Source organism: Novosphingobium sp. BL-S-33 (assembly GCF_056857025.1).
Genome location: NZ_CM166474.1, coordinates 3,307,817 through 3,423,159, shown reverse-complemented (window position 1 = coordinate 3,423,159; position 115,343 = coordinate 3,307,817). Strand labels below are relative to the sequence as shown.

The 115,343-nt window shown below is 64.9% G+C and carries 90 protein-coding genes, 1 tRNA gene and 1 pseudogene (2 of these 92 running past the window's edge); 45 read left to right on the top strand and 47 right to left on the bottom strand.

Features of this window, described 5'->3' with window-relative positions; genetic code table 11:
• From AC1VVM_RS15825 to AC1VVM_RS15790, 8 genes are all read left to right on the top strand, one after another.
• Positions 1-312: the end of a tetratricopeptide repeat-containing sulfotransferase family protein gene (locus AC1VVM_RS15825; RefSeq protein ID WP_482955474.1), read on the top strand. 1,734 nt of this gene lie to the left of the window's left edge; only the last 312 of its 2,046 coding nucleotides appear in the window; its start codon lies off the left edge, out of view; its stop codon occupies positions 310-312.
• 81 nt (positions 313-393) lie between these two features.
• Complete coding sequence (locus AC1VVM_RS15820; protein WP_482904584.1) at positions 394-1,548, top strand: aspartyl/asparaginyl beta-hydroxylase domain-containing protein; 1,155 nt, start codon at positions 394-396, stop codon at positions 1,546-1,548.
• A 15-nt stretch (positions 1,549-1,563) separates the two neighbouring features.
• Positions 1,564-3,048 (top strand): 2OG-Fe(II) oxygenase family protein, encoded by a 1,485-nt coding sequence (locus AC1VVM_RS15815; protein ID WP_482955473.1) that lies wholly within the window; start codon positions 1,564-1,566, stop codon positions 3,046-3,048.
• 78 nt (positions 3,049-3,126) lie between these two features.
• Positions 3,127-3,459, top strand: coding sequence for a hypothetical protein (locus AC1VVM_RS15810; protein WP_482904582.1), 333 nt, complete (start codon positions 3,127-3,129; stop codon positions 3,457-3,459).
• Positions 3,460-3,624: 165 nt separating this feature from the next.
• On the top strand, positions 3,625-4,410 hold the full coding sequence (locus AC1VVM_RS15805; RefSeq protein ID WP_132386522.1) for an SDR family oxidoreductase: 786 nt from the start codon (positions 3,625-3,627) through the stop codon (positions 4,408-4,410).
• A 20-nt stretch (positions 4,411-4,430) separates the two neighbouring features.
• Positions 4,431-5,072, top strand: coding sequence for a TetR family transcriptional regulator (locus AC1VVM_RS15800; protein WP_132386520.1), 642 nt, complete (start codon positions 4,431-4,433; stop codon positions 5,070-5,072).
• On the top strand, positions 5,062-5,952 hold the full coding sequence (mtnP, locus tag AC1VVM_RS15795; RefSeq protein WP_482955472.1) for an S-methyl-5'-thioadenosine phosphorylase: 891 nt from the start codon (positions 5,062-5,064) through the stop codon (positions 5,950-5,952). Before AC1VVM_RS15800 ends, mtnP begins: the two co-directional genes overlap by 11 nt.
• Positions 5,953-5,957: 5 nt before the next feature.
• Positions 5,958-6,221, top strand: a complete 264-nt coding sequence (locus AC1VVM_RS15790) for a hypothetical protein (protein ID WP_482955471.1) — start codon at positions 5,958-5,960, stop codon at positions 6,219-6,221.
• A gap of 45 nt (positions 6,222-6,266) precedes the next feature.
• On the opposite strand, the gene AC1VVM_RS15785 is transcribed toward AC1VVM_RS15790, so the two are convergent.
• Positions 6,267-6,342, bottom strand: a tRNA-Ala gene (locus AC1VVM_RS15785).
• Between the two features lie 463 nt (positions 6,343-6,805).
• On the opposite strand from AC1VVM_RS15785, the gene AC1VVM_RS15780 reads away from it, so the two are divergent.
• The 3 genes from AC1VVM_RS15780 (at position 6,806) to AC1VVM_RS15770 (ending at position 10,128) form a co-directional block, all read left to right on the top strand.
• Entirely contained in the window at positions 6,806-8,449 is a 1,644-nt protein-coding gene (locus AC1VVM_RS15780) for a hypothetical protein (protein WP_482955470.1), read from the top strand.
• Between the two features lie 108 nt (positions 8,450-8,557).
• Positions 8,558-9,202 carry a LysE family translocator gene (locus AC1VVM_RS15775; RefSeq protein ID WP_482904577.1) on the top strand — a complete coding sequence of 215 codons (645 nt, stop codon included), beginning with the start codon at positions 8,558-8,560 and terminating at the stop codon, positions 9,200-9,202.
• Between the two features lie 122 nt (positions 9,203-9,324).
• Positions 9,325-10,128: a hypothetical protein gene (locus AC1VVM_RS15770; protein ID WP_482955469.1), complete on the top strand. Its 804-nt coding sequence runs from the start codon at positions 9,325-9,327 to the stop codon at positions 10,126-10,128.
• A 78-nt stretch (positions 10,129-10,206) separates the two neighbouring features.
• Here the strand turns inward: AC1VVM_RS15770 and AC1VVM_RS15765 are convergent, their stop codons facing one another.
• From AC1VVM_RS15765 to AC1VVM_RS15735, 7 genes are all read right to left on the bottom strand, one after another.
• Positions 10,207-11,226, bottom strand: coding sequence for a type II secretion system F family protein (locus tag AC1VVM_RS15765; RefSeq protein ID WP_482904575.1), 1,020 nt, complete (start codon positions 11,224-11,226; stop codon positions 10,207-10,209).
• 19 nt (positions 11,227-11,245) lie between these two features.
• On the bottom strand, positions 11,246-12,217 hold the full coding sequence (locus AC1VVM_RS15760) for a type II secretion system F family protein (RefSeq protein ID WP_482904574.1): 972 nt from the start codon (positions 12,215-12,217) through the stop codon (positions 11,246-11,248).
• Between the two features lie 62 nt (positions 12,218-12,279).
• Positions 12,280-13,551 (bottom strand): CpaE/TadZ family protein, encoded by a 1,272-nt coding sequence (locus tag AC1VVM_RS15755; RefSeq protein ID WP_482904573.1) that lies wholly within the window; start codon positions 13,549-13,551, stop codon positions 12,280-12,282.
• 4 nt (positions 13,552-13,555) lie between these two features.
• Positions 13,556-14,227, bottom strand: coding sequence for a CpaD family pilus assembly protein (locus tag AC1VVM_RS15750; RefSeq protein ID WP_482955468.1), 672 nt, complete (start codon positions 14,225-14,227; stop codon positions 13,556-13,558).
• A 14-nt stretch (positions 14,228-14,241) separates the two neighbouring features.
• Positions 14,242-15,801 (bottom strand): type II and III secretion system protein family protein, encoded by a 1,560-nt coding sequence (locus tag AC1VVM_RS15745; RefSeq protein WP_482904571.1) that lies wholly within the window; start codon positions 15,799-15,801, stop codon positions 14,242-14,244.
• A 62-nt stretch (positions 15,802-15,863) separates the two neighbouring features.
• The gene (gene cpaB / locus AC1VVM_RS15740) at positions 15,864-16,877 is read right to left on the bottom strand and encodes a Flp pilus assembly protein CpaB (protein WP_482955467.1); all 1,014 of its coding nucleotides are present in this window, start codon (positions 16,875-16,877) and stop codon (positions 15,864-15,866) included.
• A gap of 69 nt (positions 16,878-16,946) precedes the next feature.
• Positions 16,947-17,642 (bottom strand): A24 family peptidase, encoded by a 696-nt coding sequence (locus tag AC1VVM_RS15735; protein ID WP_482904569.1) that lies wholly within the window; start codon positions 17,640-17,642, stop codon positions 16,947-16,949.
• 128 nt (positions 17,643-17,770) lie between these two features.
• On the opposite strand from AC1VVM_RS15735, the gene AC1VVM_RS15730 reads away from it, so the two are divergent.
• Both AC1VVM_RS15730 and AC1VVM_RS15725 read left to right on the top strand, forming a co-directional pair.
• Complete coding sequence (locus AC1VVM_RS15730; RefSeq protein ID WP_482956365.1) at positions 17,771-18,727, top strand: alpha/beta hydrolase; 957 nt, start codon at positions 17,771-17,773, stop codon at positions 18,725-18,727.
• Positions 18,728-18,745: 18 nt separating this feature from the next.
• Positions 18,746-19,834, top strand: a complete 1,089-nt coding sequence (locus AC1VVM_RS15725) for an NAD(P)/FAD-dependent oxidoreductase (protein ID WP_482955466.1) — start codon at positions 18,746-18,748, stop codon at positions 19,832-19,834.
• 18 nt (positions 19,835-19,852) lie between these two features.
• Here the strand turns inward: AC1VVM_RS15725 and AC1VVM_RS15720 are convergent, their stop codons facing one another.
• The 4 genes from AC1VVM_RS15720 to ispH are packed head-to-tail and all read right to left on the bottom strand — an operon-like array spanning position 19,853 to position 23,408.
• The gene (locus AC1VVM_RS15720) at positions 19,853-20,965 is read right to left on the bottom strand and encodes an FUSC family protein (RefSeq protein ID WP_482904567.1); all 1,113 of its coding nucleotides are present in this window, start codon (positions 20,963-20,965) and stop codon (positions 19,853-19,855) included.
• A gap of 4 nt (positions 20,966-20,969) precedes the next feature.
• A complete protein-coding gene (gene rnhA, locus AC1VVM_RS15715) occupies positions 20,970-21,413 on the bottom strand; it encodes a ribonuclease HI (protein WP_482904566.1) in 444 nt (147 codons plus the stop codon).
• Positions 21,410-22,399, bottom strand: a complete 990-nt coding sequence (thrB, locus tag AC1VVM_RS15710) for a homoserine kinase (RefSeq protein ID WP_482904565.1) — start codon at positions 22,397-22,399, stop codon at positions 21,410-21,412. Before thrB ends, rnhA begins: the two co-directional genes overlap by 4 nt.
• Before the next feature lie 13 nt (positions 22,400-22,412).
• The gene (gene ispH, locus AC1VVM_RS15705; protein WP_482904564.1) at positions 22,413-23,408 is read right to left on the bottom strand and encodes a 4-hydroxy-3-methylbut-2-enyl diphosphate reductase; all 996 of its coding nucleotides are present in this window, start codon (positions 23,406-23,408) and stop codon (positions 22,413-22,415) included.
• A 68-nt stretch (positions 23,409-23,476) separates the two neighbouring features.
• Here ispH and AC1VVM_RS15700 point away from each other — a divergent pair, with 68 nt between their 5' ends.
• Complete coding sequence (locus tag AC1VVM_RS15700; protein WP_132386482.1) at positions 23,477-24,151, top strand: hypothetical protein; 675 nt, start codon at positions 23,477-23,479, stop codon at positions 24,149-24,151.
• Positions 24,152-24,212: 61 nt separating this feature from the next.
• On the opposite strand, the gene AC1VVM_RS15695 is transcribed toward AC1VVM_RS15700, so the two are convergent.
• From AC1VVM_RS15695 to AC1VVM_RS15665, 7 genes are all read right to left on the bottom strand, one after another.
• The gene (locus AC1VVM_RS15695) at positions 24,213-24,788 is read right to left on the bottom strand and encodes a hypothetical protein (protein WP_482955465.1); all 576 of its coding nucleotides are present in this window, start codon (positions 24,786-24,788) and stop codon (positions 24,213-24,215) included.
• A gap of 137 nt (positions 24,789-24,925) precedes the next feature.
• Positions 24,926-25,696: a lysophospholipid acyltransferase family protein gene (locus tag AC1VVM_RS15690; RefSeq protein WP_482904562.1), complete on the bottom strand. Its 771-nt coding sequence runs from the start codon at positions 25,694-25,696 to the stop codon at positions 24,926-24,928.
• Between the two features lie 47 nt (positions 25,697-25,743).
• Positions 25,744-26,181 (bottom strand): Fur family transcriptional regulator, encoded by a 438-nt coding sequence (locus tag AC1VVM_RS15685; protein ID WP_132386478.1) that lies wholly within the window; start codon positions 26,179-26,181, stop codon positions 25,744-25,746.
• A gap of 177 nt (positions 26,182-26,358) precedes the next feature.
• Positions 26,359-26,805, bottom strand: a complete 447-nt coding sequence (locus tag AC1VVM_RS15680; protein ID WP_132386476.1) for a Ros/MucR family transcriptional regulator — start codon at positions 26,803-26,805, stop codon at positions 26,359-26,361.
• Positions 26,806-26,986: 181 nt separating this feature from the next.
• Positions 26,987-27,469 (bottom strand): GNAT family N-acetyltransferase, encoded by a 483-nt coding sequence (locus AC1VVM_RS15675; RefSeq protein WP_482904561.1) that lies wholly within the window; start codon positions 27,467-27,469, stop codon positions 26,987-26,989.
• Between the two features lie 11 nt (positions 27,470-27,480).
• Positions 27,481-28,173, bottom strand: coding sequence for a tRNA (adenosine(37)-N6)-threonylcarbamoyltransferase complex dimerization subunit type 1 TsaB (gene tsaB, locus AC1VVM_RS15670; RefSeq protein ID WP_482904560.1), 693 nt, complete (start codon positions 28,171-28,173; stop codon positions 27,481-27,483).
• Positions 28,174-28,197: 24 nt separating this feature from the next.
• A complete protein-coding gene (locus AC1VVM_RS15665; RefSeq protein WP_482904559.1) occupies positions 28,198-28,776 on the bottom strand; it encodes a NifU family protein in 579 nt (192 codons plus the stop codon).
• 231 nt (positions 28,777-29,007) lie between these two features.
• Here AC1VVM_RS15665 and AC1VVM_RS15660 point away from each other — a divergent pair, with 231 nt between their 5' ends.
• The 3 genes from AC1VVM_RS15660 to AC1VVM_RS15650 all read left to right on the top strand — a co-directional run bounded on the left by AC1VVM_RS15660 (position 29,008) and on the right by AC1VVM_RS15650 (position 35,725).
• Positions 29,008-32,046: a M16 family metallopeptidase gene (locus AC1VVM_RS15660; protein ID WP_482905116.1), complete on the top strand. Its 3,039-nt coding sequence runs from the start codon at positions 29,008-29,010 to the stop codon at positions 32,044-32,046.
• 447 nt (positions 32,047-32,493) lie between these two features.
• On the top strand, positions 32,494-34,077 hold the full coding sequence (locus AC1VVM_RS15655) for a Na+/H+ antiporter (protein ID WP_482955464.1): 1,584 nt from the start codon (positions 32,494-32,496) through the stop codon (positions 34,075-34,077).
• A gap of 274 nt (positions 34,078-34,351) precedes the next feature.
• Complete coding sequence (locus AC1VVM_RS15650) at positions 34,352-35,725, top strand: class II 3-deoxy-7-phosphoheptulonate synthase (protein ID WP_482904557.1); 1,374 nt, start codon at positions 34,352-34,354, stop codon at positions 35,723-35,725.
• 348 nt (positions 35,726-36,073) lie between these two features.
• Here AC1VVM_RS15650 and AC1VVM_RS15645 read toward each other — a convergent pair whose 3' ends face one another.
• The 3 genes from AC1VVM_RS15645 to AC1VVM_RS15635 form a co-directional block, all read right to left on the bottom strand.
• Complete coding sequence (locus tag AC1VVM_RS15645; RefSeq protein ID WP_482956364.1) at positions 36,074-38,458, bottom strand: hypothetical protein; 2,385 nt, start codon at positions 38,456-38,458, stop codon at positions 36,074-36,076.
• 216 nt (positions 38,459-38,674) lie between these two features.
• Positions 38,675-38,884 carry a hypothetical protein gene (locus tag AC1VVM_RS15640; protein ID WP_482904555.1) on the bottom strand — a complete coding sequence of 70 codons (210 nt, stop codon included), beginning with the start codon at positions 38,882-38,884 and terminating at the stop codon, positions 38,675-38,677.
• A 134-nt stretch (positions 38,885-39,018) separates the two neighbouring features.
• Entirely contained in the window at positions 39,019-40,044 is a 1,026-nt protein-coding gene (locus tag AC1VVM_RS15635) for an IS30 family transposase (protein ID WP_482955463.1), read from the bottom strand.
• Here AC1VVM_RS15635 and istA point away from each other — a divergent pair.
• Together istA and istB are read left to right on the top strand one after the other, a co-directional pair.
• Positions 40,018-41,523 (top strand): IS21 family transposase, encoded by a 1,506-nt coding sequence (istA, locus tag AC1VVM_RS15630; RefSeq protein WP_482955271.1) that lies wholly within the window; start codon positions 40,018-40,020, stop codon positions 41,521-41,523. The genes AC1VVM_RS15635 and istA overlap by 27 nt on opposite strands.
• Complete coding sequence (gene istB, locus AC1VVM_RS15625) at positions 41,520-42,389, top strand: IS21-like element helper ATPase IstB (protein WP_482955270.1); 870 nt, start codon at positions 41,520-41,522, stop codon at positions 42,387-42,389. Before istA ends, istB begins: the two co-directional genes overlap by 4 nt.
• 71 nt (positions 42,390-42,460) lie before the next feature.
• Here istB and AC1VVM_RS15620 read toward each other — a convergent pair.
• Together AC1VVM_RS15620 and AC1VVM_RS15615 are read right to left on the bottom strand one after the other, a co-directional pair.
• A pseudogene (locus tag AC1VVM_RS15620) lies at positions 42,461-42,658 on the bottom strand (helix-turn-helix domain-containing protein); the annotation flags it as partial.
• On the bottom strand, positions 42,633-43,553 hold the full coding sequence (locus AC1VVM_RS15615) for an IS30 family transposase (RefSeq protein WP_482955462.1): 921 nt from the start codon (positions 43,551-43,553) through the stop codon (positions 42,633-42,635). The gene AC1VVM_RS15615 and the pseudogene AC1VVM_RS15620, both read right to left, overlap by 26 nt.
• Positions 43,554-43,818: 265 nt before the next feature.
• Here AC1VVM_RS15615 and AC1VVM_RS15610 point away from each other — a divergent pair, with 265 nt between their 5' ends.
• Together AC1VVM_RS15610 and AC1VVM_RS15605 are read left to right on the top strand one after the other, a co-directional pair.
• Positions 43,819-45,729, top strand: coding sequence for a CocE/NonD family hydrolase (locus tag AC1VVM_RS15610; RefSeq protein WP_482904554.1), 1,911 nt, complete (start codon positions 43,819-43,821; stop codon positions 45,727-45,729).
• A gap of 49 nt (positions 45,730-45,778) precedes the next feature.
• Positions 45,779-46,528, top strand: coding sequence for an SDR family NAD(P)-dependent oxidoreductase (locus tag AC1VVM_RS15605; protein WP_132386464.1), 750 nt, complete (start codon positions 45,779-45,781; stop codon positions 46,526-46,528).
• Between the two features lie 275 nt (positions 46,529-46,803).
• Here AC1VVM_RS15605 and AC1VVM_RS15600 read toward each other — a convergent pair whose 3' ends face one another.
• The 5 genes from AC1VVM_RS15600 to AC1VVM_RS15580 all read right to left on the bottom strand — a co-directional run bounded on the left by AC1VVM_RS15600 (position 46,804) and on the right by AC1VVM_RS15580 (position 52,730).
• Positions 46,804-48,111 (bottom strand): glycoside hydrolase family 1 protein, encoded by a 1,308-nt coding sequence (locus tag AC1VVM_RS15600; protein ID WP_482955461.1) that lies wholly within the window; start codon positions 48,109-48,111, stop codon positions 46,804-46,806.
• 24 nt (positions 48,112-48,135) lie between these two features.
• Complete coding sequence (locus AC1VVM_RS15595; protein ID WP_482955460.1) at positions 48,136-48,705, bottom strand: TetR/AcrR family transcriptional regulator; 570 nt, start codon at positions 48,703-48,705, stop codon at positions 48,136-48,138.
• A gap of 331 nt (positions 48,706-49,036) precedes the next feature.
• The gene (locus AC1VVM_RS15590) at positions 49,037-50,791 is read right to left on the bottom strand and encodes a chloride channel protein (protein ID WP_482955459.1); all 1,755 of its coding nucleotides are present in this window, start codon (positions 50,789-50,791) and stop codon (positions 49,037-49,039) included.
• A 265-nt stretch (positions 50,792-51,056) separates the two neighbouring features.
• Positions 51,057-51,635, bottom strand: a complete 579-nt coding sequence (locus tag AC1VVM_RS15585) for an HD domain-containing protein (protein ID WP_482955458.1) — start codon at positions 51,633-51,635, stop codon at positions 51,057-51,059.
• Between the two features lie 300 nt (positions 51,636-51,935).
• Positions 51,936-52,730 (bottom strand): SDR family oxidoreductase, encoded by a 795-nt coding sequence (locus AC1VVM_RS15580; protein ID WP_482904549.1) that lies wholly within the window; start codon positions 52,728-52,730, stop codon positions 51,936-51,938.
• 259 nt (positions 52,731-52,989) lie between these two features.
• On the opposite strand from AC1VVM_RS15580, the gene AC1VVM_RS15575 reads away from it, so the two are divergent.
• Positions 52,990-54,168, top strand: coding sequence for an FAS1-like dehydratase domain-containing protein (locus AC1VVM_RS15575; protein WP_482955457.1), 1,179 nt, complete (start codon positions 52,990-52,992; stop codon positions 54,166-54,168).
• Positions 54,169-54,198: 30 nt separating this feature from the next.
• Entirely contained in the window at positions 54,199-54,699 is a 501-nt protein-coding gene (locus AC1VVM_RS15570; RefSeq protein WP_482904547.1) for a nuclear transport factor 2 family protein, read from the top strand.
• Positions 54,700-54,905: 206 nt separating this feature from the next.
• On the opposite strand, the gene AC1VVM_RS15565 is transcribed toward AC1VVM_RS15570, so the two are convergent.
• A complete protein-coding gene (locus AC1VVM_RS15565; RefSeq protein WP_482955456.1) occupies positions 54,906-57,245 on the bottom strand; it encodes an arylsulfatase in 2,340 nt (779 codons plus the stop codon).
• Positions 57,246-57,340: 95 nt separating this feature from the next.
• Here AC1VVM_RS15565 and AC1VVM_RS15560 point away from each other — a divergent pair, with 95 nt between their 5' ends.
• From AC1VVM_RS15560 to AC1VVM_RS15535, 6 genes are all read left to right on the top strand, one after another.
• The gene (locus AC1VVM_RS15560; RefSeq protein ID WP_482955455.1) at positions 57,341-58,216 is read left to right on the top strand and encodes a LysR family transcriptional regulator; all 876 of its coding nucleotides are present in this window, start codon (positions 57,341-57,343) and stop codon (positions 58,214-58,216) included.
• Between the two features lie 126 nt (positions 58,217-58,342).
• Positions 58,343-60,316 (top strand): OPT family oligopeptide transporter, encoded by a 1,974-nt coding sequence (locus AC1VVM_RS15555; RefSeq protein WP_132386442.1) that lies wholly within the window; start codon positions 58,343-58,345, stop codon positions 60,314-60,316.
• Between the two features lie 30 nt (positions 60,317-60,346).
• On the top strand, positions 60,347-60,670 hold the full coding sequence (locus tag AC1VVM_RS15550; RefSeq protein ID WP_482955454.1) for a hypothetical protein: 324 nt from the start codon (positions 60,347-60,349) through the stop codon (positions 60,668-60,670).
• Positions 60,671-60,727: 57 nt separating this feature from the next.
• Entirely contained in the window at positions 60,728-62,077 is a 1,350-nt protein-coding gene (locus tag AC1VVM_RS15545; protein WP_482956363.1) for an MFS transporter, read from the top strand.
• Positions 62,078-62,156: 79 nt separating this feature from the next.
• Entirely contained in the window at positions 62,157-65,675 is a 3,519-nt protein-coding gene (locus AC1VVM_RS15540; protein ID WP_482955453.1) for a DUF3857 domain-containing protein, read from the top strand.
• Between the two features lie 53 nt (positions 65,676-65,728).
• Positions 65,729-66,772 (top strand): glycoside hydrolase family 76 protein, encoded by a 1,044-nt coding sequence (locus AC1VVM_RS15535; RefSeq protein ID WP_482955452.1) that lies wholly within the window; start codon positions 65,729-65,731, stop codon positions 66,770-66,772.
• A gap of 10 nt (positions 66,773-66,782) precedes the next feature.
• Here AC1VVM_RS15535 and AC1VVM_RS15530 read toward each other — a convergent pair whose 3' ends face one another.
• Complete coding sequence (locus AC1VVM_RS15530; protein WP_482904541.1) at positions 66,783-68,027, bottom strand: histidine-type phosphatase; 1,245 nt, start codon at positions 68,025-68,027, stop codon at positions 66,783-66,785.
• 61 nt (positions 68,028-68,088) lie between these two features.
• On the bottom strand, positions 68,089-70,686 hold the full coding sequence (locus AC1VVM_RS15525) for a TonB-dependent receptor (RefSeq protein WP_482955451.1): 2,598 nt from the start codon (positions 70,684-70,686) through the stop codon (positions 68,089-68,091).
• Between the two features lie 295 nt (positions 70,687-70,981).
• On the opposite strand from AC1VVM_RS15525, the gene AC1VVM_RS15520 reads away from it, so the two are divergent.
• Positions 70,982-72,286, top strand: a complete 1,305-nt coding sequence (locus AC1VVM_RS15520) for a sugar porter family MFS transporter (RefSeq protein WP_482955450.1) — start codon at positions 70,982-70,984, stop codon at positions 72,284-72,286.
• Between the two features lie 4 nt (positions 72,287-72,290).
• On the opposite strand, the gene AC1VVM_RS15515 is transcribed toward AC1VVM_RS15520, so the two are convergent.
• From AC1VVM_RS15515 to AC1VVM_RS15475, 9 genes are all read right to left on the bottom strand, one after another.
• Entirely contained in the window at positions 72,291-73,124 is an 834-nt protein-coding gene (locus AC1VVM_RS15515) for a transglutaminase-like domain-containing protein (RefSeq protein ID WP_482904538.1), read from the bottom strand.
• Between the two features lie 313 nt (positions 73,125-73,437).
• Positions 73,438-74,547, bottom strand: coding sequence for a dipeptidase (locus tag AC1VVM_RS15510; protein WP_482955449.1), 1,110 nt, complete (start codon positions 74,545-74,547; stop codon positions 73,438-73,440).
• Positions 74,548-74,668: 121 nt separating this feature from the next.
• Positions 74,669-76,300: an alpha,alpha-trehalase TreF gene (gene treF, locus AC1VVM_RS15505; RefSeq protein ID WP_482955448.1), complete on the bottom strand. Its 1,632-nt coding sequence runs from the start codon at positions 76,298-76,300 to the stop codon at positions 74,669-74,671.
• A gap of 12 nt (positions 76,301-76,312) precedes the next feature.
• Positions 76,313-77,788 carry a tryptophan halogenase family protein gene (locus AC1VVM_RS15500; RefSeq protein ID WP_482904535.1) on the bottom strand — a complete coding sequence of 492 codons (1,476 nt, stop codon included), beginning with the start codon at positions 77,786-77,788 and terminating at the stop codon, positions 76,313-76,315.
• On the bottom strand, positions 77,785-79,854 hold the full coding sequence (locus AC1VVM_RS15495) for a glucosidase family protein (RefSeq protein WP_482955447.1): 2,070 nt from the start codon (positions 79,852-79,854) through the stop codon (positions 77,785-77,787). The genes AC1VVM_RS15500 and AC1VVM_RS15495 overlap by 4 nt, the downstream gene beginning before the upstream one ends.
• A gap of 139 nt (positions 79,855-79,993) precedes the next feature.
• Positions 79,994-82,864, bottom strand: a complete 2,871-nt coding sequence (locus AC1VVM_RS15490; protein ID WP_482955446.1) for a TonB-dependent receptor — start codon at positions 82,862-82,864, stop codon at positions 79,994-79,996.
• 95 nt (positions 82,865-82,959) lie between these two features.
• Positions 82,960-83,916: a FecR family protein gene (locus AC1VVM_RS15485; RefSeq protein ID WP_482904532.1), complete on the bottom strand. Its 957-nt coding sequence runs from the start codon at positions 83,914-83,916 to the stop codon at positions 82,960-82,962.
• Positions 83,913-84,518, bottom strand: a complete 606-nt coding sequence (locus AC1VVM_RS15480) for an RNA polymerase sigma factor (RefSeq protein ID WP_243652492.1) — start codon at positions 84,516-84,518, stop codon at positions 83,913-83,915. Before AC1VVM_RS15480 ends, AC1VVM_RS15485 begins: the two co-directional genes overlap by 4 nt.
• Positions 84,519-84,688: 170 nt before the next feature.
• A complete protein-coding gene (locus tag AC1VVM_RS15475; protein ID WP_132386424.1) occupies positions 84,689-84,967 on the bottom strand; it encodes a metal/formaldehyde-sensitive transcriptional repressor in 279 nt (92 codons plus the stop codon).
• Between the two features lie 597 nt (positions 84,968-85,564).
• Here AC1VVM_RS15475 and AC1VVM_RS15470 point away from each other — a divergent pair.
• The 5 genes from AC1VVM_RS15470 to phnX all read left to right on the top strand — a co-directional run bounded on the left by AC1VVM_RS15470 (position 85,565) and on the right by phnX (position 91,883).
• On the top strand, positions 85,565-87,262 hold the full coding sequence (locus tag AC1VVM_RS15470; protein WP_482956362.1) for an ABC transporter permease: 1,698 nt from the start codon (positions 85,565-85,567) through the stop codon (positions 87,260-87,262).
• A 22-nt stretch (positions 87,263-87,284) separates the two neighbouring features.
• Entirely contained in the window at positions 87,285-88,598 is a 1,314-nt protein-coding gene (locus tag AC1VVM_RS15465) for an ABC transporter ATP-binding protein (protein WP_482955445.1), read from the top strand.
• Between the two features lie 90 nt (positions 88,599-88,688).
• The gene (locus AC1VVM_RS15460) at positions 88,689-89,990 is read left to right on the top strand and encodes a DUF5690 family protein (protein ID WP_482955444.1); all 1,302 of its coding nucleotides are present in this window, start codon (positions 88,689-88,691) and stop codon (positions 89,988-89,990) included.
• Entirely contained in the window at positions 89,983-91,101 is a 1,119-nt protein-coding gene (locus AC1VVM_RS15455; protein ID WP_482955443.1) for a TIGR03364 family FAD-dependent oxidoreductase, read from the top strand. Before AC1VVM_RS15460 ends, AC1VVM_RS15455 begins: the two co-directional genes overlap by 8 nt.
• Positions 91,098-91,883 carry a phosphonoacetaldehyde hydrolase gene (gene phnX / locus AC1VVM_RS15450; RefSeq protein WP_482955442.1) on the top strand — a complete coding sequence of 262 codons (786 nt, stop codon included), beginning with the start codon at positions 91,098-91,100 and terminating at the stop codon, positions 91,881-91,883. Before AC1VVM_RS15455 ends, phnX begins: the two co-directional genes overlap by 4 nt.
• Positions 91,884-91,905: 22 nt before the next feature.
• Here phnX and AC1VVM_RS15445 read toward each other — a convergent pair whose 3' ends face one another.
• Both AC1VVM_RS15445 and AC1VVM_RS15440 read right to left on the bottom strand, forming a co-directional pair.
• Positions 91,906-92,562 (bottom strand): UTRA domain-containing protein, encoded by a 657-nt coding sequence (locus tag AC1VVM_RS15445; RefSeq protein ID WP_482955441.1) that lies wholly within the window; start codon positions 92,560-92,562, stop codon positions 91,906-91,908.
• Positions 92,563-92,809: 247 nt separating this feature from the next.
• Entirely contained in the window at positions 92,810-93,367 is a 558-nt protein-coding gene (locus tag AC1VVM_RS15440) for a phosphonate degradation HD-domain oxygenase (protein WP_482955440.1), read from the bottom strand.
• A 187-nt stretch (positions 93,368-93,554) separates the two neighbouring features.
• Between AC1VVM_RS15440 and AC1VVM_RS15435 the strand changes: the two genes are divergently transcribed.
• Positions 93,555-95,654, top strand: a complete 2,100-nt coding sequence (locus tag AC1VVM_RS15435) for a phosphocholine-specific phospholipase C (protein WP_482955439.1) — start codon at positions 93,555-93,557, stop codon at positions 95,652-95,654.
• A gap of 6 nt (positions 95,655-95,660) precedes the next feature.
• Here the strand turns inward: AC1VVM_RS15435 and AC1VVM_RS15430 are convergent, their stop codons facing one another.
• Positions 95,661-97,772: a phosphocholine-specific phospholipase C gene (locus AC1VVM_RS15430; RefSeq protein WP_482955438.1), complete on the bottom strand. Its 2,112-nt coding sequence runs from the start codon at positions 97,770-97,772 to the stop codon at positions 95,661-95,663.
• Between the two features lie 133 nt (positions 97,773-97,905).
• On the opposite strand from AC1VVM_RS15430, the gene AC1VVM_RS15425 reads away from it, so the two are divergent.
• From AC1VVM_RS15425 to AC1VVM_RS15395, 7 genes are all read left to right on the top strand, one after another.
• On the top strand, positions 97,906-99,780 hold the full coding sequence (locus AC1VVM_RS15425; protein ID WP_482955437.1) for a Ca2+-dependent phosphoinositide-specific phospholipase C: 1,875 nt from the start codon (positions 97,906-97,908) through the stop codon (positions 99,778-99,780).
• A gap of 180 nt (positions 99,781-99,960) precedes the next feature.
• The gene (locus tag AC1VVM_RS15420) at positions 99,961-102,774 is read left to right on the top strand and encodes a TonB-dependent receptor (RefSeq protein ID WP_482955436.1); all 2,814 of its coding nucleotides are present in this window, start codon (positions 99,961-99,963) and stop codon (positions 102,772-102,774) included.
• Between the two features lie 68 nt (positions 102,775-102,842).
• Positions 102,843-103,481: a sulfotransferase family 2 domain-containing protein gene (locus tag AC1VVM_RS15415; protein WP_482955435.1), complete on the top strand. Its 639-nt coding sequence runs from the start codon at positions 102,843-102,845 to the stop codon at positions 103,479-103,481.
• Positions 103,478-104,092: an aspartyl/asparaginyl beta-hydroxylase domain-containing protein gene (locus AC1VVM_RS15410; protein ID WP_482955434.1), complete on the top strand. Its 615-nt coding sequence runs from the start codon at positions 103,478-103,480 to the stop codon at positions 104,090-104,092. The genes AC1VVM_RS15415 and AC1VVM_RS15410 overlap by 4 nt, the downstream gene beginning before the upstream one ends.
• Positions 104,089-106,035, top strand: coding sequence for a sulfotransferase (locus AC1VVM_RS15405; RefSeq protein ID WP_482955433.1), 1,947 nt, complete (start codon positions 104,089-104,091; stop codon positions 106,033-106,035). The genes AC1VVM_RS15410 and AC1VVM_RS15405 overlap by 4 nt, the downstream gene beginning before the upstream one ends.
• Positions 106,036-106,038: 3 nt before the next feature.
• Complete coding sequence (locus AC1VVM_RS15400) at positions 106,039-106,986, top strand: aspartyl/asparaginyl beta-hydroxylase domain-containing protein (RefSeq protein WP_482955432.1); 948 nt, start codon at positions 106,039-106,041, stop codon at positions 106,984-106,986.
• Between the two features lie 207 nt (positions 106,987-107,193).
• The gene (locus AC1VVM_RS15395; RefSeq protein WP_482955431.1) at positions 107,194-109,515 is read left to right on the top strand and encodes an arylsulfatase; all 2,322 of its coding nucleotides are present in this window, start codon (positions 107,194-107,196) and stop codon (positions 109,513-109,515) included.
• 942 nt (positions 109,516-110,457) lie between these two features.
• Here the strand turns inward: AC1VVM_RS15395 and AC1VVM_RS15390 are convergent.
• Entirely contained in the window at positions 110,458-111,207 is a 750-nt protein-coding gene (locus AC1VVM_RS15390; protein ID WP_482955430.1) for an SDR family NAD(P)-dependent oxidoreductase, read from the bottom strand.
• A gap of 304 nt (positions 111,208-111,511) precedes the next feature.
• Here AC1VVM_RS15390 and AC1VVM_RS15385 point away from each other — a divergent pair, with 304 nt between their 5' ends.
• Positions 111,512-111,982, top strand: coding sequence for a pyridoxamine 5'-phosphate oxidase family protein (locus AC1VVM_RS15385; protein WP_482955429.1), 471 nt, complete (start codon positions 111,512-111,514; stop codon positions 111,980-111,982).
• A gap of 228 nt (positions 111,983-112,210) precedes the next feature.
• Complete coding sequence (locus AC1VVM_RS15380) at positions 112,211-113,524, top strand: hypothetical protein (protein WP_482955428.1); 1,314 nt, start codon at positions 112,211-112,213, stop codon at positions 113,522-113,524.
• Positions 113,525-113,634: 110 nt separating this feature from the next.
• On the opposite strand, the gene AC1VVM_RS15375 is transcribed toward AC1VVM_RS15380, so the two are convergent.
• Positions 113,635-114,081 (bottom strand): nuclear transport factor 2 family protein, encoded by a 447-nt coding sequence (locus AC1VVM_RS15375; RefSeq protein WP_482955427.1) that lies wholly within the window; start codon positions 114,079-114,081, stop codon positions 113,635-113,637.
• 69 nt (positions 114,082-114,150) lie between these two features.
• Positions 114,151-115,343, bottom strand: partial view of an SMP-30/gluconolactonase/LRE family protein gene (locus AC1VVM_RS15370; RefSeq protein WP_482955426.1) — the 3' portion only. 415 nt of this gene lie beyond the right edge of the window; 1,193 of the gene's 1,608 nt are visible here — the last part of the coding sequence; its start codon lies off the right edge, out of view — the gene reads right to left on this strand; its stop codon occupies positions 114,151-114,153.

Here is a 115,343-nt window from a genome sequence, read left to right as displayed (position 1 = left end):
GTCTACGAGCGCCTCGTTGCCGATCAGGCGCGCGAGCTGGAGCCGCTGTTTAACTGGCTGGGCCTGCCGTGGCAGAGCGAGGACTTCGACCACCGCGACGCGGCAAGAGCGCGCGGTGTCGTCCGAACCGCCAGCTATGCGCAAGTGACCGAGGCGGTCTACACGCGCGCGGCGGGGCGCTGGCGCCGTTACGAGCGCCATCTCGCATCCGTTTTTCCGACGCTGAAGCCCTGGGTCAAGGGCTTTGGCTATGCGCTCGACGATGATCGGGTGCCGCCATGGGACGAGCCATCGGGCTCGACCCGCCGTTGAACTGACCTGAACCGGGGGCGGGTAATGAATTCAGGGGTATCGCCACTCGCGGAAATTGATCGCCTTGTCGGAGCAGGACGCTTGCCTGAGGCGGCAGAGCAACTCGAAACACTGCTGACGGCGGATGCCAAAGCGGAAGCAGGGGCGTTCACCGGTTCCGAGGCGTTTGTGCAATGGCTGCGGCTGGGCGGACTGCGTCGGGCCTTGCGCCAGCCGCGCCGCGCTCTCGATGCGGTGCACAGAGCGCTGGAACTGGTGCCGCTCGATTTCATGGCGCTGGTCATGCGGGCGGGACTGCTCGAACGGCTCGACGATCCGGACGCCGGAGAGGCGTGGGGCATCGCGATCGCCCAAAAGCCGGAGGATGCGGCGCTGCCGGCTCCGCTCGCTGCCGCGCTGGCTGCGGGCGAGGCATTCCATGCGGCATGGCAGGCCGAGCGCGAGGCGCGTCTGGCCGAAGCCGGAACGGCGGCGCTGGCGCATGCGGATGCCGGCGCCGAGGCGCCCCGGAACGATGTCACGGACGACGACATGGCCTGGCGGCTGGCCCGGTTTCGCGACAATATCCTGCACAAGACGCGCGTCTATCATTCGACGCCGACCCATTTTCACTATCCGGGACTGGTCGAGCGCGAGTTCCATCCGCGCCATACGACGCCGTGGCTTGCCGAAGTGGAAGCCGGTTTCGATGTGATCCGCGAGGAGATGCGTGCGCTGATCCATTCCGAGCGCGCGGAACTGGAGCCTTATGTCCAGTACGACGAGCGCCAGCCGCTGGAGCAGTGGCGGCCGCTCAACCACAGCAAGGACTGGACGGCGATCCATTTGCTGAAACGGGGGCAAGTGGTGGAGCGCAATGCCGCGCAGGCGCCCCGCACTCTGGAAATCCTTGCGCGCCTGCCGCAGCCGCAAGTGCCCGGCGCCTCGCCCAATGCCATGTTCTCGCTGCTGGCGCCGCGCACGACGATTCCGGCCCATGTCGGTGTCGACAATACGCGCTTGGTTTGTCACCTGCCGCTGGTGGTGCCGCCGGGCTGCTGGTTCCGGGTGGGTGCCGAGACGCGCGAATGGCGCGAGGGTGAGGCTTTCGCATTCGACGACACCATCGAGCATGAGGCGATGAACCCCAGCGACCTGCTGCGCGTGGTGCTGATTTTCGACGTCTGGCATCCCGGTCTCTCGGGGCCGGAGCGCGAAGCCGTGGCGGCGACCATCGCTTCCGACAGGCACACCTGACACATGGCAAAGGCAATGGCGGCAGATAGGGACGATCCGGAAACGCTGGCCGAACTGGCCGGTCAGGCGCTGGCGCAGGGCCGCGAGGAGGAAGCCGAGGAACGGCTCTCGCGCTATCTGCGCAGCCATGCTCCGGATCCGGCGCTCCTGCACTGGACCGCGATGCTGCGCCGCGCGCTGGACCGGCGCGACGAGGCGATTGCGGCGCTGGAGCAGGGCTTGCGGCACGATCCCGCCAACGCCGGGATGGTCCATGCGCTCGCCCATCTGCGGCTGGAGGCGGGCCTGTCGGCATCGGCCCAGTTCGAGCAGGTCACCCGCCTCGCGCCCGCCAAGGCGGAGATCCGGCTTGGCCTTGCCTCCGCTCGTTATGCCGAAGGAGAGGGCGCGCGGGGCCTTTCGGAACTGGAAGCGATGCTGGCCGCCAATCCCGGTTGGATGGAGGGGCACCGGCAATTCGCACAGCTCGCCACGCTGATGGGGCAGGGCATGCGCGCATTGGCGACGATCGAGGCGGCACTCGCCCGCTTCCCGCAGAGCGATGCCCTGCGCGGGCTGGCGGTCGATCTCCTGCTGGCAGGCGAGCATTTCGGTCCGGCGCTGACCGTGGCCGACCGGGCACTCGCGGCCCACGGACCGCTCACGCGGTTCCAGCTGGCCCGCGCGGCGGCACTCGACGAGCTGGGGCGGAGCCAAGAGGCGGCGGCGCAGTTCGCCGCGCTCGGCAATTCGACCGATCAGGGCCATGCGGTCTGGTGGGTGCGGCATCTGCTACGCACCGGCCGACATTCCGAGGCGGCGGAGGCCATCGAACCCTGGCTGACGGCGCCCGGTGCCGAAGGCATGTGGCCCTATGCCGCGCTGGCTTGGCGCCTGACCGGCGATCCGCGCTCCGAATGGCTGGACGGGCAGCAGGGTCTCTGCCGGGTGATCGATCTCGACCCGGAGGAGATCGGCCTCGCCGACCTGCGGGCTTTCCTCGGCCGATTGCACGGCCGGTCGGGCCGTTTCCTCGATCAGTCGGTGCGCGGGGGCACGCAGACCGACGGCGCGCTGCTTGCGCGGATCGAGCCGGAAGTTGCCCGCCTGCGCGACGTATTGCGGCGCGAGGTCGCCCGGTTCGCCCAAAGCCTGCCTGCGCCGGATGCGGGGCATCCGATGCTCTCGCAGCCGCGCCCGGCGCGGCCGCGCTTTGCCGGAAGCTGGTCGGTCCGGCTGGCGGGAGCCGGTTTTCACACGGCGCATCACCATCCGCAGGGCTGGATCAGTTCCGCACTCTATATCACGGTTCCCGAAGGGCTTGCGGACGGACAGGGCCATCTCGATCTCGGCGGCGCCCCGGCGGCGCTCGGCATCGAACTGGCGCCGCGCCTTACGGTGGCGCCGCGTCCGGGGCGGCTGGTGCTGTTTCCGTCGTGGATGTGGCATGGCACCCGGCCTTTTCCCTCGGGCGAGCGCATGACAGTGGCCTTCGACGTGGCGCGCGCTCAACCCGCTTGAACAGCGGCCCGACGCGGAATAACCTCACTTCATAGAGATGAGGCATCAGGGCCGGAGGCCGATGCCTGGGAGAATCCGATGTATACGCGTACCACAGTTCTGATCGCTGCCTCGCTGCTGATGGCAGGCCCTGCTTTCGCCGCCGATCCGGCAATAGCCCCCGCACCGGCTCAGGCCGCCATTCCGGCCGCAACCCCTGCTGCTGCCCCGGCTGCGCCTGGGGCGGCCAAGCCGGTCTCGGCCATCGACGCCAACGATCCGGTCATCTGCCAGCGCCAGCAGGAAATCGGCTCGCTGCTGAAGGTCAAGAAAGTCTGCATGACCAAGAGCCAATGGGCCGAGCAGCGCCAGATCAACCGTTCGAATATCGAACAATCGCAGGTCCAGCGCGGTCTCACTCCGGCCCAGTGATTTCGCGGGGCGCCCGTTTCGCGCCGCGTTCTACGTCGCTGGGGCGGGTTTTCGCGCGCGGTGATTGACCTGTCCACGAAGGCTGCTTAACCGGCCGATTAAATCGTCGTGTACCCTTCCGAACGATCCGGAAGGGCGCGCGGCTTCGTGGAACGGGAGAATGCGATGATTCTGGACAGCAGCATGGCCGCCGTAGTCACCGGTGCGGCCTCTGGCCTTGGCGCGGCCACGGCACGCGCGCTTGCGGCCAAGGGCGTGAAAGTGGCGCTTTTCGATCTCAACGAGGCAGCGGGCGAAGCGATCGCCGCAGAGATCGGCGGCGTGTTCTGCAAGGTCGACGTGACCGACGATGCCAGCGTCGATGCCGGTTTTGCCAAGGCCCGTGCCGCCAACGGGCAGGAGCGTATCCTCGTCAATTGCGCCGGTATCGCACCGGCTTCCAAGACCGTGGGCAAGAACCGCGAGACCGGCGAACCGCGCGCGCATGACATGGCCGTGTTCGAGAAAGTGATCGCGATCAACCTTGTCGGCACGTTCCGCTGCATCAGCAAGTCGGCTGCAGGCATGGTCACGCTCGATCCGGTGGATGAATTCGGCGCGCGCGGCGCGATCGTCAACACCGCCTCGGTCGCGGCGCAGGACGGACAGATCGGGCAGGCCGCCTATGGCGCCTCGAAGGGCGGCGTGCTGGCGATGACCCTGCCGGTGGCGCGCGATCTCATGAACGATGGCATTCGCGTCAACACCATCCTGCCGGGCATTTTCGAAACGCCGATGATGGCGGGCATGCCGCAGCAGGTGCAGGACGCGCTCGCCGCCATGGTGCCGTTCCCCAAGCGCCTCGGCAAGGCGGAGGAATACGCCAAGCTCGCGCTGTTCATGGTCGAGCATGATTACCTCAACGGCGAATCCGTCCGCCTCGACGGCGCCATCCGCCTGGGCCCGAAGTAAGGGCGCCGGAGGGCGCGGCCATGGCGCAGACCCGGTCCACCACCGAAGTCAACACGCCGCCGCCCGGCGCGCGGGCGCAATTGCTCGAAACGGCGAGCCTGATCATGCGCGACGGCGACGTGATCGACATCTCGCTGTCCGAGCTGAGCTTGCGCTCGGGCCTCAATTCGGCGCTGGTGAAGTACTATTTCGGTAACAAGGCAGGGCTGCTCAAGGCCCTGCTGGACCGGGACTGGCAGGCCATCGTCACCAGCGTCGATGCGCTGCTGGCGAAGGATGGCTGGTCGCCCGAGGCCAAGCTGCGCCGCCATCTCTGGAAGGTGGTCGATACTTTCTACGAGGTGCCTTACCTCAATCGCCTGACCATGCGCATGGTGCGCGAAAGCGACGATGCCGAGGCACGCCGCATTGCCGACAGCTACCTCTCGCCGATCTACCGCGCTTACGAGGAACTGATCGGCAATGGCGTGCGGGCCGGGGTGTTCCGCGAGATCGATCCGCAGCTTTTCTACTTCACGGTAACGGGCGCGGTGGACCGGTTCTTCTCGGCGCGGCTGGTTCTCAAGCATTGTTTCGGTCAGGACACATTGACCGAGGAACTGCGCGACCGCTATCGCGAGCACACTATCGACATCATCATGGCAGGTATCCTTGCGCGCTGAAAAAAGCAGTTTCTGGCACATCGGCGTCATCGGCGGATCGGGCCTCGCCGCCGGCATAGAACTGGAGGACGCACAGGAGATCGCGGTTTCCAGCGCATTTGGCGAACCGTCCGGGCCGGTCGTGACCGGCCGGATCGAGGGCGTGCGCTTCACGTTCATCGCCCGCCACGGGGCAGGGCACGCGATTCCGCCGTCTGCCGTCAACTATCGTGCCAATATCGACGTGCTGGCCCGCTGCGGCGTGACCGACGTGCTGGCGCTGTCCGCCATCGGCTCTCTGCGCGAAGAAATGGCGCCGGGGCACATGGTCATGGTCGACCAGTTCATCGACCGCACCCACGGCCGCGAAAGCAGCTTCTTCGGCACCGGTATGGTGGCCCATGTGAGCCTTGCCGATCCCACCTGCCCGCGCCTTTCGGCGCTGGCGGGAGAGGCGGCGCGGCTGGCCGGTGCCACGGTCCATCCCTCCGGCTGCTACGTCGCCATCGAGGGCCCGCAGTTCTCCACCCGTGCCGAAAGCGTCATGTATCGCGCGTGGGGTGCGGAGGTGATTGGCATGACCGGAATGCCCGAAGCGCGCCTCGCACGCGAAGCGGAGCTGCCTTATGCGATGCTCGGCATGGTCACTGATTACGACGCGTGGCGCGAGGACGAGGCGGGCGTCGAAGTCAGCCACGTGCTTGAAGTCATGCACGCCAATGCCCGCGTCGCGCGGCAGTCGCTGCGCCTTCTCGCCGCCACGTTGCCGCTCGAGCGCCCGCATAGCCCCATCGACCACGCCCTTGAGCATGCGCTGGTGACTGCGCCCGAAGCGCGCGATTCTGTGCTCGTGGCCCGGCTCGATGCGGTGGCGGGCAGGGTGCTCGACGCGCAGGGCTGAGCTGTATGGCCCGGCGCCGCAAACGCTACCTTACCGCGACGATGCCCGATGGTTATGTGAAGACCATCGGGCCCACGGCAGATCCTTTTACCCATTACTGGCGGATCGTCGCGGAACTGGAAAACGGCAAGACAGAGGTGTTCTGGGGCCACGAGCGCTCGCTCGCCGATGCGAAGCGCAAGCGCGCGGCCACCGAAGAGGCGAGCCGTATGCGCGGCTGGAAAAGCTACGTATTCGAGATCGCAGAACTGGTCGAGACACCGGCCTGATCTATCTGATTTGTATGGAAAATGCCGCTTCGGCAAGAAGGGAAATGGTGGAGCCTAGCGGGATCGAACCGCTGACCTCCTGCATGCCATGCAGGCGCTCTCCCAGCTGAGCTAAGGCCCCAATCATTTCCGCGGATCGGGCCTGGGAGCCTTCTTCCGGACCCCTGCTCTTGCTGGGGTGGAGCGCCCTTTGCCGCCAGTTTTCACGGCTGGCAAGTGGAAATTCAAGTTATCGACAGGCTGTTTGCGCAGCATGCTGGATCGCCGGCGTTTTTCCGGCGGCCACGGCAAGCTGGATGAAGCGGGGTGCACCGATACGTTTCGCGTCTTGTTTGCGACCGTAAGATGACGAATTCGGACGATGCCTATAGTCATCATAATGGATCTTAAATAGCTGTAATGTTCGGCGTATCCGCTATCTTCTTGCGGAAAATCCAATATGTTGACCGGCGATTGGTTCAATTTTGATCGAGTGTTGACTGGTGAATAGTGCGAACGGCATCGCAAGAATGATGCGGAGTACAGTATCGCGACCGCTTGGTGCCTCTTTCGCAGGGCTTTGTATTTGCCTTGGGCTCACCGCTTTGGCGAATCCAGCGCAGGCGCAAGCCGCGAACAAGGATATCGTCGTAAAGGGGCAGGCCGGGAAAGAGCAGGACAAGCCGAAGAGCACGTGGAAGCGTGCGGAGGCCGATCATGTCGTGGTCTTCAGCACGGGCAGCGACGATGAACTGAAGCGCGTGACGCGCAATCTCGAACTGCTGCACCGCCTGATGGCGCGCCTCTATCTTCACGGCGCCGAGCCGGGCGATGTGATGAAGATGCAGGTCGTCCTGATGGATTCGCAGGACCGCATGGAGGCGCTGGGCCTGCGTGACTTGCGGTCGCAGCAAGGGCCGTTCCCTGCACCTTTTGTCAGCCGCAGCTACTATGATCCGCGTGAGAATGGGGAAGTCCTGGTCATCCCGCGCAGCGAGCAGATGATCGACCTCAACACCAGCCGCCGTTTCGGTAGCGATTGCGAAGACTACTCGGCTGCCGGCGGGCTTGAATTTTGCGGTAATCTCCCCCGGCATCCGCCGATTGCGCGGTCGTGGGAGGGACAGCTTTCCGCCGCTTTCGCGCGTCACTTCCTGCTGACTTACCTGCCAGCCGCCTATCCGCGCTGGTATCTGGACGGGATGGGCGAGCTGTTTTCGACCCTCGACGTCAAGCACAGCGGCGAATTCGACTATGCGCTTCCGCCTGACGGCTACAAGGATGTGTTCAAGTCCTATGGCTATCCGAAAGTGGCGGACATCCTGACGGGGCAATACCTGCAGGATCCCGATGCGGCGCAGGGCTGGAATCCCTATGGCGCATGGCTGGTGACGTATTATTTCGTGTTCTCCAAGCCGAAGCCGGAGCGCTACGCGCAGTTCGAGCACTACATGGCCGATATCCACCGCGGCATCCCGCAGGCCGATGCGTCGGCGGTGTTCGGGGATATGCAGGCGTTGCAGCGCGAGATCCAGTCCTGCGGCAATCGCGATATCGCCTATGCCCATGCCGAAGCTCAGCAACCGCCCGTTGCGGAGCCGCTCGTAACGGCCTTGTCACCGGCTGCCGGTGTTTTGCTCGAAGCGAAGATCGAACAGGATTCTCGGCTCGCGACCGGCGGCAGCACCGAGGGTTGGCTTTTGCGTGTGCGCGACATGGCGGCGCAGTTCCCGGGGGATGCCGATGTGCAGCTTTTTGCCGCCGCAGCCGAATGCCGGGGCGGGCAGACCGACGAATGCCTCGCCGGGGCAGAGCGCGTGCTCGCCAAGGCGCCTGACGATGCCGAAGCGCTGACCTGGAAAGGTGCGGCCCTGACAGATCGGGCCATGGCCGGCGCGGAAGCGGACCGGCCGGAACGTCTCGCCACGGCGCGCGGCGCCTTGGTGCGGGCCATTGCTCTGGACGATCAGGCCACCGAGCCTCGGATCGCCTATTTCCTGAGCTTCACCAGGGCGGGCCAGCCCGTCCCGCAAGATGCCATGCGCGGAATGGTCGAGGCCATCCGCCGCGTACCCGCTGCGCCCGGTCCGCGCCTCGATCTTGGCCGGGAACTTGTCCGCGAAGGGCAGGCCGAAATGGCGCGACAGGTTCTCAATCCGGTGCTGTTTGGGGCTTACGACTCACCTGAACGCAGCGCGGCCCGCAACCTCCTGTCGCTCGCCGATGGGAGTGCCACGATCCGGCGGTGATGGGGAACGGATGTTCAGGAGCATCGCTCCGGCTTTCAGGTTGCGAGACGGATTGGTCAGGGCGGAAGCTACGCTGGCGTGTTTGCACGGGTGCTGTAATAGGGCGGGATGACGAGTCTCTCCCTGCTTCTTGCCTTCGTCGTCGCGGCAACGGTTCTGACGATTACGCCCGGTGTCGATACGGCGATGGTGCTGCGCTCGGCCACGGTCGAGGGGCGGCGCGCGGCGGTGTTCGCGGCGCTGGGCATCCTGCTGGGCTGCCTGATCTGGGGCGGGGCGGTCGCGCTGGGGTTGGGCGCGCTGCTGCGGGCGTCGGAACTGGCCTATACCGTGGTCAAGTTCGTGGGGGCGGGCTACCTGCTGTGGCTGGGCGCGAAGCTGGTGCTGCGGCCGCGCCAGACGCTGGATGCCGCAGCCGGTGATATGCCAACCGGCAAGCGCGGCACGGGGGCGTTCCTGCAGGGCTTTCTCACCAACATGCTCAATCCCAAAGTCGGCGTGTTCTACGTGACTTTTCTTCCGCAGTTCGTGCCGCATTCCGTATCGGGGAGCACCGGCGTTGCGGGCTACACCTTTTTCCTCGCCTGCCTGCATGTCCTGCTGACCGTCGTCTGGTTCGCGGCCCTGATCGCCGCCGCCGCGCCGCTCGGCCGGTTCTTGCGGCGACCCGGCGCAGTGAAGACGCTGGACCGCCTGACCGGCGGTGTGTTCGTGGGCTTCGGCCTCAAGCTCGCAGTTTCGTCTGCGCGCTAGGCGGCCCGGATTCGAGAGTGAACAATCCCGCGCCGTTATGAAGCGTTTACAATTCGGTAACTTGTAGGGCTTGGCTTGTTGACCGAGGAAAGCCTTCAGATCTGAAAAACGTCTGAGGTAACATGCTGGCTGCCCTTGCTTTGATGCTCTCCGCGTCGACTGCCGCAAGTTGCACGCCCGTTCCCGGCGCCGACCAGCTCTTCCGGCAGGACGTGCGTTGGGTGATCGTCGGTGAAATGCACGGCACAAGCGAAATGCCCGATGCGTTCGCCAATCTGGTTTGCCTTGCGGCAGCCACCGGGAGACCCGTTACCGTTGCCCTGGAATTGTCGGTCGACGGGCAATCAACCATCGATACCTACATGCATTCCGATGGCGGCAGCGCGGCAAGGCAAGCCTTGCTGGAACTGCCGCATTGGCATTTCCGCTCGCAGGATGGCCGGGGCAGCACGGCCTTTCTGCGCATGTTGGGCACACTGCGTGAACTCACGGCCGCCGGAAAGATCGCGCGGGTCGTGGCAACCGACGTGCCTTCGTCCTACTCGGGTGAAACGTCTCGCGATGCTGCAATGGCCAAGTCCTGGATGCAGATCCCGGCGAAGGGAAATGGCATCACATTGATATTGGCAGGAAACGTCCACGCCAGACGAAAGCCGATGACCTTCCGCAACAAGACCGTCGTTACGGCAGGGTCGCTTATGCCCGCCAGTGGCACCGTCACGGTCAACGTGGTTGGCAATGGCGGAACGACGTGGGACTGTCTTGCCGACGGTTGCGGCGTCCATGGCAACGGCCCTCCGCGTCAGGGGGCGCTTGGCATCCGCTTTTCCCAAGACGAACAGCGTGGCTGGGACGCCGTTTACGAACTGGGCGTTCGTACCACTGCGGCCTTGCCGGTTATCGACCCTCAGAAATCTCCACCGTGATCGGCGCCCTGCCGAATGTGAGAACGCCCTCCACCGACATTTCGAGGAGGGCGTTTCCTTATCAGGCGGAGGCCGCGCTCACTTCGGCGGCGGGTGCGGATCGCCGCCCGAGAAGGCGTCGGCAATCGAACAGGCCGCCGGGCCGAGAATGACCACGAACAGCGTGGGCAGGATGAACAGGATCAGCGGCACGGTCATGATCGCAGGCAGGCGCGCGGCTTTTTCCTCGGCGCGCATCATGCGTTCGTTGCGGAATTCGGCCGAGAGCACGCGCAGTGCCGATGCCAGCGGCGTACCGTAGCGCTCAGTCTGGATCATGGTCGTCACCACGCCCTTCATCGCGTCCAGATTCACGCGATAGGACAGGTTCTCGAAGGCCTGGCGGCGTTCGGTAAGGAACGAAAGTTCGATCGAGGCGAGCGAGAACTCGTCGCCCAGTTCCGGATAGGCGCGGCCCAGTTCGCGAGCCACGCGGTCGAACGCGGCGTCTACGGTAAGACCGGCTTCGGCGCAGATCACCAGCAGGTCGAGCGCGTCGGGCAGGCCCTTGCGGATCAGGTTGGTGCGCTTGTTGATGAGGTTCTGGATGTAGATGTCCGGGCCCTTGTAGCCCAGCAGCAGCAGCGCCGCGAAGCCCATGAACCTCTTGAATGCGCCCCATTCGGGGAAGTAGTTGATCGCGTAGATCACGATCGCGGCAAGGCCGCCGAGCACGATCGGGGCGACCATGCGCGCGAAGACGACCGCGACGGCCCATTCCTTGTTGCGGATGCCGGCCTGCGCCAGCTTCTGCTGGATCGCCTTGATCTGGCTGTCCTGCAGCATGCTGAGCGCGCCGAGGAAGCTGCCGATGCGATCGGTGGTATCGTTGCGGCGGATGACCGACTGGCGCTTCTTGGCCGTATTGGTGATGATCCCGGCTTTCAGCGCTTCGCGGCGCGAATTGAGCGCCTTGACGCGCTTGGCCATGGGATCGCGCACAGTGACCGCGGCGTAGATCGCCAGCAGCATGGAAGCTGCGCCGACCATTGCCAGCAGCGTGCCGACGAAGATGACGTCGAAGCCCAGGATCGTGGGTCCGGCGGGTTGAGCGGGCATTGTGACTGGTTCCTTCCGCTCAGATTTCGAAGCTGACCATCTTGGCCATGACGAAGGCGCCGATGCCCATCCAGACGCCGCCGCCGATGCCGGCGACCATCAGGCGCTCGTCGATGAAGAACTTCCCGGCGTAGCCCGGGTTGACCCAATAGATCATGCCGTAGACGATGAAGGGCAGCGAGCCGACGATGTAGGCCGAGGCCTTCGATTCCGAACTCATCGCGCGGATCTTGAGCTTCATCTGGGTGCGCTTGCGCAGCACGTCGGCAAGGTTGGCGAGCGTTTCGGCAAGGTTGCCGCCGGTCTCGCGCTGGATCGCCAAAGTGATGCAGAAGAAGTTGAATTCCGGGATTTCAAGACGATCCGCGGTGTCCTGGAGGGCGTCCTCCATGGTCTTGCCAATCTTGATGCGTTCAGTGACGAGCTTGAACTCCTCGCCCACCGGGCCGGGGACTTCCTTGGCGACGACGCCGAGCGTCTCGGTCACCGGCAGGCCCGAACGCAGGCCGCGCACGAGCAGTTCGATGGCATCGGCAAACTTGCTGTTGAAGCTGTTGGTGCGCCGCACGATCAGCTTGTTGAGCACGAAGTGGGGCAGGCCCGCGCCGACGAAGAGCCCGAAGGCCAGCGCCAGCATGAGCGCGCCGGACTTGAGGAAGATCAGCAAGGTGACGGTGAGGCCGAGGCCCACCGAGACGTAGATATACTGCGATAGCGTCCAGCTCCGGCCCGAGCGGTGCAGGCGCAGAACCAGCGCATCGATCCGCGAGCCCGATCCGGCGACCTTGTGGACGCGCGGCTTGCGTGCGGCCACGGCCCTGCGCATCTGCGCCTCGACCCGGTCGGTCGCGCTTTGCGAATGCCGGAAACGCACGGACTTGAGCCGCCGCGCCGATTCCTTGTCGGGCGAGGGGCCGGCAAGCGCGGCCCAGACGAGCCCGATCACTGCCGTAAGGCCCACCGCCACCAGGAGGAGCTGCATTACATTCATCGCCGTTGCCCGCCTTCACCGGGCCCGCGAGGCTGCCCGGGGAAAGCCCCCGGGCGCGCTCGTCAGGCCGCCGTTTCCTTTTTCGTGGCCTTGCCCATCATCGCCTTGAGGTCGAACTTGCCGAGCAGGGACGGCTTGGCCGCGCCCTTGTCACCGACTTCGCCCGCCTCATCGAGGATCATGCGCGAGAGTTCGCGGATCGCGCCGCCCGCGCGTGACGAGCGGTTGGCGTCGGCGAAAGTCTGGCCCAGCTTGGCCGCCAGCGAGGCGGCCTTGATGTCGTAAGGGATCGAAAGCTGGATGCGCGTCTCGATCGATGCCTCGAAATCGGCCTTGCTGATCTCGGCCAGCCCCGACTGGACCTTGTTGGCCACCACCACCACGCGGGCGTGGGGGGAATTGGCGCGGAGCCATGACAGCATGCGGATCGTATCGCGCGCCGACGCGAGCGTCAGTTCGGTGACCAGCACGATCACGTTCACGTCCGCCAGCAACTGCGGGAAGTTGATCAGCATGTTGCGAGGCAGATCGATCACCGTCATCTCGAAGGCCTGCCGGAATTCTTCCTCCAGCTGGAGGAAGGCAGAGCCATCGGTCATGAGCGGGGAGCTGATCGGCGCTTCGGCCGAGAGGATCGCGAGATTGTCGTTTGCGCGGATCATCGCGCGCTCGATGAACAGGCCGTCGATGCGGCTGGGGTTGTCGATCGCGTCGGTGAGGCCGCGTCCCGGTTCGAGGTCCAGCACGAGTGCGCCAGTGCCGAAGTGGATGTCGAGGTCGAGCAGTGCGGTGGGCAGCTTGTTGTCGGCGCTGAACAGCCAGGCGAGCGAAGTCGCCAGCGTGGAGGCGCCGACGCCGCCGCGCGTGCCGATCACCGCCGTCGAGACATGCGGCTTGGACACGCCGCTCTCGTGGCTGCGCGGAGCGGTGAACACCGCCTGCGCCTGCGCCAGCGTATCCCGGACGTGCGCGGCCTGAAGCGGCTTGAGCAGGTAGTCGTGAATGCCGCTGGCGATGAGATCGCGATAGAGGCGCACATCGTTGATCTGGCCCACCGCGATGACGACCGTACCCGGCTCGCAGACTTCGGCCAGCGCGTTGATGTCGTTGAGCGGATCGCCGCTCTCCGACAGGTCGACCATCAGGATGTTGGGTGAGGCGGTGATCGCCAGCGACTGCACCGCATTGCGCAGGCCGCCCTTGTTGCACTTCTCGGGCTGCCAGCCCATTTCGATGGCCAGCGGGCGAAGCACGTCGAGCGAGGCTTCGTCGCACACGTAAGCGGCGAACTGGTCACGCCCGTTCGGGCCGCCGGATTTCCAGGGTGCGTTCACGAGATCAGTCTCCCTTGCTCGAAGAGGCGGGCAGCTGGGCGCCGCCGCCGCCCGTGGGCGCCGCGTTGCGGAAGGTCTCTATGGCCTTGGTGCTGCGCACGCCCACTTCGGTCGTGCCCGTGGCGCCGTGGACAAGGTCTTCCGGGTTGGCGACCATCGCGGCGAGGTTCGAATTGACGGCGCAGCCGAAGTTGCTCGACAGGCCGTTGTTCGGATTGAAGTCGCTGTTCGACGACCAGTCCGGGCAATGCGGCACCGTGGCCTTGGAGCGGACCAGCACGATGCGGGCGCGGCCCTGGCCAAGGTTGCCCTCGGTCGCCGGGGAGCCTTCGCTGAGCATCAGGCCGAAGCGCCCGGCCACCGCCTCGACCGCGCTGCGCGTGGTCGGGTTGCTTTCGGGATCTTCGACATAGATGCGATCGCCATAGCGGGCGCCCATGGCTTCGAACCAGTCCACGAGGCGCGACTGTTCGCCATAGGCAAGGCCGCTGCCGCCGGTGCTGACATCGAGCGAATAGTTGACCTTCTCGACCACCGGCTGATGTGTGGAATACATCGTGCGGTTGGTGGGCATGCCGCCGCAACCGGCCAGCGCGAGGCCGAGCGAAAGGGCGATCGCCCTGCTGAACACGGGGCGGGAAAGCATGCCGGAGCGAGCGAGGCTGGACTTGGTCATCGGTATCACCTTTCTCACTTCAGGCTGAAGCCGGGCTTGGCGCCGGCAGAGGCTGCGGCGTCCTTGCTGCTTTTGGTGTCGGCGCGGGCTTCGCCGCCTACCGCCGGCGCGGCGGGTACGCCGTTCGATTGCGGAGCGGTGCTCGGAGCGGGGCGCTTGTCGTTGCTGGCGCCGTCGCTGGTCATATTGCCAAGCAGGCGTTGCAGGTCGTTCGGTGCGTTGAACCCGTCGGTAGGCAGCTGGATGTTCGAGCCATCGGTCGGGTTGACGAGATAGGGCGTGACGACGATCACCAGTTCGGTCTCGCCGCGCTTGTAGCTGGTCGAGCGGAACAGAGAGCCGAGGATCGGCAGGTCGCCCGCGCCGGGCAGCTTCTGGATCGTGTTCTGCGAGTTGTTGCTCAGCAGGCCCGCGATCATGAAGCTCTGTCCCGAGCCGAGTTCCACCGTGGTCTCGGTGCGACGCACCGTAAGCGCGGGAACCTGGAAGCCGTTAAGCTGGACCGCGCCCTCGCTGGTCAGTTCTGAGACTTCGGGACGCACGCGCATCGAGATGCGGCCATTGGCAAGCACGGTTGGCGAATAGCTGAGCGAGACGCCGTACTTCTTGTAATCGATCGTGATCGTGGTGCTGTTGGTGCCTTGCGCGATCGGGATCGGATATTCGCCGCCCGCTAGGAACTCGGCGCTCTCGCCCGAGAGCGTGGTGAGGTTCGGCTGGGCAAGGGTGGTGGACAGGCCGACGGTCTCTGCCGCGTCGAGCGCGCCAAGGATGTTCAGGCCGAGCATCTTGCCGGCGAAGGCGAGCGTGCTGCCGGTCGTGACGGGGTTGACGTTGCTGCCGGGGATCACCGTACCGTCCGCCAGGGTCCTGGAGACTGAGGTGCCCATGCCGAGCGGGCCGCTCGGCGCGAACTGCTGGTACCAGTTCGAGCGGCCTTGCCCGATGCCGAACTGGAAGCCGCCGGTGCCGTCGATGGTGGTCAGATTGCTCTGCATCGACTTGACCAGCGTGCGGCTGACTTCGGCGATGCGCACTTGCAGGTTGACCTGAAGCGGCGTCGCCATGTGCAGGCGGCTGATGACGTTCGCGTCCTTGCCGACATAGGCCTGGACGAGGCGTTCGGCCTCGGCGGCGTCTTCCGGCGTCTTGACGGTGCCGGTGAGCAGGAACGTGCTGGAACCCATCGTCGAAACACCGATGCGGGCATCGGGCATCGCCAGACGCAGCATCGAATCGACGCTGTCGATGTTCGAGCCGACCCGTACCGTGGCCGACCACACCACCGCACCCGCCGAGTTGCTGGCGTAGACCGTGGTGGTGCCGCCGGCCTTGCCGAACAGGTAGAACTGGTTGCGCGACTTGACCTGCACGTCGGCCACCGCGTCGTTGGCGACGAAGACGTCGGTCATCGCGCCGGGAATGTTGACGAGCTGGCCGTTGCCGATCGAAAGCGAGATGTCCTGCGCGGGGCGGACAACCGACTGGGCGGTGGCCGGAACCGCCAGCGGCACGGCGAGCGGCGAGAGCACGCAAGCGGTACGCAGCAGGGTCTTGAGAAGGCGCGTGTGCATCGGTTGGCCCTTCAACGGGTGAAAGCGATTGGGTTTGGGCGCGAGAGCGTGGAGCGGTGCCATCAGTGGCTGCTCACGGCTTCGACAGAGACGTCCTTGCCGCGGGTCACGCGGACCACGGGGCCAATCGGGCCCGGAGGCGGCCCGCTGGGTGCGGCCGCGGCGGCGGCCATCGGGGCGGCTGGAGCGGCGGTCATCGACGGGCGGCTGGAGCGCTGGAAGCGGGAAACATCGCCGCCGGTCACGTAAGTCGTGTTACCTTCGATCGGCTGGGTCATCGCCTGATGCATCAGCTGATCTTCCTGCGCCTTGGTCGCGCCTTCGGGCACTTTGACCTGACCGGCGGCGAGGATCCGTTCGAAATCGGCCTGATTGTCGGAGATCGAGCGCAGCGAGAGGCTGATCGTGCCGAGTTCCTGCGCGACGGCGACCTTTTCGGCGATGCGCGGGGTGACTTCGAGCGTGACGGTGCTGAAGGCGTGGACCACGGTCTTGCCGTCAACCACATCGTTGTCGGTGGCTTGGTCGGTGGCGAGCACGCGCATGTTGCGCAGGATCGTCTCGGAGGCCTTCAGCGGCTGGCCACCGTCAGTGCCGGTCACCTGCTGCGTCAGCACTAGATCGACGCGGTCGCCCGGGAAGATGAAGCCGCCGACGCCGGTCTTGGCGGATACGGGGATCGTCACGGCGCGCATGCCCGGCGCAAGGGCGGCGGCAAGGAAGCCGCGATCGCCCGGCGCTACCAGACCGCCCTGGGTGATCGGCTGGCCGGCGGTGATCGGATAGCGGACCACGGTGCCGAGCAGCTTCTGCATGTCGGCCTCGCCCTCGATGAAGTAGGCGTCCTTCACCAGCTCCTTGGGCCAATCCTGATAGGAAACGGAATCGGCGGTGATGATCGTGCCGACCGGGAGCGCCTTCTGGGCAACGAGGACCTTGGGGCCCGTCGCTGCCACGGCAGTGGCGGCGCCGGCCTGGGGCGCTGCTGCGCCGCTGAACATCGACTTGGCGGCAAAGGCGGTGCCGGCTGCAATAAGCAGCGCGACGACCAGCATCACCAGCTTCTTCTTATCCATGGCTAGAAAGCCCCCTGAGTATCCCCGACTAACTCTGTGTACTTTCGGGTAAATTGGTTAAAATCAGGTTCACCCCAACAATGCGCCCGCGTGGACCGCGGAAATCGTGCGGTCCGCCATGACCCAGAGCGCGGCGGCGGCGATGGCGACCCCATAGGGCACCCGCAGCTTCGACTTCTGACGGCGCTGGATATGCGCGAAGGCAAGAGTGAACAGGATGACGATGGCCAGCATGACCAATCCGGCGGTCAGTGCCGGGACGCTGGCGAGAATATCTGGCGCAAGCAGAGGGCGCCCGGTGGCGAGTGCCCAGGCCATGGCTGCGGCCAGCCAGACCCAGCCCGCCGCGCCCAGCCAAGCGGCCAGATCGCGCACGGTTTCGCCCGGGCGGCGCTGCATGTTGCAGGCGGCCATGGCCACCGATGCGCCGCCGCCGACCACGGCCATGAGCACGACCAGCATCAGGAAATGTGCGGGTGCGAACCACAGGGCCAGCGCGGTCAGCAGTTTGACGTCGCCCCCGCCCATCTGGCGGATGACGAAGAGTACGCAGCAGATGACGAATGTGAGTAGCGCAAGGCCGATCTGGAACCCGATCTGGGTCCAGCCGAATCCCATCGACAGCCACCACAACGGCGCCGCGAGCGCGATGCCCGCGTTAAGCGCGTTGTCTATCTCGCGCCGCCGAAGATCGGTGAATGCGGCGACGAGGAGCGCGGTTGCCAATGCGGCCAGCAATGCGTACGAAAAATACGCGCCATGCATGCGTTAGTACCCCCCTTAACGGGGTATGATCTAGCGGGTATCGCTTACCAAAAAGTAACCAGTGCGCTGAGGCTGGAATTAGCCACGTGACGATCGAAACAAGTGAAATTCCGTATCCTTTCAAGATCATGGACGGTCCCGCCCGGGCTCGTCGAGCGATCCCGGCAGGCGTCGTCGAAGGGCGCTGGCTGGCTGCCGACGGCAAGACCGCGATCCGGCGGATCGACTGGCCCGTGCCCGATTCTCCGCGTGGTTCGCTACTGTTCCTGCCGGGGCGCGGCGATGCCTACGAGAAGTGGCTGGAGACTCTGGAGCAATGGCATTCGGAGGGCTGGGCGGTTAGCTCGATCGACTGGCGCGGGCAGGCGCTGAGCGGACGGCTCGGCCGTGACGGCATGACCGGCCATGTCGACGATTTCGCCACCTGGATCGACGATCTTGCGCTGTTCTGGGCCGATTGGGCGCAGCAAAGGCCGGGCCCGCATGTGCTGGTCGGCCATTCGATGGGCGGGCATCTGGCAATGCGCGCGGTGGCCGAACGCCGGGTCGTGCCCGATGCGCTGGTGCTCTCGGCGCCGATGCTGGGGCTCCATCCCACCATGATCCCCACCGCGATACTCCATCCCGTCGCCCGCGCGATCCAGGCGCTGGGCGATTCGCGCCGCCCGGCATGGAAGGGCAACGAGAAGCCCGAACTGATCCCGCAGGCGCGCATGCTGCTGCTGACCCATGACGAATCGCGCTATGCCGATGAGGACTGGTGGCGGCGCCAGCGCCCGGCCATCGCCATGGGCGCGGCAAGCTGGCACTGGGTTGAACGCGCGATCGCCTCGATCCGGGGGCTGGAAACCAAGGGTATTCTCGAATCGGTAGAAGTACCGGTGCTGTTGCTGGGCGTTCGGCACGACGGGCTGGTGTCATGGCCCGCGATTCGCCGTGCCGCCACGCGCCTGCCGCGTGCGAGTCTGGTTTCATGGGGCCGCCGCTGCCGCCACGAGATCCTGCGCGAGGTCGATCCGGTGCGTGACGAAGCGCTTGCCGCGATCCGGGACTTCCTGAACGAGGCCGCGCCGGTTAGGGGGTGAACCCCATGGACACCCGCTATGGATAGGTTCGATATCGTCGTTGTCGGCGCCGGCATGGCCGGTGCCTCGCTTGCCGCGCGACTGGGCGGGCGGGCGACAGTGCTCGTGATCGAGGCGGAGGACCGTCCGGGCTATCACGCCACCGGCCGGTCCGCCGCGTTCTGGACCGAAAGCTACGGCGGCCCCCGCGTGCAGCCGCTCACGGCCGCTTCTGGCCGCGAACTTCACGCACTCGGCATGCTGACGCCGCGCAGTGCCCTGACACTGGGGCGCGTAGGCGAAGAGGCCGAAGTCGAGCATTTCGCGCGGACCTATGCCGCGCTCGGCGTCGACGTCGAAGTGCTGGACCGCGCGGGAATCGAGGCGCGCGTGCCCGGTCTGCGCAGCGGCTGGACGGCGGGCGTGCTGGAGCCGAGCACCTGCGATATCGACGTCGCAGGACTGCATCACCATTACCTTGCCGCCGCGCGCCGCAACGGTGTCGACTTGTGGTGCCGCGCCGGATTGCGCGCGGCCGAGCGGACGCAAACCGGCTGGACGCTGACATTGACCGACGGGCGCACGGTGTCGTGCGCGATTCTCGTGAACGCGGCGGGAGCATGGGCCGATCCGGTGGCGCGCTTGGCGGGCATGCACCCGCTCGGCATCGCCCCGTTCCGGCGCACCGTGGCCCAGCTTGCGATCGGCCGTCCGGTGCCCGCGGATCTGCCGCTGGTGCTCGACTTTGGCGAGACGTTCTATTTCAAGCCCGAGCATGGCCGCCTCTGGCTCAGCCCGCATGACGAGACGCCCAGCCAGCCCTGCGATGCCGCGCCCGAGGAACTGGACGTCGCGCTGGCCATCGACCGATTCGAAAAGGTGGTGGACTGGCCGGTCGAGCGGGTCGAGCACCGCTGGGCAGGCCTGCGCGCTTTCGCGCCTGATCGGCTGCCGGTCTATGGCTTCGACCCGGCAGACCCGGCGTTCTTCTGGTTCGCCGGGCAGGGCGGCTTCGGCATCCAGACCGCGCCTGCGGCCGCTGAGCTTGGCGCGCGGCTGTTATTGGCTGATGCGGGCGGCGATCTGGACCCGGCTCCTTATGCGCCGGATCGCTTCGTTACCGCCTGAACTCAATGGGGCCTGAACTCACTCCGATCCGCTGACATCGTCCACGCGCTCGGTAAGCTTTCGGCCGGGCGCCACGAAGTGCCAGATCAGCAGGACCGGCTCCAGCACCGCCATGCCGATCATGATGCTGATGAGGCGGTGGATGGCGGGCAGGATATGCGCGTCCGCGTAGGAATCGGGCACCAGCACCACCAGCACGGTCAGCGTGAATTGCAGGCCGAGATATGTCACTTGCGGCAGCCCGTTCTCGATATGGCGGCCGATCACGATGCCCAGGCACGTGCCCGCGATCAGCACCGGCGCGCTGCCTTGCGCCACCAATAGCACCACGAGCGCGAGGCTCCCGCCGGCAAGGCAGCCGAGCGTGCGGTGGAACAGCCGGCGCGTGACGGGCACGAAGCCGCTGGCACCGATGCCGTTCACCGGCACGATCATTACCGCCATCACGGTGACCGCCGCCTGCGCCATTTCGGGCAAGTCGAACAGGGCATGGAGCAGCGGCAGCACTGAAATGGCAATCCCTGCCTGCACGGCATGACGCGCCGCATGGGGATGCCAGCGCATCCGGTCCGGACGCGGATGGTGCAGGGCCAGCCACTTCTTGCCCGCAAATGTCGCGGTGACGAGGCTGACGATCACGCAGGCGACAGTGCCCGCGATCACTTCCAGCAGCCGCGTCTGCGCGAACTGGATGGTATCGAGCGTGGGATGCTCCAGCCGGTCGAGCAACACCATTTCGAAGGTCAGGCCGAACAGCAGCCAGGCATAGGCGCGCCGCGCGGTCAGCATGCCGTAGAGCCCCAGCGCGCCGACCAGCGCCGCGCTCACCATCGCCAGCGGCAACGACCGCGCCGCCCACGGCACTACGAGCAGCGCCAACCCCGATCCCAGCGCGGTGCCGACGATACGCAGCACGCCGCGCAGCATCGTTTCCGAAGCCTCGCTCTTGAGCAGGACGAATGCGGTGAATGCGGCCCAGCCCACCATCGTCGCGCCGATCAGATGCGCGATGACGATGGCCAGCATGACCGAGGCGACGCAGGCCCATTCGTCGGCCATGCGCGGGCCGGGCGTTACCAGCGCGCGGGCTTCGTCCCTGAACCGCTGCCGGAACGCGGGGAGCGCGCCCAAACGGTCAGCCCTGCTTGCCGGCGGCCACCGCCGCGTCGCTCGCCAGCTTGTCCACGCGCTCGTTCTCGGTATGGCCGGAGTGGCCGCGCACCCATTGCCAATCGACCGCGTGACGGCCCGCAGCCTCGATCAGCTCGTGCCAGAGATCGGCATTGCGCACCGGCTGCTTGCTGGCATTGACCCAGCCCTTCTTCTTCCAGCCGTGGACCCACTTGGTGATCCCGTCGATCACGTACTTGCTGTCGGTATGGAGCGTGACTTCGCAAGGCTCGGTCAGCGCATTGAGCGCCTTGATGACGGCGGTCATCTCCATGCGGTTGTTGGTGGTGTCAGGCTCGCCGCCCGACATTTCCTTTTCGTGCACGCCCATGCGCAGCAAAACGCCCCAGCCCCCGGGGCCGGGATTGCCCTTGCAGGCGCCGTCGGTGAAAATGTCCACTTTCTTCATGCGCCGAAGATACCGTCATTGGCCGGATCGGCATAGAATTCGAGGCGACGTGCGAAAGCCATCGGGTCCTTGGGAGTGACGAGCGCGTCGGCGGGCGTGTTCAGCCAGTCGTAAGCGCGGGTGGACAGGAAGCGGACGGCGGCGCCGCGTGCGAGCACGGGCAGGGCGGCGCGCTCTGCCGGAGACAGCGGGCGGACGCTCTCATAGCCCTCGATCAATGCGGCCGAGAGTTCGGCATCGAACCGGGTGCCGTCGTTGGAGAAGCACCACGCCGCGTGGGTGACCGCCACGTCGTAAGCCAGCAGGTCGGTGCAGGCGAAGTAGAAGTCGATCAGGCCGGTGACCTTGTCGCCCAGCATCAGCACGTTGTCCGGGAACAGGTCCGCGTGGATCACGCCCTGCGGCAGGCCCTGCGGCCAGCAGTCGGCAAGGATCGGCAATTCGCGCTCCACCAGCGCGGCAAGGTCGGCGTCGATCGAGGCCAGCCCGTCATGCCCGCAGTCGCCCAGAAGCTGTTGCCATGCCGGAAGGTCCAGCGAGTTGGCGCGGTTCATCGGGAAGTCTGCCGAGGCAAGGTGGACTTGCGCCAGCGCCGCACCCACTGCGCGGGCCTGCCCCACCGTGGGTTCCGAGACGGAAACGCCGGGCAGGTACTCGATCAGCGCGAGTGCTTTCTTGCCTTCCGGCGTGTCGATCAGGCGGTGGCTGGCGCCGTCGCGATCATGCATGGTGCGCGGCACCGGACAGCCGCGTGCGGCCAGATGGTCCAGCAGATCGAGGAAGAACGGCAGCTCGGCTACTTCCGTGCGGCTTTCATAGACCGTCAGGATGAAGCGGCGCGATACGTCGCCCTGTTGCGTTTCGAGCAGCCAGTTGCTGTTGGAAACGCCCTCGGCAATGCCCTTTGCGGAGACGAGCGTGCCGACCTCGAAGGCATCGACAATCGTGGCGATATCCTCGGCGCCGAGCCGGGTATAGACTGCCATTTGGGTAGAATCCTCAGCGTGCGAGCTGGCGGGGCAGCTTGAAAGTGATGGTCTCCTCGGCCGTGACCACCTGTTCGGTCGAGACCTCGCGCAGTTCCCTGATCCGCGCGACCACTTCGTTGACCAGTTCCTCGGGCGCGGAGGCCCCGGCAGTGAGGCCGACGCTCGCGATACCGTCGAACCACGTTGGATCGATATCGGTGGCGCGCTGGATCATCCGGCCGATCGAGCCCGAACGCTCGGCCACTTCGACAAGGCGTAGCGAGTTCGAGCTCTTGGGTGAACCGATCACCAGCACCAGCTCGCATTGCGGGGCGATCTGCTTGACTGCCGCCTGCCGGTTGGAGGTGGCGTAGCAGATATCCTCCGCCTTGGGGGCGACGACTTGCGGGAAGCGCGCGTGCAGGGCGGCGATGATCGCGGCGGTATCGTCGACCGAGAGCGTGGTCTGCGAAAGATAGGCAAGCTCGACATCGCCGGGGACTTGCAGCGTCGCCACGTCCTCCACCGTTTCCACCAGCGTCATGTTGCCTTCGGGAACTTGACCGAACGTGCCGATCACCTCGGGATGGCCGGCGTGGCCGATGAACAGGATATGGCGGCCCTCGGCAATCTGGCGCTCGGCCTGGCGGTGCACCTTGCTGACCAGCGGGCAGGTGGCATCGAGCCAGTCGAGCCCGCGCGCAGTCGCCTCGGCGGGGACCGACTTCGGCACGCCGTGGGCGGAGAAGATCACCGGCACGCCGTCCGGCACCTGATCCACGCGTTCAACGAAGACGGCGCCCTTGGCCTTGAGGCTATCGACCACGAACTTGTTGTGCACGATCTCATGGCGCACGTAGACCGGAGCGCCATAGATCTCCAGCGCGCGCTCGACGATCTCGATGGCGCGGTCCACCCCGGCGCAGAAACCGCGCGGAGCGGCGATCAGGAGGCGCAGGGGCAGCAGGCGCATGGGCGGCTTCTCTTCGGCTGGAAGCTTCTTCTCGGGTGGAAAGGGCGCGTTCATGAATGGGCCTCTAGCGCTTTGCCGCGCGCGCCGCTAGGGCAAGCGCACGCCACTCGAGGGATGTCACGATGAATGCACGCCGCCTGACCGCTACCGTCCTCTGCTCCGCCGCCGCGGCTGCCGCGCTCAGCGGTTGTGCAAAGAAGGGCGATATCGTGGTCGATTCGGGGGTTGGCATCACGGCGGTGCGCACGGCGTGCCCGGCGGTCGGCATTCCTGACTACACCGGCGACATCACGCTGTTCCGCGTGCCGAATGACAAGACGGCGGCGAATATCGACGTCGTCGCGGCGATGACCAATGTGCGCAGCCAGTGCAGCGACCAGAACGGCGCGCAGGCCAACGACAAGGTGAGCGCGCAGGTCAGCTTCGACGTTCTCGCCCGCCGCACCGATACGCAGAGCGCGCGCCAGATCACGCTGCCGATCTTCGTCAGCGTGTTGCAGGGCGGTTCGGCGGTCGTTTCCAAGCGCGTCGGCCAGGTGCAGGTGAACTTCGCCGCGGGTCAGGACCGTGCGCAGGCGCACGGCGTCGGCACGGCCTATATCGACCGCGCTTCCGCGACGCTGCCCGCCGACATCCGCCAGCGCATCACCCGCCCGCGCAAGGCCGGCGGTGAGGACGCAGCAGTCGATCCGCTGTCGCAGCCCGACGTGAAGACCGCTGTGGCGCGCGCAAGCTTCGAAGTGCTGGTGGGCTTTCAGCTCGATGAGAGCCAGCTGGCGTATAACGCCACGCGTTGAGCGGTGGGGGCGCTTTACTCCATAGGCTGGCTTTGCCTGGCTAGATTAGGCTGTCAGCACTTCAAGTGATTTCTGCGACCTTTTTCAGGGCCTGAAGGGCTTGGTTTGCCGCATCTCTCCGCTCTGCCGAACTTGAGCTGACGCGCTGGTATTCAGGCGACTCCTTCAGCGCCTGTGCTTGTTCCGAAAGTTGCTTTGCTCTGGCTAGAAGAGCGGAGGCGGGCGCGGTGATGTGGTGCGCATTCTCTTCTGGCGATTGGCCGCCGGAGCTGTTGGCGTATGTCATTGGCCGTGCTTTGGCTTCGGCGCGCAGACGTTCAGCTTCCGCGAGAAGCTTCTTGGCTTGATTGTACAAGTCACCGCGACGGCGGTCTTGAGGCGTATTAGTATCGTTTGCGTGCTCTCTCAGATCTTGCAGAGTTTTTGACAAATCTGATTGTGCTTTCTTCATGGCATTGCGCCATCGAATGATCTGGGCCAAAGCGATTGTTAGAGCGAGCAATAGAATTGTCGTTTTAAGGAAGTGCCAGGTGCCTTGTGTGTTCTCCCGATTTACCATCCTGACCAAGGGCGCTACAGCGAAGACAAAGGTGGCGGCGAATTTGCCGTTCTTTGCAAGCTTTCCTGCTTGTCGCATGAAGAATTGCCCTGCTCTTTAAATTGAGGCGTCACAATCCGCGGCGGATGAGAATATTTTCTTAATTGCGAGTGCTCGGTCGATAATCTTGCACCAGACCTCTAAAGTTAGCGATCCGATCGGGCGATGGCAGCCGGTTAAGGGATGGGATGTTCCATCATCGTCGTTTCGATCGCCTCTCGCGCATGGCGGGCGATGCTTTTACGGTCGGCGCGCTGGTTGCCGGTGAGCGGCGGCAGGAAATGCAGCGTGAGATGAAGCGGCTTCCAGCGCGCAAGGATGCGCAAGGCGTTGTCCAGCCCGGGCTCCTCGCCGACCCACGCCATGTTCGCCACTTGCGGGCCGTAATCGAGCCAGACCGGCTGGATCGCCATCCGGTCGTCGTGCGCTTCCACGGCCGAAAGCAGCGAGGACTTGAAGGGCAGCAGTCCGGTGCCGTCGCTGGTGGTGCCTTCGGGGAAGATCGTCAGGCAGCCGGAATCGGCCATGGCGCGGCGCACCTGTTCGACCTGGGCGGCGACGCTGCGGCGTTCGTGCCGGGCGACGAAGACCGTGCCGTTGAGTTCGCAGAGCCAGCGCAAAGCGCCGATCCCCGCCAGCCCGTCATGCGCGACGAAGGCCGTGCCGGTGGCGCCGGCCAGCGCGGGAATGTCCAGCCATGACACGTGGTTGGCCAGCAGGATGCCGCGCCGCAGGGGCTTTGCGCCGCGCATTTCCACGCGCAGACCGGCAATCGTGCCGATCGTGCGCAGGAACAGCGGCGGCACCGGATTGGCGCGCGTGAACGGGGCTAGCAGGTAGTACGCGGCAAGACTGACGAGCAGGGCTGCGAGCAGCGCAGCCAGCCGGACGGTGACAAGTGGCCATTGCCAGAACGCAATGCGCCCGGACGGCAAGGTCGGCGCCATCCCGTTCACCTTGGTCGGTTCACCTGTGTCCGCTCACGTAAGCGGGCTCACTTGCGGGTTTCGCCGTCCTCGCGCTCGATCCGCACGCCGAACAGTTCCATGCGGTGATCGACGAGACGGAAGCCAAGGCGTTCGGCCACCTGGCGCTGGAGCGCTTCGAGTTCGGGATCGACGAATTCGATGACCGCGCCGCTCTCGACGTCGATCATGTGGTCGTGGTGGGCTTCGGGCGCAGCTTCATAGCGGGCGCGGCCGTCGCCGAAATCGTGGCGGTCAAGAATGCCCGCTTCCTCGAACAGGCGCACGGTGCGGTAGACCGTCGCGATCGAGATGCCGGGGTCCAGTGCGGACGCGCGCTGGTGCAGCTTCTCCACATCGGGGTGGTCGGTGCTCTCGGACAGGACCTTGGCGATCACCCGACGTTGTTCGGTGATACGCAGGCCGCGTTCGGCGCAGAGAGCTTCGATGTCGATGGGTTGGTGCACGTTTGACCTGTATCAATGAAAAGAGGCGCACCTGCTATTTAGGCTGGTGCGCCTCCAATCACAACCTTTGGCGCCGTTGGACTACCCGGCTTTCCGCAGTTTGGACCCCTTGGCGCGCAAGTTATGCGCCGCGAAGGGGCTGCGAGCGGGTGTCGGGCCGGCGCCTGGCGCTACCGTTCAGGCAGCGGCAGTCTTGGGCTTGCGGCCGCGGCGTGCGTTGGGCTTGCGGCCCAGGCCGATCTTCTTGGCCAGTTCGCGACGCTTTTCGGCGTAGTTGGGGGCAACCATCGGATAGTCGGCGGGCAGGTTCCAGCGCGCGCGATACTCGTCCGGGGTCATGTTGTAGTGCGTCATGAGGTGACGCTTCAGCATCTTGAGCTTCTTGCCGTCTTCAAGGCACACGATGTAGTCGGGCTTGACCGAGGCGCGCACCGAAACGGCGGGCTCGGGCTTTTCTTCCTCAACTACGGGCGTGGTGCCGAGACCGGCAAGAGCGCCATAGACATTGGTGATCAGCGAGGGCAGGTCCTCGACGCCGACGCTGTTGTTGCTGACATGTGCGGCGACAATGTCGGACGTGAGCGTGATCAGCGTCTCGTTGGCGTCAGCCTGGATAGTGTCCATCTTCTTACGACCTCTTATTTTTACGCGACCTTTAGGAGCGGAATCGGTTTGCATTTCACGAGGCCGCGGGTCGCCCTTGAACCACTTTTTCGGGAAACACAAGATGATTCCCGAATTGTTCGATGCAATCCTAGTTGTCGCTAGTTAATCTAGCATGAATACTGCCAAAGTGGCGTCGTAATCACGTCAGATTGACGGTATTTTTGTCACAAATGTCGCAGGCGAAGGTGATTGCATCGATCCGTTCGCCATTCGGCAGGCGATAGTAGTCTTTACGCTCGCCGATTGGGTAGAATCCGAAGCCGGAGTAAAGAAATTCGGCAGGATTGCCTCTTCTCATTTCGAGCAGCAGGCGTTTCGCGCCGCGACTCGTCGCCGCAAGACGCAGCGCGTCAAGCATCGTGCGACCCAGTTTCTTGCGGCGGTATTCGGGCGCCACGCCCAACAGCAGCAGTTCTTCTTCTTCATAGCCGGTGCGGGATAGAGAAAATCCGGCCGCATCTTCGTCTTCGCTGACGGGCAGGCCTTCGGGGGAGATCAGGAAATAGTGGCAATTGCCGACGGCCAGCGCATCTTCGACTTGTCGGCGGTTCCATGCCTCGCCCCAGGCGGGGTCGAAGGCGGTCTGCATCACCGCCATGATCCGGTCTATATCGTCGATCATCCGCGTGCCCATTATTGTCCTGCTCCCGAAGGATTGGCGGCCGCCGCCATCGGCTTTGCGTCCGGCGCGCGGCCATAGAGCGGGTGGATCTCGGCAGTCAGCGCGGCGGCAGGCAGCAGCGGCAGGCAGCGCGCATCGGGCCAGATCGAAAGCGCTTCGCCGGATCCTCCCAGCGACTGGCGCGCGGCCAGCAGCGCCTCGGCTTGCGTCCCGGCGACGATCTCTTCGACATTGGCGGCAACGGCCGCATCGGGGCGCAGCGAGGCGAGGGAGCGGCTGGTCGCGCCCTGTCCGTCAAAGCCTTCGGTGAACCATTCGCCGTGGCCGCCGGTCATGACCACGGCCACTGGCACGTCGCCGCGCTCCTGCCGGGCCATGGCCGCGATCAGCGAGAGGGTCGGGTAGCCCAGGACTTCGGCGCCCCAGGCCAGCGCGAGCGCGCGGCCGGCGGCAAGGCCGACGCGCACGCCGGTAAAGCTGCCGGGGCCCAGCGCAACGACGACGCGGCCCGCGCGCCCGCGGTCGGGCAGGGCAGCGATCATCGGCACCAGCGCTTCGGCATGGCCGCGCCCGAGCATGCGGTAGTCGCCTGCAAGCAGGACGCCGTCTTCGAAGAGCGCGACCGAGCATGCCTCGGTGGCGCTGTCGATCACGAGAGTGCGGCCCGTCAGGTCCAGCGTGGATTTATCGGCGTTTGCGATCACGGGGTGAAGTCAGGGCGGGGCGGGTCAGGCGGCGCGGACTTCGGTGACTTCCGGCACGTAGTGCTTGAGCAAGCTTTCGATCCCGTGCTTCAGCGTCGCGGTCGACGAGGGGCAGCCCGAGCAGGCGCCCTGCATGCCAAGGTAGACCACGCCTTCGCGGAAGCCGCGATAGACGATGTCGCCGCCGTCGTTGGCAACGGCCGGGCGGACGCGGGTTTCGATCAGGTCCTTGATCTGCGCGACGATGTCGGCATCGGCGGGATCGTCGCCGTAATCGTGCTCTTCTTCGGGCGGGACGGCGAAGCCGCTGGCGTCACCGCCTGCGAAAAGCGGCGCCTGCGACACGAAATGATCGAGCAGAACCGAGACCACTTGCGGCTTCAGGTCGCCCCATTCGACGCCGGGCGCGGCGGTAACGGCCACGAAGTGCTCACCGAACAGCACGCCGGTCACGTCGCCAAGACCGAACAGCGCCTCTGCCAGCGGCGAGGCCTCGGCCGCCTCGGGCGAAGTGAATTCGCGCGTGCCCGCGGGCATGACCTGCCGGCCGGGCAGGAACTTGAGCGTGGCGGGGTTCGGCGTGGCTTCGGTTTCAATGTACATGGCTCTCGCGATGTAGGAGGACATGCCGTCCGGTCAAGTCCGCCAATGGCCGGAATTGGACAATTAGCTGGCATTCATCGCAATCACGCGTGCGTTTTTAGTGATCGGCGCGTGCAGGAATCGGTCCATGGCCGATTTTCGGCGGGCGCTATTCGAATACCGTTCCGACTATTCAGCGGCGCCGTCTATTCACTGGCCCTTAAGGGATCGTCGCCCTATACCTCCCGGGTGATGACGACTTCCTCGCGCGCCGCTCGCTCGCTCGCCGCCCTGCTGCTTCTGGCTCCCCTTCCGGTTCAGCCGTTCCTTGCTCCGGCGTTTGCCGGAACCCCGGCCGATGCGCCGCAAGCGGTTCAAAAGGCGGGGGCAACCACCAAAAAGCAGCCGCCGCGCCGCGCCGCCGCGCCGGAAACACAGCAACACGCCGATCCCGCGCTCAAGCAAAGCGGCGGAGACCAGCCGCTTGCGGGCGACGCCGATCCCTGGCTCTATCGTGGCAGCGACATTCCGCATGACAAGGAGTGGCACTTCGGCGAACTGCCGAACGGCCTCAAATATGCGGTGCGCCGCAATGGCGTGCCGCCGGGGCAGGTCTCGATCCGCATCCGCGTCGATGCCGGTTCGCTTTACGAGACCGATTCGGAGCGCGGTTATGCGCACTTGCTGGAACACATGCTGTTCCGCCAGTCGAAGTACATTCCCGAAGGCACGGCGATTGCCGCCTTCCAGCGCCTTGGCGCCACGTTCGGCAGCGACACCAATGCGGTAACCTCCACCACGCAGACCGTGTTCAAGCTGGACCTGCCCAACGCCACACCCACCTCGCTGGACGAGACGTTCAAGCTGATGAGCGGCATGGTCACCGCGCCGGCGCTCTCGGCCTCGAACCTGAAGCAGGACCTGCCGATCGTCATGGCCGAAATGCGCGAGCGGGGCGGTGCTTCCAAGCGCGTGCAGCAGGCGATGCAGCAAGTGCTCTATGCGGGCCAGCCGCTGGCCCAGCGCGAGCCGATCGGCACGGTGGAATCACTGACGGCGGCAACGCCCGATACCGTGCGCGCCTTCTATTCGCGCTGGTACCGGCCGGACAATGTGGCCGTGATCGTCGCAGGCGATGCCGATCCGGCAACGCTGGAGTCCTACGTCAAGAAGTGGTTCTCCGATTGGCAGGCGCCCGGCAAGCTTGCCACCGCGCCCAGTTTCGGCGATCCGGCCGCCCCGGCGGGCGCCGATCCGAAGAACCCGGTGGGCGAGACGCGCGTGCTGGTCGAGCCCGACCTGCCGCCCTCGCTGCTTTACGCCACGCTGCGCCCCTGGCGACAGGTGACGGACAATATCGTCTACAACCAGGGCCTGATGGTCGATGCCATCGCGCAGGCCGTGATCAACCGCCGCCTCGAAACGCGTGCGCGGGCAGGGGGAAGCTATCTCTCGGCCTCGGTGGACCAGCAGGACGTCTCGCGCTCGGCCGATGCCACCTTCGTGTCGATCACGCCGCTGGGTGACGACTGGAAGTCGGCGCTGCGCGACGTGCGCGCGGTGATCGCCGATGCCTTGGCCCATCCGCCGACGCAGGCGGAGATCGACCGCGAAGTGGCCGAACTGGACGTCAGCTTCCAGGTCCCCGTCGAACAGCGCCGCATCCTGCCGGGTTCGAAGCTGGCCGACGACATGGTCAATGCGCTCGACATTCGCGAGACCGTGGCCGGTCCGGAGGACGTGCTGCGCATCTTCCGCGATTCGAAGCCGATGTTCACGCCCGACAAGGTGCTGGAACATACCCGACAGCTGTTCTCCGGCACGGTGACCCGCGCGCTGTTCACCACGCAGAAGCCGGGCGTTACCGATGACGCGCTGCGCCTTGGACTGATGGAGCCGGTGAAGCCGGATGCCGCCACCCGCACCGCCAGCAATGCGCCGCCGGTCTCGTTCGCGACGCTGCCCTCCATCGGCAAGTCGCAGCAGGCGGTCTCCGACAAGCCGACCGGCCTGCTCGACATCGAGCAACTGAACTTCGCCAATGGCGTGAAGGTCCTGCTCTGGCCGGTGCAGGAAGAGCCCGGCCGCGTCACCGTGAAAGTGCGCTTCGGTGGCGGCACGCGCTCGTTCCTGCCCAAGGATGCGCCCTATCTTGGCCTTGCGGACTATGCGCTGGTCGGCTCGGGCCTCGCCACGCTGGGCCAGGAAGATCTCGACCGGATTTCCACCGGCCGCAAGATGGGCTTCGACTTCAACACGCAGGACGCCACCTTCGTCTTCACCGCCGAAACCCGCCCGCAGGATCTGGCCGATCAGCTCTATCTCTTCGCCGCCAAGCTGGACCTGCCGCGCTGGGATCCGAACCCGTTCCTGCGCGCCAAGGCCGCCGCGAAGATCCAGTACGATACCTATTCCACCTCGCCGCAGGGCGTGCTCAACCGCGATCTGACATTCTACCAGCGCGGGCAGGACCCGCGCTTCGCGACGCCGACCCCCGCGCAACTCGCCGGCACCACCGCCAAGGGCTTCAAGGCGGCCTGGAGCCGCGCGCTGGCGAGCGGTCCGGTCGAAGTGCAGATCTACGGCGACTTCGACAAGGCAGCGGCCACCGCGGCGCTGGAGAAGACCTTCGGCGCGCTCAAGCCGCGCACGCCGGCGCCGATCGTTCCGGCCACCGACGTTTCGGTACCCAAGCCGTCCGACGTGCCGATCGTGCTGCACCATCATGGCGACCCCGACCAGGCGGCGGCGGTGATCTCGTGGCCGACCGGCGGCGGCGCCGTGGGCATCCGCGAATCGCGCCAGCTTGAAGTGCTGACCCAGCTCTTCACCAACCGCCTGCTCGATGCGGTGCGCGAGAAGCTGGGCGTGGCCTATTCGCCCTACGTCTATTCGCAGTGGCCGGTGGACATGAGCACTGGCGGCTCGATCACGGCGGTAGCGCAGCTCGATCCCAAGTCGACCACGGTGTTCTTCCAGACCGCCGACGAGATCGCCGAGAACCTGATCGCCAACCCGCCCACGGCCGAGGAGCTTGCGCTCGTGACCGAGCCGATGCGCCAGCAGGTAACGCGCGCGGCATCGAGCACGGCCTTCTTCATGAGCCAGCTTGAGGGCGCCACTTACGACCCCTCACGCATCGGCACAGTGCGCACGATCCTCAACGACTATACGCAAGTCACGCCGCAGCAGATGCAGCAACTGGCCGCGCGTTATCTCGGCAAGGACAAGTCATGGCGGCTTGAAGTGATGCCGGAGGGCAAAAGCTCCGGCACGGTAGCCAAGCGCTGAATGAGACGGGAGGCTTCGGCCTCCCGTTTTTGTTTGTGGTGGGATCTTCGCGGTGGAGTCCGGGGATGCGGCCCGTTTCGTCCATCTGTCCCTCTATTTCCACCCGCTCAGGCTGAGCTTGTCGAATCCCCCCGAGGCAGGGCGCGAGGTCGCCAGCCTCCAAAGCTCAGGACGAGCGCAGCAGCCGACGGTCTCACCGCTCAGCCACGCCCAATCCCGGAGCGATTGCCGAGTTTCACCGCAACGATTATCGTGAACGCCGCCCCGATAGCTTGCCTCGACCGCCACGGGGCAGTGCAGGGGCTGTACTGCAAGCCGTTTCATGCTGATGACACGCTACTGTCAGGCCGGTCGAAGGAGCCCCGGTACCCTGCGACTGACGCGGCGCGGTGCAGGACAATCGTATCGATGCCGGGAGCATCGGTCCGATAAACCGTGGGCGCGCCGATGGATCCCGTCGATACCTTTGAACTCATCCTCGCCCTTCTCGCCGTGGTCGTCGCCCTGCATTGGGTGGCACAGCGGCTGAATCTGCCGCCGTCCATCGCGATGCTCATGGGAGGCGGCGGGTTGGCCTTCGTCTCCGGCCTGCCGCCGGTAAAGCTCAATCCCGAACTGGCGTTGGTGCTGTTCCTGCCGCCGCTGGTGATGGACGGAGCCTACTACACGGCGCTGGGCCGGTTCCGGCGCCACCTGCCGGGCATATTGTCACTGGCAATCGGTGCGGTTGTCTTCACGACCCTGGCGGTCGGCCTCGTCGCTCACTGGCTCGTTCCGGGGCTGCCCTGGGCCGCGTGCTTCGCGCTCGGTGCGATCGTCTCGCCGCCGGACGCGATTTCGGCGCGGGCCGTTCTCCAGCGCGTGAAGCTTCCCCGGCGGCTGTCGGCCTTCCTCGAAGGCGAAAGCCTGCTGAACGATGCCACCGGGCTGGTGCTGTTCCGTTTCGCGGTGGTCGCTGCGCTGAGCGGCGTTTTCGACGCCGGGGCCGCCTTTTCGAGCTTCGCCGCTCACATCATCGGCGGCATCGTCGCCGGCCTGCTGGTATCGGCAATTTGGATCGTCGCCGTCCGGCACTTGCGCGATACGACGCTGATCATCGTGGCCAACACCCTGATGTGCTGGGTCGCCTACATTGCCGCCGAGTTCATGCATGTCTCGGGCGTGCTCGCCACGGTCGTCGCCGGACTGGTGCTGGGCTGGTTCCAGCACATCATCCTTCCCGCGCGGGTAAGACTGCGCGGCGCGGTGGTCTGGCATACCATGGTGTTCGTGCTGGAAGCGCTGGTCTTCATCCTCATCGGCCTTTCGATGGGTGACCTGCTCGACCGCATCGGCGGGATCAGAGCCGTCTCGCAGAGCATGGCGATGCCGGTCGCCGGTGTCGTGGCGGTGGTCATCGTCGCGCGCTTCATCTGGGTCTTTGCCACCGATCTGTTGCAATATGCGCTGTGCGCCATGGGGATGACCTATCCTCGCCCGCTGGGGCCGCGAAAGGCGACCGTGCTGAGCTGGACCGGCATGCGCGGGGTGGTGACGCTCGCGGTCGCGCTGTCCCTGCCGGCAGCCATGCCCGGCCGCGACCTGATGCTGGTGACGGCCTTTGCCGTGATTTTCGTGACGGTCGTGGTCCAGGGCGCGAGTCTGGGCTGGTTGATCCGGCTGCTCCAGCCGGAAGACCGGGATCCACCGGCGAACATGACGAGGACCGAGACGGAAGCAGCCATCGCCCGCGCGCGGGCCGACGCCATGGAGGGCTATGCCTATGCGCCCGACGGAACGCTGGTCCATCCCATCCTGCTCGACCAGTCCCGCAAGCGCCTTGAAGTCGTCCAGCGCTACACCGAAGATGTGGAGGGATACCGGGTGGATTTCCGCCTGCATTTCGACATCCAGCAGAAAGTGCTGGACGCCGGACGTGCCGAACTGCTCCGCATTCATCGTGCGGGCCTGATCGAAGACGAAGTCCTGCACGATGTCGAACATGATCTCGATGTCGAGGAACTCGCCATAGTCTTGCGCCGCGGCGATTGAGTGCAGCCGGAGAGCGGCATCTCCAAAGCGGGCCGGAATTTCGCAGATTGTCGAACGCCGCGACCGAAAATCGCTCTTCCCACCCGCCTTCGGCAACAATCTTACCCATCGCCCCGGTGCTTCAGCGCAATCGATCACGCTGATCGCCTAAACCGGCTTTGCAAAAATTGCTCGGAGCGGCTATGGGGCGCCCCTTGTTTGCGGTTCTTGCCGGTTTGGCCCCATGCATTCGGCGCGGGGAGAGAAGGCAAAGGAACCGCCGGGAGTACGTAACGTGGCTAGCAATTGGACCCCGGAAAGCTGGAAGGCTCAGGAAGCCCGCCATCTTCCGGTATACGGCGATGCGGAGAAGCTGGGCGAGGTTGAGGCCACGCTTGCAAAGTATCCGCCGCTGGTCTTTGCGGGCGAGGCGCGTGCTCTGAAGGCGGAACTCGCCGAAGTCGCTGCCGGTCGCGGTTTCCTGCTTCAGGGCGGGGATTGCGCGGAAAGCTTCGCCGAATTCAGCGCGGACAACATTCGCGATTCCTTCCGCGTGCTGCTCCAGATGGCGGTGGTGCTGACTTTCGCCAGCAAGCAGCCGGTGGTGAAGCTGGGCCGCATGGCGGGCCAGTTCGCCAAGCCACGCTCGGCCCCGACCGAGACGATCGGCGGCGTGGAACTGCCCAGCTACTTCGGCGACATCATCAACGGCATCGAGTTCGAGCCGGAGACGCGCCGCAACGATCCGGAGCGCATGCTCAAGGCCTATGGCCAGTCGTCGGCCACGCTGAACCTGCTGCGCGCTTTCGCGCATGGCGGCTATGCGAACCTGCGGCAGGTGCACCAGTGGACGATGGAACACATCAACCGCAGCCCCTGGGGCGAGAAGTTCTCGCAGATGGCGGACCGCATCGGCGAGGCGCTCGACTTCATGGCCGCCTGCGGCGTGGACCCGACTTCGGTTCCGCAGCTTCAGGGCACCGAGTTCTACACCAGCCACGAGGCGCTGCTGCTTCCTTACGAGCAGGCCCTGACGCGCCGCGATTCGCTCACCGGCGACTGGTACGATTGCTCGGCCCACATGCTGTGGATCGGTGACCGCACCCGTTTCGACGGCTCGGCCCATGTCGAGTTCCTGCGCGGCGTCGGCAACCCGATCGGCATGAAGTGCGGACCCAGCCTTGAGCCCGACGCGTTGCTGCGCATGCTCGACACGCTGAACCCGGGCCGCGAGCCCGGCCGCATGACGCTGATCAGCCGCTATGGCCACGACAAGGTCGAAGCCGGCCTGCCCAAGCTGGTGCGCGCGGTGAAGGCCGAAGGTCATCCGGTGCTGTGGTCGTGCGATCCGATGCACGGCAACGTCATCAAGGCGGAGAGCGGCTTCAAGACCCGTCCTTACGACCGCATCCTTGCCGAAGTGCGCGGCTTCTTCGCCGTTCACCGCGCCGAGGGTACGCATGCGGGCGGCATCCATATCGAGATGACCGGCCAGGACGTGACCGAATGCACCGGCGGCGCCATCGCCATCACCGACGAGGCGCTGAAGGACCGCTACCACACCCACTGCGACCCGCGCCTCAACGGCGCGCAGTCGATCGAACTCGCTTTCGAGCTGGCAGACCTGCTCAATCTCGAAGCGACCGAAAGGCAGAAGCAGGCGGCCTGATCCGCTACTTTTGAACGAATGCGCGGGCAGGGGAGCGAAGGCTCTCCTGCCCGTTTTCGTATCGTCGGCATGATCGCAAGACCATGCGCGGCTTGCTGCGCTCAAAGTCGATGGCGGACAGCCAGACTTACCCCGTCGGGCCCACGTCTTACCCGGTCGCCCTCGCGTCTTACTCCGTCGCCCCCGCGAAGGCGGGGGCCCCGCTTCCTTGCGACCTCTCGTGGCTCACAAGAAAAGCTGGATCCCCGCCTTCGCGAGGATGACGAATCTGGGTATGCTTGCCGTTCCGGGCGATCGCGTGGATTGGGTTCTGGTTTCCAGGAAAGACAGCGGGCAGCCTAACGCCGATCACGATGCCAGCGTGACAGGGCTCTCCGGCGCATCGCGCAAACGGAGATGCAGCTTTCCGCCGACAGGCTGCGGCACCGCAAGGGTCGATCCGGTGAAGCCCGGCGGCACCGTCACCGCTTGCGCGAAAGCGGGATCGGCGGAGATGGCATCGATCAGGAAGAGATCGCGGCCGGACAGTGTGCAGGGCGTGGCCTTGGCGGCGCCTTTCGTGCCGCAGGCTAGGCCCTCGATCCGGGGCAGCCGCGCCAGAGTGGCCAGCGGTTTCCAGTCCCCGGCATCGTGATCGCCGACGAGCCTGAAGCGCAGCGGCCCGAACGTGCCGGCGGGAAGGTCCGCCGCCCGGAGCCGCGCCACCAGCACTTGCGGGCTCTCCAGCGTCAGACCCTTTCCAGTAGCCAGCCGTATGGCCACAGGGCCGCCGTCGGTGGCGATCTCGATCGCATTGTCGGTGCCGAAGCGACTGTCAGGCGCGGCCTTGATCGAGAAGACCAGTTCGCCATTGTCGGGCAGTAGATCGTCCGAACCCAGCTCCAGCGCGTGCGTTCCGGGCGCGGCGGGCGCGGCGTTGACGGTCTGCCCGATCACCTCGACTTGCGGACGGGCCGCCGCCACCCGCGTCGGCAGCGAGATGCTGCGGCCGTCCACCAGACGGATCGCCGCCGTGCTCGCCGTGTCCTGCGCAGGCGCGCGGGCGCCGCCCTTAGCGGTGAGGCGCAAGTGGTCCACCGCGCCCTCGCGGGTGAGGCCGTCCGGCTGGAACTCGATGTCGCCCAGCGTCAGCGACCGGATCTGGTCGAGGCGCTGGCCAGTCAGCTCGCCTTGCGTATCGCCGGCGTGAAGCTCGAACGCGTCGATCCGGCTGGCTTCGGCGCGGGCGCGCAGGGTGACCGTCTCTGGAGTGGCCGCGCCCTGATAGCGCAGTTCGACGCGTATCTCGCCGGGGCCGGAGCCCGCCAGTGGAACCGTGAAGACCAGCCGGTTGCCATCGCGCACTTTCCATTCGAGCGGCTTGGGTGCGCCGCTTCCCTGTCGCAGCGTCAGATCCTCCACGCAGGACGGCGCGGCGCCTTCGAGCACCACTTCGTTGTCGCGCCCGACCACCACATCCGCATCGCCCGAGACCTTCCAGGCATTGCCGTCCGGCCGCTGGAGCAGGAATTCGGGCCCGTCGAACGGCGCGAAGCCCCAGAGGCCGTGGACCCGCGCGCGCATCGATCCGGCGAAGTCGCTCGGCAGCGCCTCGGTGCCCAGCACATAGCCGCCCTTGTCTGCGCGGGCCGTGATCGGCACGTCCATGCTCTGGCCCGAGGCATTGGTGAGCTTGACCTTCATGTCATGCGCGAAGTCGGTCGAATAGATCAGCGGCGCGCCTTCCACCGCCAGCACCGCCCCCGGACGGACGACGCAGACCGGCCCCTTGGCGGTGCTGCGCAGCTGCGGCGGAATGTCGGCCTCCACGGCGGGCAGCGCGGCGACCATCACCGACTTGGGCTTCTGGAACGAGGGCGCCGCATTGAGCAGCAGCGACAGCGTATCGCCGCGGCGGACCGACAGCGTCGGCAGGTAGCCGAACTGCGGATTGTTGAACGCGCCCAGTATGCGCGCAAGATCGCGGGCGACACCGATATAGGCGCTGTAATAGCCGGCGCCGGCCTGCGGCGTGGCGCTCAGCTGCAAGGCAAGATCGGTGGGCGCGCCGGTCAGCGTATCGGCGAGCGAGCTGGAATGGACGTCGCTCAGGATCAGCGATTCCCGGTTCTCCAACAGGCACGAGGCCTGCATGGCGATGACCTTGGAAAGGCAATCCTCGTTGAGCTTGATCGACAGGCTGCGTGCCAGCACCGGGGCGACCGAGCGCAAGTATTCGGGCCCGTTGTCGTCCTGCGCCTGGATCGCGCCCATGAAGGCGGTGAGGCGCGAATGATCGAGCGAGGCCTGATTGAGTTCCTGACTGGCGCGCACGAATTCGCCCGGCTTGCCGCGCACCGCATCCACCAGCACGCCCTCCGCGCCGCCGGTATCGGGCACCATCAGCAGCACCGACTGGCGCGCGCCCTTGGGCACGGTGAGCGAAAGCGCCTTGTCCTTCTCCTTGCTCTTCCACGTGCTGGCGGTGGAGATCCAGTTCTTCGGCGGCGGATTGGTTGCGCCGCGCAGGAAGGCGGAGACGAGCAGGAACTTCAGCCCCTGATCGTCGGGCAGCGCGGCGTGGATGGAAAGCTTGTCGTCCTCGGCCAGGCTGGGCACTTGCGAGATGGGCAGGGTCTGCTGCCCGCGCGTCACCTCGATCCGCAGATCGGGGCCGTTGAGTTCGAACGGCGCGGGATCGGCCGCCGCCGGGCCCGCCATGCCGAGCGCGCCCGCTACGGAGGACGAAAGCATGGTCGCGCGCAAGAGATGGCGGCGCAAGAAGTCAGCGCGCAGACGGTTGGCGCGCGGGCGGGGCGAATCGGCATCCTTCATGCAGACTGGCAAAGCGGTTGTTCCCTGTCGGTTGCCTGACTGGACCTATCACCCGGCGAAAATAATGCACGCCATGCCTGCTTCATTGTGATTGGGACGCCGAATGGCGTTCCGGGAGCCGCTTGCGCCCGCGGGCTATGTCCTTTTGCGGGATATCGCGATGAAGCCGAGTACCGCGCCATAGAAGGCAAGCTGTTTCAGGATGCCCATGTCGCTCAGCGTCGGGTCGATGGGCAGTTTCTCGCCGGTTGCCCGGTTCACTGCAACCAGCATGAGCGTGACGATGACTAGCGCGGTCACCCGAAGCAGGCGCCTGTTCCTTTGCGCGACATCGGGAAATGCCATGAATCTTCTCCGCCGGGCCACCAATCATGTCTTTGCAAAGACTATGCAATCAATAGGGCGGGAAAAAGCGAATTCCATGACATTAGATTGTGAACAGTTGGTAATCGGCACGCTGTGTATGCCATTAAAATTCGTCATCCCCGCGTAGGCGGGGATGTGGATTCACATTCGAAGTGCAACGGTTGAAGAGAGCATGCCTCGGCGGGTGTTTTGAAGTCGAGGCATTTTCGCGGTGTATTGTTGTAGCGTTGGATGATGTCCTCAAAGTGGGCAGGCGAGAGATCCTCGATGTTGGTCTTGCGCGGCAGGTCGCGTCTGAGGCGGCCGATGGCGTTTTCGACGCCGCCCTTTTGCCATGGGGCGTGGGGGTCGCAGAAGAACGTATCGATGCCGAGACGGTGCAACCTGTGGTGCTGTGCAAACTCGGTGCCGTTGTCGAGGGTCAGGGTTTGGCGCAAGGCGGCGGGCCAGGGCCGCAGCATGGCGGCGAGCAGGTCGGCGGTGCGCCGGGCCTTTCGGTCGGGCGGATGGCAGATCAGGGTGTAGCGCGAGGAGCGTTCATGGGCGACGAGGATGGCCTGGCCGTATCGGGCGAAGAGCATGAAGTCGGCCTCCCAGTGGCCGGGCCGGGACCGATCCGCGGCCTCGTCCGGGCGCATGGCGATGGGTTGGCGCTTGGCGATGAAGCGGACCGAGGATCCGCCGGGCTTGCGGCGCCATCCGCGGCGGGCCTTGGCGCGGGGCAGATAATGGCGCCATGATCGATCGTTCGTCCGCCTGATCTGGGCATGGATGAAGCGATAGATGCTCTCGTGACTGATGATACGCACGCCGGCCTCGCGGGCCATGCGGCCGGCGATCTGCTCGGGTGACCAGCCGGCCGCGAGGCGGCCCAGCACGCCCTCGCGCAAGGCCTGATCGCGTTCGAGGCGCATGCCCGACCAACGCCGGGTGTTGCGCGGCGATCTGGACGAGAAAGCGCGACAATCAAGATGAGAATCCGGTGTGTCGGGATCGGCGTAGGGCGTAGCCCGTAGCCGGTCCCGACACACCGGAGGCACTCTTTGCCGGGTGCCTGTGATGGTCGTGGTGGCCGCTATGCATCGGGTTTTCCGGGGAGGAGGACCTGACGTGTGGCCGGCCGACACATCAACGATCATCAAGTGAGACTTTTCATGACCAACAGACGTTATGACCCCGTCGCCTTGGCGGCGGCGAAGGCCGGGTTCAGTCCGGCGACGGGCTATCGGGTTCTGCAGGCCACCCAGCTGCCATCGCAGCGGCAAACACCGCGCAGCCGGCGCCGACCCGATCCCCTTGCCGGTATTTTCGATGAAGTTGTCGTGCCGATGTTAGAGGCTGCCCCGGGCCTTCGGCCCATAGCGATCTTCGAGGAGCTGCGGCGCCGATATCCCGAGACGGAGTTCGGCTCCCGGCGAACCCTGGAGAGGCGCATTCGCGACTGGCGCGCCGTCAACGGGCAAGATCGCGAAGTCATTTTCCGGCAAGTGCACGAGGCCGGGCGGCTCGGCCTGTCCGATTTTACGTGCATGGACGATCTGGGAGTTTCCATCGCCGGACAGCCCCTGGACCATCTGCTCTATCACTTCCGGCTTCCATGTGGCGGCTTCGAACACGGGCACATCATCCTGGGCGGCGAGAGCTTTGTCGCCTTGGCCGAAGGGCTGCAGAACGCGCTCTGGTCCGCAGGCGGCGCGCCGAAGCTTCATCGTACCGACAGCCTCTCGGCCGCCTTCCGCAATCTGGACGCGGATGCCAGGGTCGACCTGACCAAGCGTTATGACGCGCTCTGTGACCATTATGGAATGGAGCCCACGAGGAACAACCGGGGCGTTGCCCATGAGAACGGCGCGATCGAAAGTGCCCATGGCCATATCAAGGCTGCCATTAGGGATGCGCTGCTGCTGCGCGGGAGCGCCGACTTCTCCGACCTTGCCGACTATCGCCGCTTCATCGACGAGGTCGTGAATGCGCGCAACCGGCGGCACGGCCCCGGGATCGATGCCGAACGCAAGTTCCTGCAGCCGCTGCCGGACGTGCGCACCACCGACTACGAGGAGATCCTCGTGACGGTCACATCCTCGGGCGGCTTCACGTTGCGCAAGGTGTTCTACACGGTCCCATCCCGCCTGATCGGGCACCGTTTGCGGGCTCGCCTTTATGATGACCGCCTCGACCTCTTCATCGGCGGCACGAGACTCATGACCCTGCCGCGCGGACGCGCAGGCATGAACGGGAAGCACGGCCACGTTGTTGATTACCGGCACGTGATCCATTCCCTGCGCCGTAAGCCCATGGCACTGTTAGGGCTGGTCTATCGCGATAGCCTGTTCCCGCGAGAGGCCTATCGCCTGATGTTCGACCACCTGCTGGAATTTCAGGGCGAGCGGGAAGCCTGCCGCACCACCGTCGAACTTCTGGCCATGGCTCACGAGCGTGCATGCGAGGCCGAACTCGCGGGGCTCCTGACCGAGGACCTGGCGGCGCGCCGAACGCCGTGCCTGACAACCTTGCGGGCCCGGTTCTGTCCGGACCCTGCCGATCTGCCCGAAGTCGTGGTCGAACTGGTGCCGCTCTCGATCTACGACGGACTTATCGAACAGGGAGAAGCCGCATGAACGCAACTCCCATGATTGATGCACAGCGTCTCAGCCTCATGCTCAACGAACTGCGCTTGCCCACCATCAAGCACATCTGGGGGGACTTCGCCGCCCAGGCAGACAAGGAAGGATGGCCCGCCAGCAGATTCCTCGCCGCGCTGGCCGAGCACGAACTTGCCGAACGCGATCGGCGTCGGATCGAACGCCACCTGGCAGAGGCACATCTACCCGCAGGCAAGACCCTCGACTGCTTCGCCTTCGATGCCGTGCCGATGATCTCCAAGGCCCAGGTCATGGCCCTGTGCGCTGGCGATGGTTGGCTCGAGCAAGGTGCCAACCTCATCCTGTTCGGTCCGCCCGGCGGCGGCAAAACCCACCTCGCCGCAGCTATCGGCCTGGCGTTGGTAGAGCGGGGCTGGAGGGTTTTGTTCACCCGGACCTCCGACCTCGTGCAACGCCTGCAGGTCGCGCGGCGCGAACTCGCGCTCGAATCCGCGATGGCCAAGCTCGACAAATACCACCTGCTGGTTCTCGACGACTTCGCCTACATCTCGCGCGACCAAGCCGAGACATCGGTGCTCTTCGAGTTGATCAGCGCGCGCTACGAGCGACGGTCGTTGCTGATCACCGCCAACCAGCCCTTCGGCGAGTGGAACAGGGTCTTCCCCGATCCCGCGATGACGCTCGCCGCTGTCGACAGGCTCGTCCACCACGCCACCATCTTCGAGATGAACGTCGAAAGTTACCGGCGGCGCACCGCTCAGGCCAGACGCACCGGTGCCGGGCGGCCCGCCGCATACACCACGCCAAAGGTTCTCGAGACCATCCGCGACAATCAGGATGAGAACGACGAACTTGCCAGCGACAATCTAAACGGGCACTGATCGACGCGCTGCGACAATCACATTCTCATCCTGATTGACGCGCAATCATCATCCAGTTTGTCGCGCTACAGCCGGGCGCGCGCCTGCTCTTGCGCATAGCCGGGCCGATAGCCCACCGTGCTGCCGCTGTTGCGCTTCAGCTCCCGAGAGATCGTCGATGCCGAGCGATCCACAGCTGCCGCGATCTGGCGCAGCGATTGCCCGTCTTCATGAAGACGGGCAATCGTACACCGCTCTTCCAGATCAAGCTGTTCGTAAGCTCTTCCCATGACAACACCATAACCTGGTGTTGCACTTCGTTTGTGAACTTGGCGTCTTGCGCGGCAGGTCGCGTCTGAGGCGGCCGATGGCGTTTTCGACGCCGCCCTTTTGCCATGGGGCGTGGGGGTCGCAGAAGAACGTATCGATGCCGAGACGGTGCAACCTGTGGTGCTGTGCAAACTCGGTGCCGTTGTCGAGGGTCAGGGTTTGGCGCAAGGCGGCGGGCCAGGGCCGCAGCATGGCGGCGAGCAGGTCGGCGGTGCGCCGGGCCTTTCGGTCGGGCGGATGGCAGATCAGGGTGTAGCGCGAGGAGCGTTCATGGGCGACGAGGATGGCCTGGCCGTATCGGGCGAAGAGCATGAAGTCGGCCTCCCAGTGGCCGGGCCGGGACCGATCCGCGGCCTCGTCCGGGCGCATGGCGATGGGTTGGCGCTTGGCGATGAAGCGGACCGAGGATCCGCCGGGCTTGCGGCGCCATCCACGGCGGGCCTTGGCGCGGGGCAGATAATGGCGCCATGATCGATCGTTCGTCCGCCTGATCTGGGCATGGATGAAGCGATAGATGCTCTCGTGACTGATGATACGCACGCCGGCCTCGCGGGCCATGCGGCCGGCGATCTGCTCGGGTGACCAGCCGGCCGCGAGGCGGCCCAGCACGCCCTCGCGCAAGGCCTGATCGCGTTCGAGGCGCATGCCCGACCAACGCCGGGCGCGCGCCTGCTCTTGCGCATAGCCGGGCCGATAGCCCACCGTGCTGCCGCTGTTGCGCTTCAGCTCCCGAGAGATCGTCGATGCCGAGCGATCCACAGCTGCCGCGATCTGGCGCAGCGATTGCCCGTCTTCATGAAGACGGGCAATCGTACACCGCTCTTCCAGATCAAGCTGTTCGTAAGCTCTTCCCATGACAACACCATAACCTGGTGTTGCACTTCGTTTGTGAACTTGGCGGATCCCGCTTCTTCTTTTGCGCGGGGCGGGAGGTGGCCAAGAAAAGCGGGCCCCCGCCTTCGCGGGGGCGACGAGAGTGGAAGTTTGATGGCTTGTTTTCGACACTAAGTGGATTGGTCGTGCCCTGAAAACCATTGTCCCGCGCAAAATCGATCCGCTCCACACTCCCGCCCGCCTTCACGCTTGACCGCTGGAAATGCACACGCCACCCATGCGGCCCATGATAAAAAACCTTCGGATCGCCGCGGGCCTCGCATGTGCGCCGCTCGCTCTCGCCGCTGCCTCGCATCTGTCGGCAGCCACTCCCACCGACACCATGATGAACGAGCAGGTCGCCTCGTATGACTGGGTGCGCCCGCAGGCGGACTATATCCGCCGCGTGGTGATGATTCCGATGCGCGACGGCAAGAAGCTCTACACCGTGATCGTCATGCGCAAGGGTACGACCGACGGGCCGATCCTGCTCAGCCGCACGCCCTACAATGCGGACAAGATGACCAGCCGCAACCGCAGCCAGAAGATCGAGGAGATCCTGCCGGTCGCCGATGCGGACTTCGTGAACGACGGCTATATCCGCGTCTATCAGGACGTGCGCGGGCTGGACGGGTCCGAGGGCGACTATGTGATGAACCGCCCGCTGCGCGGCCCGCTCAACAATACCAAGGTCGATCACGCCACCGACACCTATGACACCATCGACTGGCTGGTGAAGAACGTGAAGGAGAGCAACGGCAAGGTGGGCATCACCGGGTCGTCCTACCTCGGCTTCACGTCGCTGATGGCGCTAATCAATCCGCACCCGGCGCTCAAGGCTTCGGTGCCGCAGAGCCCGATGGTCGACGGCTGGATGGGCGACGACTGGTTCCACAACGGCGCCTTCCGCATGTTCGGCTTCGATTACGACCTTGGCCAGACCGTCAAGAAGGGCGGCGGCGCGGTGCCCAAGGGTACGGGCGACGAATATCAGGCCTATCTCGAAGCCGGTTCGGCGCTCGACTATGCCAAGGCCTATGGCCTCACCGACCTGCCGGTGGTGCGCAAGATCCTCGAACACCCCAGCTACGACGCCTGGTGGCAGGGTCAGGCGGTGGACAAGCTGCTGGCCGCCCGCAAGCTGACCGTGCCGACCATGCTGGTCGTCGGCCAGTGGGACCAGGAAGACAGCTACGGCGCCCCGGCAGTCTACCGCGCGCTGGAGCCGCAGGACACCAACAACGACATGGTGTCGCTGGTGATCGGCCCGTGGCGCCACTCGCAAGTGAACTACGAAGCGCGCGAACTGGGGCCGCTGAAGTGGGAAGGCGATACCGGCGGCCAGTTCCGCCGCAACTACATGAAGCCGTTCTTCGATTGCCACCTCAAGACCAATGCGCCGAAGTGCGACACGCCGCCGGTGCTGACTTATGCGACCGGCGCAGTGGGCGCGAAGGGTGGCTGGGAAGTCTCGCAGAAGTGGCCGGCGGGTAACTACACGCCGCTCTATCTTGCCGGGAACTACGGCCTTTCGTGGGCCAAGCCGGCAGCGGGCAGCGACAGCTATGTCTCCGATCCGGCCAAGCCGGTGCCTATGCTGCCGCGCCCGGTCCACATGCAGGGCGACGAGTGGCGCACCTGGCTCGTGCATGACCAGCGCTTTGTCGATGGCCGTCCGGACGTGCTCAGCTACACTACCGGCGTGCTCGACAAGCCGGTGCACATCAAGGGCGCAACCAAGGTGGACCTGCACGCTTCCACCACCGGGCAGGACAGCGACTATGTGGTCAAGCTGATCGACGTCTATCCGCAGGAGAACTCGGCCAATCCGGAGCTGGCGGGCTATCAGCTTGCGGTGGGGATCGAGATCTTCCGCGGCCGCTACGTCAATGGCTTCGACAAGCCGCAGCCGCTGGAGCCGGGCAAGAGCTACGGCTTCCAGTGGTCGCTGCCGAACGTCGATCACGTGTTCCTGCCGGGCCACAAGATCATGGTGCAGGTGCAGTCCAGCCTGTTCCCGCTCTATGATCGCAACCCGCAGTCGTGGGTGCCTTCCATCATGGAGGCGATGCCCAAGGACTATGTGAAGGCCACCGAGACCGTGCAGTATGGCGGCGACGCAGCCAGCGCGGTCTGGCTGCCGATCGCCGGGGACTGACCTGCCTGATTGTCTCCCGGTCGACAGAAAAAGAGACCGGGAGACAATCATGAGCGGACCATTCGACCTTTCCGGGCGCCTTGCGCTCGTGACCGGCGGCGCCAGCGGGATCGGCGCGGGCATCTGCGCGGTGCTGACGTCCGCCGGGGCGCGGGTGGTCATTCTCGACCGCGACGAGGCCGGTTCGCGCGCGCAAGTGGAAGCGGGCGCGGCCGTGGATGCGATCACGGTGGATCTCGCCGAAGAGGCGTCGATCGTCGCCGCCTGCGCCGAGGCGAGGGCCCGTCACGGAACGCCGTGGCTGCTGGTCAACAATGCCGGGCTCCAGCACCGCGAAATGCTGCTTGAGGGCACGGCGGCGCACTGGGAGCGGATCGAGGCGATCAACGCCCGCGCGCCGTTCCTGATGATCCGCGAAGTGGCACGGGCGATGGTGGAAGGCGGCGAGGGCGGCCGCGTGGTCAACTGCGCCTCGTGCGGGCTGGTCGGCCAGTTCGTGCAGGGTCTGGCGGCCTATATGGCGAGCAAGGGCGCGCTGGCGGCGCTGACCACGAGCGCGGCGTTCGAACTGGCGCCGCATGGCATTACCGTGAATACCGTGCTGCCGGGCGGGGTCGGCACGCCCGGCGCGATCCATGCCGAGGGGCCGCCGCCGGTGGGGCCGGGCAATCGCACCCCGCCATTCGGGCATTGCACGCCTGAGGACATCGCCTCGGCCGTACTCTACTTCGCAACGCCGATGGCGCGGCGGGTGACCAATCAGGTGCTCGCCGTCGATGGCGGTTTTACGGTGACTTGAGCGGGTAAGTCTGGGCAAAAACTGTATTTTCCAGCCCAAAGACCACCCCGAATCTCCCCGTCATCCCCGCGAAGGCGGGGATCCCGCTTGTTCTTTTTTCGGCACGCAGAGACGCAGAGAGAGCGGCGGATTGCCGCCCGGTCTCTCCGCGTCTCTGCGTGAACTCAAGATAAGCGGGGCCCCCGCCTTCGCGGGGGCGACGAGGTGTAAGTTCGATAGCACACCGGAATACTGGGGCGCCTCTGACGGGACGAACTGGCGCCAATCCAGCCCCGTTACACCGCGTTGCGCTTCGCAATCGCCCCCAGCACCGCCGCGCTCGGCTTGGGCGTGCGCGCGAACGTCGTGCGGTCGACCGAGCACAGTCCGTACTTGTGCTTGAAACCGAACACCCATTCGAAGTTGTCCGCCAGCGTCCAGTGGACATAGCCCAGCACCGGCACGCCATCGGCAATGACCTGCTGCAATCCGGCGAGCGATTCCGGAATGAACTTCGCGCGCACCGCGTCGTCCTCGATGCCGATGCCGTGTTCGGTCACCATCACCGGCCTCCCGGTCGCCTCATGGGCATAGCGCACCGCACCGGCCAGCGAGGCCGGGTAGATTTCCGTGCCCATCTGGTTGTGCGGCGCGTCGGCGGGGGGCTGGACCTGACCGTCCGCATTCCAGATCGCGCGGGCGTAGTTCTGCACGCCGATGAAGTCGTCCTGCTTGGCCAGTTCCAGCCAGGCGCCGTAGAACTGCTTGCGGATGGCATCGCGCTGGGAATTCGCGCCCACAGCCTGGTCGTCGCTCATGGTCAGGCTGACGCCCACCGGCAGATCGCCCCGCGCGGCCTTGATCGCGGCGCGGCCCGCCTTGTGCGCGGCGAGCATGTTTTCCTCCAGCAGCGGGATATCGTCATGCTCTGGCAGCATGCCGTTCTTGAAATTGGTGCTGCCGCTGGCCGCGCCCGCCGCCTGGTTCATCGCCTTCACCATGCCGGCCATCTGCGGCGGCAGGCCCTTGTCCACCAGGTGGATCATGTTCGGCTCGTTCAGCGTGGTGGCATAGCCCATGCCCGCCGCCAGCCGCCGCGCTGCCTTGTCGCAATAGCGCGCGAAGAGGTCGGCGGCGTCCTTCTGCGTCCAGCCGCCCTTCGCGGCGAACCAGCGGGGCAGGGTGAAGTGGTTGAACGTCACCATCGGCGTCAGCCCGCGCGCGTGACAGCCCTCTATCATCCGCGCGTAGTGGTCGAGCATGACGGTCGAGAACACGCCCGGCTGCGTTTCGATGCGGGCCCATTCGATCGAGAAGCGATAGGTATCCAGCCCCACCTGCTGCACCAGATCGAGGTCGCGCGGCCAGAGTTCGAAGGAGTTGTTGGCATCGCCAGAAGGCTCCATGAACATCGTCGGCTTCACTTGTTCGACCAGCCAGAGGTCGCTCAGCGCATTGTTGCCCTCCACCTGATGCGCGGCGCTGGCGGTGCCCCATTTGAAGCCTTTGGGGAAGCCTTTCGGCGTTGCCGCAATTGCCTTGCCTGCCTGCGTGGCAAGCGCGCTTGCTACCAGCCCGGAGGCCAACATCGTCCTGCGATCCATTACTCTCTCCCTGTTTGCGCCGGTTTACGGGATCAGCCGGTCGGCGGTTTCGTTCCATGTCGCCACGAGGTCGAATGCGCGATCCTCCAGCAGCCATTGCAGTTCCAGCCCGTCCATCGCCGCCAGCACTTGCCGGGCGAGGCGCTCGGGCGTCCCGCTCAGCGGGCCGAGCAGTTCGGCGAAACGGCGCCGCGCGAGCCGGTCGCGCGTGATGAAATAGGCGTGGGCGGGATGATCGGCAGCCAGCGCCTCCACCCGCAGCATGGCGTAGAGCCGCACGAGTTCAGGCCGCTCCGCATTGCGAGCGACGATGGCGGCCAGCACGCGCAGCATTTCGGCCCGGTCGCGCGGTTCGGCCTCTCTGGGGAAAAGCGCGGCAATGGCGTCCTCATCCTGCGCGTCGCGGTGGTCGAGCACGGCGAGCAGCAGGTCGGTCTTCGAGCCGAAGTGGTGGAGCAGCCCGGCGTCGGTCATTGCGCAGCGCATGGCGAGATCGCGGATCGAGAAGCCGTGAAAGCCGCGCTCGCCGATGACGGCAATGGCGCTGTCGAGGATCGCGGCGCGGCGGTCCTCGCGGTTCATCCGCGTGCGCATGGGCTTCCTCTCGCTACCTAGTGATCGCTAGGTAAGGCGATTGACGAGAGGCGGGAAGGGTGGCGCGTTAGCCATCGCCGGGGCGAAGTGGGGAGGGGGGAGGTCAGGCTGAGACGCAGAGCAGGCGGAGGAAGCCTGTAATTCAGCCAACTCCGTCGCCCCCGCGAAGGCGGGGCTCCCGCTGCCTTTTCGCTGCGCTCGCCAAGAAAAGCGGGGTCCCCGCCTGCGCGGGGACGACGAGGTGTTATATTTCGTGCCTCAGGTCCGGCCGGATAGATCCGGGATTCAGAGAGGCTTGCCCGGTAAGGCGACGTCTCCGCGTGAAACCGCATCACGTCTCGCCAAACAGCTCCCGCTGCGAAGCCTCGATTTCCTCGAAGTACCGCCGCCGCGCATGGCGTTCGGTGACCACGCCGACGACTTTGCCAACGCCGTCCACCACCGCCAGTTCGTCCGCCACCGCCATGTCGAAGGCCTTGAGCATCGCGCGGATGTCGGTTGCGGGCGCAACGGACGTATCGACGAGTGTCGCCAGCGTGCCGACCTCCGCCTCGGGATCAAGCTCGGGATTCCATGCCGAGGCCGTGGAAACGAGGCCGGCGTAGCGCTCTTCTTCGTCGAGCAGGATCGCCTTGCTGGCCGAACCGAGCGGCACGCGGGCGCGGAATTCGGACAGGGACAGCGTGGCCGGGGCCGAAACCCAGTCGGTGCGCATGATGCGCCCGGCCGTAAGGCTGAGCATCCAGCCGATGTCGCGCGGGCTGCGGATGATCGAGCCGCGGATGTGCAGCCGCCACGTCGAGAACGAGTAGCCGAACGTCTCCCGCGTGAAGGCGCTGGATACCAGAGCGGCGGTCAGCACCACGCCCATCAGCGCGAAATCGTGCGTGGTCTCCAGTATCAGCATGGCCAGCGTCATCGGCCCGCCGACCACCGACACCGCAAGGCCGCTCATGCCCACCAGTGCGGCCTGCGTGGGGTCGAGCTGGATGCCGAAAGGCAGCATCTGCACCGCGCCCGCGAAAATCAGGCCGACCAGCGATCCCAGGAACAGCGAGGCGAAGAACAGGCCGCCGCGAAAACCGAAGCTCAGCGAGATCACCGATGCCGCGATCTTCAGCACCAGCACCAGCAGCAGGAACTGGATCGGCGGCTGCATCGCCAGATTGAGATGCATCGCCCCGTGCCCGGCCGAGAGCGACTGCGGCGAAATCCACGCCAGCGGCATCAGCAGCATGCCGCCGATCAGCGGCCGCCACCGGGTTATCCGGGACAGGCGCTGGATGTGCATTTCGGCGAAAGTCACCATCCGCATGAGCAGGATGCCGACCAGCGCGCAGATCAGGCCGAGCAGGGCATAGATGAAGTAATCGCCGGTGGTCAGCGGCAGCTGGCTCGACGCCGCGATCAGATAGGGTTCGACGCCGAGCTGGCGGGTGATGAAGGCCGCGCCCAGCGCGGCGGCAATGACCGGGGCGATGGCCGCCGGGGTATAGGTGCCGATCACGATCTCGAACGCGTAGAACGCGCCCGCCAGCGGCGCGCCGAACGCCGCACCCACCGCCGCGCCCGCGCCCGCGCCGACCAGCGTGCGCATGTCCGCGCGGCGCAGCTTGAACCACTGGCCCAGCACCGAGGCGACGCCGCCGCCCATCTGCGCATAGGCGGCCTCCAGCCCTACCGAGGCTCCCGCGCCGTTGGAAACGATGGTCTGGGCGGAGATGATGAGGTTGTCGATGAAGGGAATGCGCCCGCTGTGGAGGGCATTGCCCTCGACCACGTCGATCGGCGCGCGGCGGCGATGGCGCAGCAGATAGGCGATGCCGACCAGCAGCAGCCCGCCGAAGGGGAGCGCCAGCAGCCTTATCGGATGGCGGATTTCGCCGATGGCGCTCAGGCGGTTGCCGGTGACGCCGTAAAGAACCTGTTGGATAGCGTGGGCGAGGAAGCTCTGGAGGTTCGTCAGCCAGCCCGCCGCGATCCCCGCAAGGACGGCGAGCAAAATGAAGGCCAGTTCGCTCTCGCGCAGCCGCCGGCGCTGGCGCACGATAAGGGCTTTCAGCGCGTTAACGGCTGGTCTTCGCATCGAAGCCGATTGAGCCTCCGGGCGTGGGGGAGTCAAGGCGGGTCTTGGGGGAAACGGAGGATTTTGGGGAGAGGGCTCGATCTGACGGTCTTGCCCGGCACCGCTACCACACTCCGCTCATCCTGAGCTTGTCGAAGGATCTGCCCAGCTTGAGTCGGTCGCAGGAGCGGCTTCATCCTCTGGGTTGTGCGCGACTGAAGCGGTTACACCCCTCCGTCAGCGCTGCGCGCTGCCACCTCCCCTTGCAGGGGAGGAATGAGAGAAGTTAAGCCCCGAACCATCCTTTGGCATCCGCCGCCGCCAGCTCGCCTTCGAGATAATCCCAAAGCGCCGGTGCGCCGAGGCTGATCTGCGCTTTCAGCCGCTTCACCACCCGCTCGTGGCTGATCGCGTTCTCGCGCCAGCTCTGACCTTCATTGCGCAAGTTCAGCAGCGCCGGCATGGCGCGATCGATGGCGTGGGCGAAGCGAGCCTCGACGGTCTGTTCTTCCTCGAACTCGATCCAGAGGCCGCGTAAGTAGTCGGCTTCGGGATCGGGGAGCATGCCGAAGATGCGGTCGATGGCGGCGCGTTCGGCCGCCTTGCGCTCGGCCAGTCCTTCCTCGAAGAAGACCATGACGTCGCCGGTCTCGATCTCGCCGATGTCGTGCACCAGCAGCATCGCCATGACCCGGCCGATGTCCGGCGTGCCCGCGGCATAAGGCGCCAGCGCCACCGCGAAGAGCGCGATCTGCCAGCTATGCTCGGCCGAGTTCTCGTAACGGTCGAGGCCGACGGGCATCACCTTGCGCGTCACCGCCTTGAGCCGGTCCAGCTCCATCACGAAGTCGATGACGTTCTGCATTGCCCTTGCCTCCATTGCGACCGACCGTCGTTGCGGGCCGCCTTGGAGGCTTGGCTGGCGATTCTCAAGCGGGGAGGGCGGGCTGTGCAACTCAAATCCACTCGACCCAAACCGGTCACGCCAAGTCCTTAAGCCCAAACCCTCACCCCAAAACCTCGTCATCCCCGCGAAGGCGGGGATCCCGCTTCTTCTTTTTCAGCACGCAGAGACGCATGAACTGAAGAAAAGCGGGGCCCCCGCCTTCGCGGGGGCGACGGTGTGATGGTTGGAAAGCCCGAGCTTGGCCAACCTGACCGAAGCTTACTTCGGCGGCATGCGAATGCCGCCGTCGAGGCGGATGCACTGCCCGTTGAAGTACGTATTGCGCGCCAGTTCCATCACCAGCGAGGCGAATTCCTCGGGATTGCCCAGCCGCTTGGGGAAGGGCACGGCCTTGCCGAGGCCTTCGTAGACCGCCTCGTTCATTTCCTTCACCCGAAGCATCGGCGGCGTGGCGAAAGTGCCCGGCAGGATGGCGTTGACGCGGATGCCAAGGTCCATGAGGTCGCGGGCCATCGGCAGGACCATGGCGTTCACCGCGCCCTTGCCGCCGCCATAGGCGACTTGGCCGATCTGCCCGTCCTGCGATGCGGCGGAAGAGGTCAGGATGATGGAGCCGCGCTCGCCGTCCTCGTTCAGCGGATCGGCATTGGCCATGCCCAGGGCGGCGATCGAGGCGACGCGGTAGGAGGCGGTGAAGATGCCTTCGGCAGATTTGGCGATCTGCTCGGTGGGCGCGCGCTTGTAGGCGCCGGTGGCCTTGTCGAACGAGACGGTCTTGCCGCCGCCCGCGACGACCGCGCAGTGCACCACGATCCGCTCCTGCCCATGGGCGGCGCGGGCCTTGGCGAAGCCGGCCTCCACGCTTTCCTCGTCCAGGATGTTGACCTTGCAGAACACGCCGCCGATTTCGGCCGCGAAAGCCTCGCCCGCTTCCTCGCTGATGTCGAACACGGCAACCTTCACGCCCGCGTCGGCAAGGGCCTGCGCGCTGGCGCGGCCGAGGCCCGATGCGCCGCCGGTAACGACGGCGGCCAAGGTGGTGTCGATCTTCATGGCGACGGATTCTCCCGCGATTCGTGTCTGTTCGTGTTTGCCCACGGGCTAGCGCACTTCGGCCCGGCGGTGCGCGGGGGAATGCGCGTGGGCGCCAAGTATCGCTCCAGCGCAATGGGGGACCTGCGGCGCGTGCGGCTTGCATCGATTGCCGATGGCGCTGCACCTTCGGACAGGCGAGCGCGGGGCCTCGGTGGAAGACCCGTGCGGGAAAGGGCCGCGCAAGAGCCGGCCCGGAAAATAACGAGCGGAGAGCGAAATGGCCGAAGGGGATGTGGTGCTCGACACCAGCGACGTCGACAAGTGGGTGGGCAAGCCCGTTATCTTCGCGGAGTTCTGGGACCCCTGCAACGCGACCGACATCCGCCGCTGGGCACAGGCGATGGACTATGCCAACCCCTTGCACTGGGACGAGAATTTCGCCCGCGCCAGCAAGTTCGGCGGCATCGTCGCGCCGCAGAGCTTTACCGTGGCGATGGACTATGGCCACGGTTGCCACCCGTCCTGCGTCGGCAAGATTCCGGGCTCTCACCTGATCTTCGCGGGGGAGGAATGGTGGTTCTACGGCAATCCCGTCCGCCCCGGCGACAAGCTGGTGCAGGAGCGCACGTTCGCGGGCTATCGCATTGCCGAGACGGGTTTTGCGGGCCCGACGATGTTTGCGGACGGCGATACCGTGCACCGCAACCAGCACGGCGCGCTGGTGGCCAAGGAGCGCGCGACCTCGATCCGTTACCTTGTGGAGGAGGCCAACAAGCGCAAGGTCTACGACAAGGAAAACCGCGCGCCGAAGCTCTGGACCAAGGCCGAGCTGGATGAAGTGGCGAAGCTGCGGCTGGACTGGATCCGCTCGAACCGCGAGGGGATTTCGCCGCGCTGGAAGGACGTGAACGTCGGCGATGCCTTGCCGCGCCGCGTGATCGGCCCGCACAGCCGCGTGACGTTCGCGCTCGAATGCCGCGCGCATCGGCAGAACATCTGGGGCACCTGGCGCTGGAACGTGCCTGAGGGCATGTACGATCCGGCGCAGGAAGACGCCGGCTTCGGCGGCGACATGACCTACGATTTCGAGGCGCGCAAAATCGATCCGCGTCAGGCCGACGGCCTGTTCCATGGCCCCAGCTCGGGCCACATCAATCCCGAGAAGGCCGAGAAAGTCGGCATGGGCGGGGCCTATGGCTATGGCTCGTCGATGAATGCCTGGCACCTCGACACGGTGGCCTACTGGGCTGGGCACGAGGGCTATATCTGGCACTCGAAAACGCAGTTCCGCAGCCCCGCTTTCGAGGGCGACGTGACCTACGTGGACGCCACCGTGACCGACAAGCAGGAGACCAGCGAATTCGGCATGCCGGTGGTCACGGTCGAAACCCGGATGTCCACGCAGGACGGGGCGACGATCCTCAAAGGCACCGCGACGGTTTCGCTGCCTCTTTAATAGGGCTGCTCTGAAAGAGAGGAGAGTGCCATGGCGGACCGTGAGGACATTGTCGAACTGCTGAACCTCTACGGGCTCGCCATGGACACCCGGCGCTGGTCTCTGTTCGACCGCATTTTTACCCCCGATTGTGCGGTCGATTACGGCCCGGGTTCGTGCTGGGACGCGTTAGGTGCCTTCAAGGACGCGTTCGGTGCCTTTCATGCACTGTTCGACGCGACCCAGCATGTGATGAGCAATCACCTTGTCCGGGTCGAGGGAGACCGCGCGTTTTCGATGACGTATGGGCAGTGGCGGCTCATCCGCCATGCCGCCGGTGAGCCGCCGGTCTGGGACGGCAGCGGGTACTACGACGACGAACTCATCCGCACCGAACAGGGTTGGCGGATCGCCCAGCGCACGTGCCGGGTGATCTACTGGACCGGCAACCCGCGCGTGCAGACGCCGAGCGAGGATCTTGAATTCAAGCTCGACCTCGTCGCGCTCCACAAGGAGGCGGAGGCTGGGAATATCGGCCTGTTGAAACCGTAGGGTGGGATCAATGTACCCCCCGCTTCAGCCCCACTATTTCGTCGCCCCCGCGAAGGCGAGGGCCCCGCTTTCTTGAAACCTCTCGTTCGCGCGCAAGAAAAGCGGGATCCCCGCCTTCGCGGGGATGACGGAGGTGGGGTTAGGTTTTACGCGCTTTTTTTGGGGCGGCCATTCGAACCTACCCACGCCGCCAACGCAAAACCGGTTCAGTCGAAGTCGAGAATGACGTGGGGAATATCGCCCTCGATCCGGCCATGCGGGGTCTGGTAGTCGGTAACCGGCACGCCGAGATCGCGGCCGATATCCAGCGTTTCGCCATTGCCAGCCGCCATCAGCATCGACGTCGGCAGATGGACTTTCGCCAGTTCACTTCCGTTGACGCTCAGCGTCACGGTGGCCGGGCCGCCCAGAGCCTCGACCGCAAAGCGCATGGTGAGGGTGACGGCCCCCTGCGGCAGCGCGCGGTCGCCCACTACGCGGGTGAGTTCGTCGGGATCGGTCGATCGCGCGGCGACGAAGGCGGGGCGCCCCTTGTCGAGATAGAGGCTCCATCCCCCGAACCGGCTGCCGAACGCCACGACCGCGCCCGAGGCCGTGCCGGTATCGAGTTTCAGGTCCGCATTCAGCGTGAAACTGCGGGCGAACGGCACCGGCTCGCTGTTCGCGGGGAGGCTGATGTCCTTGCCCCAGAAATCGAAATGCTTCCTGCCGCTGCCGCGCATCGCCGCCGCGCCGCGGGCCATGGCGAAGCGGTGGTCGAGAGGGAAGACGTTGTTGCGCGCGGCTTCCTGCTTCCACAGATCGAGCATAGCCTGAAGCCGCGCAGGCTCCTTCGCGGCAAGATCTGTGGACTGGGAGAAATCCCGGCTCAGATCGTAGAGCGACCACTGCATCGTCGGTCGCGCTCCGCCCGGTGGCAGGTTCTCCCAGGCGAGGCGACCATCGTCTCCGGAGAGGAACCAGCCGTCGTGGTATAGCCCGACCTTGCCGCCGATCTCGAAGTACTGGGTGCGCGGTTTCGCGGCGTCGCAGGAGGACAGGCTGGCCAGCAGGCTCTCCCCGTCCAGCGGCTTCTGGGTCACGCCGTAGACGCTTTGAGGCGCAGGCAGATGCGCGGCGTCGAGCACGGTCGGCACGATGTCGACAAGGTGGGAGAACTCGCTGCAGACAGTGCCGGGATGGGCGACATGACCTTTCCACGACAGGATCATGCCATTGCGGATGCCGCCGAGGAACGAGGCATATTGCTTGGTCCAGCGCAGCGGTGTGTTCATCGCCCAAGACCAGCCGGCGGGGTAGCTCTCGTAGGTCATCGGGCCGCCGAGCTTGTCGATATTGGCCTGCATCCAGGCCTCGCTCTCGTCGTGCTTGCCCATCGAGCGCAGTTCGTTGATCGTGCCCTTCGGACCGGCTTCCGCGCTGGCGCCGTTGTCGCCGACCACCAGTGCGACGAGCGTGTTGTCGAGCGCGCCCATGCGCTGCAATTCGTCCAGCACCCGGCCAATCTGCTCGTCCTGATAGGCCAGCTGCGCGGCGGCGACTTCCATCGTGCGCGCGGCGAAAGCCTTCTGGCCGGGGGTGAGGCTGTCCCACGCGGGAATTTCGGCGGGGCGCGTAGTCAGCTGGGTGCCCTTGGGCAGGATCCCCATGGCCAATTGGCGACGCCATGTCTGTTCGCGCTGCACGTCCCAACCCTGATCGAACTTGCCCTTGAAGCGGGCAATATATTCAGGCGGTGCCTGATGCGGGGCGTGAGTGGAGCCGGGCGCCATATAGGCGAAGAACGGCTTGTCCGGCGCGGCGGCTTTCTGGTTGTGAACCCAGCGGATCACGTCGTCCGCCAGCCGGCTGTCGAGCAGTTTGCCCTCGTCCGCCTCCACCTCCACGCGCTGGGTGTCGCGGTAGAGGATCGGCGAATACTGGTCGCTGTCGCCGCTGATGAAGCCGAAGAAGTGCTCGAAGCCGAGCCCGGTCGGCCAGCCGTCGAAGGGGCCGGCCTCGCTGCGTTCATTGGAAGGCAGGTTGTGATGCTTGCCGAACATCGCCGTGTTGTAGCCGTTCAGACGCAGGATCTGCGCCATGGTGGCGGTTTCCGGCAGGATCCGCCCGCCATAGCCGGGGAAGGGCGAGGGTACGTCGCTCAGCCAGCCGACCCCGGCATTGTGGTGGTTGCGGCCGGTCAGCAGCGCGGCGCGGCTGGGCGAGCAGATGCCGGTCGTATGGAACCGATTGTAGCGCACGCCTTGCGCCGCCAGCCGCTCGAAGTTGGGGGTGGGCACTGGGCCACCGAATGCGCTGGACATCGCGAAGCCAACGTCGTCGCTCATCATCAGGAACACGTTTGGCGCGCCCTGCGGCGCGCGGACCGGAACGCCGGGCGCGCCCTTGGCGTCGAGCACGTTCTCGGCCGTGGTACCTGCGAATGGCGCGGCAGGGATCGGCAGAGCCGAGCGCGAAAGCTCCGGCGCCTGCGGAGATTGCGCTCCTGCCGCCGTCGCCGCCGCGCAGGCCACCGCGCTGATCAGCCAACCGAATTTCCGCTTCATATCGCACTCTCCCATAGCGGGACTTGCGATAGGGCTCGCGCGGAGATGTCGTCCAATGCATATCAAGCCATGATTGGATGCATGATGGGAATACCATGGACCTGACGCGCCTGCGCCATATCGTTGCCGTTGCCCGCAACCAGAGCTTCTCGCGCGCGGCGGAGGAGGAGGGGATCACCCAGCCCGCGCTCAGCCGCAGCATCGCCGCGTTCGAGCAGCGACACGGAGTCACGCTGTTCGACCGGGGGCGCGGCGGCGTCCATGCGACGGCGGCGGGGCTTCACGTTGTCGAGCAGGCAAAGCGGCTGCTCGACGCGGCAGGAGACCTTGAACGCAGCCTCAAGCGCTATCCGCAGGGCGAGCCGGGGCAAGTCGCCATCGGGCTGGGGCCGCTGATGGCGGGCCTGTTCCTGCCACGTATCGCCAGTTCGCTGCTGCGGACCTGGCCAGCCATCCGCATCCGAACACAGGTGCGGGTGCCGGATCAACTGGTTGCCGAATTGCTGAACGACCGGATCGAGATGATCCTTGGCAACGACTGGAACCTTGGACGCGTCCCCGGCACCGAGATCGAGCGGCTGGGCCGGATCCGGGTGGCGTGCATGGTGCGCGGCGGCCATCCGCTGACCGGCAAGGGAGCCGTGACCATGGCCGATCTGGAAGCCTATCCGGTCGCCAGCGCCGTGGACATGCCGACCGGCGGCAGGAGCGGCGACGCGGGCAGCTTCATCTGCGACAATTTCCATGTCCTGCGCGAGACAGTCCTGCGGAGCGACTGCGTCTGGATATCCTCGCCCACATTCCTTGCCGACGATTTGCGCGAGGGGCGGATCGTCCAGCTTGACGTCGCGGGCAGTCCGCAGGCGCACGGGGAAATCTGCCTGATCGCCCGGCGCGGCCGCACCCGCTCTCCGGCGGCAGTTGCGGTGGCGGAGGAAGTCCGAGCATTGCTGGACAAGGCGGATGCGTGAGCGGGGGAGGGGACAGGCGGCGGCCTGGCGAAAATCCCGAAGTCCCATCGTTTTTCTAGCCTGCCGGGCAAGGCCGTGCCATCAGGGCCTTCGCACAGGACCGAATACCAAGAGGAAGTGACAAAAATGGCAGGAACACATGGTGGCAAGGTGGCTGGCGCAGCGCCGGTCGCGGAACTCACCGTGCGCGGCGTGCTTCTGGGGGGCGTCATCACGCTCTTCTTCACGGCCGCCAACGTCTATCTCGGCCTCAAGGTCGGGCTCACTTTCGCCACCTCGATCCCGGCCGCCGTGATTTCGATGGCGATCCTGCGCGCGCTGGGAAACTCGACGATTCTGGAAAACAACATCGTCCAGACCGTGGCGAGCGCGGCGGGCACGCTGGCGGCGATCATTTTCGTGCTGCCCGGTCTCGTCATGATCGGCTGGTGGCAGGGCTTCCCTTACTGGACCACGGCGGCGATCACCGGCACCGGAGGCATTCTCGGCGTGCTGTTCTCGGTACCGCTGCGCCGTGCATTGGTAGTCGATACCTCGCTGCCCTATCCCGAGGGCCATGCCGCGGCCGAAGTGCTGCGGGTCGGTTTCGCCACCGATCAGGGAGCGGAAGAGAGCGCCAAGGGCCTGTCGGTGCTGCTGTGGAATGCGCTGGCGTCCGCCGGTTTCGCGATCCTCACCCAGACGCGCCTGATGGTTGCCGAAGCCTCGATCTGGTTCCGCACGGGCGCCGGTGCGACCGGCATTTCGGGCGGGCTTTCCTTCGCGCTGCTCGGTGTTGGCCATCTGGTCGGCCTTTCGGTCGGGCTGGCGATGTTCCTTGGCCTCGTAATCGGCTGGTGGGTGCTGCTGCCGATGCTGACGGCGCAGAATCCCATGCCCAATGGCACCGTGGAAAGCTGGGCGACCAGCGTGTTCAGCGCCGATGTGCGCTTCTTCGGCGCGGGCGTGATCGCGGTCGCCGCGATCTGGACGCTACTGCGTATCGCCGGTCCAGTGCTCTCGGGCATTCGTTCAGCGATGGCGGCAAGCCGCGCGCGCAATGCCGGGCATACGCTGGCTCTGGAGGAACAGGACCTACCGATCGGCATCGTGCTGATCGGCACGCTGGCGATGCTTGTGCCGATCGGCATTCTGCTTTCCAGCGTGCTTTCGGGCGGGGCTCTGGCGGGCTCGCAGCTTATGCTTATTGCCGGTGCGCTGCTGTTCGTGCTGGTCATGGGCCTGCTGATCGCGGCGGTCTGCGGCTATATGGCCGGGCTTATCGGTGCGTCGAACTCGCCGGTCTCGGGCATCGGCATCCTTTCGGTGGTCGCGGCGGCAGTGCTGCTGGTGGGCCTGTTCGGGCGCGACCAGTCAGCGGATACGACTGCGGCGCTCGTCGCCTATGCGCTGATTGTCACCGGCGTGGTCTTCGGCGTGGCGACGATCTCGAACGACAATCTTCAGGACCTCAAGACCGGCCAGCTTGTCGGCGCGACGCCGTGGAAGCAGCAGGTCGCGCTGGTGATCGGCGTGATCTTCGGCTCGCTCGTGATCCCGCCGGTGCTCGATCTTCTCAACACCGCTTTCGGTTTCGCCGGGGCACCGGGCGCGGGCCCGGAGGCACTTCCGGCCCCGCAGGCCGCGCTGATCTCGGCGCTGGCCAAGGGCGTGCTGGGCGGTGATCTCAACTGGACGATGATCGGCTGGGGAGCGGCTGCGGGCGTTGTCTTCATCGTGCTCGACGAAGTGCTGGGCCTCATGGGCAAGCTCCGCCTGCCGCCGCTCGGCGTCGGAATCGGCATCTATCTACCGATGAGCGTGATCCTGCCCACCGTCACCGGCGCAGTGGTCGGCTGGTTCTACGACCGTTGGGCCGGGCGCCAGAAGGACCCCGAGTTCGCCCACCGCATGGGCGTACTGACCGCGACCGGCCTTATCGTCGGCGAGAGCCTCTGGGGCGTCGGCTTCGCGGGTATCGTCGCGGCTTCGGGCAGCGACAGTCCGCTCGCGCTTGTCGGCGATCTCGGCCAGATTCCGCTGGTGCTGGGGACGGCGGTGTTCGTGCTGTTGGTGGCGGTGCTGTACCGGCGCACGGTTGCGCTCGTCACGCGGCCCTGACACCGGGGCCTCTCGACAAGGAAGCTTTCGATGCCGCGAAACCCCAAGCTCGACGAGCGTACTTGCCGAATGATTTGCCCGATTGCGGCCGCGATGGTGGGCGTCTGCCTGACCGCGATCGGGATCATCCAGATCAAGCTGGCAGTGCAGGGCAGCCAGACTCTCGCCGACGACTTGCTCTCGCTGGACGCGGTGCTGTTTCTGGTCGCGACGCTTTCGGCCTATTTCGCCTTGCGCGGCGGATCAGATCGGCGGCTCTTCGTGCTTGAGCACATCGCCGACATCAGCTTCATCACCGCGATGACGCTGATGGCCGGTGTGTGCATCTTCATCACCTACGCATTCAGCGTCTGAGAATCCGTTCGGCGCGCGGAACGGGATATCGACGCGAAAGAGTCACAGGGCGTGCTTATGCGCGCCGGAGTGACCGATCCCTTTCCCAAGGATTCCCTGCGGGCCTTCGCGGTATCGCATCTGGCGAAGAACCTCTTGTGGTCGGCCGAGGACGCCTTCGCCTTCTACGTTCTGGTGGTGGTGCTGCGGCTCGATCCGGTTCTTGCCGGGGGCGTGTTTCTGGCCGGTTCGGCGTGGAATGCCCTGCTCGACATCGGCTGGGGCGCTTTGCTGGCCCGGCGGCCTGCACTGGGTCGCTGGCTGCCGGTCATCGCTGCCGTGGCCGCGCCTGTTGCTTGCGTGAGCTTTGCATTGTTGCCGCTGGCCGGTCCGGGCGGCATTGGCCCGGCGATTGCTCTGATTCTTTTGTTCCGCACCAGTTTCGCCTTCTTCGACGTGCCGCACAATGCACTGAACGTGCCCTTGGCGGCACATTACGGGCACATGCGCCTGATGCGCCTGCGCACGATCGGATCCGCGGGCGGTGCGCTGCTGGTTGCGGCGATGGCGCTGCCGCTGATGCTGATCGGCGGCCCCCGATTGCCGACGATGCTCTTCGCATTTCTGGCCTGCATCGCCTTCCTGGGTCTGCTGCCGCTGCCCTGGATGTTCACCCATCTATGGCGCGGGCGGGGCGAGCGTCCGGCGAGCAGCACCGGCCTTCGCGACATGGCGCGCGTCGCGCTTTGCGTGCTGCCGTTCTGCCTTGCGCAGATGGTGGGCGCCGGGGCGCTGGGCGCGATTGGAAAGGCGCTGCTGCATCTCAGGATCAGCACTCAATGGGTGCTTGCCGCTGCGCCTTTGGCCATTGCCATCGCGCGACTGGGAGTGATCCCGGCGTGGAATGCGCTCGCCAGGCGGCATGGCCTCGCGCAGAGCCTGTCGATTGCCTATCTCCTGATCGGTGCGGTCATCCTGCTGCTGCCGGTGGCGGTCGATGCCGGTCCCTTTGGCGCAATCTTGGTATTCGCGGTGTTCGGCGGGCTGGTGGGCGGGATCGCGCTGCTGGCATGGTCGCTGTTTTCGGAGTTGGTCGGGCAGGCGCCGGAGATCAGGGGGCCGGGCGATTACAGCCTTGCCTATGGCCCTGTTCACGGCAACGACCAAGATCGGCCTCGGCGCTTCGGCCTGCCTTGCGGGCAAGTGGCTGGAATCGCAGTCCGACCTGATCGCCATGAACGGCGCGGCGCTTTGGCCGCTGGCCGTGGGCACGGCCGCGCTGTGCCTGACCTGCTCCATTTTCACGGTCCGGCCGGTGTGGATATTCCGCCTGCGTCCCCGCGCGAGCGTGCCCGGAAATGCTTCCGGCTGACGGACTTTCGAACAGTTCATTTCGAAAGCCAGTTTCCATCAGATTTCATCAAGTGAAGATGCGCCCCCGCGCCTTGCGATTTCGGGCCCGGCGGAATACCAACCGCCCGTTAAATCACTCATCAATAGAGTTTTCATGCGCCGTTTCTATTCGAAGGCATTTTCTGTCGGCCTGCTTCTGAGTACTGCCCTGGCGACTGTGCCCGCACTGGCGGAAACCGCCGGCAGCGTAGGTGAGGGCGAGGGCGAGGGCGCCGCCGTAAGCGCGGGCCCCCAGCCTACGGCCACGATCACCCGCGAAACGGTGCCCGACTGGGTTGTGCTGCGCGATGTGCCGAAGCTCACGCCCGCCCGTCTGGAGCATGTGACGGAAGGCACCGCCAACCTCCTTTCGGACAAACAGGTGCGCGTCACTTCCGCAGGGCACGACGAGTGGTTCCGCTTTGCCTCTGCCGTCACCGAGCGCAGCGGGCTTGAGGACAACGGCAAGATCGAGGCCGATTTCGACCCGCATTTCGAGACCGTCTCGCTCGATTTCGTCCATGTCATCCGCAACGGCCAGCTCATAGACCTGACCGACAAGACCAGCTTCCGCGTGGTCGAGCACGAGGACAGCCTTGATGACGAGATCGTCAGCGGCACGCTGAAGGCCGTCGCCTACCTCAAGGACATTCGCGTCGGCGACATTATCGACTTCGCCTATACCACGCACACTCGCTCCACGCTTTGGCCGGGGCAGTTCTTCGACCAGTTCGGCCAGCGCTATTCCGATCCGCTGGCGATGCGCGCGGTCCGCTTCATTTGGCCCACCGGCATGGGCCTGTCTTTCAAGGCGCTCAACAGCACGGTGTCCTTCACTCCGCGTTCGCATGACGGCACTACCGAGTGGGAATGGACCGAGACCGATCCCTCCGCCATGCAGGGTGAGGAGAACGTGACCGAGACGGCTTATCAATGGGGCAAGGTCGATATCTCGACGATGAAGAGCTGGGGCGAACTCGCCCAGTGGACCGCCCGACTCTACGTGGGGGACGAGGGGCTTACCGACGATTTCCGCGCGCGGCTGGATGCCATCGCCAAGGCCTATCCCGCGCCGGCGGATCGCCTGACCGAGGTGACCCGCTATCTTCAGGACAATATCCGCTACGTCGGCGAGGAAATGGGCGAGGGATCCTATGTTCCCCGCCGCCCGCGTACCGTGCTGGAGCGGGGCTATGGGGATTGCAAGGACAAGAGCCTGCTGCTGGCCGTAGCGCTGCGGCATCTGGGGATCGACGCGGTGCCCGCGCTGGTCACCACGAATGGAGGACTCGGGTTGCCGATCCGATTGCCTTCGCCGCTGCTGTTCGATCACGTGATCGTTCGCGCTATGCTCGATGGTAAGCCGATCTGGCTCGATCCCACCGGCACTCACCGGGGCGGCCGGGGCAAGGGGATCGTGCAGGCCGATTATGGGTACGGCCTGCCGATCACGGCCGGGCAGACCGCGCTTGAACCGCTTGACGGTTTTGCGGCCAATGCCGGCGGCATGGTGGTGCTGGAGCAGTTCACCGTGGACGAGGTCGGCGCGGTGCCGCTGACGCTCCATGTGGAGACTCGCTACACCGGCGCGCGTGCCGACGACATGCGGGCCGATGTGGCCGACGGCTCGCTGCAGACGATTACCAAGGGCAACCTCGATTACTATCGCAAGAACTTCGCAGGCATCGTCGAATCGAAGCCGTTGGAGATTCGGGACGACCGCGACGCCAACACGGTGCTGGTCGTGGAGAACTACACGCTTTCGAAAGCCGATTTCGCCAAGGACAAGATTGCAGCCAAGCTGGTCACCAATGCCTATGACTTCGGGAATGTCCTACCGGACCGGCAGAGCGGTCCGCGTCAGCAGCCGCTGGTTTTGCCGCGCTACGTCTCGCACGATCAGGTGATCGAGCTGACCGTGAAGGACCGCGAACTCTGGGCGCCCGACGATGTCGAAGCCAGCGGCGATGGGATTACTTTCTCGCGCCGTGGCACCCGAAGCGGCGATACCACGCGCATCAGCTATCATCTGTCCACCGGCGGACAGGACGCGGTGCCGGCGGCCGGCGCAGAGCAAGTCTACGCGATCTCGGACAAGATCAAGGACGAGACGGGGCTGGAATTCTACCTTGAAAAGTCCGCACGCCCGTCTGCGCCCCCGCCGGGCGGATTGGACAAGGCGACCATGGCGCCCTTTGCAGCGGATTTCCAGAAAGCCTCCGCTCTCCTGCAAAAGGGGGACGATGCCTCGATGATCGAGGCACTGCCGATCCTATCGGGCATGCTGGACAAGCTCAAGCATCCTTCGCCCGAGGCCGGTCTGGTCGAAGGCCTGAAAGGGGCGGCGCTGGCGCAACTGCGCCGGTCCGGTCCGGCCCTTGCATCGCTGCGATCCGCGACCGAGCAATTCGACGGCAATCCCGCGGTGTTCAGCCTCTGGCTCGCGTTCGAGATCGACGGAAACGACGCGCATGCCATGATCAAGGCGCTGCGCCGGACCCAGCAGGCGCAGCCGAAGGTCGTGGCGGAATTACGCCCGGATTGGGTCCGGAAGATCTTGCAGGAAGCGGACAAGCTGCCGGCGGCGGAGCGTGAAGCGGCGGGCCAGGATGTCTGCATCGCCCTTACCGACGCGGGTTGGCAGTTGGAGCCGCGCACGATTTTCGGTAGTGCCATGCTCAATTGTGCCATCGCCGCGCACAGCCGCCGGGGCGAACTGGACAAGGCACGCACGGGCCTTGCGTTGAAGCCCAGTGCGTTCGGACTGGCGCTGTTCTCGCTCGACCAACGGCACAAGGCGCTGTGGCCCGATCTGGACCGCCTTGGTGCCGATGGGTTCCGCAAGAACCTTGAACAGGACGTGGCGCGCACGGCCGCTGCCGCCAAGGCCGCGCCGCGCGATGCCGAGGCGCTGACCGCCTACGTCAGTGCGCTGCGTGCCGTCGGCCGGCCGGATGAGGCGGTCGCCGCCGCCAAGCCGTTCGTGACCGACAAGGCGCAAGTGGAGGCTACCGGCGACGATGCCTTCCGGCTGGTCCATCAATATGCTGCGGCCCTGCACGATCTGGGGCGGGCGGACGAAGGGCTTGCTGCACTGGACGGCGTGCTTGCGCTGGGCATGGATGCCTATCCTTCGCTGGCTACGACAGCGATGAACCGGATTAACATGCTCAACCTCATGGGGCGCCATCAGGAGGCGCTCGACGCGGCAAAGGTTCTGGACGAGCAGGAATCCACGAAAACCAGCGCTTTCGGTCGGATTTGGCTCTGGGCCGAACAGGCCTGCGCGCTTCACGCGCTGTCGCGCCCGGGCGAGGCCAAGGCGTTGGAGGACAAGATGTCCGCCAAGCCCGACGATAGCTGGAGCGCGACGATGATGGTGGCTGCCTGCCGCAACGATGCCCCGGCCATGGCGAATATCGTGGTCACTCGCCTGAAGGATGAGGAGAGCCGGTCTGACGCGCTTGCGCTGTTCATGCGGTTCCAGATTCGCACTCCGGAACTGCCCTATGAGAAGCAGTTGCACGATGCCGTGCAGAGCGCGCTGCGCACACCGGCCGTGCAACAGGAATTCGCGCGGGTCGGCCGTGCCGTGAATTACGCGGGTACTTCGGCGGGATTCAGCGATTTCTAGAACCGGGCCGAGGTTCGTGTAAGGGGGCGGGGATGCCTGTGCCTATGCCCCCGATGACGAGACTGCGATGGATGGTGCGGCGCATGCTGGCCGGGGCGCTGCTATTGCAAGGCGCTGCGCCCGTCCATGCCGAGGACAACCCGTGGCCCGGCCGGACGCGCGCGGCGGTCGATTATCTGGACCGGCGATGGGGCAAGTCGGACGATTGGGACGGGATCGAGCCCTGGCAGCGCTTTGTCGTCGTCGATGCCCTGATCGACCATGAACGGCGGACGGGCGACCGGCGCTGGGGGCGGCAGGTCGATGCGGCGGTCCGCAATCACTCCGGCCTCGCGCTCAACGACGACGCGTTGTGGGCGGTGATCGCCAATGTCCATGCCTGGCAGCGCGACGGCGATCCGGCGCTGCTGGCTTATGCCATCAAGACGTACGGCGAGATCGTTGCGGACTATTGGGACGACCATTGCGGCGGCGGACTGTGGTGGGATCCGGCGCGGACTTACAAGAACGCGATCACCAACGAATTGCTCATCTACGCCTCGACCCAGTTGTACCTCGCCACCGGGCAGGCCAGCTATCGGGACTGGGCACTGCGCGGCTGGGCGTGGCTCGAGCAGTCATCCATGATCGGCGCCGACGGGCTGGTGAACGACGGGCTCGACAGCAATTGCCGCAACAACGGGCAGCCGCGCTTCACCTACAATCAGGGCGTGCTGATCGGCGGCTTGAGCGATCTTGCCCGGATTACCGGCGATGCAGGCTATCACGACCGCGCGGTCAGGCTGGCGCTCGCCGCCACGCGCGGGCTTTCGACGCCGCAGGGCATTCTGCGCGAGCCGGTCGATGCGATTGGGTCGGACGGCTGGATGTTCAAGGGCATCTTCGCCTACCACCTCGGCCATCTGCTGGAGATAATGCCTGAGGGGCCGGAACGCGGCGAACTCATGGGCTGGGTTCGCGCGAATGCCGATGCGGTGTGGCGAATGAGCGCGTCCGGAACCAAGCCGATCGGCAGCGACTGGTCGGACAGTGCATCGGCCACCGGCGCAGCAACGCAGGCGTCGGGGATCGACATCCTGCTTGCCGCGACCGGCTAACTCGGGCCTCTTATTTTCCGTCGATCAGGGCGTTGAACTGCTCCAGCGTGCAGAAGCCGGGGTGCTGCGGCACGGTGCAGCCGGTGGGGCTCATCGCCACGCGCACAACACCGCTTGTGGCGCCGCCATTGCGGATGCTGTCGAGCGTCTGGGCGCGGTAGGAGACGCGCATGAAGGTCTGCCCGGCCCGGTCGTGGAGGCGTTCGATCACGATGGCGCCGCCGGGGGCGGGGTCGTCCTGCGCGAAACCGGGGATCTGCCAGTGCACGTCCAGCAGTCCGCCGAGATTGGCGACATTGGTGTCATGGCCGGAAATCACCGTGATCCGCGCGGGACCTTCGAGACCTTGCTTCACGATTGCGGCCAGCGGCGCGAAATTGGCAGCCGCAATCGGTTTCGGGCGGGCGAGAAGCTCGAATTCCAGTGCATGGAAGCGCGAGAGCGCGGTCACGTCGGCGGCACTGGCACGGCCCCAGCCGACTTCCGCCATCGGCTTGCCGTCTGCATATTCCAGCAGGAGGGCTTGCGCGGCGGTGGAGGCCTTGTCGAGCATGCCGGAAAGCTTGGGGCGCGAAGTGGCCGTTGCGCCCTTGAAGGAGGACGGCACCGCGGAAATGCCGCAGACGCCCTTGGCGGGCGCGGTATTCGGCCCGCAGAGAACGGCATCGAGCCGCGCTGCCAGCGCCTGTTCCTGCGCGTCGCGCGCGGCAAGGCCGCCGGGCCCAGCGGCGGCAAGCACGGCGGCGTCGGCCTGCGCCGGGTCCCAGTTGGCGGGGCTGGCCTCAATGGCCGAGAACAGCGGGTCTTGCTGGCCTTGCGGCGGATGTTCGGCGGTGAGGCCGCACTTGGGGGCGAGCGCGCCCATCCAGGCTTCGGCCGTGGCAATGGTGCGCTGGTCGCTATCGGCCACCACGCGGACGGTACCGGGCGCAGGGCATCCGCGCGCCGGAAGGATACCGGCGGCGCGGAAGGCTTTCGCGTCGCTCTGCCCGAGCGCGGCCACGGCTTCGGCGCCATGATGGGTCAGCCAGCCGGGTGCGACGGACCACTTGGGCCAGTCGCCCACGGCGGTCCCGGCGGGCATCGCCGGGTCCTTGGTCGGCGGGCGTACCCCGTGGCGCATGACCAGCACCACGCGGTCTACCGTGAGGTCGGAGGCATCCCGCGTGGACGCCTGAGGCGCCTGCGCGGAGACTGCCGCAAGCGGCGCGGCGAGTGCGGCAAGACCGATGCCGGCGAGTTTCATGCGTTTCATCGACATCGATCCTGTCACAATTCCGTTCCCGTTCCCGTTCCCGTTCCCGTTCCCGTTCCGATCAGAAGTGCATCTGCACGCCGATGCGGTACTGCGCGCCGTACTGCTCGCGCTCGACCAGTTGCTGGCGAACGCCCACGTAGCGGCGCCACGGTGCGTCGGTCAGGTTGATCGCGTCGCCGAACACGGAGAACTGCGGCGTGATCTGGTAGCTGAGGTGCAGGTCGAGTTGGGCATTGCCGTCGGTATACTCGTCGGTCGAGGCATCGGCGCCGAGCAGGTCGAGATAGGCCGAACGGTAGTTGAGCGCGAGGCGGGCGCCGAAGCCGTACTTCTCATAGAAGATCTGCGCGTTGGCGACGTTCTTCGACTGGTAGATCAGCGGAATGCCTCCGTCGCGCACGAAGTCGGCATCGGCATGGCCCCAGACGTGGGTGTAGTTGGCCGATACGCCGAAGCCGCTCCAGAACCCGGGCAGATTCACGAACTGCATCTGGGCGTTGAATTCCACGCCGGTCAGCTGTTCGCTGCTGGCGTTGATCGGCGAGGCGACATCGGCCGCGGCGTAGAGGACGTTGGCGATCGTCACGTCCGTCTGGCGGGTGTTGTAAGTGTAGATCGGATTGTCGATCGACTTGTGGAACACCCCGGCCGAGAACAGCGCGCCCGCCGTCGGGTAATATTCCAGCGAGGCGTCATAGCTGACCGCCTTGAGCGGCTTGAGGTTGGGATTGCCCATGGAGACGTTGGACACCGTATCGTCCTCGACCACCACGTAAGGGGCCAGATCCGGATAGTTCGGGCGGCCGATAGACGTGGTGACGGCGGCGCGGGCGACAAGGTTGTTGCCGAAGTCGTACTTGGCGTTGATGCCCGGGAACAGGTCCGTGTAGCTCTGGTGGCCGAAGACGTTGAAGCCTTCGTCGAGCGTGGAGTTATCGTCCACCGCCTTGGCGCTGGTGGAGTCTTCCGTATGCTCGATGCGCACGCCGGGCACCACGGTCAGCCCGCCGAAGCGCAGCGTTGCCATGATGTAGCCGGCGGTGATCTTCTCGCGCACGTCGTAGTCGCTGGCGAGGCTGTCGGAGAGCGTTCCCGCGTTGTCGATCTTGGCGACCGAGGGATTGGCGCTCATGTAGGCGCGCGCCGCGTCGTAATCGATGCGCGTGCCGAAGTTGAACATGTCGCCGTAGAAGCTATCGTCACCGGTATAGGCGCCGCCCTGGTTGAGCGTCCACGCGGTGCCCGCCTTGTAGTCGGTCTTGTCGTGGTCGTCCGCCTTGTGGCGATCGATGTACTTGGCGCCGATCGCGAAGGTGGAATCGTCACCCAGGGCGATGGGGTGGGTGTAGTCGATCCGGGCCTGCCACAGCTGCTCGAATGAGCGGCGGTGTTCGAAGTTGTACTTGCTGAGCGCGAAGGCCGAAGGGGTGGAGAACAGCGCGGAATCGCTGGGCACCATGGTGTAGGGATCGGTCGAGGCGTCGTAGTCGATCGCGGTCTTGCCCTTGGGGGCAGTGAACGTGAACTCGCTGCGGACCGGGTCGACCTTGGTCGCGCGCGTCCAGCCGCCGGACATTTCCAGCTTGCCGCCGGCCACATCGTCGAACTCGCCGCCCAGCGTGGCCGACTTGGTGTTGTCGTCCTCTTCGCGGTGCCGCACGAGGATCGTGGCGGTGCCGGCGATGGCGCCGGTGGTGCCGTTGACCGACGTGACCGCCAGGCGGTTCTGGTCGCGCGTTTCGTTGTCGTTGAACTTCGAATAGCTGGTGCGCAGGTAGAGCTTCACCGTGTCCGAGGGATGCCAGTCGAAGTTGCCGACCACGCCAAGGCGCTTGCGCACGAGGTTGTAGTCACGCAGGCCATTGCCGTCCGGCACGCCGTTGTAGGTCGTGTAGTCTTCCGAGGCCTGATAGTTTTCGGATTCGATCGGACGGCGCGAATAGTTGACCGAGACGACGGCGCCGAACTGCTCGTCCGCGCCGAAGCGGCCACCGGCCGTGGCGTCGAACTGGTAAGGCGTCTTGTGGTTCAATCCGTAGTAGCCGATCGATCCGCGTGCATCGAGGAAGAATGGCGCGGCGCTGTCGAAGGCGGTCTTGGTCTTGATGTCCACCGAACCGCCGATGGCATTGGCGTCCTGGTTGGGAAGGACCGACTTCGAGACCGAGATCGACTGGATCATGGCGGAGGGAAGGTCGTCCAGCTTCACCACGCGGCCATCGGGCTCGGGCGCGGGAAGGGTCTGGCCGTTCAGCGTGACGTTGACGAGGTTCGGGTCGATGCCGCGAATGATGACGTAGCGGCCTTCGCCCTGATCGTTGGCGACCGAGATGCCGGGCAGGCGCTTCACGGCTTCGGCCACGTTCTGGTCGGGCAGCTTGCCCACGTCGTTGGCTTCGAGCGTCTCGACGGTGTTGAACGCGTCGCGCTTCTCGGCAATCGCCTTGCGCTGGGCGGCAAGATCGCCGTTGACGACGATCTCGTCGCCATGATCGGCGCCAGTATCGGCAGCGGCAGCATCGGCGCCAGTATCGGCAGCGGCAGCATCGGCGGCAGCATCAGCGGCACGGGCCGGGCTCGCGACACCGACCATGGCGGCAGCGGCAAGGGTGAACAGCGAGGTTTGGCGAAGCAGAGGCGCGCGCAGAAGCGACATGAAGAATCTTTTCCCTGATCTTGTCTTTGGCGACGAGCGCCCACTGGTCGAGGCCGATGACAGCTCGATGACGATCCGGGGGAAATGCCGTGGGGACAGGAACATGGATGAAATTGGGCGTGGCTGTGGCAATTACGCGACACATGGAGCCGGGCATGTCCGTCGCGGCAGCGCAAGGCCCTCAACCCGCTGATAAATCCCGCCGATAAATCCCTATGTCGCGAACCCGGCCTCCGCTATCGAACTGCGACACGACCGGCTGCGGCTCTGAAGGTCGGGAACAAGGGATGGGACAATGAATGCGACGCTTCTCCGTGGCGTAATGGTGGGTGCGCTCGCCGGACTGCTGTTCGGGTTCGATACGGCGGTTATCGCCGGCACCACCGAGGGCATCCGCAGCGCTTTCGCGCTCGGCGCGACAGGTGTGGGCGTCACGGTTTCAAGCGCATTGTGGGGCACGCTGGCAGGCGCGCTGCTCGCCGGTATTCCGGGCGACCGCTACGGCGCGCGCGCTTCGCTGACGGTGATCGCGCTGCTCTATCTCGTGTCCGGCATCGGCTGTTTTCTGGCGTGGAACTGGCCCATGCTGCTGATCATGCGTGTGCTGGCCGGTTTCGCGGTGGGCGCATCCTCGGTTCTGGCGCCCGTCTATATCGCCGAGATCGCCCCCGCCGAGCGGCGCGGCATGATGGTGGGCGCGTTCCAGCTCAATGTCGTGCTGGGCATTCTGGTCGCCTATCTCAGCAACTATCTGGTCTCCAGCCTTCAGCTTGGCGCGATGGACTGGCACGTGAAGTTCGGCGTGACCACGCTGCCCGCCGTGTTGCTGCTGGTGATGATGCAGACCATCCCCGACAGCCCCCGGTGGCTTTTCGCCAAGGGCCGGGAAGGGGAGGCCGCCGCCGTTCTGAGCAAGCTGGGCAACCCTGACGTCGCGGGCGAAATGGCGATCTGGCGCCGCGCGGAAGCGCAGACTCATGCCGCGCGCCTGAGCTGGAAGCGGCACCACAGGCCGATCCTGCTGGCCGTCGGCATTGCCGCGTTCAATCAGCTCTCCGGCATCAATGCGATTCTCTATTATCTGAACGACATCTTTGCCGCCGCCGGCTTCTCCGGAGTTTCGGCCGACAAGCAGGCCATCGTCATCGGTACCTGCAACCTTGTCTTCACCGCGCTGGCGCTGACCGTGATCGACAGGATCGGCCGCAAGACGCTGCTACTGATCGGCTCGGTCGGCCTGACGGCGGCACTGGCAGGCGTTGCCGCGATCTTCTCCGGCGGCACCCACCACGAGTGGCTGCTGTGGCTGCTGGTCGCCTTCATCGCCTTCTTCGCGTTCTCGCAAGGCGCGGTGATCTGGGTCTATATCAGCGAGATCTTCCCGACCGACGTGCGTGCGCGCGGGCAGAGCCTCGGCTCCTCCGTCCACTGGTTCATGGACGCGGTGATCGCTTTCGGCTTTCCGCTCGCCGCCGCGCGTGGCCACGCGCTGCCGTTCTGGCTTTTCGCGGCGATGATGGCGCTTCAGTTCGTGGTGGTGCTGCTGTTCTTCCCCGAAACCAAGCGCCGTTCGCTGGAGGCCATCGGCGAGGCCATGTGACGCATCAGGCAGCGGGTTCGACCAGAACCTGCTGCTCGTTCATCCGGGCGTCTCCATAAGCGGTGAGGAAGGCGACATCGGCCGCGTCCCGGCCGACGCCGATCTTTGCCATCACCGCCTCCCGGGCCATGCCGGTGGCATCGATCAGATGCCACTCGCCGCCCAGGAACACTTCGGCCACGGCGTGGAAGTCCTGCGGCTCTACGCCCAGCGCATAGACGCTGGCGATCCGCGCAGGGATGCCGACGGCGCGCACCAGCGTGATCAGCACATGCGCGAAATCGCGGCAGATCCCCTGCCGCCGGATGAAGGTATCGGCCGCCGTGGTCTGGCTGGTGCTGACCCCGGGCACATAGCTGATCTTGTCGTGCACCCAGTCGCGCATCGCCATGACCAGCGCGCCGCCGCCCAGATCCGGAAACTCGGAGGCCGCGAAGCTCTGGAACCGGTCCGCCGGGCAATAGCGCGAGGCCATGAGGTACTGGATCGTTTCCCCCGGCAACTGATGCGGCGGCACGCTGTCGAGCTTGCGGCAGTCGGCCAGCAGCCGCTCGATAGAGACGATGGCCCGATAGTCGACACGCAGGTTCCCCTGCGCGCGGAGCCAGATCCGCTCCCCGATGCAATCCTGCGCGGGGACGCGGGCGAAATGTTCGCAGGGCGGCAAATCGATATTGGCCGAGAGCACCTGCTGCTCGGGAATGATCGCCGCTTCCAGCTGGAGAAGAATGTCTGTCGGCTTGTCGAACTGATAGTCTAGCCGGGCATGAATGGAGAGTTTCGTGGCCGCCTCTGCGCGTGGCGGCGGGGAGGTCGCATCGGAGCGGTTTTGGGTCACTGCCGGTCTTCTCCTGAACTGCACCCCGATCACTGCGAGCAACCGTTCCGGCGCCGGGAAGTTGCGCAACATCGCCCGAATTTACGCGCTGCGCCGGCATCGCATTAGGTTGGTAAACAGACTGCCGCGCCTTTCCACCGGCTCGCCTGACCCGCCGCCGACTCGCGGGTTTCAACCATTGTGCCCGGCATAAACTGGCTGCTAGCTGCCCGTGTGGCCCGGCGCCCCCCTAATTGCCGGGTCGCAACCCCGTAGGACCGTCTCAATCCCCCCGAGACGGTCCTATTAGGGGGCATCAAGTCAGGTGCCCCGATCAGGCGCTCTGCCAGGTCTCCGAAAAGACACGCTCGAAATTCCCGCCGAGGATCTTGTCCAGCGTCCGGCGCGAATAGCCGCGCTTGGCCAGTGCATCGGCAATCACTGCATAGCGATCCGGCCGGTTGAGCCCGATCACGAAGGGCGGCGGGCCTTCTCCCGGTGCTGAGACGCCGGCCTTCTTGCGCTCCGCGATGTCGTCGTTCCAGGCCTTCATGCTTTCCGGCGATGTGTCGAACGGGGTGAGCAGCCCATCGGTCCCGATCCCCACGTGATCCTCTCCGCAGACGCGCACGGCATGCTCGATATGGGCGAGATAGGCATCCAGACCCGGCTGGGCGGGCGCGGGCACGAGGAAGGCCAGCTCGTAGATCCCGACCACGCCGCCCTTGTCCGCCAGCGTGCGCAGCAGTGCATCGGACTTGTTGCGCGGATGCGGGTGGATCGCGGCGCAGCCGGCGTGGGTAATGAGCACCGGCTTTTTGGAGGCTGCCATCGCATCGAGGCTGGTCCGCTCGTCGCTGTGGCTGATGTCGATCGAGGTGCCGAGCGTGTTCATCCGGCTTACCGCCGCATGTCCCAGTTCGGTAAGGCCGGTCGATTGCGGCGCCAGTACGCCGGAACCGAACGGCGAGACGGTGTTATAGGTCAGCCCCATCACCAGCACGTCGGCGGCGCGGAAATGGTCGATATTCTCGACGCGCCCCTCCAGCATTCCCGCCGCCTCGAACGAGAGAATGACGCCGACTTTCCCGTTCCGCTTCGCCTGCGCGAGATCGGCGGGGCTCGTGACTTTCGTGAACAGGTCCGAATTGACCGCGATGCCTTTTGCGAAGCTGGCGATCTGTTCGTCGGTCTCGGCCTTGCTCAGGTTGCCGCTGCCGCCGAGCGTTATCTTGAACGCATCGAGGCCCGACGAGCGTACCATGGCCCGCGTTTCCGCATCGAGCGGATCGGGCGAATCCACCGGTGCCACGAGATTGCCGTCGATGACGAGCGCCCTGCCGGATTTCCGCGCCGGCGCCTGCGCGGCATAAGCGGCGACGGGGCCCAAAAGCGCTGCGGAAACCGCCCCTCCGGCCAGCGTCAGAATTTCGCGACGATCCATATATATCCTCCCAAGAACGCATGGCGGATGGAAGGCGCGGGGCGCGCGAACAACATCTCGTCGACAGACGACATTTGTAATCGATGAAACGGCGAAGCTCGTCTTCGCCGCTATCGTCAGGTCAGTGCTGTTTTGCCGGAGCCGATGCCGGATTGGGATTGGGGGTCGCGCCTGCGCTCTCAAGCTCTGGATAGCGTTCGAGAATCGCGCGGGTCACGCCGTTGGTCCAGCCGAAGCCGTCTTGCAGCGGATATTCGCCGCCGCCGCCGGGCAGCCGCTCCTCGACATCATACTTTTCGAGCATCTTGCCGGTTTCGCGGTAGGTGACCTGCACCGTCTCTACCCACCGATGGGCGATGTCGCGCGCGAGTGCCTGTTCGCCGTAGCGGCCCAGTCCGTCGATCGCGACCCACTGGAGCGGCGCCCAGCCGTTGGGTGCGTCCCATTGCAGGCCGGTGGTGAGCGTCGTCGTGCGCAGCCCGCCCGGCGCGAGCAGTGCGGTGCGGGTGATCCCGGCCATGGCCTTGGCCTGCGCGGCCGAGGCCATGCCGGTAAAGAGCGGATAGAGCGTGGCGCTGGACAGAACCGGCGTCGGCGCGCGATCATCCAGCGACCAGTCGGCAAAGCGCCCGTCCTTTTTGGACCAGAGATAGCGGTCGACCGCGGCCTTGCGCCGTGCGGCGCGCTGGGCGAACTCGGCCGCGCAAGGCTTGTCGGCGGCGGCTTCGCAACCCTTCTCGATCCGCGTTTCCATCGCCCACATAAGCGCGTTGAGATCGACGGGGACGATCCGGGTGGTCCTGATCGTGGAGAGGTTGTGCGGATCGGTCAGCCAGCGCGAGCTGAAGTCCCAGCCGCTTTCGGCACCCGCCCGCAAATCGCGGTAGACCTCTGCGGCATCGCGTCCGGACGCTTTGGCGGCGGTCGTGCGGTCTTCCGCGTAGGACTCGTCGCGCGGGGTGTCGTTATCGTCCCAATAGCGGTTCAGCAGGCTGCCATCGGGCATGCGCATCACACGTTCGCAGGGTTTCGCGGCGGTCGCGCAGGCCTCTCCTGCCATCCAGTAGGCATGTTCCTTGCGCAGCGCGGCAAGGCGGCGGGCGCGGATCCTTGGGTCGGCCTGCTTCGACAGGTCCAGCATCAGCGCGAAGAACGGCGGCTGCGAACGGCCGAGGTAATATGTGCGCGTGCCGTTGGGAATGTGGCCGAAGCGCTCGATCAGGCTGGTGAAGTTGTCGATCATCCCCTCGACCAGATCGTCGTGCCCGTCCGCGACGAGGCCCAGCATCGTGAAGTACGAATCCCAATAGTACATTTCCCGGAAGCGGCCGCCGGGAACCACATAAGGGGCGGGCAGGGCGAGCGCCGAGGAACCCGCCGGGGGATCGAGCGGGGGCCGCGTCAGCTGCGGCCAGAGCGCGGCGATATGGGCCTTGAGCGAAAGCTTCTCGGTGGGGGCGTGCGGAACGTCGAAATGGCGCAGGACAAACGCGCGCAGCGCCTCGGGGCCTTCCGGCTGTTCGGCGTGCCAGGCGCGCAGGATCGTTTCCGGGTCTTCGCGCGGGGTGGCGTCGGCGAAGGTCTTGCCATCGGCGAAGATGTGTTCGGTCTGGACTGCTTCGTAGAGAGGCCCGAAAAGTTGTTCGGGGCTCTGAGGCGGGGCGGCCTGCGCGGCGCAGGCGAGGGTGGTAAGCAGGGCCAGCCCCGCACGGGTGGGCAGGGCCAGGCGGCGCGAGGGGGCAGCACGGTTCACGTCGGGGATTCCTCAGGCAATCCGGGGGATGCGTTCGCTCGACTGGCGAACGGCGGCGCGTACCGCTTCGAGATGGCGCAGGTTTTCCGCTTCCGGCGCGGCATCGAGCATCGGGTTGTAGTCACGCGCGCGGATGCCCTGGCCGGTCATCACGGCGAACCAGCTGGCGTCGCGGAACAGGTCCTCGCCGGTCAACATGATCCGGCCGGAGGTCTCGTACTGGGCGATCCGGTAGGCGAGCGTTTCGGGCAGCGCGGCGGTCTGGCAGTGTTGCCACATCGGCTCGCTGCGCCCGGCGGTGAAGTGGTAATGCAGCACGAGGAAATCGCGCACGTCTTCCATCTCGCGCGCGAAGATGCGGTTGTATTGCTCAGCCAGCAGCGGCTCGCAGCCGGCGCGCGGGAACAGCGAGAGCAGCTTGCCGATGCCGGTCTGGATCAGGTGGATGCTGGTCGATTCCAGCGGCTCCAGAAATCCGCTGGACAGGCCGATGGCCACGACATTGCCGACCCACGCGCGCTTGCGGCGGCCGGGGGTGAAACGGATCAGGCGCGGTTCGGCGCTCGGTTCGCCAATCGCGCCGAGCAGCGTTTCGCGCGCGGCTTCGGGCGTCTGGAACGCGCTGGAAAAGACATAGCCGTTGCCGACGCGGTGCTGCAGCGGGATGCGCCAGCGCCAGCCGGCTTCATGGGTGATCGAACGGGTAAAAGGCACCGGCTCCGCGTCTGCCGGGGTCGGCGCGGCCCATGCGCCGTCGCAGGGGAGCCAGTGCGACCAGTCCTCGAATCCGGCTTGCAGGCGATCCTCGATCAGCAGGCCGCGCAGGCCCGAGCAATCGATGAAGAGGTCCCCGGACAGGCGCTCGCCCTTGTCGGTGGACACGCTGCCGATGAAGCCGGTTTCGCCGTCCTGCTCGATCTCCGTCACTTTGCCTTCGTGGCGCTGCACACCGCGCGCTTCGGCGTGCTTGCGCAAGTATCCGGCGTAGAGGCTGGCGTCGAAATGGTAGGCATAGCCCAGCGTGGAGAGCAGCGAGCGCGGGTCGTTCGCGGGCTGGATGAAGCGGCGCTGGCGCGCCAGCTGCGTGGTCAGCGAATAGTCTTCGGGAGAGAGGTCATGCCCGCCCAGCCACGCGCGGATCAGGCGGTGCGGGAACATCACGGCGTCGCCGGGGCCGCCATACGTGCCGAAGGGGTGGAGATAGTTGTGCCCGTCGCCCTGCCAGCCCTGGAATTCGATGCCGAGCTTGTAGGTCGCCTTGGTGGCGGCCATGAATTCGGCTTCGTCGAGGCCGAGGAGCTGGTTGAACCAGTGGATCGTCGGGATCGTCGCCTCGCCGACGCCGATCGTGCCGATGGCGTCGGATTCGACGAGGCGGATTGCGATCCCGTTCGGTTGGAGCGCCTTGGACAGGGCCGCGGCCGTCATCCATCCGGCCGTTCCGCCGCCGAGGATGACGATGGAGCGGATCGGCGCCTTGTCTGTCATTTACCGCATCCCGTGGCTGGTGCGGGGCGCTGGACGGCCAGGAATACCGTGCTCCAGAGCTGCGCCGCGTTGGATTCGTCGACATCCGCGCCGCTCGCGCCGAAGGGCACGACCTTGTAGGCGCCGCCTTCGTAGTTCCACGACCACAGCTCGGAACTCTGCACGCTGCGGCTGGCGGCGATGGCGTTCCACAGGCTGTCCTGTGCGGCCAGAAGCTGGCGGCAGACGCCGGGGGAAAGGTCCGTCCGCGCGATCTGGCGGGCCAGCCCGGATGCGGCGAGGGCCTGATGCCACGACCAGATCACCGTGCCGTGATAGGCGTTGCGGCTGAACGTCTTTTGCAGTTCGGGCGAGGCGAACACCGGGTTGGCGACGACCATGCCTGCGCCGGTCATCAGGCCCGCCGGGAAGGCATCGCCGATGGTCTCGGCGGCAATGCTCAGCTGGTCGCTGGTCGGGCGGCCGTAGAGCAGCGCGAAGCCTTCGTCGGAATTGACGATGGGCACCGGCTTGCCCTGCGCGTCGAGCGCGATGGCGTGATAGCGGATCGGGCGCTGCGCTGCCGCCAGCGCGGGGGCGGCGGGCACGGCTTCCTGCTTGGCATAACGGGCGATTGCGGCCTGCGCGGCGGCAGGCTGCACGGTCTGCTGGAACAGCCCGGGCGCCCGTTCGCGCCAGACTTTCGCCATCTGCGAAAGCTGCGCCAGCATGGCCTTGTCCTCGGGCTTGGTGAAAGCGTCGAGCAGGCCGGCGCGGGCGAGCGCGTCGGCGGCGTCGAGCGCGGCTGGAACGAGGATCGCGTTGACGTCGTAAGGATAGCGACCGCCGCCAAGCCCATCGTTGCTGTCACGCCATTGGCCGACATCCATGCCGGGGTGCAGCGCGATCAGGTTGTTCCAGCGCGGGTCCTTGGCGAAGGCCTGTGCCTGCTGCGCCACGAAGCGGATGTTCGTCATCAGCGCCTGACCGAGCGGACGTCCCTGATCCTGCTCGGCAAGGAAATCGGCAGCGCGCGCCTTGCCGCGCGGATCGTCCAGCAGCCATGCCTGAGCGACGGGCGCCAGCATGAAGGAGCTGTCGATCATCGCGTAATTGAACGTCGGCGTGTCGGACTTGCCCTGACCCGCGCGCATGTGATCGAGCACCGCGAATTCGCCGATGTCTTCCTCATGCGCCACGTTGCCGTCGTGCGACAGGCGTTCGAGCACGGCGCGCAGGCCGGTTTCCACCGCTTCCGGTTGCAGCGCCGGCATCAGCATCCGCACCGACATCAGGGTATCGCGACCGAAATAGGTGTTGAACCTCCAGGAGCCCGCCATGAACTTCTCATGGTAGCTGAGGAATTGCAACGCGGCTCGGGCGGCCGGGTCGGCGGCAGCCTTGTCGGTGAGCAGCGTTTCGGGCGTGAACGGCGTCAGCGGCTGTTCGCCGGTGAGCGCGGTCACCGTGAAGACGATGCGTCCGTCCGGGCCCGCCGTGATCGTGTTGCCGCTGACGGTGCCTTGCTCGGCGGTGAGCGAGAGCTTGTAGCCGGGCGCGCCGTCCAGCCGGTCCCTTGCCCAGACGAGCGTGCGGGCCTGCGTCTGTCCCGGCACCAGCACTTCCGCCGGAGCCGTGCCCAGCGCCTGATAGTCGCGCAGCACGCGCACGCTGGACAGCACCGCCTGTCGCACGACCAGCCGCGAGGCGCGGATTTCGGCGCGGAAGGTGACGCCGTGCAGGGTGCGTCCCTGCGCGTCGGTTCCGCTGACGGGCTGGGGCTGCCCGGTCATCGTCCATTCGGCGGCTTGCGGCACTTTCTCGAACCACAGGCCCACGCCGCTGTTGCCCGCCGGGAAGGCGACGATCACGCGCGGGTCATTGCCCGAGCGCAGCAGCACGTGCGCGGCTACCGGTCCCTGCTGCACGAACGTGTTGAGGTTCAGTCCCTCCTGCACGGTGTGCAGGGGCGCCTGTGTGGTAGCCTCCTGAGCCCAGGCGGGCGAGGGGGATGCAAGGGCGAGAGGAGCGGCCGTCAAGGCCAGCGCGGCGAGCCGAAGGGAGGGCCTGCGAAACAGGGGAGGCATCGGGAAGCTCCATGTAAAATGTGAAAGGCCGCGCTCCGGGAGGAGGGGGAGGAGCGCGGCCTTTCGAAAACCAGCGGCGGCTTCGTCGTATCGACGGTGCCACCGCTGACTTCCAGTCAGTTTATGGGTCGGTATTCGCTCAGAACGAATAGGTGACCGAGGCCAGCGCATTGCGGCCGGCGATCGCGCGGCCATAGAAGAAGCCGTCCACGATCGTCTGCGTCTGTCCCTGACGCGGATTGCCTTCGGTGAAGCCCTTCGCGTTGGTCAGGTTGTCCACGCTGACGTTGACGTTGATCTGCTTGGTCACGTTCACCGTCGCGCCGATCGAGAAGACGCTGTAGCTCGGCAGAGCCACGCCGTTACCCGAGTCCGCGAAGATCTTGCCGATGTACTTCCAGCGACCGTAAACCTCGCCCAGCCCGTGCGGCAGGATGAAGGCCGGCGTAACCGTCAGCAGCTTCTTGGGCGTGCGTTCGGGCGTATTGCCGTCGAACTGCGGCTGCTCCACGCCGTTGAAGCGCAAGTTGCTGAGCTTCGGATCCTGATAGACGCCCGTCGCGGTGAGGGTGAAGAACGAGACCGGCCGGATTTCCGCATCGAGCTGGATACCGTTGGTCTTGTTGTTCGCCAGCGCATTGGTCGCATTGGCCGGATCGTTCGGATCGATGAACTGGTAGGACTGGTTCTTGAAGATCGTGCGGAAGCCGACGAGCGAAGCGCTCAGCCAGTGGTTCTGGAAGCGTACGCCGCCCTCATAGAGCGTCAGGTCGGTAGGCTCATGCGTACCGCCGGTGTCGCCGCCATTGGTCTGGAAACCACGGGCACCGCGCACGTAGAGCGAGATATTGTCGGTCAGCTCATAGTTGACGCCGGCCGTGTAGGCCCAGTCGTGATAGCTGGCGCTCTCGTGGTTGTACGTGCCGTCGAACGTGCTGCCGACGTCCTGCGCAAGGCCGGGCGTGCCGGGGGCCACGGGTTCGTTGACCGCCGCAGTATTGCCGATGTTCACCGCAACGTGCTGATGCTCGTAGCGGACGCCGAAGTCGACGTGCAGCTTGTCGTTGACGGTCAGTTCGTCGTTGAAATAGGCCGAGGCCGAGCTGACCTTGTCATTGAAGATGCCCTGGCCCCAGTTGCCATAGCTGATCATGCCGTTGTTGGTCAGCTGACCGAGCACGTTCCCGTTCCCGTCCAGCGCGACCAGATCGTAGATGTGCGAATTGTTCGTCACATCGTTGATCGCGTAAGCGACGGCCGACTGGTCGTTCCGGCGGCGGACATTGTAGTACATGCCGCCGACGGTGAGCGAATTCTTGATCGTGTCGCCCTGGGTATCCCAGCGCACGCCGAAGTTGCTGCCGAAGTCCTTCGTGGACAGTGTCTGGTGGTTGAGCACCGTCTGCTGAAGCAGGCCATTGCCGTTGAGCGCATTGAGCGCCGCGGTGTTGGACGCAGGGGTAACCTGCCCGGACTGCAAGTCGCGGATGCCGAACTGCGCGGTGCCGGGGAAGGCTGCCAGACCGGCGGTCAGCAGCGAGTCGACCGGGGATGTGCCGGGCGTCAGGTAATCGACGGCAGAGGCAAGCCCCGAGGTTCCCGCGCCGCTGCCCGGGAAGATGCCGTTGAAGTCGTACTTGCCGTCCAGGTAGCGAGCATGCGCGAACAGCTTTAGTTCGTCGCTCACCGGCTTTTCGAAGTCGAGGCGATAGGTGTTCGACTGCGTGTGAATGCCGCGATCGCCCCGGAACGGACGGATCGTGTTGCCCGTTGCCGACGAGACCGGCACGCCGATGAAGCGGAAGTCTTCGCCCAGGATGTTGTCGTACTTGAGGTCCATGCCGGGGACCGAGCTGATCTTGCCCGATGCGGACACCGCGAAGGGCATGTCGGCATAGTAGGGGTCCGACTGGTCACGGCGCTGATAGCTCACGCGAACGTAGCCATCGTCGTCGAACTTCTTTTCCAGCACGGCTTTGACCTGGAAGCTGTCGTACCGGAACGGCGACTTGCGCTGGCCTTCCTGGCTCCAGAAATAGCCGCTTGCCGCGAAGGACACGCTATCGCTGATCGGTGCCGAGAAATAGCCGTCCACGCGGTAGTCGTTGTAGGTCGTGCCCGTTGCGCGGATCGACCCGGTCGGCTTGTCGTAGCTCAGCGGCTTGGAGATGAAGTTGATGGTCGCGCCCGCGCCGTTGGGCGCGAGAATGCCCGAGGTGCCGCCGGCAACCGCTTCCATGCGGTCTACCGAGAGGTCCTGCTGGAAGTAGAAGTCCGCGCCGCCGCCGCCGTAGAGGATCGGCAGGCCGTCCTGTTCGATGGTGATGAAAGTCTGCGCGCCGCCGCGCAGGCCGCGCACCGAATAGTTGTTGGAGGCGGGGCCGGCGGTGGCTTCCACGAAGATGCCCGGCACCAGTTCCAGCGTTTCGGCCATCGAGCGCGGGGCCTTGCGGACAAGGTCCGCCTGATTGGCCAGCGTCACGTTGGACGAAGAGTTGAACAGCGTGCGGCGACCGGAGGTGCTGCCGGTGACGATGATCTCGTTGAGGCTGCTGGGGCCGTTGTCGGCAGATGCCGTGGTGTCTTCGGCCTGCGGTGCGGCGCCTTGCGTCGCGGTGGTCGCTGCCGTGGGCGCGGCCTGTCCGTAAGAGGCGGTGGTCATGCCCCCTTTTGTCGCCGGGGCACTGCGCTCTGCCAGAACGGCGGTGCGGCCATCGAACGATACGAGGCGCAAGTCGCTGGCCGCGATCAGGCGGCGCAGGCCGTCCTCTACGGTAAAGCGGCCCTGAACGGCGTTGACCTTGCGGCCGTGGGTGGCGCCGCCCGAGGCCAGGACCTGGATGCCCGCCTGTTGGGAGAAGGCCAGGATGCCGGTGCCGGCCCCTTGCGCAGGAATGTTGAAATTATGCAGTTGGTCCTGTGCCAGCACGGGCGTGCTGGCCATGATGGACACGCCGGCAACGCTTGCCAACAAAGCCGATTGAACGTGGAAACGGCGGATGGATCGCATGTTGCCTCCCCTTTCTTTTTGCAGCCGAACACTTCGGCCGGTTTTTTTAGAAAGACGTTCGGCGGAACAGTTTCCGTCAGCGATGCAAAAATAATTTACGGGACAACGCGTATGACGTTGCCATCGTGGACGACACGGCCCCCGACCATCGCGGCCGAGGCCGATGCGAAGCCTTCAATGTCGTCGGTCTGGAACGATCCGACCACGCTCTTATCGGCGAAAACAGGGTCCACGACAACTTGCATCGCATGATAGCCGTTGAACTCGGCGGCGGCCTGCGCCAGCGGCACATCCTCGAACACGATCCGGCCGTCCCGCCACGCCAGTTGCCGGTCGACCGTTTCGCTTTCGAGCGCGGCAACCTTGACGCCCGCGTCGCTGATCACGGCGCTCTGCCCGGCGGTCACGAAAGCGCTGTCCGTCTCGCGGCCGGACCACACTTTCACAGTGCCCTCGGTGACCACGACTACGGTGGCACCGTTTCGGCGACGCACGCTGAAAGCCGTGCCCACGGCCTGTACGTTGACCGGGCCCGCCGTCACGGTGAACGGCCGATCCGGCATCTTGGCAACCTGAAACCATGCTTCGCCGCGCGTCAGTTGCACGTCCCGCCGGTTCGCCGTGAACGACACGCGCAGTTCGCTGGCGGAATTGATCACCGCCAGCGATCCGTCGGCCAGCGGCACGCGCCGGATTTCGCCGGTATCGGTGCCGAGCGTGGTTCCCCGGGGCCAAAAGTTGAAGGACAGGGCGCCGATCAGGGCTGCGGCGATCCCGCTTCCGCCCAGCGCCAGCAAGCGGCGGCGCGCGAACGGGAACGCGGCGCGGGCAGGGGGCGCGTCGTCATCCGCGGTTTCCTCGGCGGTTTCCTCCTCTTCGGCTCCGGCGAGGACGCGGCACCGGTCGAGCATGCTCATCGCCGCCTGTGCGCGCAGCAGCGCACCGCGATGGCGCCGGTCTTCGGCAAGCCAAGCGTCAAGCTGGACGCGCTCGGCGGGAAGGATGCCGCGATCGAGCCCGGCGGCCCATTGAGAGGCGATTTCTTCGATCATGGCTGCTTCCGTGTCGCACGCATGGATGCTGCTGATTTCGGGGTCGATCTGGAACGGGCGGGCAAGTCGCCACGCTCGTCATCGGTCATCTGGTTGAGAATGCGGCGCAGCCCGCGCGCCACTTCGTTTTCGACCACGTTCTCCGTAAGGCCGAGGCGGGATGCGATCTCGCGCTGGGAAACGCCTTCGATCTTGCGAAGCCGAAAGACCTGCCGCGCCCGTTCCGGCAGGGCATCGATCAGACGCTCCACGCGTTGCAACGCGCTGCGCCCTGCGGCGATCCGCTCCGGCGAGAACTCGTCGAGTGCGTGCTCCATCTCGACCAGACCGCTCGCCGCCTCGATCCGCACGACGCGATCCCGGCGCACTTGTTCCAATACGATATTGCGGGCGGTCCGAAAGAAATAGCGGCGCGGATCGTCGATATGCTCGAACCGATCAAGCTCGGAGATGCGGCAATAGGCTTCCTGCACGACGTCATCGACGTCTATCGCCGGAAAGGCCGAGCGCAGCCATTTGCGCAACTGCCTTTCATGTGGAAGCACATGACGACCCACCCATCCGACCAGATGGAGCAGCCGTTCCTCTCCGTTGCCCGTCATCGTGACAATTCCAACGCTGTAACGCGAATTTTCGTAGCACGATCGATGCGATCGGGCGGGGGTACGAGAATTCGGTCGGCCGGAGCGGCAGGAGTCGCACCCGGTACGGGCGTCCGTATAAGGCCGTTATTTCCACGCGCAACTGCGGGTGCGGGCAGGGCGCGGCGATTTTACCGCATATAGGCCTTGATGATGGAAACCAGTTCTTCGGCCGCAATCGTGCGCGGATCGTTACCCGGCAGGGCGGGGTCCACCATATGCTCGCGAATATGATCCTCGATCACTTCGGCGATGAACCCTTCCAGCGCGCCGCGGCACGCGGTAGCCTGCTGCAATACGCGGGCGCATTCGACATCGGCATCGACCGCGCGCTCCAGCGCATCGATCTGCCCGCGCAATCGTTTCAGGCGATTGAGCAGTTTCTGCTTTTCTGCGGCAACGTGCGTCATGAGGGCCTTTTGGGGGGTTGATACCATACCCCCCTAGAGTATATGGACGGCAGTGTCGAGTTGGCAACAACTCGGCCATGCGCCCTCTTATCGTCCCTCGCAGCCGGCAGGTTCGTTTTCATGCCCCCCAATAGCAGCACAGAGACCAGCGAAAGCGACAGTCGCGGCGCAAGCCCGATCAACGCTTTTTGTCATGGGCTTCGTCCCGGACGGGCAAGGGCTCTGCGGCGGGAATAGCGCCGGGGCCTGATCCTGACGACCGGAGCGCCAAGCATTCCGGCAAGGATTACCCCCTCATGTCCCCCACGCCTGTCGCCACATCCGGCCTTCTTTCCGCTCGTTTCTGCCCGCCGTCCGTGACCTGCCTGTCACATTCACAGGCTAGGCGCACGGGTAGGGAGGCAATCGTGGGCTCTTCACCGTTTTATCCGCTGGCGACCTTGCTTCAGAGCGGCGCTATATCGGCCTTCGGCTATGAGCGTAGTCAGCGCTTTGTCCGTGTCGTAGGAGTGCGTCTGCATGCCGACTTCTGACGCTCTTTCGGGCAGGATCGGCCAAGCCATGGGCCCCATTCGCGCGCTGCCCGCTTTCTCGCGGATGCTGCGCCTGACACGCCCCAGCCGCGAGGACGCGCTGGCGTTCGCCATTCTGGCCGCGCTGGCGCTGCTGGTGTTTCGCGGGGCGGAAGGGGCGGTTCAGCCGCTCTCGTCGCTGCATCTCGAACCCGTTACGCTCGATCCCTGGCAATTGCCTTATTACGCGCTGCGCACGGTGCTGCGCATGTTCGCCGCATTGTTTGCATCGACGCTGTTTACCCTGGTGGTGGCGACTTTGGCCGCGCGCAGTCGCGCCGCCGGGCAGATCATCGTGCCCGCGCTCGACATCCTGCAATCGGTGCCGATTCTGGGCTTCCTGACCTTTACCGTCACCTTTTTCATGAACCTGTTTCCCGGCAATGTGCTGGGCGTCGAACTGGCCAGCGTGTTCGCGATCTTCACCTCGCAGGCCTGGAACATGGCGTTCAGTTTCTACCAGTCGCTGCGCAGCCTGCCTGGCGATCTGGAGGAAGCGTGCCAGGGGTTCGCCCTTTCACCGGTGCGCCGTTTCCTGCGGCTGGATCTGCCCTATGCGACGCCCGCGCTGGTGTGGAACGCGATGATGTCTATGTCCGGAGGCTGGTTCTTCGTCGTCGCTTCCGAGGCGATCACGGTGGGCAATACCACCGTGACCTTGCCGGGGATCGGTTCCTATCTGGCCATGGCGATCGCGCACGAGAATTTCCGCGCCGTGGGCTGGGCGGTGGGCATGATGGCGGTGGTGATCGTCGCGTACGACCAGTTGTTCTTCCGCCCCATCGTGGCCTGGGCAGACCGGTTCCGTTTCGAACAGACGGCCGGCGGCGAGCGCCCCGCCAGCTGGGTCTACGACCTGCTGCGCCGCACCCGGCTGCTGCCGGTGCTGTTCCGCCCGTTCGGTGCGGTCGGCACGCTACTGCTGGCGCTGGAGCCGCGATATCGCCCGGCCCGCGCGCGCAAAACCCGTGCCCCCAACCCCCGGGGCGAACGTATTCGGCAAGTCGCCATCTGGGCGGCCGTGCTGGCTGCAGCCGCGTGGACGGCGCATTATATTCTGGCCTCGCTCGGCCTTCTGGAGATCGGCACCGCGCTGGGGCTGGCGATGCTGACGATGATCCGCGTGGTGGTGCTGATCGCGCTGGCGAGCCTGATCTGGGTGCCGCTGGGCGTGGCGATCGGCCTGCGTCCGCGTCTGGCCGAGGCGGTGCAGCCCATCGCCCAGTTCCTCGCCGCGTTCCCGGCCAATGTGCTGTTTCCCTTTGCGGTGATCGCCATCGTCCACTGGCACCTTACGCCGGACATCTGGCTCTCGCCGCTGATGATTCTGGGCACCCAGTGGTACATCCTGTTCAACGTTATCGCCGGGGCCAGCGCCATCCCCAATGACTTGCGCGAAGTGGCCGGCATGTTCGGCCTCAAGGGCTGGCAATGGTGGCGGCAAGTCGCGCTGCCCGGGATCTTCCCTTATTACATCACCGGTGCGCTCACCGCTTCGGGCGGATCGTGGAACGCCTCGATCGTGGCAGAAGCGGTGAGTTGGGGGGATCGCCATCTGGAGGCACACGGCCTTGGCGCCTATATCGCCAATGCCACGACCAGCGGAAATTACCCGCAGGTCGCGCTCGGGATCGGGGTGATGAGTCTCTTCGTCCTCGGCTTCAACCGTCTGGTCTGGCGCCCGCTCTACGCCTTTGGCGAGCGCCGCCTGAGCCTGTCCTGATCTTTTTGTCGAAAGCACTGCCATGGCAACCACCGCATCCCATAGCGTTCTGCCGCTGATCGAGGTCAAAGGGCTCAACCACTATTACGGGCCCCCTCCCGGCGGGCATCTGGTGCTGGAAGATGTGAATCTCACGCTCAACCAGAACGAGGTTGTCGGGCTGCTGGGCCGCTCGGGCTCGGGCAAGTCCACCTTGCTGCGCTCCATCGCCGGCCTAATCCATCCGCGCGAAGGCACGGTGGAGCGCGTGGCGAGCGAGGATTGCCCCGATCCGTCGGTATCGATGGTGTTTCAGACGTTCGCCCTGTTCCCGTGGCTGACAGTGCAGCAGAACGTCGAACTCGGGCTGGAGGCGCAAAAAGTGCCGGCGCCTGAACGCCGCGCCCGCGCTCTTGCCGCCATCGACCTGATCGGTCTGGACGGCTTTGAAAGCGCCTATCCCAAGGAGCTGTCGGGCGGCATGCGGCAACGTGTCGGCCTCGCCCGCGCGCTGGTGGTGAACCCCTCGCTGCTGCTGATGGACGAACCCTTTTCCGCGCTCGACGTGCTGACGGCCGAGACGCTGCGCACCGATCTGCTGGATCTGTGGTCGGAAGGGCGGATGCCGATCAAATCCATCCTGATCGTCACGCACAACATCGAGGAAGCGGTGCAGATGTGCGACCGCATTCTGGTGTTCTCCTCCAATCCGGGACGGGTCGTGGCCGAGATCAAGGTCGATATCCCCCGCCCACGCGATCGGCTCGATCCGCCATTCCGCGCGCTGGTGGACGAGATCTACGCCCGCATGATGGCGCGGCCCGTGCCGTCGCAGCACGCGCCCAATGGCGTGCAGCCGGGCACCGGCATTGCCATGGTGCTGCCGCACGTCTCCACGAACACGCTGGCGGGCCTGATCGAAGAGGTGGACGGCACGCCCTTCAACGGCCGAGCGAGCATGGCGGAACTGGCCGATTCCCTGCAATTGGAAGTGGACGAGCTGTTTCCCATGGCAGAGACGCTGCAATTGCTGCGCTTTGCCGAATTGCGCGGGGCGGAGCTTGTGCTCACGCCGGCGGCGCGCCGCTATGCGCAAGCGGAAGTGGACGCGCGCAAGGGCATGTTCGGCGGTGCCTTGCTGGCCCATGTCCCGCTGGCCCAGCACATCCGCCGCGTTCTGGACGAACGGGCGAGCCACCGCGCCCCCGCCCGGCGCTTCCGCGATGAGCTGGAGGACCACATGAGCGAGGATTTCGCCGAGGAAACCCTCTCGACGGTCACCAACTGGGGCCGATACGCCGAAATCTTCACCTATCATGAGGACGACGACCAGTTCAGTCTGGACGATCCCCAGTGAGCCCTAATGGGCTGTAGCCGGTATCGGGCCTCCCGCCCGTGACGGGAGGGTCATAAAATTGTAGCCAAACTGGTCCATACCAGTTTGGCTATGATCCATGAAAATCTCGAACGACCCGCCGCGCGCGAGCCGGGGGCACGTGCGGCGCTCCTGACGGCCGGGGGGCTTGCCGCGTTCGGCGCCTATTTCGCCATGTACGCCTTCCGCAAGCCGTTCGCGGCGGGGACGTACGAGGATATGGGCCTCCTGCCTTTCGGCCTCGACTACAAGACCGGACTGCTGATCGCGCAAGTGATCGGCTACGCCTTATCCAAGCTGATCGGCATCCGGGTGATCGCGGAGTTCGGTCGCCGCGGGCGGGCGGCAGCGATTCTAGGCCTGATCGGCGCGTCATGGCTGGCACTGGTTCTTTTTGCGGTCCTGCCCAAGGGTTGGGGGCCGATCTGCCTTTTCCTCAATGGCTTGCCGCTCGGCATGATCTGGGGGCTGGTATTTTCCTACGTCGAGGGACGGCGTTGCTCGGAAATGCTGGGGGCCATGCTCTGCGCAAGCTTCATTCTCTCGTCCGGTGCCGTGAAGTCGGCGGCGGTGTGGCTGATGCAGCAGGGGCTCAGCGAACACTGGATGCCCGCGGCAACCGGCGCCGTGTTCGTGCCGGTGCTGCTGGTGTCCCTATGGGTTCTGGAGCGCGTGCCTCCGCCCGACGCGCGGGACGAGTTGGAGCGGACCGTCCGCTTGCCGATGCAAGGCAGCGACCGTGCGGCGTTCCTGCGTGAGCACGGCCTCACCATGATCGTGCTGGTGACAGGCTATGTGTTCCTGACCGCTCTGCGCGATTTTCGCGACAACTTCGCGGTGGAGTTATGGATGGCGCTGGACTTCGGCAACGTGGCGTCGATCTTCTCGCAAAGCGAACTGCCGGTTGCGGTGATCGCACTTACCGGGCTTGGTGCGCTCATGCTGGTGCGCAACAATATGCATGCGCTGCTGGCGATGCACGGCGTCATCATTCTTGGCGCATTGCTGCTGGCCGGGTCCACGCTGGCATTTCAGCTCCACCTGCTGGCCCCATTGCCGTGGATGATCCTGACGGGGGCGGGCCTCTATCTTGGCTATACGCCGTTCAATGCCATGCTTTTCGACCGCATGATCGCCGCGCTGGGGCGGTCGGGCAATGCGGGCTTCCTTATCTACATCGCGGATACGTCGGGCTATTTCGGCAGCGTCGCCCTGCTGCTCTATCGCAGCTTCGCGGCGCCGCACATCGATTGGGTCCCGTTCTTCATCACTTGTGTCTATGCGACTGCCGCCTTGGTGGGTGTCCTGACATTGTTGTCCGCGTTTCAATTCCTGCGGCTGGACCGGCAAGAGATGGCCAGCGCTCATGCATGACGTAATCGTGGTCGGCGCGGGCATTGTCGGCCTTGCCCACGCGCTCGCAGCCGCCCGGCGCGGCAAGCGCGTGCTGGTGATCGATCGGGACGCGCATGCCAATGGCGCTTCGATCCGCAACTTCGGCTTCGTGACGGTAACGGGGCAGGAGCGGGGCCGCGTCTGGGATCTGGCGCGGCGGAGCGCGGAAATCTGGCGCGATGTTGCGGAACCGGCAGGCATTCGTATCGAGCAGGAAGGCCTCCTGCTGGTCGCGCAGCGGCCGGAGGCAGAGGCCGTGATCGACGCATTCCTGGCGACCGAGATGGGCGAAGGCTGCACGCGGTTGACGGGAGGCGGGGCGCAAGCGCTCTGCCCGCAAATTCCTTCCGCCGCTGCCGCGCTGCTCAGCCCGCACGATCTGCGCGTTGAATCCCGGACGGCTATTCCGCTGCTGGCGCGGTGGCTGGAGCAGGCCCACGGCGTGACCTTCCGGCGCGGTATCGCAGCCCTCCATGCCGAGGAGGGCGCGGTTCACTGCAGCGACGGAATCTACCGCGCCGATACGATCTTCCTCTGCCCGGGAGACGACTGGGCGACGCTTTGCCCCGATATCTATGCCGGGGCAGGGATCACGCGTTGCAAGCTCCAGATGCTGCGGCTTGCCGCACCTGGCTGGAGGCTGCCCGCGCCGGTCATGAGCGATCTTAGCCTCATCCGTTACCTTGGCTATGCCGACCTGCCGGAAGCCGCCGCCTTGCATATTCGGCTGGAGCGGGAAGAGAAGGCGGCGCTGGACCGGGGCATTCACCTGATCGTCGTGCAGAGCGCGGACGGCAGCCTGATCGTCGGCGACAGCCACGACTATGCGGCCACTCCCGACCCGTTTTCCAGCGATGTCGTCGATGCCGAAATGGTGCGGCAGTATGAGGCCGTGCTGGGCGCGGCTCCCCGCATTGTCGAGCGCTGGACAGGAACGTACGCTTCCGCCGCAGGGCACAGCATCGTGGGGTCACCGGCGGACGGTGTGAAACTGGTGGTGGTTACCAGCGGAACGGGCGCCTCGACGGCGTTCGCGCTTGCCGAGGATGTTGTCGGCTCCGTTTTGGGCAGTCAGGGGAGTGGGGCATGAATCCGGCATTGAAGGCGGTCGTGTTCGACTGGGCGGGCACGATGATCGATTTTGGCAGTCGCGCGCCGGTGGTGGCGCTGTGCAAGCTGTTCGCGGCGGCGGGCGTGCCGCTTTCCGAAGCGGAAGCGCGTGCCGACATGGGCATGGCGAAGAACGATCACATCGCCGCGATCCTTGCCTTGCCCCGCGTTGCCGAGGCCTGGACGGCCGAGCACGGCAGGGCGCCGGGCGAAGCGGATGTGGCGGCCCTGTTCGCCGATATCGGCCCGATGATGCGGGAGGCGGCGCGGGAATGCGCTCAGCTTATTCCGGGCGCGGCGGATGTCGTTGCGGAACTGCGCGCGGCCGGTGTCAAAATCGGATCCTGCACCGGCTACACGCGTGCGATGATGGCCGATATCCTGCCTGTTTCGGAAGCGCAGGGGTACAAGCCCGATGTGGTGGTCTGTGCTGGCGAGACGGCGGCGGGGCGGCCATCGCCGCTCATGCTCTGGAAGAATCTCGTCCAGCTTGGCGTCTGGCCGGCAAGGGCCTGCGTAAAAGTGGACGATGCCGAAGTCGGCATTGCGGAAGGTCTGGCTGCGGGCGTGTGGACCATCGGGGTTGCGGCCAGCGGTAATGGCGTTGGCCTTTCGCGCGCAAGTTTCGACGCGCTTTCGCCCGAAGATCGCGCCGCCCGCGTCGGCAGCGCCCGCGCGGCGCTTGAAAAGGCGGGCGCGCATCTAGTGATCGACACGGTTGCGGACCTGCCGGAAGCATTGGCGAAGCTGCCGATCGGGTGAGCTTCGCTACGTCCGGGACTGTTTAACGGACATCCAGATCGACATGCACGTGGATAGCGTCATGTCGCCAATATTCCTGATCGTATTCGACCACCCGTCCCGCGGCATCGAAACTGGTACGGACCACCAGCAGGCCGGGGGTGCCGGACTTTACGCCCAGTTCGTCCGCCGTTTCCTTGACCAGCGCACAGGGCCGCATGTCGATGCGATTGCGCGTGACAGTGACGCCATAATTCGCCGTCAGAATTTGCGTCAGCGATCCGTCCAGCGAATGGGAGAGCAGATCGGGCGCCAGCGCCGGATCGACGATGATGCGCTCTACCAGCACAGGCCGGCCGTCGATCGCGCGCCGCCGCCTGATCGTATGGAGCATCGTGCCGGGCGCGACCCGGAAGATGTCCGCCACCGCGGAAGGGGCGGGGGTGCTTTTCTTCAGCAGAGTCTCGGTGCTGGGCGTTCGTCCCTGCTCGGTCACATAAGTGACAAAGCCCGCCCAGCGGGTCGGATCATATGTGACGGCCGGCGGTGATACATACCATCCGCTGCGATCCCGGCGATAGATGAGGCCTTCTGCCTCAAGCTGGAACAAGGCCTCGCGAATGGTGCCCCGGGCAGTGCCGGTGCCGGTCTGTAACTGTCGCTCGGAAGGGAGCCTTGCACCCGGAGGCAGCTTGCCCATTTCAATATTGAGCGCGATCTGGTCACGCAGGGCAATATATTGCGGGCGATCGGATGTTAGTCCGCTCGCCCGCGCCAAGAATAGAGGATCTGTTTTAGAGCGCATGAATCGGCCGAAAACTGGAAAGGAATAGCCGAACATGCCGGCCTTACCGGCTATCTTGGCAGTGCCTTTGCCACGCGGTCAATGCGTAAAGCACTGTGCGTGAACAGGTACAGGCCAGGAGATGGACGATTACCCACGCGCGTCAGGCCGGTGAGGTGCGCAACAGCGATTCGAGCAGCGGCCGATAGCTTTCCAGATCCGGCACATCCCAATCGCGCTTCTTGCCAAGGTCATCATAGCGGCGCAGGCGGATTGCCTCCTCCGCAGCCGGAAGAGCAAGGAAATCAGCCATTTCCTGCTGGTCATGCGGACCGCCCTGAAGCTGAAGACTGAGCGCCGAAGCATGGCTGAGCGACTGGAGATAGCCGGGCTCGACAGCGCATAGATAGCGCTTCGCCTCGACATGAAGGCGCACCGGTTCCGTCACGGCTTCGGGAAAATAGGGCGCCAGATATGCGGCTCCGGTCACTTCATGGCGCGCATCGATACCCTTCAGTTCGGCAGCATTGCCGGCATCGTCGAGGAACTGGCCGATATCGTGGAGCAGCGCCGCAGCGACCAGCGCATCGGGCGCTTCATCTGTTTGGGCAAGGTGGGCGCACTGGAGGATGTGCTCCAACTGGCTGACATCTTCGCCGTAGGAGAGGCAGCCGAACTTCCGGAAAATGGCGAAAATCTCATCAATAGCCACTGTCGTCATAAATTTGTCACGCCTCGCATGCTCATCCGCGGCCGGTACGGTCCGCGGACACTTTCAGTCCGCACTGGTGTCGTTATTCTGTCAGCGAACTGGACTATACCAGTATTGTGGCGGTTTGGCCATATGGAATGCCGCGGTTGATGCGGGAAAGGTTGCGAGGATGAATGGACGGAACAGGCGGGATTTCTTGAGTCTTGCCGGTGCGGGATCGGCAATGGCGCTGCTTTCGGGAGGTCTGGTCGAACGTGCGCTGGCCATCGCGCCGGCCGGTCGGACCGGGACGATCGCGGATGTGGAGCACATTGTGGTGCTCATGCAGGAAAACCGGTCGTTCGATCACTATTTCGGCATGCTCAACGGCGTGCGGGGCTTTGGCGATCCGCGCCCGCTGCGGCTGTCGACCGGCCGCAGCATCTGGTCGCAGCCCTCCGCGCAGCATCGCGACGGCTACGTGATGCCCTATCATGGCGATTCCAGAACGACGCGCGCGTTCCTTGTCGATGGCGCGGAACAGTCGCACGTCGAGAACATGCACATCTTCAACCGTGGCCGCTGTGACAATTGGGGGCACACGGAAGAGCTGCATAACCGCATGCTCCATTACGGCCCCGGCGATCTGCCCTTCTACTATGCGCTGGCCGACGCTTTCACCATTTGCGACGCCTATCACAGCTCGACGATGACGCAGACCTATCCCAATCGCATGCACCTCTTCACGGGGTGCAACGGCGGCGGGACGGTCGGCGGCGATCCGCAGATGCAGAATTACGGCGAGGACGAAACGCCCAGCGCCGATATGGCGACCGACAAGCGGCTCGATCCCAAGGCGTATAACTGGACGACTTATGCCGAACGCTTGCAGGCGGCGGGCGTAAACTGGAAGGTCTATCAGGAATACGATAATTTCGGCGACAATCTCCTGTCGGTCTTTCCGAATTTCCGGCCCTGCGCAAAGGACAGCGAGCTTTATCGGCGCGGCCGGTCATGGGTGAGCGAGCATGCCGAGGGAGAGGATCGCACGCGCTCGGACGGCGAACAACTCGTCGCTGCGTTTCGCCGGGATATCGAGAGCGGGCAACTGCCCCAGATCTCGTGGATCGTGACGGCGGCAGACTTGTCCGAGCATCCCAAGGCGGAGCCATCCAAGGGTGAGCACATATCGGCAAGGCTCATCGAGGCCTTGATCGACAACCCGGATGTTTTCGCGAAGACCGTGTTCATCCTCAACTATGACGAGGCGGGGGGCTTCTATGACCACATGCCGCCGCCAGTGCCGCCGGTCGGCGATTATCCCGGAAAGAGCACGGTGCCGCTGAACGGCGAAACCAAGGACTATCGCGGCACCGGCGAGGCGGGGGACAAGCGGCATCCGATCGGCCTTGGCATTCGCACGCCGACGATCATCGTCTCGCCGTGGACCCGTGGCGGTCATGTCTGCTCGGAGCTGTTCGACCACACGTCCGTCCTGCAATTCATGGAGAAGCGCTTCGGTGTGCGCGAGCAGAATATCAGCCCGTGGCGGCGGGCTGTATGCGGAGACCTGACGTCCGCGTTCGATTTCTCGGCCGGACAGGGAATGTCCGCGCGGGCACTCCCCGGCACCGGCGATTTTCGTGAACGTGTCGCGCGGTCGGCGGCCGGGACGGCCAACGCGATCCCGGCGCGGCAGGCGCCGACGGCGCAGATGCCCGGTCAGCGTTTCCACCGGCCGCTGCCCTATCGGATCGCCGCCGACTGCCGTGTCGACGCCGGTGGGCGCGTCGTTATTGCCATGGCCAACGAGGGCACGGTGGGCGTCGTGCTGACCGTGCACGACAATCGCGGGCACGAGGAACCGCGCCACTACACCATCGGCGCGGGCGACCGGATCGAAGATGCCTGGGCAGGCGATGGGGATACTTTCGACCTGACGCTGCGCGGCCCCAATGGCTTCTGGCGGGCGTTCGCGGGCAGCGTCACCAAGGGATCGGCTCCTCAGGTGCGCCTGGTCGACAGTCCGGACATCGACGCTGTTGAACTGCATCTGGAAAATCTCGGCGATACGCGGCTGACCTTCACTATCGCGCTGGACGATGCCTATGCCGCAAACGCCGCGCGAAAGCGTCAGGTGGCGGTGGGGCCCCGCACCACCGTTGCCGACCTGTGGCGGCTGTCGAAAAGCGATAACTGGTACGACCTGTCGATCACGGCGGATTCGCACGACGAGGCGCTCTGGCACTACGCCGGCAAAGTGGAGAATGGCCGCCCCGGGCGCACCGATCCGGCTATCGGATCGATGCGCGTTTGATCGGCGTCAGGCGGGCACCGGCTGCTCCAACTGGAGCGGCCCGTGTCCGCCGGCAGCGGGATCCGAATAGGAATCCGCTCCGTTTTCGACATGGCCCGCCATGCGCCAGATCTGGCCTTCTGCCGCGGATTGCCGGTCATACCAGCCGTGGCTTGAAGCGAGATCCAGCCGGATTTTGCGGGTTTCCCCGCCAGCCAGCCTGATCGCATGCGGAGCGGCGCCATAGGCTCGGTCCGTCATGGCGATGGACTGGGGCTTTGCGGTGAGATTTTCGATGACGAGCAAGGAGCGGCCGCCGGTGCCGGTGTCGATGCTCACCGAGAAGATGTCGCCGCGCCCGGTCAGGCGCCGATGGAAGCCGTTGGGGCCCAGCACGAAGAGGTCCGTGGCATTGCCGGAGGCGGGCAGGGCGTGAACCAGTGTCCCGCCCGCGCCCACGGTATAGCGTGCGGGCGCCTCGTCCAGTTGCGTGACGTCATAGACATGGAAAACGGCCGCACGCCCGGTTGACCGATTGACGAACTCCAGAGCGGGGCCATTCCCGCCCGGATGCAGCCGGGCGTCGAGATCGTAGGGCGTCGCGCGGCGCCGTCGCAGGCCGGATTCCTGGACGGGTGCGAGGGCATGCTCCGGAAGCGGCGGCTGGATTTCCTCCAGACCGGCCGCGCGCTCGGACAGGGCCGTGGTGGCGGGAAGCGAAGCCATGAAATCGACCGTATCGGGCGCGCTGAAATCGAAGCAGGATGTCAGGTCGCCGCAGACGGCGCGCCGCCATGCGCTGATGTTCGGTTCATGGACACCGAAACGGGCTTCGAGGAAGCGCAGGATGCTCGTGTGGTCGAAGACCTCGGACGCGACGTGCCCGCCCTTGCTCCACGGCGATATCACATAGAGCGGCACGCGCGGGCCAAGGCCGTAGGGCCGGTCCAGATAGGGAGCGTCCTCGTTCGTCTGCGAGTGGACGTGGTATTCGTCATCCGCCGCTACGGTCGTCGCGCCGACCGTGCGGCCGGATGCGCGCGCGGGCGGCGCCGGTGGCGGGACATGGTCGAACAGGCCGTCGTTCTCGTCGAAATTGATAAGCAGCACCGTGCGTGCCCAGACTTCCGGGTTGGCGGTGAGGGCATCGAGCACTCTTGCGGTATAGTCCGCGCCCTGAAGCGGTGTGGAGACGCTGGGATGTTCCGACATGGCGGCGGGGGCGACAACCCATGAGACTTCCGGCAGTCGCCCGGCCAGAACGTCCTGCTTCAGACCGTCGAGCGCGCGGGTCGTCATGGTCCGCTGCGAAAGGAGCGCGCCGGGGCCTGCGGCGGCGCCATGTGCCTGACGATAGTTACGGAAGCCGACCAGCGGGTTGTCCGTGAAATTGTCCGCCATGTCCTGATAGATCTGAAAACCGATGCCCGCGGCCATCAGGCGCTCGGGATAGGTCGTCCAGAGATAGCCGCCGTGGTGCAGCGGATCGGAAGTCAGTTCATCGTAACTGTTGTCGATGGCGGGGCCATTGCCCCGGGCCTGAGGATCGTGCGTGCCGGTCCAGATGTAGAGCCGGTTGGGATTGGTGCAGAGGTGCATCGCGCAGTGATAGGCGTCGCACAGGGTGAAAGCCTCCGCCAGGGCATATTGGAACGGCAGGTCTTCCCGCGTGAAATGGGCCATTGCGTGATTGTGCTTGAAGCGCGGCCAGGCACCCATGCGCCCATTGTCCCACGCGGCCTGGCTGTCGGCGAAGCCGTGCGGCGTGCCGAGCGGGCGATAGAGGCGGAAATCCGCCGAAGTATCCAGTCGGAACGGGGCGATCAGCGGCGGAGTGCCTTCCGGATGTTCGTTCGGCTGTGCGAGAACGGTCCGGTTCGGCGCGCCCGGCAGCGGGGGTGCGGGAATGGCGAAGCGGTCGCCATAGCCCCTGACACCGCGCATGGTGCCGAAATAGTGATCGAAGGAGCGGTTCTCCTGCGTGAGGATCACGACATGGGCGACATCCTTCAATGTCCCGGTCCGGCGATCTGCAGGAATTTCCAGGGCGCGTGCGATGGCGGGAGTGAGAGCCGCAGCCGCGCCTGCTGTCGCCATCATGGCGCGGATGAAGCTGCGGCGATCCTGTGTCATCACCATGCCCGTTCGTCCGTTCGATCGCGCCGGATGGAAAATGGCAGGGGCCTTCCGCAAAACGTCACACGTCATCCTTTCGTCGTATTGATGTGGTATATACCAAATATATGTCGATTGGGTGACGGGAGTACTTGTGATGTGGAAGACAGCGGCCGTGCTTTTGGCCAGCTGCGCGCTATCGGCCAGCGTGCAGGGCGCGGCGTCCCGGTGCAATCTTGCGGCAGCGGATGTGGCGGATGCGGGCACCGGTTGCCAGCGCGCGTGGATGGACCGCAACCTGAAACTCAACGACCTCGTTACCGTCGGAACCCACAATAGCTACAAGACCGAGCTGCCCGATGCCATCATGGCCTTGATCCGCGCGGCCGCGCCCGATCAGGCGAATGAGCTGGACTATCGGCATCGTCCGCTGTCGGAACAGTTGGACGCAGGCGCTCGCCAGCTTGAGATCGACGTCTACAGCGATCCCGAGGGCGGGCGTTTCCTGGATCCGGCGGGGCTCCGCGCTGCCGGTCTGAAGTTGGACTCTGCGCGCCGGGCGGCGCTTGCGGAGCCCGGGTTCAAGGTGATGCACATGCAGGACATCGACGTCCTCAGTTCCTGCGTGACCTTGCGGGCCTGTCTTGGCATCGTGCGGCGCTGGTCGCTCGCCCATCCGGACCATGCGCCCATCCTGCTGATGTTCAATGCCAAGACGGGTCCGTCGCCGCAGCCCGGCGGCGTGGCCGCTCTGCCGTTCGACAGTGCCGCGTTCGATGCGCTGGATCGTGAGGTCCGCGCGGTGTTCCCATCTCAATCGTTGATCACGCCCGATGACGTTCAGGGTGCCTATCCGACTCTGCGCGAGGCCGTGCTGCACGGCGCGTGGCCCAGTCTGGGGCAGGCGCGCGGCAAAGTGCTGTTCGCGCTTGATGAAGATGCGGCCAAGGTCGCGCTCTATCGGGGCAAGCGACGGTCGCTGGAAGGCCGGGTGTTTTTCGTCAATACGGACGAGAATTCGCCGGCCGCCGCCTATCTGACGCTCAACGATCCGATCGCGGATGCGGAGCGCATTCGCAAGGCGGTTGCGGCAGGCTTTATCGTTCGCACCCGTGCCGATTCCGGGACGCTGGAAGCGCGGCGGAACGATACGCAGCGGCGCGATGCGGCGCTGGCGTCCGGAGCCCAGTTCGTCTCGACGGACTACCTTTGGCCGGAGCCGCGCCTGCACAACGGCTATCAGGTGAGGCTGCCGGACGGCGCGGCAGTGCTGTGCAATCCGGTGCGGGCTGCCGGGCGATGCGCGGGCGTTGCGGTCGAATCGGTGCATCCGGTGAGCCATGGCTATCTGTCGCCGGAAACCACGCCTGACGGTGTCCGCATCCTGCCGCCGCCACCGGCAGCGGGCAGTCCGGTTGCCATGGCCGACCGGCAGGTGTTCGCCGCAACGCGCCGTCTGGAAGGCTCACTGCGGTGGAAGATCGCGACGTCCGATGTCGAGACGGAAGCCTTCGAGCATTTCGCCTGCGCCCTTGGTGTCAAGCTGACGCCGAAAACGGCGCCTGCCCTGACGAGTCTGCTCGATCGGGCCGAAACCTCCGGCGTGGTCGACCCGGCCAAGCAATTCTACCAGACGTCGCGCCCCTATATCGGCACGAACTCGCCAATCTGTCAGGCCAAAACGGCCCACCTCGCCAGCATTGGAGACTATCCGTCAGGCCACGCGGCGGGGGGATGGATGGAGGCGTTGATTCTCGCGGAACTCGCGCCGGACCGGGCGACCGAGATTTTGGCGCGCGGCCGGGCTTTCGGGGAAAGTCGGTTGATCTGCGGCGCGCACAGCCTGAGCGCGGTAGAGGCGGGATGGCTGGCGGGGGCTGCTGCGACGGCGGCTTTGCACGGCTCCGCCGAGTTCCGGGCCGATCTGGAGGCCGCCCGCGCGGAGATGGCGACGCTTCGCGCAAGCGCGCCTGCGCCTGATTCTGCGGCCTGTCGTGCCGAGGAGTCGGCCTTGGCCAAGGCTGCATATTAGGCGCCGAGGATAGCGCCGGTGCGCTGACTTCGGGTTGATTCCAGTCACAATTCGGCATGCGCGCAGGCGTGCGACGGGCTAGGGCCTGCTTGAATTCTCTTTCCTGCGCCACTGTCACAGATGTGTCGCCAGAACCTGCTTATGCATTCTGGTCCATACCAATTACGCGGGGCAATCGAAGTGAAACGGAATCCAGTCCGGGCCATGCGCCCGAACCTCAAGCGCATTTTGCTGGGCACGGCCGCCATGGTGATAACCGGCGGCTGCCCTCACGTTGTTCTTGCGCAGCAAGCACCCGAAGAGCGGACCTCCGATGGTTCGGATGCCAGCAATTCGGCCGATCAGATCGTCGTCACCGGCTTCCGGAAATCGCTCAGCGAAGCGCGCGACATCAAAAAAGACGCGGTGATCCAGAAGGATGTGATCGTCGCCGAAGACATGGCCAAGTTTCCGGAACTGAACCTGGCCGAATCGCTTCAGCGTCTGCCGGGCGTGCAGATCACCCGCGAAGCGGGCGAAGGCCGCCGCATCTCGCTGCGCGGCCTCGGCTCGGACTTCGCCCGGGTGCAGCTTAACGGCATGGAAGTGCTGGGCAACGTCGACTCGGCGCAAGACAGCCGCGGCCAGCGCACGCGTGACCGCGCGTTCGATTTCAATATCTTCGCTTCGGAACTGTTTTCGAAAGTGGAGGTGGAAAAGACCTTCCAGGCAGCCCAGAACGAGGGCGGCATGGCCGGCACCGTCGGCCTCTTCACCGGCAAGCCCTTCGATTACGGCGAGGGCCTCAAGGGCGCGATCACGGCCAAGCTGGGCACCAACCAGTATACCAAGGACGCGCAGCCGCGCATCGCCGCGGTGCTCAGCCAGAACTGGGGCGACCGGTTCGGCATCGCCGTGTCGCTCGCCTACAGCAAGCGCCGGACCACGGAGCAGGGCCACAACACGTACAACTATACGCAGCCGGACGCTGCGGACATGCAGGAACTGGTCGATGCCGGTCTGGACATCTCCCACCTGAGTGCCGCGCAGCAGGCGAAGTTCCTGTCCGGCGACCTCTATTTCGCGGATGGCAACCGCATCTCCTCATGGGATGCGAAGCAGGAACGCCTTGGCGTGACGGCGGCGATGCAGTGGAAGCCCGCGGACGACGTGCAGCTTACCCTCGATATGTTGCACGGCCAGTTCACCACCCACCGCGACGAGATGCATCTTGCCACGCGGCCCATTGCGTCCGACGGTTCCGTCGCGTTCGATACGCCGGCCGGTTCGCCGTGGCCCGCCGCGTTCCAGACGCCTTCGGTCATCAACGACCTGGCGTGGGACAGCAGCAACTACGTCACCATGACCGATGTCACCGGCACGACTTTCGGCAGCGAGCATCGCCGGTCGCTGAACAAGAACAACTTCAATCAGGCCGTGCTGACGGGCACGTGGGACGCTTCCGATCGTTTGTCGGTCGACGGCCATTTCGGCTACGAAAAGTCGACTTACAAAACCCCCTATGACGACAAGTTCTACATGCGCGCCAAGGGGAACCTGATCGCCAATTACGGCTCTGACGGCCAGTCGGCTTCGTTCCAGTATCCGAATTGGGATACCACCGATCCGGCCAACTACACGATGGACGATTTCTACTATCGTGCCTTCAACAATGAATCCGAACTGTGGGAGGGCGTGGCCAACCTGCATTACAAGGTCAACGACGTGTTCAAGCTGAGCGCGGGCGGGGCCTACCACCGCTTCAAGCAGGGCGGCGAAGACCTGTTCTATGACGCCAACGTCAATGGGACGAACGACGAGATGCGGGGCGATTCCGTTGCCGACATCACCGATGTGTTCACGAACAACTTCGGCTCCTGGCTGATCGGCGATTATGCCAAGGGCTTCGAGAAGTACGACGAGTATCATCGGCTTGGGCCCAAGGCCGATGGCACGGGCAGTGCGATCCAGGATATCGAGAACGTCTACACCACCACGGAAGAGACCTTCTCCGGTTTCGTCCAGATGGATTGGGACGGCGAACTCTTCGGCAAGCGTTTCCGCGGCAATATCGGTGCGCGCGGGTACCACACCAAGACCCACAGCACCGGCTGGATTCAGGGCGACAGCTATGCCTATCTCGGCACGACCGATGTCGAAGGCAGCTATTCGGGCGTGCTGCCTGCCCTCAACACGGTGCTCTATCTTGAGCCGGAACTGCTGCTGCGTTTCTCCGCCACGCAGAACCTGAACCGTCCGGGGCTGAGTTCGATCGCGGCTGAGGGCAGTGCGTTCCAGGACGAGAACGAGGGCGAGATTACCGCATCGCGCGGCAATCCCAACCTCAAGCCTTACAAGGACACTTCGCTCGATCTGGCGGTGGAGTACTATTTCGGCAAGGAGGGTCTGCTTTCGGCGGCCGTCTTCCACAAGTGGATCAAGAACTTCATCGGCTCCGAAACGCTTGAGAACGTCCCGTTCAGCGAGACGGGCATCCCTTACACCTCGATCCCGGGCGCGACGGCCGACACCATCGTGTCCGAGTTCTCCATGCCGATCAACGTCCCGGGCACAAAGAACCTGACCGGTGTGGAACTGGCCGCGCAAGCCCAGTTCACCTTCCTGCCAAAGCCCTTCGACAACCTGGGCGCATTGGTGAACTTCACGTATGTCGATGCCGACAAGGAACTGACCGGCATCTCGAAGACCGGTTTCAACGCCACGCTCTATTACGAGACCGAACGCTGGGGCCTGCGCGGCTCGCTGAGCCACCGCAGCCGGTGGTACTCGGGGCACAGCGACGATCCCATGAGCGCCGGTACGCAGGGCTTCGAGGGTTCCACTTATGTTGACGCAGCCGCCTTCTACAACATCACCGAAAGATTCCAGATATCGGTGGATGCGGTCAACCTGACGAACGAGAAGGACACGCAGTTCTGGGGCCAGAACCGCTACCTTTACAACCAGACCCAGAGCGGAACGACCTATATGGCCGGCGTCAGCTACAAGTTCTGAGACGATCGCACGTATCAACCGGCGCCCCCTCCTCCCGAGGGGGCGCCTCTTCCTGTGTGTCCGGAAGCATGATTATATCCCATCGCCACCACTTCATATTCGCTGCGGTGCCCAAGACCGGGACCCATGCGGTGCGGCAGGCCCTGCGTGAGCAACTGGATGACGAAGACGTCGAGCAGGTGGGCCTGTTCGTGAACAGGCGCTTCCCGTGGCAGGATCTGGCGGCGATCCAGCATGGCCACCTGTCTCTGCGGCAGGTGCGGCCCTATCTCGGCGAAGAGGCTTTCGGCGGCTATTTCAAGTTCGCCTTCGTCCGCAATCCGTTCGATCGCTTCGTCTCATACTGCGCTTTCATGCTGCGTGGCAGCGATGTGTTCCAGCAGCGGCCTCGGGACGTGATGCGGCACTTTCTGTTCCGGGAGCCGCCGGAACATCACATCCTGTTCCAGCCACAGGCATCCCTGCTGGTGGACGAGGACGGTAAGACCGCGCTGACCGACGGCGTGGGCCGGGTCGAGGCCATGCAGGATTCCTACGACGCGATTTGCGCGCGTCTCGGCATCCCCTCGCGCGCGCTCGACCGCGTCAATGGCAGCCGTCATGGCGACTATCGTCATTATTATGACTCGGCCCTGGTGGAGGGTGTGGCCGCTCGTTACGCGCAGGATCTGGAATTGTTCGGCTATACATTCGAAGGCGTGCGATGAAGCCCGCCGCCAACCCCCGCAAGACCACCACCGTCCGCAAGCTGGGCCCTGTCGACATCGCCGCGCTACAGGCCGCCGTGCTGGCGATCCCCGAGCATGTCTGGGATGCCGAGAACGCCGGCAAGCCGAACAAGTTCGACGTGCTGGACGAGACGCGGCATATCGTTTTCCGCTTCATCGACAGCCCCCGCGACTGGCGCCGCTCGCACGACCGCGCGGCGTGGCCCGAATGGCGGACGCTGCTGGAGCCGGTGCTGGCGCAGGCCGTCCGCAGTTATGGCTATGGGCGCGGCGTGTTCCCGCGCGTGATGCTGGCAAGGATGGCGCCGGGCGGATTGATTCACCCGCATATAGACGCCAACCCGGCGGCCAAGTGGCCGCACAAGATACACGTGCCGGTCTCGACCAACGCCGCCGTGGTTTCCTGCTTCGGCGGCGAAGAGCATCATTTCCCGATCGGTGAGGCGGTGGAGGTGAACAACCTTGGCCCGCACTGGGTGCGCAATGACGGCGATAGCGACCGTGTCCACCTGATTTTCGAATACTACGATGCCGCGCAGCCGGACCCGGACTGGCTGGAACCATTCCGCCTTGCCGGAGCCGCACGGTGAATGTCTCCGCAAGTTCCGACGCCGGCACGGCCGAGCGCGACGCATTGTTGCAGGAAGCCCGCAACCTGCGATCACAGCAACGCGTGCCCGAAGCGCTGGCGCTCCTCGCGCGATTGCAATCGCTGTATCCCCGGTTCAGCCGCCTCCATCAGGAACGCGGCCAGTGCCTTGTCCTGCTTCGGGATGCACAGGCGGCCACCGGCGCGCTGCGCGAGGCCGTGCACCTCAATCCGACGCTGCCGGCGAGCTGGGACATGTTGGAGCAGCTTTACCGCATGCAGGGTGATACCGCTCATGCGGCCATGGCGGCAAAGCATCTTGCCACGCTGAGGCAGCTTCCCGCCGAAGTGGTTGCGGCGAACAGCCTCCTGGCCGATGGCGACCTGTCGCCGGCGGAGGACATACTCCGGGACTACGTGCGCAGGGACGGCGGAAATGTGGGCGCCCTGCGCCTGCTGGCGCAAATCTGCACGGACCGCGAGGCGGTTGCCGAAGCCGAGGCCTTGCTCAAATCGGTGATCGAATGCGCGCCGGATTATCATGCCGCGCGCTTTGATTACGCCATGCTGCTGTTGCAGCGGCAGCAGCATTTGCAGGCCCGGGACGAGGCCGGGATTTTGCTGGGGCATGACCCCGTAAACCGCGAATATCGCAAGCTCTATGGCGCGACCTGCGTCGGCCTTGGCGACCATGAGCCGGTGATCGATCTCTACGGCAGCCTGCTGGACGACCGCGCTTTGCCGGGCCAGCTCCCATCGGGAGCGGAAGTTGCGGACTTGCGCCTGTGGCGGGCGAATGCCCTCAAAGTTACGGGCAGGCAGCAGGAAGCGATAGCGGACTATCGCGCTTCGCTGGCGGCGCGCCCCGATTACGGCGTGGCCTGGTTCGGCCTTGCCAATCTCAAGACCTATCGCTTCACCGGCGATGACATCGCGCGCATGCGCACTGAGGAAGCCCGTGCTGATGTTCAGGACATGGACCGCATCTACCTCTGCTTCGCGCTGGGCAAGGCGCTGGAAGACGAGGGGGATTATCCGTCCTCATGGCATTATTACGCGCGCGGCAATGCGGTTCGGCGCGCCTCCGGCCACTATCGCCCGGAAGATGCGGAGGCCTGCGCGCTTCGGCTGAAGCAGGTCTTCACGGAGGACTTCTTTGCGGCTCGTGCCGGCTGGGGCGTGGATGATCCGGCGCCCATCTTTGTGCTGGGCCTGCCGCGCTCAGGCTCGACACTGATTGAGCAGATATTGGCCTCTCATTCCTGTGTGGAGGGCACGCAGGAACTGACCCAGATCGGCCGATATGCGCATGAACTGTGCGGCGGTGATCCGGACCACAACTGGCTGCGCCACCCCGAGGCGCTGCAACGCCTGACGGCTAAGGACGTCCGGTCGCTCGGCGAGCGCTTCCTGGCCGAAACGCGGACGTATCGCAGGTTGGGCCAACCGTTCTTCATCGACAAGATGCCCAACAATTTCTGGCACATCGGTCTGATCCACCTGATGCTGCCGAAGGCGACCATCATCGACATGCGGCGCGAACCGATTGCCTGCTGCTTCAGCAACTTCAAGCAACTGTTCGGTACCACCAATCAGGAATTTGCTTATGGCATCGATAGCATCGCCCGGTATTACCGCACCTATCTCGATTTGATGCGGCATTGGGACGAGGTGCTGCCGGGGCGGGTGCTGAGAGTGAGCTACGAGGGTGTCGTAGACGATCTCGAAAGCAGCGTGCGGCGCCTTCTCGATCATTGCGGCCTGACGTTCGAGCCTGCCTGCCTCGCATTCCACCAGACCCGGCGCAGCGTGCGCACACCCAGTTCCGAGCAGGTCCGCCAGCCCATCGGGCGCGATGGTATCGCACAGTGGCACCACTATGCGTCCTGGCTCGCGCCCTTGCGGGATGCGCTGGGCGATGCCGTGACCGGTTACAGGGATTAAGTCATGCGGTTGTCCCAGCCTTTCTTCCAGCTTCCGGTGCTCTTCGACGCGGCGCGTCTGCGCGCGGAAGTCGTGGCGTTGCCGCCAACGGCGTGGGTCCCCCATCCGGACGGCCTGCCCGGCAACAGCGCGGCGCGGCTTATCAGCGCAGGCGGCGGCGAGACGGATTCCGTTCACGGACAGATGTTGCCGACGAACTGGCTTGAGGCCATGCCTTACTTGCGCCAGGTTCTCGCGGGCTTTGGGGTCGTGTGGGGTCGCTCACGGCTGATGCGCCTTGCGCCGGGTGCCGGTGTGCCGGAACATGCCGACATCAATTACCACTGGCATACGCGGGTGCGGCTGCACATTCCGATCTTCACCTGGCCGGAGGTGCGTTTCCATTGCGACGGGCAATCCGTGCACATGGCAGCGGGCGAGGCCTGGATCTTCGATAACTGGCGCCGGCACCATGTCGAGAACAGGGCCAACGCGGAGCGCATTCATCTCGTTGCGGATACCACCGGCACGGCGGCGTTCTGGCGCTTCGCTTGCGGACAGCCGCCGCCACGGGAGCAATGGCGCACAGTGCCCTGGAAACCCGGGGTCACACCGGACCTGATGACCGAAGCCAACCACCGTGCGCCCGTGATGCCGGCGGCTGAAGTGCAATTGCTGGTCAATGACTTGCGCGCGGAACTCGCCGTGGCAAGCGATAGCGCTGAGGCCAGAACGCGCGCCGCGCGGTTCGACATGCTGCTGGAGGGCTTTGTGCTCGACTGGCGACAGCTCTGCGCGCTGCACGGTGTCCAAGGGCGGGCGCGATCGGATTTCCTGCGGCTGGTCGACGGCGTCCGCGACGCGGCAACACCCCTTGCCGATGGTCTCGTCATGCGGACCAACGGCGCCAACGCCTTGCTGGTGCTCGAAAAGCGCGTGCTGCAACATGTGCTCATGGACGAAGCGGACTAGCCAGCTCCTTTCGCAGGCATGCCCGCGCTCCGAAATTCAAGTACCGCACCGTGCCGCAACCGCCACATGGGCACAAACCCTGCCAGAACCCGGGAGTCTCCCCAATGCCATCCTGCCAGCGGACGGCGATGTTGGCGGACCTCGGCTGCCGCCGTGAATCGCGCCCTCGCGACCCGGCCATGCTGAGCCTCAGCGATGGAGAATGCCGTGACCAAGCCAACGTTTAACGGAGTCATCAAACTCGACATTCGTGATTCCAAAGCGGATTGGGCTCCCTTCCTGCCACCCAAAGCGCCGGAAGGCGCTCCCAATGTCCTGATCGTCCTCTACGACGATACAGGGCAGGCCGCATGGCAACCCTATGGCGGCGCGATCAATATGCCGACCTTGCAGAAACTCGCCGACCGCGGCCTGACGTACACGCAGTGGCACACCACCGCGCTGTGCTCGCCCACGCGGTCCTGCTTCCTGACCGGGCGCAACCATCACCTGAACGGCATGTCCTGCATTACCGAAGGCGCAAACGGCTTCCCGGGCTGGAGCGGCCGCGTGCCCGAAAACTGTATGACCATCGGCCAGATGCTGCAGGACAATGGCTACAGCACCTTCTGGTTGGGCAAGGACCACAACGTGCCCGAACAGGATATCTGTTCCGGCGGGCCGAAGTCCGAATGGCCGCTGCAAAAGGGATTTGATCGCTATTACGGCTTCCTCGGCGGCGAAACCAACAACTGGTATCCCGATCTGACCGAAGACAACAGGTTCATCGATCAGCCCTATCTCCCTGAGGACGGCTATCATCTGTCGAAGGACCTCGTCGATCAGGCCATGCAGATGATCCGCGACCAGAAGGCCAGCAACCCTTCGAAGCCGTGGTTCACCTGGCTCTGCCCCGGTGCCAACCACGCGCCGCACCACGCGCCCAAGGAATATGCGGACAAGTACAAGGGCAAGTTCGATGATGGCTACGACGCCTATCGCAAGTGGGTCGTGCCCCGGATGATCGAAAAGGGCCTGCTGCCTGTCGGCACCAAGCTGGAAGACTTCAACCCGGTTCGCGAAGATCAGGCCAACCCCGGCGATTACGTGCGCCCGTGGGAGGAACTGAGCGCGGACGAGAAGAAGCTCTTCTCGCGCATGGCCGAAGTCTACGCCGGCATGTCCGAATATACCGATGTGCAGGTCGGCCGGCTGATCGACTATCTGGAACAGAGCGGGCAGCTGGACAATACCATCATCCTCTATTGCTCGGACAATGGCGCGTCCGGAGAAGGCGGACCCAACGGTTCCGTCAATGAAAACAAGTTCTTCAACAATTATCCCGACTCGATCGAGGAAAACCTGAAGTATCTTGAAGTGCTGGGCGGGCCGGAAACCTATAACCACTATCCTACCGGCTGGGCGGCGGCGTTTTCGGCGCCCTACAAGATGTTCAAGCGCTATTCGGAATATGCCGGCGGCACCGCCTGCCCGATGGTCATTCACTGGCCCAAGGGCATCAAGGCCAAGGGCGAAGTGCGCAACCAGTACCACCACGCGGTGGACCTGGTGCCCACCCTGCTCGAATGCATCGGCCTTGAAATGCCGGACACCTATCGCGGCGTGAAGCAGCATCCGCTGTCCGGCGTGTCGATGAAGTACAGCTTCGAGGCGGATGGGAAGACGCAGAAGAAGCGCCAGTACTACGGCATGCTCGGCACCCGCGGCATCTGGGAAGACGGCTGGAAGGCCGCCGCCATCCACGCGCCGCTCACCGGCAAGGGCCACTTCGATCAAGACGACTGGGAACTCTACCATGTCGACGAGGACCGCTCGGAATCGATCGATCTCGCCAAGGAGCATCCCGAAAAACTCGAAGCGCTGATCAAGGCCTGGTTCGAAGAGGCGGACGCCAACAACGTCCTGCCGCTCGACGACCGCAGCGCCGCCGAACTGCTGGGTCTGGAGCGACCGACTACCGAGGCACCTCGTGATCGCTACATATATTACCCCGGCACGGCGCCGGTTCCGGAAGGCGTTGCCGTCAACGTGCGCGGGCGTTCCTACAAGATTATCGCCGATGTCGAAATCACCGACACCACCGAAGGCGTGATCTTCGCCCACGGCTCACGCTTCGGCGGGCACTCGCTGTTCATCAAGGACGGCAAGCTGCACTACGTCTACAACTTCCTGGGCATCAAGCCGGAGCAGAAGTTCGCCTCGGACAAGCTGGTGCCCGGCAAGTATTCGCTGGGCATGGAGTTCATCCGTGAAAAGTCCGGCGAATATGGCGAATCGCTCGGAAAGACGACGCTCTACGTCAATGACGAGGCCGTGGACTCCGGTGACATGAAGACGCAGCTCGGCAAGTTCACGCTTTCGGGCGATGGTCTTTGCGTGGGCCGGGACAGCGGCGACGCCGTCAGCGAGGAATACCTCTCGCCCGGCGAATTCAAGAACGGCACGATCTTGGGTGTCGGGGTCTCTGTCGAAAAGGATCAGTACCTCGATCTGGAGAAGCTGGCTGCCGCCGCCATGGCTGTAGACTGACCGACTGACATCTGGAGCATGATCCGTTCTTACGGGAACGGATCATGCTCCCTCTATTCTTTGTTTGCGGTATCACCGGCTCGGTCAGGCCAAATACGGTTTCCTCGGCAAGAAATACGAGCGGAGGATTTCGATTCTACCTCGACCGAAACGATCGATCGATTGCGCAAGATCGTCGACGACGCGTTCGGGCGCGAAGGCTGGCCGCACGTCACCAATCTGCTGGCACCCACGGATGCATCCGTCGCCTGAGCCCCCGTTATGAAGCGACATCTTGTCGATCGCGAGGCTGTTGCCAGAGCAAACCCACCGGGTGGCAGAGGGCGTCCAGCGATGCGGGAGAAAAGACGATTTTCCGTGTCATTTACCGACTCCGTGGCCGGCCCCGAATCGCAAAAAATCATGATACAAATCGTGATACAAATGCCGTCCAAACCGGTCCTGCCGAGGCAAACCGGGTCTAGCTGGTGGGCAAAGAGCCTTCACGATTTTTGGTAGGATGATCAATGCGATATGGCCGAATCATGAGGATTCGGCTGGCTGGGGCGGCAGGATTCGAACCTGCGAATGCCGGTACCAAAATCCGAATAGCGCAAAAACTGCCGCTTATTCAGCCCACCGAAAGTCCCAGAAATTGAGACCGTTACGATGGTCTCAATTTCGTATTCTCAGATCAAGCGAAAAATCGTGATACAAATCGTGATACATTTACGGAATTGGGATTTTAGTCTTTTCCGAAGGCTTTGGCGGCTAGATGCGCGCGCCGCTGATTAGCGCAGCTTGAGCGCGGTGTAGGAGCCGTGTCCGGCGTCAAAGAGGATTTTGGTGGCCGCGCTTCGCTCTTGCACAAAACGAACTTCTTTCGGGCAGTCTGCCCTGGTGAGAAATCCGTAGCCTCCGGCCATTATCATGCTGGCAATGCCATGAAGCTGCCACTGCCAGTCAATCCGCGGTGACACCACCATCGACGGAAACAATTGATCCATGCAATGAGGGCGAACTGTCGCTCAACATGTAAGCGATCATATTTGCGGCATCCATAGGATCGGCGGGCGGCCTCATACCCGAGTATCGCCGGATCAGGTCCCGATCCAAGTTTTCGGGAATTGGACGGCCTCCCGTAATATTGGTGATCATTGCCCCTGGAGCCAGGCAGTTGATCCGGATCGGCTCATGCATGAACTCCATCGCCATGCATTTGGTCATGTGAATCACGGCAGCCTTGGCCGAGGCATAAGGTACGCAATAGGCCTCGCCCTTGATGCCGCCCGACGATGCGACATTGATAATGCTACCCTTATTGCGGATCAGTTCCGGGATGGCGGCCTGCGAAAGGAAAAACGGTGCATTGAGCGTGATCGCTAGCACGCGCGCCCAGTCGGCCTCCGTCACCTCCGCTACTCGATGAAACATCATGATGCCGGCAACATTGCAGAGGCCATCAAGTCGGCCGAAATGCGCGATCGCCGCCTCGACTGCCTCGATGCAGGCCTGTCGCTCGGCAAGGTCCGCACGATGTGCAATGGCCTGGCCCCCTAGCGCCGCAATCCGTTCGCCAGTTGCGGCCATACCGGCATCATCTCGGTCGACCATCCAAACCGATGCCCCTTCGCGGGCACAGCTATAGGCGGTTGCAGCGCCTAGTCCGCTTCCGGCCCCAGTCACCAAAACTACTTTGCCGTTCAATCCCATCTCTATTTCCCTTCCGTCCACCAAGGGTATCGAATCGCAGGTTGCGTGCGATTCCTCACAGGCTGGAACTGTTTGCCGCGCTGCCACGATAGAGAGCGCGATTCCACGGTACCCCGCACGGATCCACGTACCCGGCGAACAGATCGCCCGTACGAAAGCTGGGTCCTTGAGGAACCGTGGAAATAGGCATCATTTGAAATTACGTGGAGGCGATCAGGGTATCGGAGTTGCCGATCCCGTTTGAACCCTCGACTCGTGAACTGCAATTTAGTCCGGACGCCGCTCGCGTTGGGGAGATCGAACCATGGCATCGCGCAGAACTCTTATAAGGATGACGCCGGAGGAAATCCGGCGGTATCTCGATGAGCAGCGCCGGATCATCGTCGTCACTATCGGTCCGGACGATATGCCGCATCCGGTCCCTATGAACTATGGCATTGACGAGGAAGGGCGAATCGTCATCACCACGTTTCGCAAGAGTCAAAAGATCGTCAATCTGGAACGGGATCCACGCGCGACTCTTCTCGTAGAAAGCGGCGATACCTATCATGCGCTAAAATCCGTCATCGTCTACGCCGATGCCGAAATCATCTTCGAACCGGATAGGGTGGCCGAAAACATGCGCCGCATTCGATCCAGCAATTTGCTGGCCGTGACTGAAGGCTCGGCAATGGATGAACAAGTACGAGCCTCCATGGGGAAGCGCGCCGTCGTCCTGTTTACCCCATTCAAATTTGTGAGCTGGGATCATTCCAAACTGGGCGATCATTATTGAGAGGCAGCTGGCGTTCCAGAGTGGGCATGCTGCACATTTGGGAATGCCGATACCAAAGGAATGCTATTTAGCTGAAATAGCTGACTTTAGATGCAAAGAAGGATGTAAGTGAACGGTGTTATGACATTGAGTTTCGTCCGCTGTGCACTTTGCAATTGCCCGCAACGATTGAAGCAAGAATCAAATTCGGCCGTCTGAGTGGCGGAGTTGATCCGAGGCCTATTCTCGATGCAGCATTATCCCATACCCGTTCGTGTCGATTTCGTGATCGCTGATGACACCGGTCTGCGCATGCCAGCCCATGCCGAAGCGCTGCGGACTATTGGCGCGGAATTTCTGACCGATGCTTTTCGTGCCTATGGCTCTCTGTCGGCCGATAACCGGGTGCTCCGGATCACCCAGTTCGAACTTTGCCATGCGGGAAATTCGGGCCACAAGGTGTTCCTCTCCGTTGCATACGCGCGGTCCGAGCCCGGTCTTCACACCGATCTATTCGTGAAGTTTTCGCGCGATTTCGATGATGCATTCCGCGACCGGCGGCGCATGGAGCTGGAGGCGGAAATCCGTCTGGCCGGGCTCTCTCGTTTGCCGGCGTTCCCCGTTCCGGTAGCCAAGCCCTATTTCGCCGGCTTCGAGCATGCCTCAGGAACCGGTATTCTCATTACCCAGCGCATCGCCTTTGGCGAAGGCGACATCGAGCCGGTCCGGCCCAAGAATATGGACCATGAACTGGCCAATCCTCTCGAGTACTACCGAGCGACGCTTACTGCGTTGGCGCGACTTGCGGCAGCTCATCGATCGGGCTCACTCTCGCCGGATGTCGACACGGACTTTCCCTTTGACGCGGATGTTGCTGCGGCCGACATCCCCATTCCTTACGACGAGGATGAGATCCGCAAAAAGGCGAAGAGCTTTGCTGCCTTCGCCACCAGCTATCCGCAACTCTTCCCTGAGAATGTGGCATCGCAGCAGTTTCTAACGCGTCTGGAGAAGGAGGCGGTGCGCTTTCGGCGTTACGAGAAGACTATAAAGCACTTTTTGCACGCGAACGACGACTTCATCGCCCTGACGCATTGGAACACCCACCTCGATAATGCCTGGTTCTGGCGTGACGCTGCCGGCACTATGCGCTGCGGCTTGCTTGACTGGGGTATGGTTCGCCAGATGAACGTCGCTTTGAGCATCTGGGGCGGGGTATCGGCGGCCAGCCTGGATATCTGGGACGACAGCCTCGACGAGTTGCTGGGACTCTACGCCAATGAATTGTACGCGCATGGGGGGCCGCTGCTAAACGTGCGAGAACTGGCACTGCATTTCGAACTTTCGGCGACGATGACCTGTCTCGCCATGTTCTTGGATACGCCCGCGCTGATCCTATCGCGCATGCCAGACATCGGCGAGGCCGTCGGCCCACACGACGAGCGCATCGCCCGGGATTCGGTCGTTCAAGGCTTCCTCCATTGCTTCACCAATTTCCTCTATCTTTGGGAAACGCGAGATTTCGGGCGCAGCCTCGACGCGCTGCTGGACCGGATAGGATGAGCGGGCCCGAGTCGTCGAAAAGGCGAATATTTTAGGGGGAAGGAGTCGGCGGGACCTGCCGCACGATGGAGCGGCGAAGATGGGATGGGCATTGACCCATCCCAAGAGCATCACTTCTTCGAAAAATCTGGAATATTGTACCAATAGAGAATGATGGCGCTGATCTTCCCATCGCGGAACTCGAACTTCTCCATCACGATGCCGTCCATGTTCTCGCCGTTGTCATTACGGACCATCTTGCAGTCGAGTTCGACCCACAGATGATCCGGATCGGCCGTGAGGTAGGTGTGAAGGGTTTCGATGCTGGTCGTCTTGTGGCTGACCAGGGGAATCTTGTCCCAGCATTCCTTGAATCCCGCGAGGCCCTTGTAAACTCCGCCGAATGGCAGTGCGACTGGTTCGCGCAATTCAACATCGTCGGTCACCCACTTGGCCATTTCGTCCCAGTCATTGACGAAGAGAGCGTTGACGAAATTCTGCTTGGCTTCGATGTTGCGCCGATGCTTGTCGGTCATTTCGAATAGACCATTGCCCTGCGAAAGCATCACATCACTCATGGTGTTCTCCCGTTTCTATGTCTTGATCGGTTTACGAAGCAGCGTCGCGTTTCGATGGTCTGTTGAAAGTCAAAGGAGGCCGGGCCGAAGGGCCATCACGCTCCCGTTCCCATCGGCGCCCAGGAACAACGTCCCGTCGGGGCCGGCGGCAAGGCCTGCAAACGACAGCATCGGTCCAGAGAATGCGCCAGCTGGACCAAGGTATTTGCGAAGGCCGGTAGGAGCGCCAATCGGAAGGTGGGCCGCAACGACCTGACGGTTCGAGCCATCCAGATCGCAGGCGACAATTTGTCGGGCCGTAACGTCTGCTACATAAAGCTGCTCGCCATGGATCGCGATGCCTTCTGGAAGAAGAAGGTCATCGATCACGGTTTCGACCCGCCCGCCGGCGAGGCGGACGACGCGCCCAGCGCCGCTCTCGCTGACATAGCAGGTTTCGTCGCCAGCAATCGCAACGCCTGTGGGCTGATCTAGTCCTTCGGCGATAAGCGATGTCACACCATTAGCCCAACCGTGCACGCGGCCCGTACCATGCTCGGCGAACACCAGGCTGCCAGCATTCGAACGGGCAATCCCCATGAGCACATCGAACCCTTCGCAGAGCGTTTGACTCTCCTGTAGGGCAGGGCGGTAGAGCTTCACTTCCCCGACAGAGGTCGTAACCACCCATTCGCCTTGCGTCGTACTCGCGGCGCCCCGATGGAAACCAGGATAACCGGGCGTGAAAAGCATGCCCGTGAGCAACATCGCTTGGCCAGGAGATGCGGTGTAGGCATAGCTGCCATCGGCGACGTAGACCGAACCGTCGGACGCGGCGGCGACGCCCATCGGCCAGAGCAGGCCCTTGGGATTAAGCTCACGCAACTGGCCGGGAGCAGGGATCTCGTGGATCGACCCGGTCATGTGGGATACGAAAAGGCGGTCCCCGACGAAGGTGGAATTGTCGAGGCCCGGCCCGATTTCGGCGAGCAGTTCGCGAGCGCCGGATCGCGGGTCGATCCGCAGGACCTGTCCGCTTCCGACCTGCGTGGAGATGATACGTCCAGCGCTGTCGAATTTGACGGAGTCTGGAACACCGAGGTCACCGACCACAACTTCGCATTCGGTTCCGTCGAGATTGACTCTCCAAATCTGGTTGGCCTCCATGACCGGAAAGTAGAGCTTCCCGTCCGGACCGAAATCGAAGGCGTTTGTCATCGGAATCTCGTCCACGATTACACGCGGAGCTCCCCCGGCGCGATCGAGTTCCATGATCCGGGCGC

What these genes read in the sequence shown, in the direction of transcription:
- AC1VVM_RS15385 (WP_482955429.1), top strand. Translation starts at nt 111,512, where the DNA reads ATGGCATCGCGCAGAACTCTTATAAGGATGACGCCGGAGGAAATCCGG.
- AC1VVM_RS15665 (WP_482904559.1), bottom strand. Translation starts at nt 28,776, where the DNA reads ATGTACATTGAAACCGAAGCCACGCCGAACCCCGCCACGCTCAAGTTC.
- AC1VVM_RS15480 (WP_243652492.1), bottom strand. Translation starts at nt 84,518, where the DNA reads ATGACGGGCAACGGAGAGGAACGGCTGCTCCATCTGGTCGGATGGGTG.
- AC1VVM_RS15390 (WP_482955430.1), bottom strand. Translation starts at nt 111,207, where the DNA reads ATGGGATTGAACGGCAAAGTAGTTTTGGTGACTGGGGCCGGAAGCGGA.
- AC1VVM_RS15730 (WP_482956365.1), top strand. Translation starts at nt 17,771, where the DNA reads ATGGACGGTCCCGCCCGGGCTCGTCGAGCGATCCCGGCAGGCGTCGTC.
- AC1VVM_RS15400 (WP_482955432.1), top strand. Translation starts at nt 106,039, where the DNA reads ATGCGGTTGTCCCAGCCTTTCTTCCAGCTTCCGGTGCTCTTCGACGCG.
- AC1VVM_RS15475 (WP_132386424.1), bottom strand. Translation starts at nt 84,967, where the DNA reads ATGACGCACGTTGCCGCAGAAAAGCAGAAACTGCTCAATCGCCTGAAA.
- AC1VVM_RS15815 (WP_482955473.1), top strand. Translation starts at nt 1,564, where the DNA reads ATGGCGGCAGATAGGGACGATCCGGAAACGCTGGCCGAACTGGCCGGT.
- AC1VVM_RS15750 (WP_482955468.1), bottom strand. Translation starts at nt 14,227, where the DNA reads ATGACCAAGTCCAGCCTCGCTCGCTCCGGCATGCTTTCCCGCCCCGTG.
- AC1VVM_RS15555 (WP_132386442.1), top strand. Translation starts at nt 58,343, where the DNA reads ATGGCAGGAACACATGGTGGCAAGGTGGCTGGCGCAGCGCCGGTCGCG.
- AC1VVM_RS15655 (WP_482955464.1), top strand. Translation starts at nt 32,494, where the DNA reads ATGGATCCCGTCGATACCTTTGAACTCATCCTCGCCCTTCTCGCCGTG.
- AC1VVM_RS15775 (WP_482904577.1), top strand. Translation starts at nt 8,558, where the DNA reads ATGACGAGTCTCTCCCTGCTTCTTGCCTTCGTCGTCGCGGCAACGGTT.
- AC1VVM_RS15615 (WP_482955462.1), bottom strand. Translation starts at nt 43,553, where the DNA reads ATGGGAAGAGCTTACGAACAGCTTGATCTGGAAGAGCGGTGTACGATT.
- AC1VVM_RS15545 (WP_482956363.1), top strand. Translation starts at nt 60,728, where the DNA reads ATGCGCGCCGGAGTGACCGATCCCTTTCCCAAGGATTCCCTGCGGGCC.
- AC1VVM_RS15570 (WP_482904547.1), top strand. Translation starts at nt 54,199, where the DNA reads ATGGCGGACCGTGAGGACATTGTCGAACTGCTGAACCTCTACGGGCTC.
- AC1VVM_RS15645 (WP_482956364.1), bottom strand. Translation starts at nt 38,458, where the DNA reads ATGCTTTCGTCCTCCGTAGCGGGCGCGCTCGGCATGGCGGGCCCGGCG.
- AC1VVM_RS15690 (WP_482904562.1), bottom strand. Translation starts at nt 25,696, where the DNA reads ATGGCGCCGACCTTGCCGTCCGGGCGCATTGCGTTCTGGCAATGGCCA.
- AC1VVM_RS15735 (WP_482904569.1), bottom strand. Translation starts at nt 17,642, where the DNA reads ATGCATGGCGCGTATTTTTCGTACGCATTGCTGGCCGCATTGGCAACC.
- cpaB (WP_482955467.1), bottom strand. Translation starts at nt 16,877, where the DNA reads ATGGATAAGAAGAAGCTGGTGATGCTGGTCGTCGCGCTGCTTATTGCA.
- AC1VVM_RS15590 (WP_482955459.1), bottom strand. Translation starts at nt 50,791, where the DNA reads ATGCGAAGACCAGCCGTTAACGCGCTGAAAGCCCTTATCGTGCGCCAG.
- AC1VVM_RS15460 (WP_482955444.1), top strand. Translation starts at nt 88,689, where the DNA reads ATGATCCATGAAAATCTCGAACGACCCGCCGCGCGCGAGCCGGGGGCA.
- AC1VVM_RS15520 (WP_482955450.1), top strand. Translation starts at nt 70,982, where the DNA reads ATGAATGCGACGCTTCTCCGTGGCGTAATGGTGGGTGCGCTCGCCGGA.
- AC1VVM_RS15565 (WP_482955456.1), bottom strand. Translation starts at nt 57,245, where the DNA reads ATGAAGCGGAAATTCGGTTGGCTGATCAGCGCGGTGGCCTGCGCGGCG.
- AC1VVM_RS15575 (WP_482955457.1), top strand. Translation starts at nt 52,990, where the DNA reads ATGGCCGAAGGGGATGTGGTGCTCGACACCAGCGACGTCGACAAGTGG.
- thrB (WP_482904565.1), bottom strand. Translation starts at nt 22,399, where the DNA reads ATGGCAGTCTATACCCGGCTCGGCGCCGAGGATATCGCCACGATTGTC.
- AC1VVM_RS15455 (WP_482955443.1), top strand. Translation starts at nt 89,983, where the DNA reads ATGCATGACGTAATCGTGGTCGGCGCGGGCATTGTCGGCCTTGCCCAC.
- AC1VVM_RS15485 (WP_482904532.1), bottom strand. Translation starts at nt 83,916, where the DNA reads ATGATCGAAGAAATCGCCTCTCAATGGGCCGCCGGGCTCGATCGCGGC.
- AC1VVM_RS15580 (WP_482904549.1), bottom strand. Translation starts at nt 52,730, where the DNA reads ATGAAGATCGACACCACCTTGGCCGCCGTCGTTACCGGCGGCGCATCG.
- AC1VVM_RS15430 (WP_482955438.1), bottom strand. Translation starts at nt 97,772, where the DNA reads ATGGTGATGACACAGGATCGCCGCAGCTTCATCCGCGCCATGATGGCG.
- AC1VVM_RS15810 (WP_482904582.1), top strand. Translation starts at nt 3,127, where the DNA reads ATGTATACGCGTACCACAGTTCTGATCGCTGCCTCGCTGCTGATGGCA.
- istB (WP_482955270.1), top strand. Translation starts at nt 41,520, where the DNA reads ATGAACGCAACTCCCATGATTGATGCACAGCGTCTCAGCCTCATGCTC.
- AC1VVM_RS15445 (WP_482955441.1), bottom strand. Translation starts at nt 92,562, where the DNA reads ATGGGCAAGCTGCCTCCGGGTGCAAGGCTCCCTTCCGAGCGACAGTTA.
- AC1VVM_RS15765 (WP_482904575.1), bottom strand. Translation starts at nt 11,226, where the DNA reads ATGCCCGCTCAACCCGCCGGACCCACGATCCTGGGCTTCGACGTCATC.
- AC1VVM_RS15585 (WP_482955458.1), bottom strand. Translation starts at nt 51,635, where the DNA reads ATGCAGAACGTCATCGACTTCGTGATGGAGCTGGACCGGCTCAAGGCG.
- AC1VVM_RS15490 (WP_482955446.1), bottom strand. Translation starts at nt 82,864, where the DNA reads ATGCGATCCATCCGCCGTTTCCACGTTCAATCGGCTTTGTTGGCAAGC.
- AC1VVM_RS15660 (WP_482905116.1), top strand. Translation starts at nt 29,008, where the DNA reads ATGACGACTTCCTCGCGCGCCGCTCGCTCGCTCGCCGCCCTGCTGCTT.
- AC1VVM_RS15440 (WP_482955440.1), bottom strand. Translation starts at nt 93,367, where the DNA reads ATGACGACAGTGGCTATTGATGAGATTTTCGCCATTTTCCGGAAGTTC.
- AC1VVM_RS15495 (WP_482955447.1), bottom strand. Translation starts at nt 79,854, where the DNA reads ATGCCTCCCCTGTTTCGCAGGCCCTCCCTTCGGCTCGCCGCGCTGGCC.
- AC1VVM_RS15800 (WP_132386520.1), top strand. Translation starts at nt 4,431, where the DNA reads ATGGCGCAGACCCGGTCCACCACCGAAGTCAACACGCCGCCGCCCGGC.
- AC1VVM_RS15560 (WP_482955455.1), top strand. Translation starts at nt 57,341, where the DNA reads ATGGACCTGACGCGCCTGCGCCATATCGTTGCCGTTGCCCGCAACCAG.
- AC1VVM_RS15530 (WP_482904541.1), bottom strand. Translation starts at nt 68,027, where the DNA reads ATGAAACGCATGAAACTCGCCGGCATCGGTCTTGCCGCACTCGCCGCG.
- phnX (WP_482955442.1), top strand. Translation starts at nt 91,098, where the DNA reads ATGAATCCGGCATTGAAGGCGGTCGTGTTCGACTGGGCGGGCACGATG.
- AC1VVM_RS15500 (WP_482904535.1), bottom strand. Translation starts at nt 77,788, where the DNA reads ATGACAGACAAGGCGCCGATCCGCTCCATCGTCATCCTCGGCGGCGGA.
- AC1VVM_RS15790 (WP_482955471.1), top strand. Translation starts at nt 5,958, where the DNA reads ATGGCCCGGCGCCGCAAACGCTACCTTACCGCGACGATGCCCGATGGT.
- AC1VVM_RS15695 (WP_482955465.1), bottom strand. Translation starts at nt 24,788, where the DNA reads ATGCGACAAGCAGGAAAGCTTGCAAAGAACGGCAAATTCGCCGCCACC.
- AC1VVM_RS15425 (WP_482955437.1), top strand. Translation starts at nt 97,906, where the DNA reads ATGTGGAAGACAGCGGCCGTGCTTTTGGCCAGCTGCGCGCTATCGGCC.
- AC1VVM_RS15675 (WP_482904561.1), bottom strand. Translation starts at nt 27,469, where the DNA reads ATGATCGACGATATAGACCGGATCATGGCGGTGATGCAGACCGCCTTC.
- AC1VVM_RS15540 (WP_482955453.1), top strand. Translation starts at nt 62,157, where the DNA reads ATGCGCCGTTTCTATTCGAAGGCATTTTCTGTCGGCCTGCTTCTGAGT.
- AC1VVM_RS15725 (WP_482955466.1), top strand. Translation starts at nt 18,746, where the DNA reads ATGGATAGGTTCGATATCGTCGTTGTCGGCGCCGGCATGGCCGGTGCC.
- rnhA (WP_482904566.1), bottom strand. Translation starts at nt 21,413, where the DNA reads ATGAAGAAAGTGGACATTTTCACCGACGGCGCCTGCAAGGGCAATCCC.
- AC1VVM_RS15610 (WP_482904554.1), top strand. Translation starts at nt 43,819, where the DNA reads ATGATAAAAAACCTTCGGATCGCCGCGGGCCTCGCATGTGCGCCGCTC.
- AC1VVM_RS15680 (WP_132386476.1), bottom strand. Translation starts at nt 26,805, where the DNA reads ATGGACACTATCCAGGCTGACGCCAACGAGACGCTGATCACGCTCACG.
- AC1VVM_RS15465 (WP_482955445.1), top strand. Translation starts at nt 87,285, where the DNA reads ATGGCAACCACCGCATCCCATAGCGTTCTGCCGCTGATCGAGGTCAAA.
- AC1VVM_RS15510 (WP_482955449.1), bottom strand. Translation starts at nt 74,547, where the DNA reads ATGGATCGTCGCGAAATTCTGACGCTGGCCGGAGGGGCGGTTTCCGCA.
- AC1VVM_RS15605 (WP_132386464.1), top strand. Translation starts at nt 45,779, where the DNA reads ATGAGCGGACCATTCGACCTTTCCGGGCGCCTTGCGCTCGTGACCGGC.
- AC1VVM_RS15535 (WP_482955452.1), top strand. Translation starts at nt 65,729, where the DNA reads ATGACGAGACTGCGATGGATGGTGCGGCGCATGCTGGCCGGGGCGCTG.
- AC1VVM_RS15760 (WP_482904574.1), bottom strand. Translation starts at nt 12,217, where the DNA reads ATGAATGTAATGCAGCTCCTCCTGGTGGCGGTGGGCCTTACGGCAGTG.
- AC1VVM_RS15805 (WP_132386522.1), top strand. Translation starts at nt 3,625, where the DNA reads ATGATTCTGGACAGCAGCATGGCCGCCGTAGTCACCGGTGCGGCCTCT.
- AC1VVM_RS15380 (WP_482955428.1), top strand. Translation starts at nt 112,211, where the DNA reads ATGCAGCATTATCCCATACCCGTTCGTGTCGATTTCGTGATCGCTGAT.
- ispH (WP_482904564.1), bottom strand. Translation starts at nt 23,408, where the DNA reads ATGAACGCGCCCTTTCCACCCGAGAAGAAGCTTCCAGCCGAAGAGAAG.
- AC1VVM_RS15635 (WP_482955463.1), bottom strand. Translation starts at nt 40,044, where the DNA reads ATGATCGTTGATGTGTCGGCCGGCCACACGTCAGGTCCTCCTCCCCGG.
- AC1VVM_RS15550 (WP_482955454.1), top strand. Translation starts at nt 60,347, where the DNA reads ATGCCGCGAAACCCCAAGCTCGACGAGCGTACTTGCCGAATGATTTGC.
- AC1VVM_RS15415 (WP_482955435.1), top strand. Translation starts at nt 102,843, where the DNA reads ATGATTATATCCCATCGCCACCACTTCATATTCGCTGCGGTGCCCAAG.
- AC1VVM_RS15700 (WP_132386482.1), top strand. Translation starts at nt 23,477, where the DNA reads ATGAATGCACGCCGCCTGACCGCTACCGTCCTCTGCTCCGCCGCCGCG.
- AC1VVM_RS15595 (WP_482955460.1), bottom strand. Translation starts at nt 48,705, where the DNA reads ATGCGCACGCGGATGAACCGCGAGGACCGCCGCGCCGCGATCCTCGAC.
- AC1VVM_RS15640 (WP_482904555.1), bottom strand. Translation starts at nt 38,884, where the DNA reads ATGGCATTTCCCGATGTCGCGCAAAGGAACAGGCGCCTGCTTCGGGTG.
- AC1VVM_RS15470 (WP_482956362.1), top strand. Translation starts at nt 85,565, where the DNA reads ATGCTGCGCCTGACACGCCCCAGCCGCGAGGACGCGCTGGCGTTCGCC.
- AC1VVM_RS15770 (WP_482955469.1), top strand. Translation starts at nt 9,325, where the DNA reads ATGCTGGCTGCCCTTGCTTTGATGCTCTCCGCGTCGACTGCCGCAAGT.
- AC1VVM_RS15410 (WP_482955434.1), top strand. Translation starts at nt 103,478, where the DNA reads ATGAAGCCCGCCGCCAACCCCCGCAAGACCACCACCGTCCGCAAGCTG.
- AC1VVM_RS15745 (WP_482904571.1), bottom strand. Translation starts at nt 15,801, where the DNA reads ATGCACACGCGCCTTCTCAAGACCCTGCTGCGTACCGCTTGCGTGCTC.
- AC1VVM_RS15375 (WP_482955427.1), bottom strand. Translation starts at nt 114,081, where the DNA reads ATGAGTGATGTGATGCTTTCGCAGGGCAATGGTCTATTCGAAATGACC.
- AC1VVM_RS15525 (WP_482955451.1), bottom strand. Translation starts at nt 70,686, where the DNA reads ATGTCGCTTCTGCGCGCGCCTCTGCTTCGCCAAACCTCGCTGTTCACC.
- AC1VVM_RS15600 (WP_482955461.1), bottom strand. Translation starts at nt 48,111, where the DNA reads ATGGATCGCAGGACGATGTTGGCCTCCGGGCTGGTAGCAAGCGCGCTT.